108 protein-coding genes, 1 rRNA gene and 1 riboswitch (1 of these 110 cut by a window edge) are annotated in these 113,986 nt (G+C 54.9%); of the genes, 49 read left to right on the forward strand and 60 right to left on the reverse strand.

Annotated elements, in window-relative coordinates; translation table 11 throughout:
* The first annotated feature begins 246 nt into the window (after nt 1-246).
* Nucleotides 247-362: ribosomal RNA gene (gene rrf, locus ACO6VX_RS20615) — 5S ribosomal RNA — on the forward strand.
* Nucleotides 363-447: 85 nt separating this feature from the next.
* Here the strand turns inward: rrf and mobB are convergent.
* Together mobB and mobA are read right to left on the reverse strand one after the other, a co-directional pair.
* Nucleotides 448-954: a molybdopterin-guanine dinucleotide biosynthesis protein MobB gene (gene mobB / locus ACO6VX_RS20620; RefSeq protein WP_422431913.1), complete on the reverse strand. Its 507-nt coding sequence runs from the start codon at nt 952-954 to the stop codon at nt 448-450.
* A gap of 1 nt (nt 955) precedes the next feature.
* On the reverse strand, nt 956-1,522 hold the full coding sequence (gene mobA, locus ACO6VX_RS20625; protein WP_033781132.1) for a molybdenum cofactor guanylyltransferase MobA: 567 nt from the start codon (nt 1,520-1,522) through the stop codon (nt 956-958).
* A 44-nt stretch (nt 1,523-1,566) separates the two neighbouring features.
* Here mobA and ACO6VX_RS20630 point away from each other — a divergent pair, with 44 nt between their 5' ends.
* The 4 genes from ACO6VX_RS20630 (at nt 1,567) to polA (ending at nt 6,695) form a co-directional block, all read left to right on the forward strand.
* Nucleotides 1,567-1,842, forward strand: a complete 276-nt coding sequence (locus tag ACO6VX_RS20630) for a YihD family protein (protein WP_003850728.1) — start codon at nt 1,567-1,569, stop codon at nt 1,840-1,842.
* Between the two features lie 45 nt (nt 1,843-1,887).
* On the forward strand, nt 1,888-2,874 hold the full coding sequence (locus ACO6VX_RS20635; protein ID WP_010258460.1) for a serine/threonine protein kinase: 987 nt from the start codon (nt 1,888-1,890) through the stop codon (nt 2,872-2,874).
* A gap of 26 nt (nt 2,875-2,900) precedes the next feature.
* Nucleotides 2,901-3,530 (forward strand): thiol:disulfide interchange protein DsbA, encoded by a 630-nt coding sequence (gene dsbA / locus ACO6VX_RS20640; protein WP_010672112.1) that lies wholly within the window; start codon nt 2,901-2,903, stop codon nt 3,528-3,530.
* 378 nt (nt 3,531-3,908) lie between these two features.
* Nucleotides 3,909-6,695, forward strand: a complete 2,787-nt coding sequence (gene polA, locus ACO6VX_RS20645) for a DNA polymerase I (RefSeq protein WP_422431910.1) — start codon at nt 3,909-3,911, stop codon at nt 6,693-6,695.
* A gap of 417 nt (nt 6,696-7,112) precedes the next feature.
* Here the strand turns inward: polA and yihA are convergent, their stop codons facing one another.
* Nucleotides 7,113-7,748, reverse strand: a complete 636-nt coding sequence (gene yihA / locus ACO6VX_RS20650; protein ID WP_010258448.1) for a ribosome biogenesis GTP-binding protein YihA/YsxC — start codon at nt 7,746-7,748, stop codon at nt 7,113-7,115.
* Between the two features lie 550 nt (nt 7,749-8,298).
* On the opposite strand from yihA, the gene yihI reads away from it, so the two are divergent.
* Both yihI and hemN read left to right on the forward strand, forming a co-directional pair.
* Entirely contained in the window at nt 8,299-8,823 is a 525-nt protein-coding gene (gene yihI / locus ACO6VX_RS20655) for a Der GTPase-activating protein YihI (protein WP_010258445.1), read from the forward strand.
* A gap of 233 nt (nt 8,824-9,056) precedes the next feature.
* On the forward strand, nt 9,057-10,430 hold the full coding sequence (gene hemN / locus ACO6VX_RS20660; protein ID WP_422431907.1) for an oxygen-independent coproporphyrinogen III oxidase: 1,374 nt from the start codon (nt 9,057-9,059) through the stop codon (nt 10,428-10,430).
* A gap of 41 nt (nt 10,431-10,471) precedes the next feature.
* On the opposite strand, the gene glnG is transcribed toward hemN, so the two are convergent.
* The 3 genes from glnG to glnA all read right to left on the reverse strand — a co-directional run bounded on the left by glnG (nt 10,472) and on the right by glnA (nt 14,487).
* Entirely contained in the window at nt 10,472-11,881 is a 1,410-nt protein-coding gene (gene glnG, locus ACO6VX_RS20665) for a nitrogen regulation protein NR(I) (RefSeq protein ID WP_010258440.1), read from the reverse strand.
* 7 nt (nt 11,882-11,888) lie between these two features.
* The gene (gene glnL, locus ACO6VX_RS20670) at nt 11,889-12,938 is read right to left on the reverse strand and encodes a nitrogen regulation protein NR(II) (RefSeq protein ID WP_008926971.1); all 1,050 of its coding nucleotides are present in this window, start codon (nt 12,936-12,938) and stop codon (nt 11,889-11,891) included.
* Nucleotides 12,939-13,077: 139 nt separating this feature from the next.
* Nucleotides 13,078-14,487: a glutamate--ammonia ligase gene (gene glnA, locus ACO6VX_RS20675; RefSeq protein WP_010258434.1), complete on the reverse strand. Its 1,410-nt coding sequence runs from the start codon at nt 14,485-14,487 to the stop codon at nt 13,078-13,080.
* Between the two features lie 438 nt (nt 14,488-14,925).
* Between glnA and typA the strand changes: the two genes are divergently transcribed.
* From typA to fabY, 5 genes are all read left to right on the forward strand, one after another.
* A complete protein-coding gene (gene typA / locus ACO6VX_RS20680; protein WP_010258429.1) occupies nt 14,926-16,749 on the forward strand; it encodes a ribosome-dependent GTPase TypA in 1,824 nt (607 codons plus the stop codon).
* Nucleotides 16,750-16,959: 210 nt separating this feature from the next.
* Nucleotides 16,960-17,556 carry a glucose-1-phosphatase gene (gene yihX, locus ACO6VX_RS20685; protein ID WP_163640563.1) on the forward strand — a complete coding sequence of 199 codons (597 nt, stop codon included), beginning with the start codon at nt 16,960-16,962 and terminating at the stop codon, nt 17,554-17,556.
* A 3-nt stretch (nt 17,557-17,559) separates the two neighbouring features.
* On the forward strand, nt 17,560-18,429 hold the full coding sequence (locus ACO6VX_RS20690) for a virulence factor BrkB family protein (protein ID WP_010672108.1): 870 nt from the start codon (nt 17,560-17,562) through the stop codon (nt 18,427-18,429).
* Nucleotides 18,426-18,863, forward strand: a complete 438-nt coding sequence (dtd, locus tag ACO6VX_RS20695; RefSeq protein ID WP_089415152.1) for a D-aminoacyl-tRNA deacylase — start codon at nt 18,426-18,428, stop codon at nt 18,861-18,863. The genes ACO6VX_RS20690 and dtd overlap by 4 nt, the downstream gene beginning before the upstream one ends.
* Before the next feature lie 56 nt (nt 18,864-18,919).
* Complete coding sequence (gene fabY, locus ACO6VX_RS20700) at nt 18,920-19,867, forward strand: fatty acid biosynthesis protein FabY (RefSeq protein WP_010258423.1); 948 nt, start codon at nt 18,920-18,922, stop codon at nt 19,865-19,867.
* 34 nt (nt 19,868-19,901) lie between these two features.
* Here fabY and ACO6VX_RS20705 read toward each other — a convergent pair whose 3' ends face one another.
* The 7 genes from ACO6VX_RS20705 to gmk all read right to left on the reverse strand — a co-directional run bounded on the left by ACO6VX_RS20705 (nt 19,902) and on the right by gmk (nt 29,035).
* A complete protein-coding gene (locus ACO6VX_RS20705) occupies nt 19,902-21,581 on the reverse strand; it encodes an AsmA family protein (protein ID WP_022624891.1) in 1,680 nt (559 codons plus the stop codon).
* 118 nt (nt 21,582-21,699) lie between these two features.
* Nucleotides 21,700-23,073, reverse strand: a complete 1,374-nt coding sequence (locus ACO6VX_RS20710; RefSeq protein ID WP_207254441.1) for a nucleobase:cation symporter-2 family protein — start codon at nt 23,071-23,073, stop codon at nt 21,700-21,702.
* Nucleotides 23,074-23,176: 103 nt separating this feature from the next.
* Nucleotides 23,177-25,255, reverse strand: coding sequence for an ATP-dependent DNA helicase RecG (recG, locus tag ACO6VX_RS20715; protein WP_010258417.1), 2,079 nt, complete (start codon nt 25,253-25,255; stop codon nt 23,177-23,179).
* The gene (gene trmH / locus ACO6VX_RS20720) at nt 25,252-25,950 is read right to left on the reverse strand and encodes a tRNA (guanosine(18)-2'-O)-methyltransferase TrmH (RefSeq protein WP_010258414.1); all 699 of its coding nucleotides are present in this window, start codon (nt 25,948-25,950) and stop codon (nt 25,252-25,254) included. The genes recG and trmH overlap by 4 nt, the downstream gene beginning before the upstream one ends.
* A gap of 2 nt (nt 25,951-25,952) precedes the next feature.
* Complete coding sequence (gene spoT / locus ACO6VX_RS20725; protein WP_010258411.1) at nt 25,953-28,061, reverse strand: bifunctional GTP diphosphokinase/guanosine-3',5'-bis pyrophosphate 3'-pyrophosphohydrolase; 2,109 nt, start codon at nt 28,059-28,061, stop codon at nt 25,953-25,955.
* 20 nt (nt 28,062-28,081) lie between these two features.
* A complete protein-coding gene (rpoZ, locus tag ACO6VX_RS20730) occupies nt 28,082-28,357 on the reverse strand; it encodes a DNA-directed RNA polymerase subunit omega (protein WP_003851346.1) in 276 nt (91 codons plus the stop codon).
* 54 nt (nt 28,358-28,411) lie between these two features.
* Complete coding sequence (gene gmk / locus ACO6VX_RS20735) at nt 28,412-29,035, reverse strand: guanylate kinase (RefSeq protein ID WP_010258405.1); 624 nt, start codon at nt 29,033-29,035, stop codon at nt 28,412-28,414.
* A gap of 239 nt (nt 29,036-29,274) precedes the next feature.
* Between gmk and ligB the strand changes: the two genes are divergently transcribed.
* The gene (gene ligB / locus ACO6VX_RS20740; protein WP_422458289.1) at nt 29,275-31,026 is read left to right on the forward strand and encodes an NAD-dependent DNA ligase LigB; all 1,752 of its coding nucleotides are present in this window, start codon (nt 29,275-29,277) and stop codon (nt 31,024-31,026) included.
* Here the strand turns inward: ligB and ACO6VX_RS20745 are convergent.
* The 7 genes from ACO6VX_RS20745 to ACO6VX_RS20775 all read right to left on the reverse strand — a co-directional run bounded on the left by ACO6VX_RS20745 (nt 30,964) and on the right by ACO6VX_RS20775 (nt 37,560).
* Nucleotides 30,964-31,581 carry a trimeric intracellular cation channel family protein gene (locus ACO6VX_RS20745; protein WP_010258398.1) on the reverse strand — a complete coding sequence of 206 codons (618 nt, stop codon included), beginning with the start codon at nt 31,579-31,581 and terminating at the stop codon, nt 30,964-30,966. The genes ligB and ACO6VX_RS20745 overlap by 63 nt on opposite strands.
* A gap of 433 nt (nt 31,582-32,014) precedes the next feature.
* Nucleotides 32,015-32,659, reverse strand: a complete 645-nt coding sequence (locus ACO6VX_RS20750; RefSeq protein ID WP_010258395.1) for an oligosaccharide flippase family protein — start codon at nt 32,657-32,659, stop codon at nt 32,015-32,017.
* 146 nt (nt 32,660-32,805) lie between these two features.
* A complete protein-coding gene (locus ACO6VX_RS20755; protein ID WP_010258393.1) occupies nt 32,806-33,006 on the reverse strand; it encodes a hypothetical protein in 201 nt (66 codons plus the stop codon).
* A gap of 434 nt (nt 33,007-33,440) precedes the next feature.
* Nucleotides 33,441-33,836 carry a hypothetical protein gene (locus ACO6VX_RS20760; protein ID WP_422431896.1) on the reverse strand — a complete coding sequence of 132 codons (396 nt, stop codon included), beginning with the start codon at nt 33,834-33,836 and terminating at the stop codon, nt 33,441-33,443.
* 136 nt (nt 33,837-33,972) lie between these two features.
* Nucleotides 33,973-35,115: an alanine racemase gene (locus ACO6VX_RS20765; RefSeq protein WP_167423844.1), complete on the reverse strand. Its 1,143-nt coding sequence runs from the start codon at nt 35,113-35,115 to the stop codon at nt 33,973-33,975.
* A 234-nt stretch (nt 35,116-35,349) separates the two neighbouring features.
* Complete coding sequence (gene lpxP, locus ACO6VX_RS20770; RefSeq protein ID WP_010258386.1) at nt 35,350-36,273, reverse strand: kdo(2)-lipid IV(A) palmitoleoyltransferase; 924 nt, start codon at nt 36,271-36,273, stop codon at nt 35,350-35,352.
* 423 nt (nt 36,274-36,696) lie between these two features.
* A complete protein-coding gene (locus tag ACO6VX_RS20775) occupies nt 36,697-37,560 on the reverse strand; it encodes a YicC/YloC family endoribonuclease (protein WP_010258384.1) in 864 nt (287 codons plus the stop codon).
* Between the two features lie 155 nt (nt 37,561-37,715).
* Here ACO6VX_RS20775 and ACO6VX_RS20780 point away from each other — a divergent pair, with 155 nt between their 5' ends.
* A complete protein-coding gene (locus tag ACO6VX_RS20780) occupies nt 37,716-38,141 on the forward strand; it encodes a DUF3574 domain-containing protein (protein ID WP_010672099.1) in 426 nt (141 codons plus the stop codon).
* Nucleotides 38,142-38,179: 38 nt separating this feature from the next.
* Here ACO6VX_RS20780 and ACO6VX_RS20785 read toward each other — a convergent pair whose 3' ends face one another.
* Nucleotides 38,180-39,364: a NupC/NupG family nucleoside CNT transporter gene (locus tag ACO6VX_RS20785; protein ID WP_124889588.1), complete on the reverse strand. Its 1,185-nt coding sequence runs from the start codon at nt 39,362-39,364 to the stop codon at nt 38,180-38,182.
* A 150-nt stretch (nt 39,365-39,514) separates the two neighbouring features.
* Between ACO6VX_RS20785 and rph the strand changes: the two genes are divergently transcribed.
* Nucleotides 39,515-40,231 (forward strand): ribonuclease PH, encoded by a 717-nt coding sequence (gene rph, locus ACO6VX_RS20790; RefSeq protein WP_010258378.1) that lies wholly within the window; start codon nt 39,515-39,517, stop codon nt 40,229-40,231.
* A gap of 49 nt (nt 40,232-40,280) precedes the next feature.
* A complete protein-coding gene (gene pyrE / locus ACO6VX_RS20795) occupies nt 40,281-40,922 on the forward strand; it encodes an orotate phosphoribosyltransferase (RefSeq protein WP_031591887.1) in 642 nt (213 codons plus the stop codon).
* A 35-nt stretch (nt 40,923-40,957) separates the two neighbouring features.
* Here pyrE and slmA read toward each other — a convergent pair whose 3' ends face one another.
* From slmA to coaBC, 3 genes are all read right to left on the reverse strand, one after another.
* Nucleotides 40,958-41,554: a nucleoid occlusion factor SlmA gene (gene slmA, locus ACO6VX_RS20800; RefSeq protein WP_010258372.1), complete on the reverse strand. Its 597-nt coding sequence runs from the start codon at nt 41,552-41,554 to the stop codon at nt 40,958-40,960.
* Between the two features lie 120 nt (nt 41,555-41,674).
* On the reverse strand, nt 41,675-42,133 hold the full coding sequence (dut, locus tag ACO6VX_RS20805) for a dUTP diphosphatase (protein ID WP_022624903.1): 459 nt from the start codon (nt 42,131-42,133) through the stop codon (nt 41,675-41,677).
* The gene (coaBC, locus tag ACO6VX_RS20810; RefSeq protein WP_060681328.1) at nt 42,111-43,331 is read right to left on the reverse strand and encodes a bifunctional phosphopantothenoylcysteine decarboxylase/phosphopantothenate--cysteine ligase CoaBC; all 1,221 of its coding nucleotides are present in this window, start codon (nt 43,329-43,331) and stop codon (nt 42,111-42,113) included. Before coaBC ends, dut begins: the two co-directional genes overlap by 23 nt.
* A 180-nt stretch (nt 43,332-43,511) precedes the next feature.
* Between coaBC and radC the strand changes: the two genes are divergently transcribed.
* From radC to mutM, 4 genes are all read left to right on the forward strand, one after another.
* Nucleotides 43,512-44,168: a RadC family protein gene (gene radC, locus ACO6VX_RS20815; protein WP_010258361.1), complete on the forward strand. Its 657-nt coding sequence runs from the start codon at nt 43,512-43,514 to the stop codon at nt 44,166-44,168.
* A gap of 241 nt (nt 44,169-44,409) precedes the next feature.
* On the forward strand, nt 44,410-44,646 hold the full coding sequence (gene rpmB, locus ACO6VX_RS20820; RefSeq protein ID WP_006121249.1) for a 50S ribosomal protein L28: 237 nt from the start codon (nt 44,410-44,412) through the stop codon (nt 44,644-44,646).
* 19 nt (nt 44,647-44,665) lie between these two features.
* Nucleotides 44,666-44,833 carry a 50S ribosomal protein L33 gene (gene rpmG / locus ACO6VX_RS20825; protein ID WP_003024094.1) on the forward strand — a complete coding sequence of 56 codons (168 nt, stop codon included), beginning with the start codon at nt 44,666-44,668 and terminating at the stop codon, nt 44,831-44,833.
* A gap of 69 nt (nt 44,834-44,902) precedes the next feature.
* Nucleotides 44,903-45,712, forward strand: coding sequence for a bifunctional DNA-formamidopyrimidine glycosylase/DNA-(apurinic or apyrimidinic site) lyase (mutM, locus tag ACO6VX_RS20830; RefSeq protein ID WP_031591878.1), 810 nt, complete (start codon nt 44,903-44,905; stop codon nt 45,710-45,712).
* Here the strand turns inward: mutM and coaD are convergent.
* The 11 genes from coaD to rfaD form a co-directional block, all read right to left on the reverse strand.
* Complete coding sequence (gene coaD / locus ACO6VX_RS20835) at nt 45,709-46,188, reverse strand: pantetheine-phosphate adenylyltransferase (RefSeq protein ID WP_124889589.1); 480 nt, start codon at nt 46,186-46,188, stop codon at nt 45,709-45,711. The genes mutM and coaD overlap by 4 nt on opposite strands.
* Nucleotides 46,185-46,961 carry a glycosyltransferase family 2 protein gene (locus tag ACO6VX_RS20840; protein ID WP_033773160.1) on the reverse strand — a complete coding sequence of 259 codons (777 nt, stop codon included), beginning with the start codon at nt 46,959-46,961 and terminating at the stop codon, nt 46,185-46,187. The genes coaD and ACO6VX_RS20840 overlap by 4 nt, the downstream gene beginning before the upstream one ends.
* Complete coding sequence (waaA, locus tag ACO6VX_RS20845) at nt 46,961-48,235, reverse strand: lipid IV(A) 3-deoxy-D-manno-octulosonic acid transferase (protein WP_010258275.1); 1,275 nt, start codon at nt 48,233-48,235, stop codon at nt 46,961-46,963. The genes ACO6VX_RS20840 and waaA overlap by 1 nt, the downstream gene beginning before the upstream one ends.
* Before the next feature lie 92 nt (nt 48,236-48,327).
* Nucleotides 48,328-49,461: a glycosyltransferase family 4 protein gene (locus ACO6VX_RS20850; protein WP_033759235.1), complete on the reverse strand. Its 1,134-nt coding sequence runs from the start codon at nt 49,459-49,461 to the stop codon at nt 48,328-48,330.
* Entirely contained in the window at nt 49,454-50,530 is a 1,077-nt protein-coding gene (rfaQ, locus tag ACO6VX_RS20855) for a putative lipopolysaccharide heptosyltransferase III (protein ID WP_010258272.1), read from the reverse strand. The genes ACO6VX_RS20850 and rfaQ overlap by 8 nt, the downstream gene beginning before the upstream one ends.
* 73 nt (nt 50,531-50,603) lie before the next feature.
* A complete protein-coding gene (locus ACO6VX_RS20860) occupies nt 50,604-51,590 on the reverse strand; it encodes a glycosyltransferase (protein WP_191914759.1) in 987 nt (328 codons plus the stop codon).
* A 327-nt stretch (nt 51,591-51,917) separates the two neighbouring features.
* On the reverse strand, nt 51,918-52,922 hold the full coding sequence (locus tag ACO6VX_RS20865; protein ID WP_187496248.1) for a glycosyltransferase family 8 protein: 1,005 nt from the start codon (nt 52,920-52,922) through the stop codon (nt 51,918-51,920).
* Between the two features lie 9 nt (nt 52,923-52,931).
* Complete coding sequence (locus ACO6VX_RS20870; RefSeq protein ID WP_422431886.1) at nt 52,932-54,008, reverse strand: glycosyltransferase family 9 protein; 1,077 nt, start codon at nt 54,006-54,008, stop codon at nt 52,932-52,934.
* Nucleotides 54,005-54,982 carry a lipopolysaccharide heptosyltransferase RfaC gene (gene rfaC, locus ACO6VX_RS20875; RefSeq protein ID WP_010672086.1) on the reverse strand — a complete coding sequence of 326 codons (978 nt, stop codon included), beginning with the start codon at nt 54,980-54,982 and terminating at the stop codon, nt 54,005-54,007. Before rfaC ends, ACO6VX_RS20870 begins: the two co-directional genes overlap by 4 nt.
* Entirely contained in the window at nt 54,970-56,025 is a 1,056-nt protein-coding gene (gene rfaF / locus ACO6VX_RS20880; RefSeq protein ID WP_010258260.1) for an ADP-heptose--LPS heptosyltransferase RfaF, read from the reverse strand. The genes rfaC and rfaF overlap by 13 nt, the downstream gene beginning before the upstream one ends.
* 17 nt (nt 56,026-56,042) lie before the next feature.
* Entirely contained in the window at nt 56,043-56,975 is a 933-nt protein-coding gene (rfaD, locus tag ACO6VX_RS20885) for an ADP-glyceromanno-heptose 6-epimerase (RefSeq protein ID WP_010258257.1), read from the reverse strand.
* Between the two features lie 230 nt (nt 56,976-57,205).
* On the opposite strand from rfaD, the gene ACO6VX_RS20890 reads away from it, so the two are divergent.
* Together ACO6VX_RS20890 and tdh are read left to right on the forward strand one after the other, a co-directional pair.
* Entirely contained in the window at nt 57,206-58,402 is a 1,197-nt protein-coding gene (locus tag ACO6VX_RS20890) for a glycine C-acetyltransferase (protein WP_422458290.1), read from the forward strand.
* Between the two features lie 10 nt (nt 58,403-58,412).
* Nucleotides 58,413-59,441 carry an L-threonine 3-dehydrogenase gene (tdh, locus tag ACO6VX_RS20895; RefSeq protein WP_422431881.1) on the forward strand — a complete coding sequence of 343 codons (1,029 nt, stop codon included), beginning with the start codon at nt 58,413-58,415 and terminating at the stop codon, nt 59,439-59,441.
* 28 nt (nt 59,442-59,469) lie between these two features.
* On the opposite strand, the gene ACO6VX_RS20900 is transcribed toward tdh, so the two are convergent.
* The 4 genes from ACO6VX_RS20900 to envC all read right to left on the reverse strand — a co-directional run bounded on the left by ACO6VX_RS20900 (nt 59,470) and on the right by envC (nt 63,915).
* The gene (locus ACO6VX_RS20900; RefSeq protein WP_045139507.1) at nt 59,470-60,381 is read right to left on the reverse strand and encodes a hypothetical protein; all 912 of its coding nucleotides are present in this window, start codon (nt 60,379-60,381) and stop codon (nt 59,470-59,472) included.
* The gene (locus ACO6VX_RS20905) at nt 60,374-61,603 is read right to left on the reverse strand and encodes a glycosyltransferase (protein ID WP_010672083.1); all 1,230 of its coding nucleotides are present in this window, start codon (nt 61,601-61,603) and stop codon (nt 60,374-60,376) included. The genes ACO6VX_RS20900 and ACO6VX_RS20905 overlap by 8 nt, the downstream gene beginning before the upstream one ends.
* A gap of 104 nt (nt 61,604-61,707) precedes the next feature.
* Nucleotides 61,708-62,610, reverse strand: coding sequence for a divergent polysaccharide deacetylase family protein (locus ACO6VX_RS20910; protein WP_010672082.1), 903 nt, complete (start codon nt 62,608-62,610; stop codon nt 61,708-61,710).
* Nucleotides 62,611-62,613: 3 nt separating this feature from the next.
* Nucleotides 62,614-63,915 carry a murein hydrolase activator EnvC gene (gene envC / locus ACO6VX_RS20915; protein WP_029519509.1) on the reverse strand — a complete coding sequence of 434 codons (1,302 nt, stop codon included), beginning with the start codon at nt 63,913-63,915 and terminating at the stop codon, nt 62,614-62,616.
* A 252-nt stretch (nt 63,916-64,167) separates the two neighbouring features.
* Between envC and ACO6VX_RS20920 the strand changes: the two genes are divergently transcribed.
* From ACO6VX_RS20920 to cysE, 5 genes are all read left to right on the forward strand, one after another.
* Complete coding sequence (locus tag ACO6VX_RS20920; RefSeq protein ID WP_010258234.1) at nt 64,168-64,599, forward strand: rhodanese-like domain-containing protein; 432 nt, start codon at nt 64,168-64,170, stop codon at nt 64,597-64,599.
* 19 nt (nt 64,600-64,618) lie between these two features.
* Nucleotides 64,619-64,873: a glutaredoxin 3 gene (gene grxC, locus ACO6VX_RS20925; protein WP_010258231.1), complete on the forward strand. Its 255-nt coding sequence runs from the start codon at nt 64,619-64,621 to the stop codon at nt 64,871-64,873.
* 38 nt (nt 64,874-64,911) lie between these two features.
* A complete protein-coding gene (gene secB, locus ACO6VX_RS20930) occupies nt 64,912-65,382 on the forward strand; it encodes a protein-export chaperone SecB (protein WP_010258229.1) in 471 nt (156 codons plus the stop codon).
* Nucleotides 65,382-66,398, forward strand: coding sequence for an NAD(P)H-dependent glycerol-3-phosphate dehydrogenase (gene gpsA / locus ACO6VX_RS20935; protein ID WP_010258227.1), 1,017 nt, complete (start codon nt 65,382-65,384; stop codon nt 66,396-66,398). Before secB ends, gpsA begins: the two co-directional genes overlap by 1 nt.
* A 68-nt stretch (nt 66,399-66,466) precedes the next feature.
* Nucleotides 66,467-67,288 (forward strand): serine O-acetyltransferase, encoded by an 822-nt coding sequence (gene cysE, locus ACO6VX_RS20940; RefSeq protein ID WP_010258225.1) that lies wholly within the window; start codon nt 66,467-66,469, stop codon nt 67,286-67,288.
* Here cysE and trmL read toward each other — a convergent pair.
* From trmL to cpxR, 3 genes are read right to left on the reverse strand one after another with little or no spacing between them, the layout of a single operon-like run.
* A complete protein-coding gene (gene trmL, locus ACO6VX_RS20945) occupies nt 67,285-67,758 on the reverse strand; it encodes a tRNA (uridine(34)/cytosine(34)/5-carboxymethylaminomethyluridine(34)-2'-O)-methyltransferase TrmL (protein WP_010258223.1) in 474 nt (157 codons plus the stop codon). The two genes, cysE and trmL, sit on opposite strands and share 4 nt — an antisense overlap.
* 35 nt (nt 67,759-67,793) lie before the next feature.
* Complete coding sequence (cpxA, locus tag ACO6VX_RS20950) at nt 67,794-69,173, reverse strand: envelope stress sensor histidine kinase CpxA (protein ID WP_010258221.1); 1,380 nt, start codon at nt 69,171-69,173, stop codon at nt 67,794-67,796.
* On the reverse strand, nt 69,170-69,868 hold the full coding sequence (cpxR, locus tag ACO6VX_RS20955) for an envelope stress response regulator transcription factor CpxR (protein ID WP_009088062.1): 699 nt from the start codon (nt 69,866-69,868) through the stop codon (nt 69,170-69,172). The genes cpxA and cpxR overlap by 4 nt, the downstream gene beginning before the upstream one ends.
* 148 nt (nt 69,869-70,016) lie before the next feature.
* On the opposite strand from cpxR, the gene cpxP reads away from it, so the two are divergent.
* From cpxP to ACO6VX_RS20985, 6 genes are all read left to right on the forward strand, one after another.
* A complete protein-coding gene (cpxP, locus tag ACO6VX_RS20960; RefSeq protein WP_010258214.1) occupies nt 70,017-70,526 on the forward strand; it encodes a cell-envelope stress modulator CpxP in 510 nt (169 codons plus the stop codon).
* 455 nt (nt 70,527-70,981) lie between these two features.
* A complete protein-coding gene (locus ACO6VX_RS20965) occupies nt 70,982-71,137 on the forward strand; it encodes a general stress protein (protein ID WP_010258211.1) in 156 nt (51 codons plus the stop codon).
* Between the two features lie 239 nt (nt 71,138-71,376).
* Entirely contained in the window at nt 71,377-72,279 is a 903-nt protein-coding gene (gene fieF / locus ACO6VX_RS20970) for a CDF family cation-efflux transporter FieF (RefSeq protein WP_010258208.1), read from the forward strand.
* Nucleotides 72,280-72,486: 207 nt separating this feature from the next.
* Nucleotides 72,487-73,449 carry a 6-phosphofructokinase gene (gene pfkA, locus ACO6VX_RS20975; protein ID WP_003851263.1) on the forward strand — a complete coding sequence of 321 codons (963 nt, stop codon included), beginning with the start codon at nt 72,487-72,489 and terminating at the stop codon, nt 73,447-73,449.
* Between the two features lie 143 nt (nt 73,450-73,592).
* Nucleotides 73,593-74,582: a sulfate ABC transporter substrate-binding protein gene (locus tag ACO6VX_RS20980; protein WP_010258203.1), complete on the forward strand. Its 990-nt coding sequence runs from the start codon at nt 73,593-73,595 to the stop codon at nt 74,580-74,582.
* 162 nt (nt 74,583-74,744) lie between these two features.
* Nucleotides 74,745-75,518 carry a CDP-diacylglycerol diphosphatase gene (locus ACO6VX_RS20985; protein WP_010672077.1) on the forward strand — a complete coding sequence of 258 codons (774 nt, stop codon included), beginning with the start codon at nt 74,745-74,747 and terminating at the stop codon, nt 75,516-75,518.
* Nucleotides 75,519-75,545: 27 nt separating this feature from the next.
* On the opposite strand, the gene tpiA is transcribed toward ACO6VX_RS20985, so the two are convergent.
* Nucleotides 75,546-76,313, reverse strand: a complete 768-nt coding sequence (tpiA, locus tag ACO6VX_RS20990; protein ID WP_163763303.1) for a triose-phosphate isomerase — start codon at nt 76,311-76,313, stop codon at nt 75,546-75,548.
* A gap of 120 nt (nt 76,314-76,433) precedes the next feature.
* Nucleotides 76,434-77,024: a DUF1454 family protein gene (locus ACO6VX_RS20995; protein WP_033773144.1), complete on the reverse strand. Its 591-nt coding sequence runs from the start codon at nt 77,022-77,024 to the stop codon at nt 76,434-76,436.
* Nucleotides 77,025-77,122: 98 nt separating this feature from the next.
* Here ACO6VX_RS20995 and ACO6VX_RS21000 point away from each other — a divergent pair, with 98 nt between their 5' ends.
* Nucleotides 77,123-77,557, forward strand: a complete 435-nt coding sequence (locus ACO6VX_RS21000) for a DUF805 domain-containing protein (protein ID WP_010258192.1) — start codon at nt 77,123-77,125, stop codon at nt 77,555-77,557.
* On the opposite strand, the gene fpr is transcribed toward ACO6VX_RS21000, so the two are convergent.
* Nucleotides 77,548-78,294, reverse strand: a complete 747-nt coding sequence (fpr, locus tag ACO6VX_RS21005; RefSeq protein ID WP_033773140.1) for a ferredoxin--NADP(+) reductase — start codon at nt 78,292-78,294, stop codon at nt 77,548-77,550. The genes ACO6VX_RS21000 and fpr overlap by 10 nt on opposite strands.
* Nucleotides 78,295-78,567: 273 nt before the next feature.
* Between fpr and emrD the strand changes: the two genes are divergently transcribed.
* Entirely contained in the window at nt 78,568-79,761 is a 1,194-nt protein-coding gene (gene emrD, locus ACO6VX_RS21010; protein WP_022624918.1) for a multidrug efflux MFS transporter EmrD, read from the forward strand.
* On the opposite strand, the gene glpX is transcribed toward emrD, so the two are convergent.
* The 3 genes from glpX to ACO6VX_RS21025 all read right to left on the reverse strand — a co-directional run bounded on the left by glpX (nt 79,751) and on the right by ACO6VX_RS21025 (nt 83,254).
* Complete coding sequence (glpX, locus tag ACO6VX_RS21015) at nt 79,751-80,761, reverse strand: class II fructose-bisphosphatase (protein ID WP_158131290.1); 1,011 nt, start codon at nt 80,759-80,761, stop codon at nt 79,751-79,753. The genes emrD and glpX overlap by 11 nt on opposite strands.
* Nucleotides 80,762-80,857: 96 nt before the next feature.
* Nucleotides 80,858-82,369: a glycerol kinase GlpK gene (gene glpK, locus ACO6VX_RS21020; RefSeq protein ID WP_010258184.1), complete on the reverse strand. Its 1,512-nt coding sequence runs from the start codon at nt 82,367-82,369 to the stop codon at nt 80,858-80,860.
* Between the two features lie 30 nt (nt 82,370-82,399).
* Nucleotides 82,400-83,254, reverse strand: a complete 855-nt coding sequence (locus ACO6VX_RS21025) for an MIP/aquaporin family protein (RefSeq protein WP_010258182.1) — start codon at nt 83,252-83,254, stop codon at nt 82,400-82,402.
* 405 nt (nt 83,255-83,659) lie between these two features.
* On the opposite strand from ACO6VX_RS21025, the gene zapB reads away from it, so the two are divergent.
* Entirely contained in the window at nt 83,660-83,899 is a 240-nt protein-coding gene (zapB, locus tag ACO6VX_RS21030; RefSeq protein WP_003851242.1) for a cell division protein ZapB, read from the forward strand.
* A 53-nt stretch (nt 83,900-83,952) separates the two neighbouring features.
* On the opposite strand, the gene rraA is transcribed toward zapB, so the two are convergent.
* The 6 genes from rraA to priA all read right to left on the reverse strand — a co-directional run bounded on the left by rraA (nt 83,953) and on the right by priA (nt 91,106).
* Nucleotides 83,953-84,438 (reverse strand): ribonuclease E activity regulator RraA, encoded by a 486-nt coding sequence (rraA, locus tag ACO6VX_RS21035; protein ID WP_009088032.1) that lies wholly within the window; start codon nt 84,436-84,438, stop codon nt 83,953-83,955.
* Between the two features lie 158 nt (nt 84,439-84,596).
* Complete coding sequence (hslU, locus tag ACO6VX_RS21040; RefSeq protein ID WP_010258177.1) at nt 84,597-85,934, reverse strand: HslU--HslV peptidase ATPase subunit; 1,338 nt, start codon at nt 85,932-85,934, stop codon at nt 84,597-84,599.
* 10 nt (nt 85,935-85,944) lie between these two features.
* On the reverse strand, nt 85,945-86,475 hold the full coding sequence (gene hslV, locus ACO6VX_RS21045; RefSeq protein ID WP_010258174.1) for an ATP-dependent protease subunit HslV: 531 nt from the start codon (nt 86,473-86,475) through the stop codon (nt 85,945-85,947).
* Between the two features lie 88 nt (nt 86,476-86,563).
* Entirely contained in the window at nt 86,564-87,556 is a 993-nt protein-coding gene (gene ftsN / locus ACO6VX_RS21050) for a cell division protein FtsN (RefSeq protein WP_324253660.1), read from the reverse strand.
* Nucleotides 87,557-87,708: 152 nt separating this feature from the next.
* Nucleotides 87,709-88,746, reverse strand: a complete 1,038-nt coding sequence (gene cytR / locus ACO6VX_RS21055; RefSeq protein ID WP_010672069.1) for a DNA-binding transcriptional regulator CytR — start codon at nt 88,744-88,746, stop codon at nt 87,709-87,711.
* A gap of 164 nt (nt 88,747-88,910) precedes the next feature.
* On the reverse strand, nt 88,911-91,106 hold the full coding sequence (priA, locus tag ACO6VX_RS21060; RefSeq protein ID WP_010258167.1) for a primosomal protein N': 2,196 nt from the start codon (nt 91,104-91,106) through the stop codon (nt 88,911-88,913).
* A gap of 225 nt (nt 91,107-91,331) precedes the next feature.
* Between priA and rpmE the strand changes: the two genes are divergently transcribed.
* The gene (rpmE, locus tag ACO6VX_RS21065) at nt 91,332-91,547 is read left to right on the forward strand and encodes a 50S ribosomal protein L31 (RefSeq protein ID WP_003851227.1); all 216 of its coding nucleotides are present in this window, start codon (nt 91,332-91,334) and stop codon (nt 91,545-91,547) included.
* A gap of 79 nt (nt 91,548-91,626) precedes the next feature.
* Here the strand turns inward: rpmE and metJ are convergent, their stop codons facing one another.
* Complete coding sequence (metJ, locus tag ACO6VX_RS21070) at nt 91,627-91,944, reverse strand: met regulon transcriptional regulator MetJ (RefSeq protein ID WP_009088019.1); 318 nt, start codon at nt 91,942-91,944, stop codon at nt 91,627-91,629.
* 273 nt (nt 91,945-92,217) lie between these two features.
* Between metJ and metB the strand changes: the two genes are divergently transcribed.
* From metB to metF, 3 genes are all read left to right on the forward strand, one after another.
* The gene (gene metB / locus ACO6VX_RS21075) at nt 92,218-93,378 is read left to right on the forward strand and encodes a cystathionine gamma-synthase (RefSeq protein ID WP_022624922.1); all 1,161 of its coding nucleotides are present in this window, start codon (nt 92,218-92,220) and stop codon (nt 93,376-93,378) included.
* Between the two features lie 2 nt (nt 93,379-93,380).
* On the forward strand, nt 93,381-95,816 hold the full coding sequence (locus ACO6VX_RS21080) for a bifunctional aspartate kinase/homoserine dehydrogenase II (RefSeq protein WP_010672066.1): 2,436 nt from the start codon (nt 93,381-93,383) through the stop codon (nt 95,814-95,816).
* Nucleotides 95,817-96,018: 202 nt separating this feature from the next.
* Complete coding sequence (gene metF, locus ACO6VX_RS21085; RefSeq protein WP_010258148.1) at nt 96,019-96,918, forward strand: methylenetetrahydrofolate reductase; 900 nt, start codon at nt 96,019-96,021, stop codon at nt 96,916-96,918.
* Nucleotides 96,919-96,985: 67 nt separating this feature from the next.
* Here the strand turns inward: metF and ppc are convergent, their stop codons facing one another.
* Nucleotides 96,986-99,637, reverse strand: coding sequence for a phosphoenolpyruvate carboxylase (ppc, locus tag ACO6VX_RS21090; RefSeq protein ID WP_346460581.1), 2,652 nt, complete (start codon nt 99,635-99,637; stop codon nt 96,986-96,988).
* Between the two features lie 353 nt (nt 99,638-99,990).
* Entirely contained in the window at nt 99,991-101,139 is a 1,149-nt protein-coding gene (argE, locus tag ACO6VX_RS21095; protein WP_031292638.1) for an acetylornithine deacetylase, read from the reverse strand.
* 167 nt (nt 101,140-101,306) lie between these two features.
* Here argE and argC point away from each other — a divergent pair, with 167 nt between their 5' ends.
* The 4 genes from argC to argH all read left to right on the forward strand — a co-directional run bounded on the left by argC (nt 101,307) and on the right by argH (nt 105,808).
* Nucleotides 101,307-102,311 (forward strand): N-acetyl-gamma-glutamyl-phosphate reductase, encoded by a 1,005-nt coding sequence (argC, locus tag ACO6VX_RS21100; RefSeq protein WP_422431862.1) that lies wholly within the window; start codon nt 101,307-101,309, stop codon nt 102,309-102,311.
* Between the two features lie 14 nt (nt 102,312-102,325).
* Entirely contained in the window at nt 102,326-103,102 is a 777-nt protein-coding gene (gene argB, locus ACO6VX_RS21105) for an acetylglutamate kinase (RefSeq protein ID WP_010258140.1), read from the forward strand.
* Nucleotides 103,103-103,126: 24 nt separating this feature from the next.
* Entirely contained in the window at nt 103,127-104,344 is a 1,218-nt protein-coding gene (locus tag ACO6VX_RS21110) for an argininosuccinate synthase (RefSeq protein ID WP_022624925.1), read from the forward strand.
* A 90-nt stretch (nt 104,345-104,434) separates the two neighbouring features.
* A complete protein-coding gene (gene argH / locus ACO6VX_RS21115) occupies nt 104,435-105,808 on the forward strand; it encodes an argininosuccinate lyase (RefSeq protein WP_010672061.1) in 1,374 nt (457 codons plus the stop codon).
* A gap of 118 nt (nt 105,809-105,926) precedes the next feature.
* On the opposite strand, the gene ACO6VX_RS21120 is transcribed toward argH, so the two are convergent.
* Entirely contained in the window at nt 105,927-106,661 is a 735-nt protein-coding gene (locus ACO6VX_RS21120; protein ID WP_010672060.1) for a glutathione peroxidase, read from the reverse strand.
* Nucleotides 106,662-106,785: 124 nt separating this feature from the next.
* Here ACO6VX_RS21120 and oxyR point away from each other — a divergent pair, with 124 nt between their 5' ends.
* A complete protein-coding gene (gene oxyR / locus ACO6VX_RS21125) occupies nt 106,786-107,703 on the forward strand; it encodes a DNA-binding transcriptional regulator OxyR (protein ID WP_010258132.1) in 918 nt (305 codons plus the stop codon).
* Here the strand turns inward: oxyR and sthA are convergent.
* Nucleotides 107,686-109,086: a Si-specific NAD(P)(+) transhydrogenase gene (gene sthA / locus ACO6VX_RS21130; protein WP_010258130.1), complete on the reverse strand. Its 1,401-nt coding sequence runs from the start codon at nt 109,084-109,086 to the stop codon at nt 107,686-107,688. The genes oxyR and sthA overlap by 18 nt on opposite strands.
* Nucleotides 109,087-109,278: 192 nt before the next feature.
* Here sthA and fabR point away from each other — a divergent pair, with 192 nt between their 5' ends.
* Together fabR and ACO6VX_RS21140 are read left to right on the forward strand one after the other, a co-directional pair.
* The gene (gene fabR, locus ACO6VX_RS21135; protein WP_010258128.1) at nt 109,279-109,926 is read left to right on the forward strand and encodes an HTH-type transcriptional repressor FabR; all 648 of its coding nucleotides are present in this window, start codon (nt 109,279-109,281) and stop codon (nt 109,924-109,926) included.
* Between the two features lie 14 nt (nt 109,927-109,940).
* Complete coding sequence (locus ACO6VX_RS21140; RefSeq protein ID WP_010258126.1) at nt 109,941-110,294, forward strand: YijD family membrane protein; 354 nt, start codon at nt 109,941-109,943, stop codon at nt 110,292-110,294.
* 38 nt (nt 110,295-110,332) lie between these two features.
* Here ACO6VX_RS21140 and trmA read toward each other — a convergent pair whose 3' ends face one another.
* On the reverse strand, nt 110,333-111,436 hold the full coding sequence (gene trmA / locus ACO6VX_RS21145) for a tRNA (uridine(54)-C5)-methyltransferase TrmA (protein ID WP_422431858.1): 1,104 nt from the start codon (nt 111,434-111,436) through the stop codon (nt 110,333-110,335).
* Between the two features lie 110 nt (nt 111,437-111,546).
* Nucleotides 111,547-111,729: riboswitch (cobalamin riboswitch) on the forward strand.
* Nucleotides 111,730-111,798: 69 nt separating this feature from the next.
* On the opposite strand from trmA, the gene btuB reads away from it, so the two are divergent.
* Together btuB and murI are read left to right on the forward strand one after the other, a co-directional pair.
* Entirely contained in the window at nt 111,799-113,676 is a 1,878-nt protein-coding gene (btuB, locus tag ACO6VX_RS21150) for a TonB-dependent vitamin B12 receptor BtuB (protein ID WP_182505221.1), read from the forward strand.
* Nucleotides 113,621-113,986, forward strand: the beginning of a protein-coding gene (gene murI / locus ACO6VX_RS21155; protein ID WP_346547531.1) for a glutamate racemase. Its footprint extends 486 nt past the window's final position; the window shows 366 of its 852 coding nt (coding positions 1-366); the start codon lies at nt 113,621-113,623; its stop codon lies beyond the right edge, outside the window. The genes btuB and murI overlap by 56 nt, the downstream gene beginning before the upstream one ends.

The raw sequence follows: 113,986 nt of genomic DNA on the forward strand, positions 1-113,986 counted from the left end.
CTAACCGGTACTAATGACCCGTGAGGCTTAACCTTACAACGCCAGAGGCGTTTTTGAGAGACAGATTTTCAGCTTGTTAACCGGATACAGTTGTGTCCTGCGGACTGAAGTCCGAAGGATTTTGCGCTGAGGCAAGGCGGCAACCGACCGATACGAAGGAGCATACTGAAGTATGTGACGGAGTAGCGCGAGGGCGGCCAACGCAGCATCAGCACAAAAGACACAGGACAGAGCACAAAGAATTTGCCTGGCGGCTTTAGCGCGGTGGTCCCACCTGACCCCATGCCGAACTCAGAAGTGAAACGCCGTAGCGCCGATGGTAGTGTGGGGTCTCCCCATGCGAGAGTAGGGAACTGCCAGGCATTAAACAAGTGAAGAAGCCCCGCACGGAAGTGCGGGGCTTTTTTACGTCTGCAGATCGTGAAAAACTGCATCACAACATCCATTTCAGCGTTTCTCAAGCCAGTCGGCAATGAAGTCTGCAACGCTGTCCGGACGATTTATATCCAGAACTGGCACGTTCAGCGTTAATTTCTGGTCGCTGGCGACAGCGATTACCTGCTCATCAAGCAGTTCCTCGATCCCACCCTTGATCCCGGCCCGCCATAAAACAATTTTAGGTACGGGTTCATCTTTGAAGCCTTCGACCAGCACGACCTCAAGCGTAGCGTGATCCATGCGGCTGAGCAGATAAGGCAGATTAATCGACTGCTTTTCCGGCGTCTCACACATCAATGCCCATCGCTCTGAACTGGCCAATATTACCTGACTGGCACCCGCTTTTCTGAGCAGATAGCTATCTTTGCCTGGCGTATCCACATCCATCTGATGATGGGTATGTTTAATCAATCCTGCGCGGATACCTTTATCGCCGAGAATCGGTATCACCTGCTGCAATAGCGTCGTTTCCCCGGTTCCACTCCAGCCCACAATGGCAAGTATAGGTAATGACATGTCAGCCTCTGTTGTTCAGGTCATCAGGCGTATTGATATTGCGGAAGGCAGCCTCATCCTCATCCATCCGGACAGCATGGCCACCGTGGTCGCGCAGAAAATGCATAAGACGTCGTTCTCCAGCCTGAAGATAGTCATAAAGAGGTGCAGCCATTTCCCGATGAATCAGCGCCAGCGTAGGATGATCGCGCGACTGTGAACGTACCCAGACTGCCGGCGCCTCACCGCGTTGATCGACCAGTTTTTCGACGAAGTAGAGAGGTATTGCAGGCGTATCGCAGGAGCAAAAAGCGGCCCATTCACCGTCGATGGCGAGCAACCCACTGTAGATCCCGGCCAGCGGACCGGGATAATCATCAAAAACATCCTGAATAACCCGACATCCGCTTAACTGATAGCGATCAATATTACGATTCGCGTTAATCATGACAATGTCGACTTGTGGCCTGAGCCGTTCAAGGACATGCTGATAAAGCGGCCTGCCATCCAGCTGTACTAGCCCTTTGTCCTGACCACCCATACGGCGGCCCTGACCACCGGCCAGAATGATGCCGGTTAATATTGTCATGACTGTGCCCTCGCTGATGACGCACTGTGAAAGGAGAAATCTAAATGAAATGCCATCGTTTAAACGAGTTAATCGCGTTGCTGCAACCCGCCTGGCAAAAAGAGCCTGATCTTAATCTGGTCACATTTTTGCAGAAACTGGCTCAGGAATCTGGTTTCCGTGGCCCGTTAAGTGAATTAACCGATGATGTATTAATTTACCATCTCAAGATGCGTGACTCAGCCAGCGATGATGAGATCCCAGGCCTGAAAAAAGACTATGAAGTTGATTTCAAAACAGCACTGCTCCGCGCACGGGGTGTCATTAAACAGGACGAGTAGTGTTATCCTTGGCTGCTATTTGCAAGGGCAACTACAGGTAACATGATGAGCGACGCTGCTTTTAACTTCCAGACATTGAATCCCGACGTGTTGCTTGATGCGCTCTGGGAAACAGGAATTCGCGTCGAATCGGGTCTGACAGCCCTGAACAGCTATGAGAACAGGGTTTATCAATTCAGCGACGACGAAAAACGCCGCTATGTTGCGAAGTTTTATCGCCCACAGCGCTGGCGTGCCGAACAGATTGCTGAAGAACATCAGTACGCACTTGATCTGCTGGCTGACGAAGTGCCCATCGCGGCGCCACTGCGGTTAAAGGGTGAGACACTGCACAGTCACGCTGGCTTCTTCTTTGCCGTATTCCCCAGCCTGGGCGGACGACAATATGAGACAGACAACGAAGATCAGATGGAGTGGGTAGGCCGCTTCCTGGGCCGCATTCATCAGACCGGGCGTAAAGCGCTGTTCAGGCATCGGCCTGCCATCGGTCTGGATGAATATCTGCATGAACCCCGGCAGGTGCTGGAGCACTCTCTGTTAGTGCCTGCATCGCTTAAAGTCGCACTGCTACAGGCTATCGATAAGCTGGGAAACACGCTGCAACAACAGTGGCACACCACGTGGCAGCCGCTACGATTACATGGCGACTGCCATCCGGGTAATATCCTGTGGCGTGACGGACCGCTGTTTGTCGATCTGGATGATGCCCGTAATGGCCCGGCCGTGCAGGATCTCTGGATGCTGATCAGCGGCGATCGTCAGGAACAGCGTATTCAATGGGATATACTGCTGGAGGCGTACAGTGAGTTCAGTGATTTTGATATTAATGAATTGTCACTGATTGAACCTTTACGCGCCATGCGCATGGTTTATTATCTGGCCTGGGTTGTCCGACGCTGGCAGGATCCCGCTTTTCCGCGTGCTTTCCCCTGGATGACAGATGAAGATTTCTGGCGCAGGCAAATTTCACTCTTTACCGAGCAGGAGAAGCTGTTGCAGGAACCTCCTCTGCAGCTGACACCGCAATATTAATGACGTAGTCAGGAGAATTTTTCACGATGAAAAAAATTTGGTTTGCACTGATGGGTTTAGTGCTGGCATTCAGCGCATCTGCTGCCCAGTTCACTGAAGGTAAACAATATGTGAGTCTGCCTAAACCTGTGGCCGGCGAACCTCAGGTGATGGAGTTCTTCTCCTTCTTCTGCCCGCACTGCTATCAGTTTGAACGTATTTATCACGTCAATGACGCGGTGAAAAAGAATCTGCCTGCTGACACTAAGATGGTGAAATACCACGTCGATTTTCTCGGTGGAGAGCTGGGGCCGGTCGTGACCCAGGCCTGGGCTGTCGCGATGGCGCTGGGCGTTGAAGATAAAGTGACAGCACCGATCTTCGATGGCATTCAGAAAACGCAGACCATCACCGATCCTGCCAGTCTGAAAGAGACCTTTGTCAAAGCGGCCGGTATCTCTGCGGCGGACTATGATGCAGCCTGGAACAGCTTCGCCGTAAAAGCGCTGGTTGCGCAGCAGCAAAAAGCCGCTGCTGATGTTGATCTGCGTGGTGTGCCTGCTATTTTCGTGAATGGCAAATACATGGTTAACAACGGCGGTCTTGATACCAGCTCTATGGATAATTTCGTCGCAGACTATGCGAACGTGGTTAAATTCCTGGTAAGCCAGAAGTAATCAGCCTCACACCCCCGTTAAACGCCAGCTCTGCTGGCGTTTTTTTTATGCCTTTGAACAACGGGCCAATTTTTGTCCATCTCCAGGGCATAAATTTAATATCCACACAAGGGATCGCGCTATTAAAAATAGCGATCGGGTCACGGAAATTAAATAAGCCAATGAAATTTATGGTTTTTATTCAAGTGCCGATTATTTATTTTCCTGAAAAACAGCGCGTTATAATTTTTACGCACAAAGTTATCCACAGAACGATCGTTGCGATCCTGTCCCCAAAAGCGTGAAAAACTCCAGACGTGGCACGCCTTAGTTCACCATTTCTGCCTGGTTGTGGCATCCTTATAGCCCAACTCATAGCAACGAAGACTACACAGACTTATGGCGCAAATAGCAGAAAATCCCCTGATTCTGGTCGATGGCTCATCCTACCTTTATCGCGCGTATCACGCGTTTCCGCCGCTGACCAATAGTGCAGGTGAACCCACTGGTGCCATGTACGGCGTGCTCAACATGCTGAAAAGCCTGCTGGCGCAATACAATCCGAGTCACGTTGCTGTGGTGTTCGATGCCAAAGGCAAAACCTTCAGGGACGAGCTGTTTGAGCATTACAAATCTCATCGTCCCCCGATGCCTGACGAGCTCCGTGCACAAATGGAACCACTGCATGAGATGGTGCGGGCGATGGGGCTGCCGTTGCTGGCTGTGAGCGGCGTCGAGGCTGATGATGTCATCGGTACGCTGGCGCTGGAAGCGGAGAAAAAGGGTCTCTCAGTGCTGATCAGCACCGGCGACAAAGATATGGCGCAGCTGGTCACGCCCGCCATCACGCTGATTAACACTATGAGCAACACCATTCTGGGACCAGAAGAGGTTGAGCAGAAATATGGTGTTCCACCCGCATTGATCATCGATTTCCTTGCCATGATGGGTGATAGCTCCGATAACATTCCTGGCGTGCCAGGCGTCGGTGAGAAAACGGCACAGGCGTTGCTGCAGGGGCTGGGCAGCATGCAGACGATCTATGACAATCTGGACAAAGTGGCCGATCTCGGCTTTCGTGGTGCCAAAACCATGGCGACCAAACTTGAGCAGAATCGTGATGTGGCGTTTCTCTCTTATCAGCTGGCGACCATTAAGACAGACGTTGAGCTGGCGCTGCCCTGTGAAGAGCTCACAGTCACTGAGCCCGATACAGAGGCATTGCAGGCCCTGTTCAGTCGTTACGAGTTCAAACGCTGGCTGAGTGACCTGCAGGACGGTAAATGGCTGCAGGGTAAAAAGAGCACTACGCAGGCGCAAAAAGCGCAGGCCGATGAACCGGCCCCGGTGGCTGAAACCAGCAGCGTGTTACCGACCGAGGGTTATGTCACCATTTTGGATCAGGATCTCTTTGATAGCTGGCTGGAGAAGCTGAAAAACAGCGAAGTCTTTGCGTTTGATCTGGAGACCGACGCGCTGGATACCCTGAGCGCTAACATCGTCGGCATCAGCTTCGCGGTCGCGCCCGGTGAAGCCGCCTATCTGCCGGTTGCCCATGACTATCTTGATGCGCCTGATCAACTGGATCGCGCTACCGTTCTGGCACAGCTCAAGCCCTTGCTGGAAGATGAGAGCGCATGGAAAGTTGGCCAGAACCTGAAATACGATCGCGGCGTGCTGAAAAACTACGACATTGAACTGGCCGGTATCAAATTCGACACCATGCTTGAGTCCTATATCCTCAACAGCGTGGTGGGCAAACATGACATGGATAGCCTGGCCGCTCGCTGGCTTAACCATAAAACCGTGACCTTCCAGGAGATCGCCGGTAAAGGCAAAAATCAGCTGACGTTCAATCAAATCGCGTTAGAGCAGGCATCCCATTACGCTGCCGAAGATGCAGATGTGACCCTGCAGTTGCATCTGAAGATGTGGCCAGAGCTGGAGAAAGAAGCGGGCCCGAAAAAAGTCTTCGAACAGATTGAGATGCCGTTACTGACGGTGATTTCGCGCATAGAGCGCAACGGTGTGTTGATCGAACAGTCTATTCTGGCGCAGCATTCGAAAGAGCTGACGGCCCGACTGGCTGAGCTTGAGTTGAAAGCGCATGAGCTGGCGGGGGAACCCTTCAACCTCTCATCCACCAAGCAGCTTCAGGTGATCCTGTTTGAAAAACAGGGCATCAAGCCCACGAAGAAAACACCAGGCGGCGCGCCTTCAACCAGCGAAGAGGTGTTAGCCGAGCTGGCACTTGATTATCCGTTACCCAAAGTGATTCTGGAGCATCGCGGCTTATCCAAACTTAAGTCTACTTATACGGATAAATTACCGCTGATGATCAATCCGATCAGTGGCAGGGTACATACCTCTTATCATCAGGCCGTCACCGCAACCGGACGCTTATCCTCTGCCGATCCGAATCTGCAAAACATTCCGGTGCGTAATGATGAAGGACGCCGAATCCGTCAGGCATTTGTAGCGGCCAAAGGCCATCGCATTGTGGCGGCAGACTATTCACAAATCGAACTGCGTATCATGGCGCATCTCTCTCAGGACAAAGGATTACTGGACGCTTTTGCCCAGGGCGAAGATATCCACCGCGCGACGGCATCCGAAGTGTTTGGCGTGGCGCTGGATAAGGTCAGCGGCGAACAGCGTCGCAGCGCCAAAGCGATTAACTTTGGTCTGATTTATGGTATGAGCGCCTTTGGCCTGTCGCGTCAGCTGAATATCGGTGCGGGTGAAGCGAAAAAGTATATGGATCTCTACTTTGAACGCTATCCGGGCGTCCTGCGCTATATGGAGAACACACGCCAGCTGGCGGCGAGTAAAGGCTATGTCGAAACGCTGGAAGGCCGTCGGCTGTGGCTGCCCGATATTAAATCCGGTAACGCCATTCGCCGGAAAGCCGCTGAACGTGCTGCGATCAATGCGCCGATGCAGGGAACGGCAGCGGATATCATTAAGCGGGCAATGATTGCCGTGGATAACTGGCTGGAACAGCAAAACGACAATGCCGTCAGAATGATCATGCAGGTTCACGATGAACTGGTGTTCGAAGTCAAAGCCGGGGCGGTTGAAGAGGCGAGCCAGAAAATCCGTGCGCTGATGGAAGGTAGCGTGCAGCTCGACGTCCCTTTACTGGTTGAAGTCGGTGTGGGTGACAACTGGGATGAAGCTCACTGATTCGATGCGTGTGGTCGGTTCTGAAGAACAGAATCGGCCCTGAATCAGGTATAAGAAAATCGTTTAGTTTACCGGTTTAGCGTGGTCAACGCTGGCACTGAGAGAAAACGCTTTTCTAACTGCTTATGGTCTAAACATTTTTTTCGTCATTAAACTACATCGCAACGCTATATTTGTGACGTGTATGGTAAAAAAAGTCCTGTTTCATGTAAGTAAGCAACAAAAAAGCCTTTGTCACGCACAGAAAATCAGGTAAAGTTCGTCGCGTAGGGTACAGAGGTAAGATGTTCTATCTTTCAGACCTTTTACTTCACGTAATCGGATTTGGCTGAATTTAGCCGCCCCAGTCATTCTGTGACTGGGGCGTTTTTTATTGGGCTTTTTGTACCGTCAGCATCACCGGCACAAGGTTGCCACTCACTCTTCCGCGTCCTGATCTTCAACCGCAGGTTCAAGCGTATTAAACCAGCTGTCCAGCTTCTGACGAACCTTATCCACGCCGATTTTCTTCAGCGATGAGAAGAGCTCTACCTGCACATCACCAACAAATTCGAGTGCGGCTTCACGCACGACATTGAGCTGCGCTTTACGGGCACCTGAGGCCAGTTTGTCTGCTTTAGTGAGAAGCAACAGCACCGGAATGCCACTTTCCACTGACCACTGAATCATCTGCCGGTCGAGATCTTTCAGCGGATGACGGATATCCATCAGGATAACCAGTCCTTTCAGCGCCTGACGTTTTTGCAGGTATTCACCTAACGCGCGCTGCCACTTCAGCTTCATCTCTTCCGGGACTTCGGCATAACCGTAACCGGGCAGGTCGACCAGACGCTTACCTTCTTTCACTTCAAACAGGTTAATCAGCTGCGTACGTCCCGGCGTTTTACTGGTACGCGCCAGACCCTTCTGATTGGTTAACGTATTCAGCGCACTCGATTTTCCCGCGTTCGAGCGACCAGCGAAAGCCACCTCAATTCCGGTATCGGCAGGCAGATGGCGGATATCCGGCGCGCTCATGACAAAGTGGGTAACGTGGTAATTCAATTCAGACAAGGTGACACTCCAGAAAACGCATTAAGGCAATGCGGGCGATTATACGCGTTATGACGCGAAAGTGCTCAATCGCATCTCGGTAACAAACTTTGTAAGAGATTTGCCATTCACGGTGCGGGTTATTTCGCTTTTTACTTTAATTACTAAAAATAAAAAAATATGTAATTCAATCCCTTATCTTAAAACGTTCTTTTTTTGAACTAACTATTTTTGACACTGACTTGAGGCTTTTACCAGTTGGTCTACATTAGTGTGCAGTGCACGGCAGCACACATCAGGATGATGCGCTCAGGGATACCAGGAGGGTTATGAGCGATGGAATGGAACAGGGTCAGGGATGCGGCCAGACAGGGATAAGGAATAGCTCAGGAGTTGAGCAGGCGCGGGATTAACCGGGATGTTACGAGCCGAAAAGGATTTAAAACATGATTCCTTCTTATGAAGGTATGAAATAAGGCGACAGCTTGAGCTGTCGCCTTTTTTCTTTGTCTACTTTCTGCTAGATTTCGCCGCAATTCTATACTGAATAAAAAAGCCGGGACCGAATACTATGAAGCAACCTGCACGAGCTGCTAACGGCAAACCTGCCGTCAAAGCCAAACGCAAATCGCGTGACGATATCAACCATGAAGCACGCGATCGCAAACGTGATAAAAAGCATCGCGGACATGCATCTGGCAGCCGTGCTAATCCGGCTGCGTCCGAAAACAATGGCGGACGTCAGGCGGACAGCGTCAAAGATCCGCGCATCGGGAGTAAAAAACCGGTGGCCCTGATCGCTGAAGGAAAAACCGCCGCCGTTAAACCAAAGAAAAGCGCAGAAAAACCGGCAGCAGAGAAGAAAGTGCGTCTGACACCAGAAGAAGAGCTGGCGAAGCTGGAAAATGACGAACGTCTGGATGCGCTGCTGGATCGGCTGGAAAATGGCGAAACGCTGTCGGCTGAAGATCAGGGCTGGCTGGATGCCTCGCTGGATCGTATCGACGAACTGATGGAGCAGTTAGGCATTGTGATGGATGATGCCGAAGATGAGCAGGCTGAAGAAGATATGTACCGTCTGCTGAAAGGCAACTAAGCAAATTTGATCGGCATGCGTTACCCGCATGCCGCGCTTAACAGGTAAACGACAATGTTTTGGCCTGGATCAATTTTCGCGCTGCTGGCGACATGTTATCTGCTGTGGTTATTGTTTAAACTACGACGCCTGTCGCGTCTGAAGCAACGTTTACGTCGGGTCTCATCCCGCTCACCTTTTGTCTCCTCTTCTTCGCGACCTTCTCTCAGACGACGTCACCGGAAGGAGTGAGCATGCCATCGCAGCAGATTGAGTGGGATCAGGCGTTAATTGAAAAGTACAATTATGCCGGCCCGCGTTACACCTCCTATCCCACTGCGCTGGAGTTCAGCGAGCAGTACGCGGAAAACGACTTCCAGCGTGCCGTGGCGCGTTACCCTGAGCGTCCGCTGTCGCTCTATGTCCATATTCCCTTCTGCCATCGTCTCTGCTACTTCTGCGGCTGCAATAAGATAGTGACGCGTCAGCGCCACAAAGCGGACCGCTATCTGGATGTGCTCGAACAGGAGATTATTCAGCGCGCGCCACTGTTTCGTCAGCGTCAGGTCACGCAGCTTCACTGGGGCGGCGGCACGCCAACCTTCCTCGACAATGCGCAGATTTCCCGGCTGGTGGGTTTACTGAAGCAGCATTTCAGCGTGGCCGATGATGCCGAAATGTCGATCGAAGTGGATCCCCGGGAAATTGCGCTGGATGTGATTGATCACCTGCGATCGCTGGGATTCAACCGGCTGAGCATGGGGGTGCAGGACTTCAACAAATCGGTGCAGGAGCGGGTTAACCGGGTACAGGATGAAGAGGTGATTTTCGGGCTGATGGCGCGTGCCCGTGAACAGGGGTTCAGCTCGACCAGCATTGACCTGATCTATGGTTTACCCCTGCAGACGCCCGCCAGCTTCGCCTGGACGCTGGAGCGGGTACTGGCGCTGAGCCCGGATCGTCTTAGCGTCTTTAACTATGCGCATCTGCCGGCGATGTTCGCGGCACAGCGTAAAATCAAAGAGGGTGAACTGCCATCGGCTCAGCAAAAGCTGGATATTTTACAGCAGACCATCGCAACCCTGACTCAGCAGGGCTACCAGTTCATTGGAATGGATCACTTTGCGAAGCCGCAGGATGAACTGGCTATCGCGCAGCGCAAAGGCCAGCTGCATCGCAATTTCCAGGGATACACGACGCAGGGCGACAGCAATTTGCTGGGGCTTGGCGTCTCTGCCATCAGCATGATTGGCGACAGTTATGCGCAGAACCAGAAAGACCTTAATACCTGGTACAATTGTGTGGAACAGCAGGGAAATGGCCTGTGGCGTGGCATCGCCTTAACCGAGGATGATTGCCTGCGTCGGGACGTGATAAAAACGCTGATTTGCAACTTCTCGCTGAATTTTGCCGCGACAGAAGCGCAATGGGGCATTCGCTTCAGCGACTATTTTGCTGAGGACCTGGCGCTGCTGAAACCGTTGATAGCCGATGGGCTGGTGGAACAAACCGCTACGGGGCTGGAGGTGACGGGAATTGGCCGGTTACTGATCCGCAATATCTGCATGTGCTTTGATCGCTATCTGCGTCAGAAAGCGCGTCAGCAGCAGTTCTCCCGCGTTATCTGAAGAAACGGGCTGGCAGACTTCACCAGCCCGTACTGAACCGCTTATTCCATGCCCAGCTCTTTGAGCTTGCGCGTCAGCGTGTTTCGTCCCCAGCCCAGCAAACGTGCCGCTTCCTGTTTGTGGCCCTGCGTATGACGCAGCGCAGTAGTGAGCAGCGTGCGCTCCATCTCCGGCTGGGCTTCTGACAGCAGATTCTGATGACCGGAACGCAGAGCGCGATCGGCCCACTGTGCCAGCAGCGTTGCCCAGCTGTCAGGCAGCGACTGTACCGGATTCTCCGGCGTACTGGATTCAAACAGTTCTCCGGGCAGGTCCTGAATCAGGACTTCCTGACCCGCAGCCATCACGGTCAGCCAGCGACAGGTGTTCTCCAGCTGACGCACGTTACCTGACCAGTGCAGTCGGGTTAACGCTGTCTCGGTTTCCGGATGCAGAATCTTCGCTTCCACACCCAGCTCACGCGCCGCTACCTGGAGGAAATAACGCGCCAGACGCGGGATATCCTCACGACGCTCACGCAGCGGTGGCAGATGCACACGAATCACGTTCAGGCGGTGAAACAGATCCTCACGGAACTTGCCTTCCTGTACGCGTAATTCCAGATTCTGGTGGGTCGCCGCGATAATACGCACATCCACTTTGACCGGCGCATAGCCACCAACGCGATAGAACTGGCCATCGGCCAGCACGCGCAGCAGACGGGTCTGCACATCCAGCGGCATATCACCGATCTCATCCAGAAACAGCGTGCCGCCATCCGCCTGCTCAAAACGGCCCTGACGGATCTGGTTCGCCCCGGTAAAGGCGCCTTTTTCGTGACCAAACAGTTCTGATTCAATTAAATCTTTGGGGATCGCCGCCATGTTGAGCGCGATAAAGGGCGCTTTGGTGCGCGGGCTGTGGCGATGCAGCGCATGGGCCACCAGCTCTTTACCGGTACCGGACTCGCCGTTGATCAGCACACTGATCGACGAGCGCGATAATCGCCCGATGATGCGGAACACATCCTGCATCGCGGGCGCTTCACCGATGATATCGGTGGTGGGTCCGCTGACCGGCTGATTACGCGGCTGCTGCTGCTCCTGATAGTGGCTGATAGCACGCTCGACCAGCGCAACCGCTTCATCAATATCGAACGGCTTAGGCAGGTAATCAAAGGCACCCTGCTGATAGGCGCTGACGGCAGCGTCCAGATCAGAATGCGCCGTCATTATGATGACCGGAAGCATCGGATGACGCTGCTTAATCTGTTTCAGCAGCGCCAGGCCATCCATACCGGGCATGCGAATGTCTGACAGTAAAACGTCCGGGGTCTTGGTTGAGAGGGCATCCAGCACCTCGCTTGCGCTGTCAAAAGTCGCACAGCTCAAACCGGCTCCAGTGAGCGCGCGTTCAAGCACCCAGCGGATGGAGCTATCGTCATCGACGATCCAGACTATCCCTCGTTGCATAGAAACCTCACTGGCGAATAGGCAGGTAAACCGAGAATTCGGTGTGTCCCGGCCAACTGTTAAATTCTATTTTTCCTGAATGTTGATCAATCAGGCTACGGGCGATGGAGAGGCCTAAACCGGTACCGCCTTCGCGTCCGCTGACCATCGGATAAAACAGCGTATCCTGCAGCTGGGCCGGAATGCCGGGGCCATCATCTTCAATATCAATACGTGCCACCAGGCGATAACGCGTGCCGTGCAGCGTCAGCTGGAAAGCCGTGCGGGTGCGGATAATAATGGTGCCGCCATCGTCGCCCAGCGCCTGAAGCGCATTGCGCACCACGTTAAGCAGCACCTGTTCAATCTGATCGGGATCGTGCGGCAGTTCCGGCAGGCTGGGATCATAATCCCGTACCAGCGAGACATTCTCCGGCAGCTCCATCGACACCAGATTGACCACCCGTTCGGCCACCTGATGAATGCTCTGCGTGATGTGCATGCCCGGCTGCTGCGGCCCCAGCAGACGATCAACCAGATTCCGCAAACGGTCGGCCTGTTCAATAATCACTTTGGTATATTCATTCAGCGAGGGATCGGGCAGGGCGCGGGATAAAAGCTGTGCCGCGCCGCGCAATCCTCCCAGCGGATTTTTAATCTCATGGGCCAGGCCGCGAACCAGATCGCGAGCGGCCACCTGCTGGGCGTGCTGTAACTGCTCCTGACTGAGACGACGCTGATTATCCATCGGCGCCATTTCCATCAGGATTAAGCCATCGGGTAACCGCTGGGCGGTCAGCGACATAATGTGCGCGCGACCATCTACCACCAGCGTGACCTCACTGTCAGTAAATCCCTGGCCAGCCTCAAGACTCTCGCGCATCACCTCGATATTCAGCGAAAAGTAGCCGGTTAATTCCGGTAACGGCGTGCCGAACAATTTGCGTGAGCTTTGCGCCAGTAATTGCTGCGCCGCCGGGTTGGCGTAATGAATAACCAGATCGTTATCCACTAACAAAATACTGTTGATTAACGCGTTGAGAATCTGCCCTGCATCGGGCAGAGAGCCAGTTGCCATACAACGTTCCTCTGCACTAAAGAGGTGCATTTTAGTCTTTAAGCCGAAAAGAGGGCGAATGAACGGTGAATTCGCGGAGAAAAAAGCCCATCCGAAGATGGGCTAAAAGTTTCCACGGCAACAAAAAACGTCTGACCAGTTAAACGCTGTAGTAGAGCTCGAACTCAACCGGGTGTGGCGTCATGCGAACGCGATCCATCTCTGCTTTACGCAGTTCGATGTAAGCATCGATCGATTCGTCAGTGAATACACCGCCGCGGGTCAGGAACTCGCGGTCTTCGTTCAGTGCATTCAGCGCTTCTTCCAGAGAGCCTGCAACTTTTGGAATCTCAGCTTCTTCTTCCGGTGGCAGGTCATACAGGTTTTTGTCCATCGCATCGCCAGGATGGATTTTGTTGATGATGCCATCCAGGCCAGCCATCAGCAGTGCGGTGAACGCCAGGTATGGGTTAGCCGCTGGATCCGGGAAGCGCGCTTCGATACGACGCGCTTTCGGGCTGGCAACAACCGGGATACGGATTGAGGCTGAACGGTTACGGGCAGAGTAAGCCAGCATAACCGGTGCTTCGTAACCCGGGACCAGACGCTTGTAAGAGTTGGTGGTCGGGTTCGCCAGGGCGTTGATCGCTTTAGCGTGCTTGATGATACCGCCGATGTAGAACAGCGCCATTTCAGACAGGCCGCCGTACTTATCGCCGGCAAACAGGTTCTGGCCACCTTTGGAGAGTGACATATGGCAGTGCATGCCTGAACCGTTGTCGCCAAACATAGGCTTCGGCATAAAGGTCGCGGTTTTGCCGTAAGCGTGCGCAACGTTATGAACCACATATTTGTAGATCTGAATTTCGTCCGCTTTTTTGGTCATGGTATTGAAGCGGGTTGCCACTTCGTTCTGACCCGCGGTCGCCACTTCGTGGTGATGCGCTTCAACAACCAGGCCCATCTGCTCCATGGTCAGACACATGGCAGAACGAATGTCCTGTGATGAGTCAACCGGTGGAACCGGGAAGTAGCCGCCTTTCAGACCTGGACGGTGACCTTTGTTACCGCCTTCGTACTCTTTACCGGTGTTCCATGCCGCTTCTATATCGTCGATAGCAACGTGTGAACCGGACGTCGATGAGCCGAAACGGATGTCATCGAACAGGAAGAATTCTGGTTCTGGTCCAAACAGTACGGTATCAGCGATGCCGGAAGAGCGCAGGAAATCTTCAGCGCGCTTAGCGATAGAGCGTGGATCGCGGTCGTAGCCCTGCATGGTGCCTGGCTCGAGGATGTCACAACGGATGATCAGCGTAGAATCTTCGAAGAAAGGATCCATGACCGCCGTGGTGGCGTCAGGCATCAGCACCATGTCTGATTCGTTAATGCCTTTCCAGCCGCCGATAGACGAACCATCGAACATTTTGCCTTCTTCGAAGAAGTCAGCGTTAACCTGGTGAGCAGGGATCGTAACGTGCTGTTCTTTACCTTTGGTATCGGTAAAACGCAGGTCAACAAACTTAACTTCATGCTCGTTCATCATCGAGAGAACGTGTTCAGCGGACATACTCAACTCTCCTGGAAATGGTCTTTCATTATCTACATGGCGAGGAAACGTCGTTTCCGGAATACGTTGCGGGAAAACAACTCCCTGACCAACCTCTTCCGGCACGCTCTTCAACCGACATCTGTCTGGCGTTTACGCTTGATTTAGATAAAGCGAATTCTGTGCCAACTTTTTTGATGATGCTTAAATCGCCTTGTGGTGCACCTTTTTGTCATAAAGCGGCTGCACCACGATCGTTTTATTGCACCATTGTGGTGCTTAACGGTCATCTGGTGGCACTATTTTGGTGCGTCAGACCAACTTAGTGCATTTTCTGCACCGCTAACAGGGCAAATTGGCCTCCATGCAATAAACTTTCAGTGAAAAGTGTGATCGTGTTCAGTCTTCCGCTTAATCAGTGTACAATAACGCGCTATTTCTAATGCCTGAGGCAAAGCTGTGATCGAAAATTTGCGTAACATCGCCATCATCGCGCACGTTGACCATGGAAAGACCACCCTGGTTGACAAACTGCTGCAACAATCCGGTACTTTTGATGCCCGTACCGAAGCAACAGAGCGCGTGATGGACTCCAATGATTTGGAGAAAGAGCGTGGGATTACCATCCTCGCAAAAAACACCGCCATTAAGTGGAATGACTACCGTATCAACATCGTTGATACCCCGGGACACGCCGACTTCGGTGGTGAAGTTGAGCGCGTCATGTCCATGGTGGACTCGGTGCTGCTGGTTGTAGATGCGATGGATGGCCCTATGCCGCAAACCCGCTTCGTGACCAAAAAAGCGTTCGCGCATGGTCTGAAGCCGATTGTGGTTATCAACAAAGTAGACCGCCCTGGTGCGCGTCCGGATTGGGTTGTTGATCAGGTCTTTGACCTGTTCGTTAACCTGGATGCTACTGATGAGCAGCTCGACTTCCCTATCATTTTCGCCTCTGCGCTGAATGGTATTGCTGGTCTTGAGCACACCGACATGGCTGACGATATGACCCCGCTGTATCAGGCGATCGTCGACCACGTTGCACCTCCGCAGGTTGAGGCTGACGCCCCACTGCAGATGCAAATCTCTCAGCTGGACTACAACAACTACCTGGGCGTGATCGGCATCGGCCGTATCAAGCGCGGTAAAGTTAAGCCTAACCAGCAAGTCACTATCATCGATAGCGAAGGCAAAACCCGTAACGGTAAAGTCGGTAAAGTCCTGACTCACCTGGGTCTTGAGCGTATCGACAGCGACCTGGCAGAAGCGGGCGATATCATTGCTATCACCGGTCTGGGCGAGCTGAACATCTCTGACACCATCTGTGATCCACAGAACGTGCAGGCGCTGCCAGCACTGAGTGTCGATGAGCCAACAGTTACCATGTTCTTTAACGTCAACACCTCACCGTTCTGCGGTAAAGAAGGTAAGTACGTGACTTCACGTCAGATCCTTGAGCGTCTGAACAAAGAACTGGTTCACAACGTGGCACTGCGCGTTGAAGAAACCGAAGATGCTGACGCGTTCCGCGTATCAGGTCGTGGTGAGCTTCACCTGTCAGTTCTGATCGAAAACATGCGTCGTGAAGGTTTCGAACTGGCAGTATCCCGTCCGAAAGTTATCTTCCGCGAAATCGATGGCCGTAAACAGGAGCCATTCGAGAACGTTACGCTGGATATCGAAGAGAACAACCAGGGTTCAGTCATGCAAGCCATGGGTGAGCGTAAGGGCGATCTGAAAAACATGGATCCGGATGGCAAAGGCCGCGTACGTCTCGACTACGTGATCCCAAGCCGTGGCCTGATCGGCTTCCGTAACGAATTCATGACCATGACTTCCGGTACCGGTCTGCTCTACTCTACCTTCAGCCACTACGATGACATTCGTGCGGGCGAAGTGGGCCAGCGTCAGAACGGCGTACTGATCTCCAACGGTCAGGGTAAAGCAGTTGCGTTTGCACTGTTCAGCCTGCAGGACCGCGGTAAGCTGTTCCTGGGTCACGGTGCAGAAGTCTATGAAGGCCAGATCATCGGTATTCACAGCCGTTCTAACGACCTGACAGTTAACTGCCTGACCGGTAAGAAACTGACCAACATGCGTGCTTCAGGTACTGATGAAGCCACGACGCTGGTTCCGCCAATCAAGATGACCCTTGAGCAGGCGATCGAGTTCATCGATGATGACGAACTGGTAGAAGTTACACCACAGTCAGTGCGTATCCGTAAACGTCACCTGACTGAAAACGACCGTAAACGTGCATCACGTGGTCCTAAAGACGCATAATTGCGCCTTTAACTGATAAAGAGCCCCGCCTGCGGGGCTTTTTTTTTGCCTGAAATTCCTGCCTCTTCAGCCGGGCCAGCGAATATTTGTGGGATATGTCGCGCTTTTTACCTGCCCGCTGCCGTTTACGCTTTTCTCTCCGCGAGTGCCTGTTCAGCCTGCCCTTTTGCCGCTAGAGTGAATACTCCAGGGAACAGAAGGAGACACACCATGCTGTATATCTTTGATTTAGGCAATGTGATTATCGATATCGACTTTAACCGCGTGCTGGGTGTCTGGAGTGACCTTAGTCGTGTGCCGCTGGCCTCGCTGCAAAGCCATTTCCAGATGGATGAGGCGTTTGAACAACACGAACGTGGCGAGATCAGCGATGAAGATTTCGCGCTGGCGCTGTGTGAAAAGCTGGAAATCGCGCTGAGCTATGAACAGTTTGCCGCTGGCTGGCAGGCGGTATTCGTTGACGTACGTCCGGAAATCCTGGCGCTGATGAACCGGCTGCGGCTGGAAGGTCATCGGGTGGTGATCCTCTCTAACACCAACAAACTGCATTGCGAATTCTGGCCAACACAGTATCCGGACGTGCAGCAGGCAGCCGACAAGCTCTATCTCTCCCAGGAGCTGGGCATGCGTAAACCGGAAGCCCGGATATACCAGCATGTGCTGGACGCAGAAGGTGTGGCTGCCGATCAGGCGGTATTTTTTGACGATAATACACAAAACATTGAGGCGGCCCGCGCCCTGGGTATTGAAAGTGTACTGGTTACTGACAGTAAAACGGTACCCAACTGGTTTGCAGGTCAACAGTAATTCATGATGTCACGTAAATTTCGTCCCGGGCTGCATGCATTCTGGTTGTGGCTCAAACTGTTGTGGAAACGCATTGATGAGGATGGCATGACGACCCAGGCCGGTAATCTGGCTTATGTCTCATTGCTGGCGCTGGTGCCGCTGATTGCGGTGGTGTTTGCCCTGTTTGCGGCGTTTCCGGTCTTTTCAGATATCAGCGTGCAGTTGAAGCACTTTGTCTTTACCAATCTGATGCCGGCTGCAGGTAACACGCTGCAACGCTATCTTGAGCAGTTTGTGGCTAACGTAAACCGGATGACGGCGGTCGGAGCGGTCGGCCTGATTGTTACCGCCTTACTGCTGATGCATTCCGTCGATACCGCGTTAAACACCATCTGGCGCAGCAACAAGAAGCGGCCGATGGTCTATTCCTTTGCGGTCTACTGGATGATCCTGACACTTGGCCCGTTACTGGCCGGTGCCAGTCTGGCGATCAGCTCCTATCTGCTGTCGCTGCGCTGGATTAACGCGACAGGCGTCACCAGCCTGGTCGATCAGATGCTGCGTATTTTCCCGCTCCTGCTGTCGTGGCTCGCCTTCTGGTTGCTCTACAGCATCGTTCCTACCCAGCGAGTGCCGCCGCGCGATGCGCTGATTGGCGCGCTGGTTGCCGGTGCGCTGTTTGAGCTGGGCAAAAAGGGCTTTGCGCTCTATGTTACTATGTTCCCCTCTTATCAGCTGATCTACGGCGTACTGGCCGTGATCCCCATTCTGTTTCTCTGGGTCTACTGGACCTGGTGTATTGTGTTGTTAGGCGCTGAAATCACCGTTGCGTTAGCCGACTATCGGCAGTTAAAGCAGCAACACAAAGAGGAGCAACGCGAGGAAACATGATTGCATTGATTCAACGCGTACAGCGCGCCAGCGTCAGCGTCAATCAGGAAGTGGTCGGTGAAATCGATGCCGGTTTACTGGTTTTGCTGGGCGTGGAAAAGGGCGATGACAACGCGCGTGCGGAACGTCTCGCAGAACGCGTATTGGGCTATCGCATCTTTAGTGATGAGCAGGGCAAAATGAACCTGAGTGTTAGCCAGGCGGGCGGAAGCGTGCTGGTGGTGTCACAGTTTACGCTGGCCGCAGATACCCAAAAAGGGATGCGTCCCTCCTTTTCGGGTGGCGCCGAGCCCGCTGAAGCCGAGCGGCTGTATGAATATTTCAGCGACTGCTGTCGCAAGCAGGGCATCACCACGGCTAATGGCCGTTTTGCTGCGGATATGCAGGTCTCGCTGGTGAATGATGGTCCTGTGACGTTCTGGTTACAGGTGTGAGAACGTCAGCTGAGCGGCAGGGAACTGGCCACACATCCGAGCGGGAGAAACATTACATGTATCACCTTCGCGTGCCACAGACGGCGGAAGAGCTGGATATCTATTATCAGTTCCGCTGGGAGATGTTGCGTAAACCTCTGCGTCAGCCGCAGGGGTCGGAACGTGACGCCTGGGATGCGCTGGCGCATCATCAGATGGTGGTTGATGAGCAGGGAAATCCGGTCGCCATCGGCCGTCTCTATATTAATGCCGACAATGAGGCTGCTATCCGCTTCATGGCCGTTCATCCTTCGGTTCAGGGCAAGGGACTGGGTACTCTGGTGGCGATGACGCTGGAATCCGTGGCGCGTCAGGAAGGGGCTAAGCGGGTAACCTGCAGCGCCCGCGAAGATGCTGTCGCTTTCTTCGCTAAACTCGGCTACATCAATCAGGGCGAGATTACCGCGCCGCAGACGACGCCGGTTCGTCACTTTCTGATGATCAAACCGGTCGTCACGCTTGACGATATTCTGCATCGCGCCGACTGGTGCGGTCAGCTGCAACAGGCCTGGTATGATCATATCCCGCTCAGCGAAAAGATGGGCGTCCGTATTCTGCAGTTTACCGGGCAAAAATTTATCACCACCATGCCGGAAGCGGGCAACCAGAATCCACACCAGACGCTGTTCGCTGGCAGCCTGTTTTCGCTGGCAACGCTGACCGGCTGGGGGTTGATCTGGTTGCTGCTGCGCGAGCGTCATCTGGGTGGCACCATTATTCTGGCGGATGCGCACATTCGCTATAGCCACCCCATCAGCGGACGGCCTGGCGCGATTGCCGATCTGGGCTCATTAAGCGGCGATCTCGACCGCCTGGCGCGCGGACGTAAAGCGCGTGTGCAGCTCGAAGTTGAGCTGTTTGGCAATGATGAGTGTGGCGCTGTGTTTGAAGGGGTCTATATCGTCCTGCCCGCCGATCCTGATGGGCCGCTGGAAGAGGGGGGGTCCGGCGCGCGTATCAACTAATCATCAGGGCCGCTTCAGCGGCCCTGATCTGTTGTTAACGTACCTCGCCAGCCTGCATGGTCTGCTGCAGTTGCTGACTGTCGGTTGTCACCGACAAACTGCCATTAACCGTCGGGCGCAGCGGCTGATTTGCGGTTAATGCACCGTTCAGCTGCAGCTGCATATTACTGTCACCGGTTAACGGCAACGCGGGCCATCCCCAGTTCTGCAACACATTCACCGGTACAGCACGACCTGTCAGTTGCAGCGTCAGCGGACGGGCTGGCTGCTGGCCTACGGTGGCCGTCCCTTCGAGCAGACCCTTATTACTGAACGCACTCAGCTCCGTAACCTGAATCTGCTGCTGGTCAGCGCTCAGCGCAATCGACGGATGACGCAGGTCGGTGCGATTAAAGGTTGATTCTGCCGCGTTCAGGCTGAGCTTACCCGACCAGATCCCCCACTGGTGCTGCTGCGCCAGCAGCAGGTTTTCACCGGATCCATCCAGTGAGGTCAGCTGGAAGGGAAAAGCCGGATTGATGTCGATAATCAGGTTTCGGTTAGAGGTGAAGCGCGTCACCTCTACGCTATCCAGCCACGCGGGCAGTGTCGCCTGCCAGCGATCGCGCCAGTCCTGCGGCAGAGTGTATTCCAGTCCCGCCACCGCCAGGTTTTTCAGTGTCAGGCGTTTATCGCTACGCGACCAGTCACCGTCAGCCCGAATTACCCCATTTGCCCAGCGTGAACTGAACTGCGTCAGCGCCACGCCCTGCGGTGAGAAGTCCAGGTTAACGATGGGGTCATTTAGTTCGAATCCACCGTTGATAAAATTGCTGGCATTCAGCGCCAGCGAACCATCGTTACTCTGCCAGTCATCACCCTGCCAGTTAACGTTTCTCAGCGTCAGATCCAGATCCGTTACCGCCCAGTCAGGCCCCTGCAGGCGGGCATCGGTCATGTCGAGCCGCGTAATGGCGATCGAGGGGACAACCTGCAGGCTATGCAGGAAATCTTTCAGGCTACTGGTGGTCTGCAGACGGATGTCGTTCAGTCGCAGCTGATTAATTTTCCAGTTGCCCTGGGCATCGCGCTCACCGTTGCCGGTCATAGAGCCACGCGCCAGGTCGGCACCAATATTGTCAAAGCGCATCCGACCCTGGGCAACACTGCCCTGGATCAGTACGTTTTCACCCGGCACATTATTCAGTGTCATGCTGCCTGCGCTCATCTGGAAGCGGGCATCGCGACCCAGCATATCAAGGGCAGTGGGTTTCCACGGCAAAATGCCGCCATTAACCTGCTGAGCAAACAGCGGTAACGCGCTGTTGGGGCTGTCGATACGCATATTGTTGAGTTGCAGGCGATCGGCCTGAATCGGTAGCGCGCTGCCTGGCGCCAGATTGGCCAGATTCACTTCTCCGTCGCGCAGCTCAAGGCTGCTGAAATGCAGCGGATCGCTGAACTGAATCAGTGCCAGACCGAGATCGACCCGTTTCGCCACCAGAACTGCAGGCTGTCCATCGTGACCAAAGCTGAAGTCATCCAGAATGATGTGAGAGGGAGAGGAGAAATTGTGTTCAATTTTACTCAGGGAGAGATGCCATTCGGTTTTGTCACTCACCCAACGGCTAAACCAGCCTGCACCCCACTGTGTCTGCAACAGAACATAGATCACGACCAGGGTGAAAAGCAGCAGCAAAAGTAAGGTGAGGAAAAACTTTCCAATAAATTTCATAGCATCCTTCCCGAGTTAAATCCGGTGAGAGGTTGTTATGCCTGAATTACCGTTACAGCTCAACAGCCTGGATGTAAATCCGAATAATTAGCAGGCAGGCCGAAGCCTGCCTCTGGCCTTACTTCTCTGGCGGAAAAATCAGGTTGAGTACGATAGCGGTAATACCGCCCGCAGCAATACCGGAAGAGAGCAGGGTTTTCAGCCAGTCAGGCGCAAACTGCAGGATCAGCGGCTGCTGAGAAACGCCCAGGCCCACCGCCAGCGACAGCGCAATAATCATGATGGCTCGGCGGTTAAGCGGCTCGCGTGACACAATGCGAACACCCGAGGCGGCGATGGTGCCGAACATCACAATGGTGGCGCCGCCGAGTACCGGTTCAGGGATCATCTGCACCAGCCCGCTGACCGCCGGGAACAGCCCCAGCACAATCAGCATCAGCGCGACAACAAAGCCGACGTAGCGGCTGGCAACACCGGTTAACTGGATCACGCCATTGTTCTGACCGAAGCAGGAGTTCGGGAAAGTATTAAACAGCGCGGAGACAAAGGAGTTGAGGCCATTCGCCAGCACGCCGCCTTTCAGGCGTTTCATATAGAGGGGGCCGCTGACCGGCTGCTCTGACACATCCGAGGTGGCGGTGATATCGCCGATGGTCTCCAGAGAGGTCACCATAAACACCAGCATCAGCGGGATGAGCAGATTCCAGTCGAAGCCCAGCCCGTAATAGAGCGGGGTCGGCACCACGATTAGCGGCTGATCGATGGGGATGCCGGCAGCAGGCAGCATGCCCATCGCCCAGGCCAGCAGATAGCCCACCGCCATGGCAATAACCAGGGAGGCAACGCGCAGGTAGGGGTTCTTCTGCCGGTTAAGTAGCACGATCACCAGCAGCACAGCCCCTGCCAGCATCAGATTTTTCGGCGCACCAAAAGTATGGTCGTTAATCGCGCTGAAACCGCCGCCAATGGAGGTCAGCCCCACCTGAATCAGCGACAGGCCGATAATCATCACCACAATACCGGAAACCAGCGGCGTAATGATCCGGCGCGCCAGGTGCAATACGCGTGACAGCACCATTTCGGTACAGGAGGCGACCATCAGCGTACCAAACAGCGCCGCCATCATGGTGGGCACGTCAGCGCCGCCATTTTTTAGCGCCATGCCGCCCATAATCAAGGGCGTAACGAAGTTGAAGCTGGTGCCCTGAATCGACAGCAGGCCCGAACCCACCGGCCCCCATGTTTTGATTTGCAGCAGTGATGCCACACCCGATGCAAACAGCGACATGCTGATCACGTGCCGGGTATCCTCTGCGGGCAGCCCTAACGCCTGACAAATCAGAATCGCGGGGGTAATGACCGCGACAAACATCGCCAGCAGATGTTGACCGGCGGCAAACAGCGTTTGCGGCAGGGGAGGACGATCTTCAAGACGATAAATCAGTTCGCTTTGCGTGGCGGAAGGCTGTTCTGGCTGCGGATTAGTGGACATCTTCTGTTCTTCCCAAAAAATAATGTGGCGATTGTAATCATCCGCAGGCTAAAAGCAATCGTTTGCCCGGCAGGGATAAAAAAGCCGAATCAGAGGGGATCATTCAGACGTTGGTATAACGGGTATTCTCTGGCAGCCAGCGTTCAATCAATGCGCTGGCCTGCTCGGGATAGTGCTGGTGGATGTGGCGCGCCACACGCTGAACTTCGGGCACCATCGCCGCATCGCGTAGCAGGTCGGCCACTTTAAATTCGGCATTGCCGGTCTGACGGGTGCCCAGTAGTTCACCCGGCCCGCGAATCTCCAGATCGAACTGGGCAATGACGAAGCCGTCATTGCTGTCGCGCAGTACCTGTAAACGCTTCTGCGCCGTCTTGCTCAGCGGCGCTTTGTAGAGCAGTACACAGTGTGATGCCACGGCACCACGACCCACACGGCCCCGCAGCTGATGCAGCTGCGCCAGCCCTAACCGCTCCGGGTTTTCGATGATCATCAGGCTGGCATTCGGCACGTCCACGCCAACCTCAATCACGGTCGTCGCCACCAGCAGCTGCAGTTCATTCGCTTTAAACGCCTGCATCACCGCCTGTTTTTCCGCAGGCTTCATACGGCCATGCACCAGCCCGATGTTTAAGTCGGGCAGCGCCGTTTTCAGGGATTCCCAGCTGGCTTCTGCCGCCTGTGCTTCCAGCAATTCTGACTCTTCAATCAGGGTGCAGACCCAGTAGGCCTGACGCCCTTCGCGGCAGGCATGCTCAACCCGCGCCACAATCTCATCGCGTCGGGTATCGGGGATAGCCACGGTGGTCACCGGTGTACGTCCCGGCGGCAGCTCATCGATGGTTGAGGTATCGAGATCGGCATAAGCGGTCATCGCCAGGGTGCGCGGAATTGGTGTGGCGGTCATGATCAGCTGATGCGGATGGAAGCCCTGCTCCTCACCTTTCTCCCACAGCGCCAGTCGCTGGTGCACGCCGAACCGATGCTGCTCATCAATAATGACCAGTGCCAGACCGTTGAACTGCACCTGCTCCTGAAACAGGGCATGTGTGCCCACCACCATCGCCACCTGACCGCTGGCTATCGCTTCCTGCTGTGCCTGGCGGGCTTTGCCTTTCTGTTTTCCGGCCAGCCAGCCCACTTCAATGCCCAGCGGCGCAAACCACTGGCGGAAGTTACTGGCGTGCTGTTCAGCCAGCAGTTCGGTCGGCGCCATCAGAGCAACCTGCTTACCATGTGCGATAACGTTCAGCGCAGAAAGCGCGGCGACCAGTGTCTTACCCGAGCCGACGTCACCCTGCACCAGCCGCATCATCGGAAAGTCATTTGCCAGGTCTTTCTCTATCTCCGCCACCACGCGTTTCTGCGCATTGGTCGGTGAAAAGGGCAGCGCAGCCAGCAGCTGGTCGCTAAGGTTGTGCCGGGGAAGCATCGGTAAAGCGTAATAGCGCTGAGCACCGGCGCGTACCGCCAGCATGCTGAGGTTGTGTGCCAGCAGCTCTTCCAGAATCAATCTGCGTTGTGCCGGATGACGACCACTCTCCAGCTCGCTGAGTTTTAGATCGGGTGGGGGACGATGCAGCGTGCGGAGCGCATCTGGCAGGCTGATTAAACCGCCGCTCAGTTCCTGCGGCAGCAGTTCGGCAATCGGGCAGCTCTCCAGCAGCGTCAGTGCCTGATCGGTGAGATTACGCAGCGTGGCCTGCCGAATACCTTCGGTGGTGGGATAAACCGGCGTTAAGGTCTCTTCCAGCGTCACATTGCTCTGTTCGCCCTGGATCCGGTATTCGGGATGGATAATCTCAGCGCCACGCTGACCGCGTTTAATTTCACCATACGCGGTGACGCGCCGGCCCGGCGACAGGTTGTTCTTCATTCCGGCATTGAAATTAAAGAAGCGCATCGTCAGTACGCCGCTGCCATCGCTAATCTGGCACACCATCATCCGGCGGCGACCAAAGGTGATATCTGTGTGCAGCACTTCGCCTTCTACTGTGGCCCAGATACCAGGCAGCAGATCATCAATGGCATAGAGTTGGGTACGATCTTCGTAGCGTAGCGGGAGATGAAGCAGGAGATCCTGAATGGTATGCAGGTCAATTTTGGCCAGCTTTGCCGCCTGGCTGGCACCGACGCCGGTCAGGGTACTGAGCGGGATGGCATCCAGCAGACGGCCTTTCATCTTCTTTTACCGGTCGATTGCATGGTTGCCCACCAGCTGGGATCGGCGTCGACTTCGCCCTGCGCATTGATGCGCGGATAGGGTAAACCTTTCTGTTTTGCGACCCGCGCCAGTACCGGGAATCCGCCTTCGAACAACAGGCGTTGCTGTTCATCTTCGTCCAGCAGGCTGTAGTCGCGCAGGTACAGACCCGCGTTCTGCCGCTGCCGCTGTGCTTCATACAGGATCAGCGCGCAGGCGACCGAGACATTCAGCGACTGCACCATACCCACCATCGGAATCACAATCTGCCGATCGGCCAGCGCCAGCGCTTCTTCGGTGATGCCGGTTTTTTCCTGGCCCATCAGGATGCAGGTCGGAAGGGTATAATCGATCTCACGGAAATCCACGGCATCGGCAGAGAGATGGGTCGCTAAAACCTGCATCTTCTGTTGTTTGAGCTTTTTTACAGCATCGCCGATGGTGGGATGGGTGACCACTTTAACCCAACTGTTGCTTCCGGCAGATGCGGAAGCCTGAGTGCGCATCCGCTGGCTCGGCCAGACGGCGTGCACTTCGTGGATGCCGACGGCGTCCGCCGTGCGGATCACTGCGGAAACATTGTGCGGCTTATGCACCTGCTCCATACAGACCGTGAGATCGTGCTGGCGCAGTGCCAGCATCGCCTGAATCCGGGCAAATCGTTGATCGTTCATGCCTAATTACGGTTACGATGGACTTTGATCACATCCGGCATCACGCGAATTTTACGCATGATATTCGCCAGATGGACGCGATCACGTGCGGTCAGGCGGATAAAGGCGCTGTAAACGCGGCCATCACGCTCTTCGGTATTCAGGCTTTGAATATTGGAACCGGCCGTGTTGATTGCCGCCGTCAGGTTAGCCAGTGCGCCCTGATGGTTAAACATGTCGACTTTGATTTCCGCCACGAACTCCTGCTCGGTGACTTTATCCCACTCGACCGGCATGAATTTTTCGGGCTCTTTCTGGTAGCCGCGAATATTTCGACAGGATTCATGATGCACCACCAGCCCTTTGCCGGGACTGACATGGGCAACAATCGGGTCACCGGGAATCGGACGGCAGCATTTGGCGAAGGTAATCAACACGCCATCTGCACCTTTGATCGGCAGTTTACCGCGCTTGCTGTTGCTGCTGATGGCGTTGCTGTCAGCCTGCAACAGGTTCTTCGCCACCACCACGCTCATCGCATTGCCCAGACCGATTTCTGCCAGCAGATCGTCAAGCGAGGTCAGCTTCATACGATCCAGCTCCTGCCTGATATTCTCAGGCGGAATCTCAGCCAGTTTACGGCTGCCGCCCAGCGCATGGCTGAGCAGGCGGCGACCCAGATTAACGGAGTCTTCGCGCTTGAGGTTTTTCAGCAGCTGACGAATTTTTGCGCGGGCTTTGGAGCTGACGACAAAGTTGAGCCAGGCGGCGTTAGGACGGGCGCCTGGCGCGGTGATGATTTCAATCGTCTGACCGCTGGTCAGGGTTTGCGACAGCGGATAAGGCTGGCGGTCAACGCGTGCGCCAACGCAGGCATGGCCGATATCGGTGTGGACCGCATAAGCGAAATCCACCGGCGTCGCACCGGTTGGCAGCTCAACAATGCGGCCTTCAGGTGTAAAGACGTAGATCTCATCGGGAAAGAGATCGGACTTCACGCTTTCAATAAATTCAAACGAACTGCCCGCACTCTGTTGCAGCTCCAGCAGGCTTTGCAGCCAGCGCTGAGCGCGAATCTGTGCGGTGGTACCACTTTCGCCCGCCTGTTTATAAGCCCAGTGCGCAGCGACCCCCATTTCCGCCATCTGATCCATATCCTCGGTGCGAATCTGTACTTCGACCGGCACGCCATGCGGACCAATCATTGAGGTATGGAGCGATTGATAGCCGTTCGCTTTGGGGATGGCGATGTAATCTTTGACGCGGCCCGGACGCGGTTTATACAAACTGTGCATCTGGCCCAGAACGCGATAGCAGGTATCCAGATCTTTCACGATGACGCGAAAGGCATAGATATCCATGATCGAGTGAAAACGCTGCTCTTTCAGCGTCATTTTGCGGTAAATCGAGTAAAGATGCTTTTCACGCCCGCTGACGCGGCAGGGAATGCCCGCTTCCTGCAAACGGCCGTCGATCTCAGAAAGAATCTTCTGGATCATCTCTTTACGATTACCGCGCGCGGCTTTCACCACCTCTTTAATGACCCGATAACGGTTCGGATAGAGGGCCTCAAAACCGAGCTCTTCCAGCTCTGTTTTAAGATGATGAATACCCAGGCGGTGCGCCAGCGGACTGTAAATCTCTAACGTTTCCAGCGCGATGCGGCGACGTTTGTCCGGGCGTAATGCGCCGAGAGTGCGCATATTGTGGGTGCGGTCAGCCAGCTTGATGAGAATGACGCGGATATCCTGCACCATCGCCATAATCATCTTGCGGAAGTTCTCTGCCTGCGCTTCTTTCTTGTCGCGGAATTTCAGCTTATCCAGCTTGGAAACGCCTTCGACCAGTTCCGCCACGCTTTTACCGAACAGTTGTTCCATGTCCTGGTAAGTGGCAGGCGTATCTTCGATCACGTCATGCAGCAGCGCGGCCATGAGAGTTTCATGGTCGAGCTTCATTTCCGCCAGAATACAGGCCACGGCAACCGGATGGGTGATATAAGGCTCACCGCTGGAGCGTGTCTGTCCCTCGTGGGCATCACGTGCGACAAGGTAGGCTTGCTGGAGGCGCTTGATCTGCTCCTCTGGCAAGTATTTTTCAATCAGTTGATTGAGACTTTCAAACAGATACAAGGGCGACCTGCAGGTGGCTGTTAACGACGACCTTCAGCGATAGCGGTAACGGCCTGTAACTCAGCGGCTTCCTGCTCTTGCTGTTCCTGACGATCACGCACATCTAAAATCTGATTGGTGACCAAACCTTCTTCGATTTCGCGCAGGGCGATAACGGTAGGTTTATCGTTCTCTTCCGGAACCAGTGGATCTTTGCCGCCTACCTGCATCTGACGTGCACGACGTGCAGCGACCAACACCAGGTCAAAACGATTACCAACTTTTTCTACTGCGTCCTGAACGGTTACGCGTGCCATAGGTGTGCTACTCCACAGATGAAGAAATGACTGCGCATCATACTGAAACTGTATTCAGACTGCCAACAGTTTGCTGATTAAAGCATCGTGACGCGCCTTCTGACGCGCCATACGCAGACGTTCTGCGCGAATAATGGTTTTCAGATCGGACAGCGCCAGATCGAAATCATCATTCACAATTAAATAGTCATACTCGGCGTAGTGGCTCATTTCCGCTACTGCCTGAGCCATGCGACGCGTGATCACCTCTTCGCTGTCCTGGCCACGACCGCGCAGACGGCGATCGAGCTCTTCTTTCGAAGGCGGTAAAACAAAGATGCTGCGTGCGCCAGGCATTTTGGTGCGAATTTGCTGCGCACCCTGCCAGTCGATGTCGAGAAACACGTCAACGCCGGTTGCCAGCACCTGCTCAATAGCATGGCGCGAGGTACCGTAATAGTTGTCGAAAACTTTGGCATGTTCGAGGAAAGCCTCTTCCGCGATCATCTGCTCAAATTCATGCTTCTCAACAAAAAAGTAATGTTCGCCATGGGTTTCACCCGGACGCATACCGCGCGTCGTGTGCGAAACAGAGACCTGCGTATCATACAACGGCTGGGTCTTTAACAGCGCCTGAATCAGGCTGGATTTACCTGCGCCGCTGGGAGCAGAAACAATATAGAGCGTGCCTTGAGCCATGGTTTTCTTGAATTGATTAAAAGCGGAGTCGATTTCCTGCACAGTATACACAGCTTCCCGCCGCCACGCAGCGTTTGCGCAGCGGCAACACCCAACTTTTGCGCATCTTCGCGCAAATCTCTGTCGGACGACTGTAATTATTCCCTGATTGCGACGGCATTCCTTCCATAGCTGAACATCACCTCTGGCTGACGCTGAAGCACCGGTATTGAATGCTGCAAAACGTCAGGAGAGAGATCATGAAAGGATTCGGCTGGCCGCTGTTTGCGGCTGCTCTGTGGATCGTCCTATGGCCTGCGCATAGCGCCCTTTGTCCGGTCTGGACTCCCACCCGGGCGACAGAAGAGATCCGTCGTCTGCAACAGCAGCTGCAGCACTGGGATGATGCTTACTATCGTCAGGGGCAGAGTCCGGTGGCTGATGCAGATTATGACAGTCTGCAGCAGCGACTGAATCACTGGCAGCACTGCTTTAACCCTCCGCAGCCCGCTTACGCACCGCAACTGCCGGGTGAGGGTGAGCACCTGCATCCGGTCGCCCACACGGGCGTAAAAAAGATGCGCGACAAGCTGGCCCTGGCTTACTGGATGCAGGGGCGGCACGATCTCTGGGTGCAGCCGAAAGTGGATGGCATTGCCGTTTCCCTGGTTTATCGCCACGGCAGACTGGTTTCACTGTTGAGTCGTGGTGATGGATTACGCGGTGAAGAGTGGCTGGCTAAAGCCGCCTGGATCCCTGCGATTCCGCTGCAGATCGAGACCGGACTTGAAGAGGTTGTGCTGCAGGGTGAGCTGTTTCTCTCGATGACCGGTCATCAGCAGGCAGTTGATGGCGGCAGGAATGCGCGCTCACAGGTCGCTGGCGCCATGATGAGCAAGCAGAGGGTTCCTCTGCTGGACTCGCTCGATATTTTTATCTGGGCCTGGCCAGATGGCCCCGCCACGATGAGGGAACGCCTTCAGCAACTCAGCCGATGGGGACTGGGCGTTGCCGCAAAATGGAGCCACAGCGTTAAAGACGAAGAGGAGGTTGCAGCGTGGCGGAAGCGCTGGTTTCATGCTGAGCTGCCCTTTGTCACTGACGGTGTCGTCGTTCATCAGAGCCTGCGACCTGCGGGCAAAAACTGGCTGCCTGGAGATGGAACATGGGCCGTTGCCTGGAAATATCAGCCTCCGGAAGTCAGCGCTGAAGTGCTCTCCGTCGATTTTCCAGTCGGCCGAACCGGGAAGATAGCCGCGGTACTTAATCTGCAGCCGGTACAGCTGGATGATAAGACGGTCAGGCGGGTCAATGTTGGATCGCTGCGTCGCTGGCAGGAGAGCGATATCGTGGCGGGAGATGTCATCACACTGAGTCTGGCAGGCCAGGGCATTCCCCGGCTGGAGCGGGTGATCTGGCGCGTGGCAGAGCGGCACTATCCTCAGCCTCCCGACGCGTCGCGCTACACGCCGCTGAGTTGTTACACCTTCAGCGCTGAATGCCAGAAGCAGCTACTGGCAAAATTACGCTGGCTCAGTCAGAAAACGGTACTGAATATTCCTGGCGTTGAGCGCAGCACCTGGCTGCACTTACTGGAAACCGGCAGTATGACGCACCTGTTCGGCTGGCTGACGTTAACACCGGAACAGATCGCCGCCGCAACGGGCCTCTCTCGGGAGCGGGCGGGTCAGCTCTGGCACCGTTTTAATCTCACCCGTCAGCAGCCGCTTCGTCGCTGGGTGGATGCCTTAGGTGTTTCACTGCCGCGGAAGGCCCTCAATGCGCTGCCCGATCAGCAGTGGGAGAGCTTAACGCAGCGGGATGTCAGGGACTGGCAAGCTTTACCGGGTGTCGGGGCGGCGCTGGCAAAGCGCCTGGTTACGCAGTTCCATGATGCCCGCCTGCAGACGCTGATCGCTTTTCTGAGACAGCAGGGAATTCCCGCATCCTCAATGCTCGGGATGGGGATAGTTGAAAATCGGCAAACCAAGACGGAAGCGCAGCGCCAGTAAACGGGCGAAGAATCCGAACAGCAGGGTAATGATAATCACCGCTTCATGCGCCAGTGTGGTTTTCAGCAGCAGGATATACATCCAGCCAGAGGCGAAAGCGATACCGGCGTAGAGTTCCTTCTGAAACACCAGCGGAATGCGATTACAGAACATGTCACGCAGTACGCCGCCAAAGACGCCGGTAATGACCGCACTTATCGCGGCAATAATCATGGCGTGTCCTGAATCGAGCGCAACCTGCGCGCCGATAATAGAAAAGACCACCAGTCCTAACGCATCGAGCACCAGAAACACTTTGCGCAGATGCGTCATCAGGGGTGCCAGGAAAGTGGTCACTACCGCCGCCGCTGCAACAATCATGATGTATTCGGGATGTTTCACCCAGCCCAGCGGATAGTGACCCAGCAGGATGTCGCGCACCGAACCGCCACCAATGGCGGTCACGGACGCGATAATGATGACACCGAACAGATCCATTTTGCGACGCCCCGCCGCCAGCGCACCCGTCATGGCTTCAGCAGTAATACCAATAATGTAGAGAACGGTCAGTAACATAGCAGACTCCAGTAAGACGGCGGCAAGACTACGGCATTGCTTGAGAGACGGCGCCGAAGATTTTCTGGCGATCGGCGTCCGGGATGAGCGCAGTTTATACCAGCCAGCGCTGGCGTCATCATAGAAAGACTTTTTTGCGAAGGGACTGCGGCAGGTGATTGAAAAAGTTGAGAGGAAACAACGTACAGAGGGTTTGCGCGTTCCGGCGTGGGGTTTTCCCACTCAGGGCGGGCGGTGAACTGACGACGATCGCCAGATAGCCGCTGGTCGAAAACCAGTTTATACAGGAGATAAAAAAGGGCTGGATGCTGCGGGAAAAGAATCGATCAGGTAAATATTGCGACAGACTAAATAAAAAGAAAAGGCGTGCTGGTTAACAGCACGCCAACGCATCGTTTCGGATGCTCAGAGCCCACCATACAGACTTATTTTATTATTTGTTTCTTGCACGAATTTTAGAAAATGCATTCAGGCTAAAACGGTATTCCGGCTGGAACCATGAACGACCGTAGTAGCAGTAAATCAGCATACGAATGGATGCCATCGCCAGGTAACCCCAGATCGCACACAATACTGAAGGGGTCAGCCAGACGGTAAATAAGGTGACGGCAAGTCCGGCTAATACCGAGGAGGTTTCAGCAAAAGCGATACGGGTATATTGTTTTTCGCGCTGTAATATCGCACGGTAATGCTGACCCTGTGGGATGATAATAAACACCACTGAGACCATCTGCAGCATTAATGCCAGTTCAGGCTGATCAAAAAGGCTGGTCAGCAGATGGCTGCCAGTAAATAACAGACCAAACACCGCGACCCCCATCAACATATTACCCCAGTAGATCGTGGAGAGGTCATTGATAGAGAGAATCGAGCGGCGGATCAGCGTATTTGAGAAGCCCCGATCGGCCAGAGTATCGATAGCCAGTAAAGCTATCACGGCGATCGCCAGCAGATTGAGCTCATTCGCCTGCAGAATCTGCGCCAGCAACGAGAGTTGTAATACGCCGATGCCAATAATTTTGATTGAAGAGAGCAGAGACCATTTTGCGCCATTCAGACTGCTTTCACGTATTGCCATAATATACTCGTTAGAGTCCATCGACTCTGTGAGAATTAAATAGTTGTGTAACGGCAAGGAGAGGTTGCTGTAACACCGTTAGTTAGTGCAATTTTTCCGGCCGAAGTCCTGAAAACGCTTTACAGGCTTGCCATGTTATTATGGATTCAATCAAATGATGCCTGGATAAAAAAGATATCCCTGGTAAAATCGCTGTTTCGTGTCATGGCGGAATTCCCTTCAGCGAATAAGAATTCCGCCAGATCACGAATAAATCCTGTTGTAGTTTTATATTCTCCTGCCAGCATCCTTGCGGCAATCTCAACGCATTCTTTTTCTGATAACAAAGGATACGTTGAGCGGTCCATGACTTTTTTCCTGCTTTATCATTATGGGTATTGCTGTGTGTGGAATGATTTATACATTGTTTTATTTAATTTAACACCATAAGAAAAGTCTGATTACGCGACCGCAGAAATAAATGGTTTCACTTTATGCATGATAAATATTAAATCCCCAGCAGATTGCTAATAAACGATTGTTAATGATTAATGTATGGGTCAGTCAGAAATTGTTTGTGCGGCAAACAAGGAGGCCCGAAATCAGAGGGGGGCGCCTGCCTTTCAGAGGATTTTGCCAGGATTTTTCCTGACAGCGATGCTTAAGCAGGGTTGGTGATAAATGCGTAAGGATGATGAGTAATCAGATAAGCGCTTTATGATTTATCGTCGAAAGTTTTTCTATTTTTTTTCATTAACGGCCAGTGATAAATGCAGAGAAAAAGGCGCGCTAAGTCATTGATTTATTGTGTAAGAAGCTGGTTGAGTTTCTCAAGATCGTTGCTAACCCATTCAATATCCTGCTTAAATTTCTCATCTGAAGTAAATGGCTGGCGATAAACCGTTACCATCACCTCGGCGCCCTGTTCGTTTGCTATCACGCGCATCGGTACGTAGATCTCCTTTCCCGAGCCGCTATCAATCCAGTGATCCATTACCCCAAACGGATTATGTGGCGAGAACCGGATCTTCACATTGCCCAGGGGGCCTTTAGCACGCCAGCGATTGCCATCGGGTTCTAACGCACTGTGCGTCAGCCCGGAAGCCCACTTTGGGAAAAACTCTGGCTTCCAGATGGTTTCATAAAGATCTAACCAGTGACGTGGAATCGTCAGGCTCAGAGTGCGAGAGGAGAGCATGTAACCTCCGGTGAATAAGCTAAAAAGGCATTAAAGCATGGGGTCAGGCTTGTTAAAACGTTGTAACAGCAGAAGTGTGGTGTTGAAAGGGTTTCGTACAAATGGCAGACAACGGATGATGCTGTCTGCCACTGACTCAGATGAAATTGCCGCGCGCAGAAACCACATGATCTTCGCTATGGCCGTTAGCGTGCCGCAGAACAAAGCCGTCCGACTGCGCCATCACGGCACAACTGTGATTAGGGAAAATACGCAGCAGCGTGCCGACTTCAGGGCGGCGATCCTGATAAAGCAGAAAACCGTGCTCCTCAGATAATTTTGTCACTTCATAAGTCTGACCCGCTTCGTCGGCTGCCACACCAAAGCCGCTGGCATTGGTGCCGTGTGGCCCTTTATCCGAACTCAGCATTTTTGACCCGGCATCCACAATCGCGAAATGATCGTTCACCGCCACGACACGGGTAATGACGCTCATTGCCAGCTGATCGACGTGACTTAATCCGAGACGGCAGGCGGTAAGGTCCAGTAGTGCATAGTTTCCGGGCCGGATTTCATGAATGCAGGGTGCAACCTCTGCTGCCAGCGCCGTAGGCGTTGAACCTACAGAGAGAGGGCAGTCGGTAAAACCAGCCGCCTGCAGTTTTGCCTGTACTCGCTGCATCAATGCCGTTTCCTGCCGGGCGACATCCGCAATGGCCGTGGCATTCCCGGCACCATAAGCGTGGCCGGCATGTGATACTAATCCGGCAAAGCGTAACCCTTTGTCCTGCAGCGCCTGAGCAATCAGCACCGCTTCATCTGTATCAGGATTGACACCTATCCGATGTAATCCAACATCAACCTTAATCGCTACCGCCAGGTCGCATTCCGGTTGCTGCTGGCAGGCATCAGCAATAGCCGCCACGCCCTGCAGTCTGTCCGCAATCAGGGTGAGCTTTGCCTGATGAAGCACAGCGTGGCGCAGCAATTCAGCCACGCTTTGCGGTTGCACAATCGGGTAGGCTAATAGCAGATCACGAACACCGCCCTGAATAAAGCTGATGCCTTCGCTGGGCTTAGAGACGGTCACACCCTGTGCACCGGACGCGATCTGACGCTGCGCAATCCAGACGCTTTTATGCGTTTTGATATGGGGTCGCAACGCGACGCCTGCCGCACTGGCTTTGCGCTGCATATGCTGCAGGTTCTGCTCCAGGCGCTCTGCATCCACTTCAATATAGGGCGTAAGGCGATCATCAATCAGCGGACGCTGCCACTGCTGTGTATCGTTGATATCCATAAGATTGTCCGGCATTGACGAGGTAAGAGGATTCATCATTCCTTAATTATCTCTTTGATACCAGCCTGCCGGACGCAGACAGGTGTGCTGAACAGCAGAAACTGTAGAGGTAGCTATAACGGCAGAGGCAGTATAAGAGCATAGCAAACGAGAATGAGAGAGTGGACGTAAAGCAGATGTCGTTCAGCAGATTAAAACAACAAAGCAGGCACGAGGCCTGCTTTATCAGTTAACTCAGACGTAGAGCGACTTTTCACCCGGTGGCCGGGTTTTGAAGCGACGATGCAGCCAAAGGTACTGTTCGGGTGCGCGAAGGATCTGATTTTCGATCACTTTGTTCATATAAGCTGCAGCAGCAGCCTCGTCCGTATGAGGATAATTTTCCAGCATCGGTTCGATGATCAAATGGTAGCCATCATTTCCTGGATTACGAATCAGCATAATCGGCACCATCGCTGGCTTCGCCAGACGCGACAAAACAAAAGTCCCGTTAGTCGTGGCGGCTTTTTCCACCGCAAACAGCGGCGCAAAGGTGCTGCCTTTAGGGCCGTAATCCTGGTCAGGCGCAAACCAGACCGATTCACCCTGTTTCAGGGCATTAACCATACCGCGTAGATCACGACGGTCGATCATCGCTTTATTTGAGCGCATCCGCCCTTTGGTCTGCACATACTCCATCGCCTGGTTATTGTGTGGGCGATACATCGCCATCATTGGCTGACAGAGTCCGCTGATGCGGCCGCCCAGCTCCAGTGACATGAAATGCACACCAATCAGCATCACGCCTCGCTTTTCTTTCTGCGCGGCATGCAGGTTTTCCATTCCCGACACTTTAAACAGACGTCTTACCGCACGGTCAGACCAGAACCAGGCAACACCGGTTTCAGCCAGCGCCATCCCGAGCGACGCAAAATTGCCGGCAATCATATGTTCTGTTTTTTCTTCGCTGATGCCCGGAAAGCAGAGTTCGATGTTACGACGGGTAATACGCTCGCGGCGCTGCAGGAAATGGCGAGAGATTTTGCCGGCACCGGCACCGAGACGCATAAGAACAGGATAGGGGAGCTGGACCAGCAGCCAGAGTACGCCAAGGCCAAACCAGGTAAACCAATAACGCGGATGCAGCAGCGAACTGCTAAATTTTCCGGTGTTTTTCATTAACAACCTTCATGGGATAGAGGGATGCATCGCACAAAGAGCACTTCCATGAGTCTTAAGGCGGTACAGCTGTACTGATTTCGACCAACATTTTATCAAAAAGTGCCTTCAAAGAAAGGGAAACTCCGGCATCTACAGGATTGACCTGTTTCATGGAGAGGAGTTAATACCGGCTATAAAAGTACATTAATCATATAAAATCATTATTTTTCAACTGTTTAATCTAAGTCTGAAAGCAGCTTTAATTGTAAGTGAGGCCGTTTCAGGAACAGTCTGGAAATGATTATTTATTTATCTTTACCTGATTCTGATGCTGGCCGCGCTGAAAAAGCGATCAATTGACGGAAGGAGCTAACTCTTTAAGTGCTGACAGCGCCTGACAGGGGAACAAAGCGCTACTGCGAGCGCTTTGTTGAGTGGAAATTACTCGATATTCTGAATCTGCTCGCGCATCTGCTCAATCAGCACCTTCAGTTCAATAGCTGACGTGGTGATTTCAGCGTTGATCGACTTCGAAGCCAGCGTGTTCGACTCACGATTGAACTCCTGCATCATAAAGTCGAGACGGCGGCCAACTGCTTCTTTCTTTTTCAGGATGTTGTAAGTCTCTTTAACGTGCGCATCCAGACGATCCAGCTCTTCAGAAACGTCAACACGCTGCGCCATCATCACCAGTTCCTGTTCAAGGCGATTATTTTCCAGCTGGACTTCAGCATCTTCCAGTTTGGCGACCAGCCGCTCACGCTGCCATTTGATTACTTCAGGCATCTGCGCGCGCACTTTGCTGACTTCCTGCGAGACGCCTTCCAGACGCTGCTCAATCATCGCTTTCAGGGCGGTACCTTCGCTTTCACGTGCCGCAATAAAGTCATCAAGCGCACCATCCAGTGCCTGCAACAACTGGGTGTTGATGGCATCCAGATCCTGTTCCTGCGCAGACATCACACCCGGCCAGCGCAGAATATCCAGCGGATTAATCGCGCCTTCGTCGCTCTGCATTTTTACCCAGTTGGCAGCCTGCACCAGCTGTTTCGCCAGCGTTTCGTTGAGCATCAGTTCGCCCTGCGCGCTGGGATCGGCATCATAACGGAGGTTGCACTCAATTTTACCGCGCGTCAGACGCTGGCGAATGCGCTCGCGGATAACCGGCTCCAGCCCACGAAACTGTTCCGGCAGGCGGATGTAGGTTTCCAGATAACGCTGGTTCACGGAACGCAGCTCCCAGGCGGCGCTGCCCCATTCGCCTTTGGCTTCGCTGCGGGCATAAGCGGTCATACTGCGGATCATAAGCGGTACTCATTTGCGGAAAGATGGGTGAAGTATAGCGAGGCGAGCCACGGCATAACAGGCATAAGCGTCGCACAGGAAAATAACGAACCATTTCCGCTTTCAGCGACAGCCACTTATGATGACCATTGACCCTTTGTGAGGATGACTGATCTATGTCTCGCGTTATTGCCCTTCCTGTTGTGATGGCTCTGCTGCTGGCAGGTTGCCAGGCTCGCCACTCGCCGCCCACTAAACCGCAACCCATCTGTGCGGGTGGCGACATGATGATGCAGACCACGTTGTGGTTTGGACTGAGCAAGCCTGACGGCGGCAGGGTGAGTTCACTCGACTGGATGAACTTCGTGGATAATGAGGTCACGCCACGGTTTAAAGCGGGCCTGTCGGTCTATGATGCCAAAGGGCAATGGCTGGGCGAGAACGGTCAGCTGGCACGGGAGAACAGTAAGGCGTTGATGCTGATCCACGGGATCGACCCCGCCACCAACGTTGATATTGAGGCGTTACGCAGCCTCTATAAAAAACGGTTTGGTCAGGAGTCGGTTATGCGGGTGGATGCACCCGTCTGCGTCGGATTCTAAGGCGAAAGCGGGCGGCAGAACTGCCGCCCGTTGAATAATCAGATAAACAGACCAGCAAAGGCTGCGGAGAGCAGACTGACCAGCGTGGAGCCATAGACCAGCTTCCAGCCAAAACGGGAAACCACATTTCCCTGTTTCTCATTCAGGCCTTTTATTGCGCCTGCCACAATGCCGATAGAGGCAAAGTTAGCGAACGAGACCAGGAACACCGACAGAATACCCAGTCCACGCGCACTCATGCCTGCCGCGACTTTCTGCAGTTCAATCATCGCCACAAACTCATTCGCCACCAGTTTGGTTGCCATGATGCTGGCCGCCTGCAGGGCATCGGCTTTGGGAATGCCAATCAGCCAGGCCAGAGGATAGAACAGGTAGCCGAGCAGTTGCTGGAAGCTGTAGCCGAACACCGCCGCAAACAGCGCGTTGACGGCAGCAATCAGCGCAATAAAGCCAATCAGCATGGCCAGAATAATCATCGCGACTTTGAAGCCTGCCAGGATGTATTCGCCCAGCATCTCAAAGAAGCTCTGCTCTTCATGCAGTTTATCCAGCGCGATAGGCTGCTCATCCAGGCTTTTCATCGGGTTGATGATCGACAGGATAATAAAGGTGCTGAACATGTTAAGCAGCAATGCCGCAACCACATACTTCGGTTCGATCATCGACATATAAGCACCGACAATCGACAGCGAAACGGTAGACATCGCGGTCGCTGCCATGGTGTAGAGCCGGCGCGGCGGGATATCACCCAGAATCCCTTTATAAGCGATGAAGTTTTCCGACTGCCCAAGAATCAGCGTGCTGACGGCGTTGAACGACTCCAGTTTGCCCATGCCGTTAATCTTCGACAGCAGCGTCCCGAAAATACGGATCAGCAGCGGCAGGATGCGCCAGTGCTGCAATATGCCGATCAGTGCCGAAATAAAGACAATCGGGCAGAGCACGCCAAGGAAGATAAATGCCAGCCCCTGCTTACTCATTCCGCCAAACACGAACTCCGTGCCTTGTGCGGCAAAACCCAGCAGCGTCTCAAAGAAACCGGCGAACGAGCCGACCAGTGCCAGACCCCCGGCAGAGTGAAGGAAGAACCAACCCAGCGCGGCTTCCACCACAATCAGTTGAACAATAAAGCGCAGACGAATCTGTTTACGGTCATGACTGACCAGCAGCGCAAGGGCGAAGATCACCACCAGCGCCAGCAGGAAATGAAGAATGGTGGCCATATGTCTTTTTTATCAGAGAGAAAGGAACGCGCATTTAGCCACAGCTGGCGGGGAATTTCATCTGATGCCTGCGTCAGACCAGCGTAAGAGACAGCGGACAAGGAAGTCCGTATAATGCGCAGCCAATCATTAGCAAGCCGGAGAATACCCATGCGTCCAGCAGGCCGTAGCGCACAACAGGTGCGTCCAGTCACATTGACCCGCAATTACACCAAACACGCAGAGGGTTCCGTTCTGGTGGAATTCGGCGAAACGAAAGTGCTTTGCACTGCCTCGGTAGACGAAGGGGTTCCGCGTTTCCTCAAAGGCCAGGGCCAGGGTTGGGTAACGGCCGAATATGGCATGCTGCCGCGTTCGACGCACAGCCGTATGGCGCGTGAAGCTGCAAAAGGCAAGCAGGGCGGCCGTACGCTGGAGATTCAGCGTCTGATCGCCCGTTCACTGCGCGCCGCGGTTGATCTTAAAGCGCTGGGTGAATTTACCATTACGCTCGACTGTGACGTGATCCAGGCCGATGGCGGCACTCGCACCGCATCAATCACCGGAGCCTGCGTGGCGCTGGCTGATGCGCTGAACAAGCTGGTGGCCAGCGGCAAACTGAAAGCGAACCCGATGAAGGGCATGGTCGCGGCGATTTCAGTGGGCATCGTCAAAGGCGAAGCGCTGTGCGATCTGGAGTATGTTGAAGACTCAGCCGCAGAAACCGACATGAACGTCGTGATGCTGGAAGATGGCCGCATGATCGAGGTGCAGGGCACTGCCGAAGGCGAACCGTTCAGCCATGAAGAGTTGCTGACGCTACTGGCGCTGGCTCGGGGCGGAATTGAGGAATTAATTCAGGCGCAGAAAGCAGCGCTGGAAAATTGATGTAACAGGCGACCTCAGAGTCGCCTTTTCTTTATTTGAGGAGTGAGAAATGAAAGCCTGGCAGCGTCAGTTTATTGAATTTGCCCTGAACAAGCAGGTGCTGAAGTTCGGTGAGTTCACTTTGAAGTCCGGGCGTAAAAGCCCCTATTTCTTTAATGCTGGTCTGTTTAACAGCGGACGGGATTTAGCGCTGCTGGGACGCTTCTACGCGCAGGCGCTGGTGGATGGCGCTGTTGATTTTGATCTGCTGTTCGGCCCGGCCTATAAAGGCATTCCGATTGCCACCACCACGGCGGTGGCGCTGGCGGATCATCATGACCGCGATGTGCCTTACTGCTTTAACCGTAAAGAAGCGAAAGATCACGGCGAAGGTGGCCTGCTGGTTGGCAGTCCGCTGCAGGGCAAAGTGATGCTGGTGGACGATGTGATCACCGCAGGCACCGCGATTCGTGAGTCGATGGATATTATCGGTGCGCACAACGCCACTCTGGCAGGCGTGCTGGTCTCGCTTGATCGTCAGGAGCGTGGACGCGGAGAAATGTCGGCGATTCAGGAAGTGGAACGTGATTACGGCTGCAAAGTGACCGCGATTATAACGCTGGCAGATCTGATTGCCTGGCTGGAAGAGAAGCCTGAGATGGCTGATCATCTGGCCCAGGTACGTGCCTATCAGAAAGCGTACGGGATTTAACAGAGGCGGGCGCAATGCCCGCCTTCTTTTACGCTTTACGCCAGCTGGGCGGCAATCAGCGGCCAGCGAGCCTCAAAGTCTGCGGTAGGACTGAAACGAAATTCAGAACGAACATACCGTGACAGTAAACCCTCACAGAAAGCCAGCAACTGACTTGCCAGCAGCGCCTCATCAGCCTGAAAGGCTTCGCCCTCGCGCATTTTCCGTTCCCGCATCACCTGTCGCAGCTGCACTTCAATCCGCTCAAACAGCTGATTGATGCGTCCCTGCAGTCGGTCCTGCTCAAACATCAATGCATGGCCGGTCAGAATGCGCGTCAGTCCCGGATTACGCTCACCAAATCCCAGAATCAGTTGCACGATCAGACGCAGACGCGTCATGGTCTCTTTTTCATCCTTGAGGATCAGATTGATGCGGGTAATCAGACTGTCTTCGATAAACTCAATCAGGCTATCGAACATTCGTGTCTTACTCGGGAAGTGACGATACAGCGCCGCTTCGGAAACGCCCACCGTGGCTGCCAGTTTGGCTGTGGTAATGCGCTGGCTGCCATCACCCGACTCCAGCATCTGCGCCAGCGCCTGCAAAATCTCTTCGCGACGATTCCGCTTCGCGACTTTTTTTTCTGCCATGACCTTAAAGACCCCTGAAATTCACCTAAAAACAGGCAACACCTACGCATCTGCCACAGGAACGCGTCCTGTGGCGATGAGGAAAAAATAACGGGCGTAAGTGAAAGTCGGTAATGCGGGTTACTGGCGACCGGAGTGGCCGAAGCCGCCTTCGCCGCGCAGGCTGGCGTCGAAATCTTCGACCAGGTTAAATTCCGCCTGCACCACCGGTACAAAGACCAGTTGTGCCATGCGATCGCCGGGTTGCAGCGAGAAGCTTTCCTGGCCGCGATTCCAGACCGAGACCATCAGCTGTCCCTGATAGTCGGAGTCAATCAGACCCACCAGGTTGCCCAGCACGATGCCATGTTTATGGCCAAGGCCTGAGCGCGGCAGGATCACAGCGGCCAGATCGGGGTCGGCAATATGAATCGCCAGGCCGGTCGGAACCAGCGTTGTGGTGCCTGGTGCGATGTCGAGAACATCATCAATGCAGGCGCGTAAATCTAACCCAGCGGAACCTGAAGTCGCGTAGGTCGGCAGTGGAAACTCTTTGCCGACGCGCGGATCCAGGATTTTAACGTCTATTTTTTTCATCATAACGGCTGACAATCTCGTCTATTAATTGTTGGCCAAGGAGAGACTTATCGCTGAGCGGTAAGCGTTTTTCTCCATCCTGCCAAAAAAGGTGAAGAGCATTGGTGTCGCTATTAAACCCCTGTCCGGCTTTAGCGACGTCGTTAGCGCAGATCAGATCCAGATTCTTGCGCACCCGTTTTTGCCGGGCGTATTCTTCCACATTCTGTGTTTCAGCAGCAAATCCAACGACGAACGGCCGGTTTTCCTGAAGTGCAGCGACGCCGGCAACAATATCGGGATTCTTTACCAGGTTCAGCGTGACGTTATCATCGCCGCCCTGTTTCTTGATTTTATCGGCCGCAATATCGGCTGCCCGGTAGTCTGCCACGGCTGCGCTTGCAATGAAAATATGTTGTTTATCTATCTCACTCATGACGGCGGCCTGCATCTCCAGCGCGCTGGTCACATCAATTCGCCGCACACCCGCTGGCGCAGACAGGTTGACCGGGCCGCTGACCAGCGTGACCTGTGCACCGCGTCTGGCGGCGGCGTCGGCAATAGCAAAGCCCATTTTGCCGGAGCTGTGGTTAGTGATGTAGCGCACCGGGTCCAGCGCCTCACGGGTAGGGCCGGCGGTAATCATAATGTTGAGATGTTGCAGATCGTTGACGGGCGTGGCCCACTGCACCGCATGGTCAACAATCACCAGCGGGTCGAGCATCCGGCCCGGCCCGACATCGCCGCAGGCCTGGCTGCCGCTGTCCGGTCCCCAAATCAGCACGCCACGCGCCTGCAGGCTCTGCAGGTTATGCTGGGTCACCGCCGCACGATACATCTGCTGATTCATAGCGGGCACCACTGCCACGGGTGAGGCCGTCGCTAACACGGCGGTCGTCACCAGATCGTTTGCCATACCGGCAGTAATACGGGCAATCAGGTCAGCAGTGGCCGGTGCCAGCACAATAAGGTCGGCCCATTTTGCCAGTTCAATATGACCCATCGCCGCCTCCGCTGCCGGATCAAGCAGATCGTCAAATACCGGATAGCCGGAGACAGCCTGCAGGCTGAGCGGAGTAATAAATGCTTTCGCACCCTCTGTCATCATCACGCGGACATCAGCACCGCGATCGCGCAGGCGGCGCACCAGCTCAGGTGCTTTATAAGCAGCAATACCGCCGCTCACGCCAAGAAGAATTTTTTTGCCGGCTAATCCCATCATGATGTTGGCCTCACTAAGCTCTCTGCCGCTCGCGGCGGCGAATGCACGGACTTTATCACAAAAGCGCGGATGCGCCTTTTCACTGACTGCGTTTGCGAGCCGTCTCGTAGATTGCAGCTTCACTGATAGCTGCACTCTTCATGATGGGCCATGCTGAGGCTCATCTCAGGGAGAGCGGACATGAAAATAAAGGGACCACGGGAAAAACTCCGGAAGCTGGGTGCGCATGCCCTCAGCGATACCGAACTACTGGCCATTTTTCTCCGTACCGGATCGCCTGGACAGAACGTCCTGGAGCTGGCCGGACAGATGCTGGACGGTTTTGGCTCGCTTTATCAGCTCATGACGTCAGACAAAGCGGCATTCGGTGAAATTAAAGGGGTCGGCGATGCCAAGCTGGCACAACTTCATGCGATTGCCGAACTGGCGAAGCGTTTTTTCGCCAGTAAGCTGGCCCGCGAAAGCGCAATGGAAAATCCACAAATCACGCGCCAGTATCTGCAAAGTCTGTTAGCCCATCAGGAGCGTGAGATCTTTATGGCACTGTTTCTGGATAATCAGCATCGGGTGCTACGGGCACAAAATATGTTCTCTGGTTCCATTAACAGCGTGGAAGTTCACCCCCGCGAGATTGTCCGGGAAGCGCTGAAGCTCAATGCTGCCGCTCTGATACTGGCGCATAATCACCCGTCGGGCATGGCGGAGCCGAGCCGTGCAGACCGTGAAGTGACCCATAAAGTCAGCGAAGCCTGCCAGCTACTCGACATCCGTCTGCTCGATCATCTGGTGATTGGGCATGGCGAATATGTCTCCTTTGCCGAGCGGGGATGGCTCTGACAGGGGGGAATTTCACGCCAGGTGGCGGCTTTTTGCCCGATCATTCGGGATCTTTATCTGTTCGGGACTTGAGCACTTGGGCTGAGCGGCGTATACTACGCCACCTTTGAGAATCTCGGGTTTGGCGGTTAGGCCAGCTTAGCGGGTTCCATGGAATTCGCCTGGCGGGCTGCAAGCCTGACGAGGCGGCCCAAACCTAATTTTTAAAGCTCGAGCTGATTTGATTTTTGGAGATATTGACATGTCACGAGTCTGCCAGGTAACTGGAAAGCGTCCGGTGACGGGTAACAACCGTTCCCACGCAATGAACGCGACGAAACGCCGTTTCCTTCCGAACCTGCACTCACACCGTTTTTGGGTTGAGAGCGAGAAGCGCTTCGTTACTCTGCGTGTATCTGTTAAAGGTATGCGTATTATTGATAAAAAGGGCATTGATACGGTGTTAGCCGATATGCGTGCCCGTGGTGAGAAGTACTAAGGTACTAAGGAACTGAATCATGGCTAAAGGTATTCGTGAGAAGATCAAGCTGGTTTCCTCTGCTGGTACAGGTCACTTCTATACCACCACGAAGAACAAACGTACTAAACCAGAGAAGCTGGAACTGAAAAAGTTCGATCCGGTTGTACGTCAGCATGTGCTCTACAAAGAAGCTAAAATTAAGTAATTTTAGTGTTCTGCTAAAAACCCGGCTCCGGCCGGGTTTTTTGTTTGTGTAAAACGCTGAGGAGAGGGTATGCCAGAGTTGCCAGAGGTTGAAACCAGCCGTCGCGGTATCGAACCGCATTTGGTCGGTGAAACCATCCTTCACGCCGTGGTGCGTAATTCACGTTTGCGCTGGCCTGTTTCGCAGGAGATCCTGGCGCTGAGCGATCAGCCGGTGCTCAGTGTGCAGCGCCGGGCGAAATATCTGCTGCTGGAGCTGCCGCATGGCTGGATCATTATCCACCTTGGCATGTCCGGTAGCCTGCGCGTGCTGTCAGAAGAGCTGCCAGCGGCGAAGCATGACCATGTTGATCTGGTCATGAGCAACGGCAAAGTGCTGCGCTACACCGACCCGCGCCGCTTTGGTGCATGGCTCTGGAGCAGCGATCTGGCGGGCAGCAGCGTGCTGGCACATCTCGGGCCGGAGCCGCTTAGCGAGGAGTTTGACGGCGCTTACCTGTTTGAGAAGTCACGCGGCAAGCGGACGCTCATCAAGCAGTGGCTGATGGATAACAAAGTGGTGGTGGGCGTGGGCAACATTTACGCCAGCGAGTCACTGTTTACCGCCGGGATCATTCCCGATCGTGCTGCCGGCAGTCTGTCGCAGGCCGAAGCGGAACTGCTGGTCAATACCATCAAAGCGGTGCTGTTACGCTCCATTGAGCAGGGCGGAACCACACTGCGTGACTTCTTACAGAGCGACGGTAAACCTGGCTATTTTGCACAGCAGTTACAGGTTTATGGGCGGGCAGGCGAACCCTGCCGGGCATGCGGTACGCCGATTGTCAGCGGCAGACACGGGCAGCGCAGCACCTACTGGTGCCCGAACTGCCAGCATTAAGCCAGTTTAGCCAGCAATGCCTGATGCACCGGCGCGGGCAGGAAGGTGGTAACATCGCCGCCGTGACGCGCCACCTCTTTGACCAGCGAAGATGAGATAAACGAGAAGCCTTCAGACGGCATCAGGAAAACACTCTCCAGCGTTGGCAGCAGGTGACGATTCATCTGCGCCAGCTGCATTTCATATTCAAAGTCTGACACCGCACGCAAGCCACGAACCAGCACATTCGCCTGCTGGTCACGGGCGAAATTCGCCATCAGGTCGCTGAATCCGACCACCTCAACGTTGGGCAGATGGGCTATCACTTCACCGGCCAGCGCCACGCGCTCATCCAGGCTGAACATTGGTTTTTTGCTGGGGCTGGCGGCAACGGCCAGAATGACCTGATCAAACATCTGCGCTGCCCGCGTCACGATGTCGAGATGGCCGAGCGTCACAGGATCGAACGTTCCGGGATAGATGGCTTTCGTGATCATACTCGCCCTTTTGCCGAAGCATGATTCAGCGCCCAGAGGGCTGAATATTTATTGAAGGTATATTGCGCATTGACCACCGCCAGAATCCAGCCCTGCTTTCCGTCGAGAAAACCGGCACGCAGCAGCAGGGTTTTCATAAACGCGCCCAGCGTATGGCTGAACAGAGAAAACAGGCTGCAACGCTTACCGCGCCGATGGCGTTCCGTAGCCCAGGCTTCGGCATAAGCCAGCTGCTTGCGCTGAAAGGCGATTAAATCGCGGCAGGTCAGATGCTGCAGATCGCCGGGTAATGCCACCACCGGCGCGCCGTCACTTTGCAGTGATTCATGCACCAGATTGTCATTGTAGCGGAAGGTGCGTGGGTAGAGTCGCATGACGCGGTCAGGATACCAGCCGCTATGGCGCATAAAGCGGCCGAGAAACAGATTACTGCGGCCCAGGCTATAAACCGTACGGCTGGGTGGCGCGACCAGCACCTGCTCAATCGCGGCGCGCAGTTCAGGTGTCACGCGTTCATCCGCATCGATCATCAGAATCATGTCGCCGGTGGCATAGTGCTGCGCGCGCTGGCGCTGGATACCATAGCCCTGCCAGTCATCATTGAGGTAGACCTTCGCCCCAGCCTGCGTGGCGATCTCGACACTGTTGTCATGGCTGCCTGAGTCCAGCACGATAATTTCATCGGCCCAGCTGACCGAGGCCAGGCATTCAGGCAGCAGTTCCGCTTCGTTTTTGGCGATCATCACCACGGAAAGACGTTGGCGTGCTGACATTAGTGGGCCCGTGGTGGCAGATGCGGTTCGAGTAACTGTAGCAGACGCTGTAGCGCACCCTGATTCTGGTGCAGCACGTCTACCGCATGACGTCCGTAATAACGGCGGTAATCATCATCCTGTAACAGGTTGGTGACCTCTTTTTCCAGCGAAATCACGTCGGTGACGGTGATCAGCCCCTGGCCTTCCTGCAACTTGCTGCAGATATCTTTGAAGTTCCAGATATGGGGTCCCATCAGAACCGGAAGCGCATGGGCAGCAGGCTCCAGCGGGTTGTGTCCACCCCGTTCAACCAGGCTGCCGCCGACAAAGGCCAGATCGGCAATGCCGTATAGCAGCATCAGTTCGCCCATTGAATCTCCGATGACCACCTGCGTTGAGCCAGACGGGATCTCGCCGCTGCTGCGCAGGATAAAACTGAAGCCGCGTTCCTGCGTCAGTTCACGGGCATCGTTAAAACGCTCGGGATGGCGGGGCACCAGAATCAGCAGCAAATCCGGAAACGTCTGCAGCAGGCGGCGATGAGCATCCAGCACAATGGCCTCTTCACCTTCGTGCGTGCTGGTGGCGATCCACACCGGACGGCGCGGCGCCCACTGACGACGCAGCGTCACCGCTCTGGCGGCCAGTTCTGGCGTCACGGAAATATCAAACTTCAGGCTGCCGGTAATCGTTAGTTGAGAACGTTTCAGGCCCAGGCTCAGGAAGCGGTCGCCATCTTCCGCATTCTGCGCCGCGATAAGCGTGATGCTCTGCAACAGCCGGCGCATGAATTTACCCAGCTTGCGGTAGCCTTTGGCCGATCGGGCCGAGAGGCGGGCATTGGCGATCACCAGCGGAATATTACGCTGGTGCAGAATGCGGATAATATTCGGCCATAGCTCGGTTTCCATGATGATCACCAGGCGTGGGTTGACCGTATCCAGAAAACGATTAATCGAACCCGGCAGATCATAAGGCAGATAGACGTGATGCACATCTTTGCCAAATGCAGATTGCGCGCGTTCAGAGCCGGTAGGCGTCATGGTGGTGACGGTAATCGGCAGGGTCGGGTAACGATGACGCAGAGCGCGCACCAGCGGGATCGCAGCCAGGGTTTCACCCACAGAGACCGAGTGCAGCACAATGCCGTCGGGCTTAACTTTGCCGACACAATAGCCATAGCGTTCTGCCCAGCGTTTGCGATAGGCAGGCGCTTTACGACCGCGCAGCCACAGGCGCAGCCAAATCAGTGGCTGAATTAAGTAGAGCAATGCGGTGTAAAAGGTCGTCATAGTTACCGTTACAGCAAATTCGCGTCTAAAAGCAGATTAAAATCAGATGGCGGCATGTTATCAGAAACCCCGCATGCACTCATCCCACATTGTCAGTTGCTGCTCAGGACCTGCTGATAAAGCGAAGTCAGCGCCTGCGCCAGCCGTTGTGGACCATAAGGTTCAATTTTGCGCCGCGCCGCGTCACCCATTCGTGAATCGACGGAAAGCGCCGGTATTGCATTAACAGCCTGATTTAACCCGTTGATATCCAAAGCATCACAGACGAAGCCTTCCTGACCAGCGGTAATAAATTCTGCGCCACCGCAGCCAGTGCTGGTAATCACCGGTAAGCCGCAGGCCATCGCCTCCAGTACCACATTAGGAAAAGGATCGTAGAGGGTGGGCAGCAGCAGGCCATCAGCCGCGTGATAGAACGGCTGCACATCCTGCTGTACGCCGACAAAGCGCAGGCGATCCAGACAGTTAAGCTGATTTGCCAGCTGCTGATACCGTTGCAGTTGCTTATCCTGACCCACCACAATCAGATAACGGTCGCTGGCAGCCAGCGCCTGTATCGCCGCTTTCAACCCCTTGCGTTCAAAGCCGGAGCCGACATAAATCAGTACGGTGGCCGCATCGGGCAGCGCCAGCTGCTGACGGGTGGCGCGACGTGCAGCTTCCGTGGCGGGCTGGAAACGGCTGGCATCGATAGCATTATGAATAACGTGGATTTTTCCGGCGTCGAGCGAGAAACAGCGCAGGATATCGCGCTTTACCATCTCAGAATTACAGATCACCGCTTTCAGCGTCGGAGAGTTAAACATCTCCGCTTCCGCCTGCAGGACATAGCGATGATAAGGGCTGAGCACAGCACTCAGTCGTTGCCACGATGAGACGATGCGGGCGCGCTGTTCCAGCCAGACGCGATGAACACCATCACCCGCGCGAAAAATATCACAGCCCGCGATGCGCTCGTGGCTTTGCACAATATCGAACTTTTCGCGCTCCCAGCAGGCGCGTGCTGCACGGGCAAAACCGCGCTCACGGGATACCCGGCCCAGCTTTGCAGGATTACAGATATGCAGATGCCAGTCAGGATTGGGTGTGCCCTGCCAGCTGCGGGTAATGATGTTGAGATCGAGCTGCTCGCTGCCCAGCGCTTCCAGCGCGCGTGAGATAAAACGCTCGGCACCGCCATCCGGACGATATTTCTGCCGGACAATCGCCAGCCGTAACTTACTCATTCAGATAGCTCCTCGCTGCCGCGACCACATCCTTCACCGGAATGGCCGACAGATAACGCTGGTCTGTTTTGGTGTCGATGGAATCGGGTGAGGGCAGCGGGCCATAATCCCCCGCCCAGATGACATGATTATTGTCGCCCCATGGCCGCCAGTGCTGCAGCTTGGTCGGGCCAAACAGCGCAATACAGGGCGTTTCAAGTGCGGCGGCCATGTGCATTGGTGCAGAGTCGACACCAATAAACAGCCGGGCATGATCGATAAGCGCCGCCAGCTGCGGCAGAGTAAACTGACCGGCCAGCGAAACCACATCCGGCGATGCACACAGTGCCCGAATGCGGTTGATCATTGCCAGCTCCTGTTTGTCCGGCCCGGCGGTCAGCACCACTTTGCGGCCCGGCTGCGCCAGCTGATCGAGCGTGGCGGCAACACTCTCCTCTTCCCAGCATTTAAAGCCCCAGCGTGAGGTCGGCTGCACCACAATATAGGGCGCGGTGACCTGGTGTTCTGCCAGTCGGGTCAGCACAATTTGCTGGTCAGCGTCGCTGTAGTGCATTGAGACCCGTGCGCCGTCGCTGCTGATGCCGAGGGGTGCCAGCGCCGACATATTCTGCTCAACGGTATGCAGCTTGCTGTGATTGTGTGTGGAGACCAGCTGGTTGTGACACCATCGCCACAGGACGTTATCACGTTTTTTAAAAGCGAAACCGATACGTACTGGCGCCGCGGAGAGACGCGTAATCAGGGCAGCCCGCCACTGATCGGCCAGATTAATCACCAGATCATAATGTGCGTCACGTATGGCGCGAATTAATGCACGCTCATGGCCCAGCTTGCGCCAGGTGCCCTCCTGCTTCCATTTACGATCGATGACGTGCAAATGGCGGATAGCCGGATGCGCTTCCAGCATCGGACGCGTCTCCTGATAGAGCAACACGTCGATGCTGGCCTGCGGATAACGCTCATGAAGCGCATTGATGGCGGGCGTTGTGAGCAGCATGTCACCATGATGGCGCAGCTTAATCAGTAATATATTTTTTGGAGAGATGTTTGCTGGAGTCAGGCTGGCCATAAACAAGAGTTCTCAGAATTCAGTGAACCGATTGTAGGGCAAACCCTTTTTAGGATAAAGCCAGCCTCAAAGGTTATTTATCACGCCAGCGATAGAGCCGGGCCAGCCACAACAGCAACTGATACCACTGCTTAATTCCCCGGGCGTTGCGTAACATGCGCAGGTGTGTCCGGGTGGCGAACAGCTCGGCAATGATTGCCTGGCGTGCGCGGGCGTCAGGCTCACGTCTTACACTGTGGCAAACGCTAAGCGCTTCATGAGTCACCTGATAGTGAAACGACGGGTAGATCTTCACGCGGTCACGATAGCGGTCATTGAGCTCTTCCAGCAGTCGCGCAATCTTCATGTAGTGACGCTGATACTCTACGTTGCGCTCGCCGGTACGTTTGCGATTGCTGATTGAGGCGTCGTGCATATAGTAGCGATAGAGTACCGCTTCGGTATAACGCACGCGTTTTGCCAGCAGCATAAACTCGGTGGTCCAGGGAATATCCTGATGATGCAGGCCGGGTTCAAACTGCAACTGATGCTGCTCAATCAGTTCCCGGCGATAGATGCCCAGCCAGACCACATGCATATAACGATGGGTTTTTAGCGCGGTATTCAGCCAGTCGGCACCGCTCAGCACCGGCGTGCTGCGCAGACGATCCAGCGGAATCAGCGGCTTTACCCGCTGGCTGTGTTTGAAAAACCACTCGGCGTTGCACTGTGCCGCATCCAGATTATCTGCTTCCGCCAGCGTCACCAGCGTCTGATACATATCGGGTTGCATGGTGTCATCCGCATCAGGGAAGGTGACATATTTCCCGCGGGCAATCGCCAGCCCGGCGTTACGGGCGCGCGAGACGCCGCCATTTTCCTGATGAATCACACGAATGTGAGAATGCTGCTGTGCATACTGATCGGCGCGCTCGCCTGAGCCATCGGTTGAACCGTCATCGACGATAATGATCTCAAGCAGAGTCAGCGTCTGCGCCAGCAGTGACTGCATGAACTCATCAAACATGCTGCCCGCATTGTACATCGGGGTAATGATACTCAGAAGAGGAGAAGTACTCATGACAATATCTGCACCAGCATTGTATTCACTGCGAAAGGGCGTTGCCTCGTCATAAATCATTTCCAAATCAGCAGAGTGAAATCAGGGAGTTCACAATTATAAAACGATGTTGCATCCCTGCTTTACTAAAAACCACGCCCGACAATAATAATGCGCTATATGCGCTTTTTTTACGCAATGTGGCCGTGCAGGTAAACAGATTATTATGCTGGCTTGCTGTCAGCGTCGTTATTACAGAGGTCGTGGCAAACAGCCGGCGGGATAAATGGCGGGAAAGTCAGGCGCTGAAATAACAGCGCCCGTATCAATCTGATAAACCTGAGTGTGCTATTGCTCACTCTGTTTAAAAAACTTGAGACTGACATACTTCATCATCCAGCTCAGGCTTTCAGCATACTGTTTCTGATGCCATTTTACGCGGGCGAATCGCTTCATCTCTTTATAATGCTTTGGCGTATCAAGCGGTTGTGAAGCCCAGGGGGAGCGCTGGTAATAGCTGTAGTAGCGCTGGGAAAGATCGCTGCCAGCCCATGCATGCCAGGGTTTGCATTTACCGGTGTAGTGAATCATCACCGTCTCTTCAGGCACGTCCGTGTGATCCCAGACTTTATTGGCGATGATGTCGTAAATGTGGTTATAGCGGTCTGGCAGGATCAGGACCTCATCCTCCAGCACGATATTCAGCGCATCCTGATCGGGAAAACCAAACTCTGCGCCCCGCGTTACCAGCACGTCGGTAATGCGCGCGGTGGTCTGCCTTTCGAGCCAGCGTGGAATATTAATCAGCATAAAGCCGGAGTTGAAATAGTGGTGGTGCTTCAGTCCCAGCCTTGCGCACTGGTTATGTCGCGCTCGCGGTGTGTCATTACAGGCCGCCAGCGTGTAATCAGTGATATCCAGCGTGAACAGGGGAGAGTAGTCGCCCACCACCAAGGTGTCAGCATCAATATAGATCACCCGATCGCTGTAGCTCGCCACGGTTTCCGGGATCAGGAAACGGTAGTGGATACTTTTGGGATAGCGTCCGACCGCAGGCAGCTGATCAACCCAGGCACGGTTAAAGATATGCAGCGTGATCGCCAGACGATGGCCCGTGGCCAGTGAACGCAGTTTTTCCACATCCTCTTCGCAAAGCGAGTCTGAAAAAACATGGGCGTGGAAAGCGGTATCAGGATGATGGCTGAGAAGTGAAAACAACGTAATGCCCAGGCCACGCGCGTAGGCGTAGTTGATGCCAAACGCAACATGAACCGGATTATCATCCGTGTCAGCAAGCGTGTTAACCAGCAGCTGACTTTGCTGAACGGCCTCAGCAAGAGGGGTAATTGCCATTACGCTTCACTATTCCAGATTATGAGTAATAAACGTTTGTATTCTAGTCAGTTTATCGTGATCCAGCCCGAATAATTTTTCAGCAGGCTGATCAAACTGAAAACGGGTGGCAAAAACGAACGTCGACGCAGCAATATTCTCCGGTCCGATAAACAAAACGTTATTGACCGGACGCTGTTCCCTGACTTCACACGGCCCGTAAAGCATGATCACCGGTATCTGCTGCGCATCCGCAATATAAGCATTGCCAGAGTCAGAGGAGATGTAGAAATCCATCTGTGCAATGGCCCACGGAACCTCTTCCAGTTTTAGCTCACCAATCAGACTGACGATATTGTCTTTCGGGCCGGTCAGGCTCAGTAACTCATCCAGCCACGGCTGCTCAGCCGGTGGGCCAAACACATAAAAGGTGCAGGGCAGGTCAGCCAGCGAAGCCATCAGCTGCTGCCAGATGCTGGCAGGAATGGTTTTAGCCCGGTTACCGGCAGAAATACTGATGCCAATTTTAATACCGCTGCGCGGATTAAGCAGCGCGGCGGGTGGCGCAGGCGGCTGCCAGAGCGGTGAGGTCGCATGCTTAGGGAAATCGGTGTAGCGGTAGTCACGATTAATCAGCTTCAGGTAGCTGTCGAGCGTTAAATCCGTTTTGGTGTGGTCGACAATTCCGCTGGCGCTGCGATAGAAGGTCTTATGGTAGGACTTACGCACATAGGTGCGCAGAAACTGCTTGTTCGGTGCGTTGCAGAGCGCGGCGAAAAACAGGTTCACGCTGTTTGGCTGCACCAGATAGACGTTGTCATAGCGGTTCATCAGCGTGACCGCGAGCTTCAGTTTGGCAAAAAAGCTGCGCTTCGCCTCTTCAATCAGGAAATAGCGGCTGACCGTGTCATCGTGACGCGCCAGCGGCTCCACCGCTTTGCTGATAAGCAACTCAGACTGACCCAGCGCACGCAGCATCGGGGTGATATTAATAAAATCACCAATCTTCGCCGTCTGGATGATCAGGCTGCGTCCGGTTGGCCGGTAAAACAGCCGCATTATGGCCCGGAAAGGCAGCAACAGCAGGTAGATCAGCACATAGTTCATGGCATGTTTTCCGTAATAACGGCCCGCAGTTTCTCTGCCACCGTGTCAGCAGTCAGCTCCGCCAGATTATGATTCGGGGCGCTCAATGCCTGTTGGTTCTGCCCGTAACCGCCAATCAGTCCAGGATCGGTCGGACCATAAAGCGTGAGGTTGGGGCGATCCAGTGCCGCCGTCAGATGGCTCAATCCGGTATCCACTGAGACCACCGCGCGTGCGCCCGCCAGCTGTTGTGCTATCGCTTCCAGCGTCAGCTTAGGCAGCACATCGACATGCTCAAATCCTTCTGCAAGGCGCTGCGCACGCTGATGCTCATGTTCAGCACCCCAGGGCAATTTCACCCGCAACCCGCTGGGCTGCATCAGCTCAATCAGCTCTCGCCAGTGTGATTCCGGCCAATGCTTGTTGTCACGCGTTGTGGCATGCAGAAAGACCAGGTAATGATGTGCGTCAGCGGGCAGATGATGCAGGAAGTGTCCGGCAATGGCGTAGTCACCCTGACTTTGCGGCTTTTCATAGCCCAGGCTTTTGGCGAACAGTTCGCGCGTCCGCTCAACCGCGTGCTGTCGCTTACTGACCTCATGGCGGATGTCATACCACCAGCTGGCGAACGGCTCACGTGCGCTACGGCTGTCCTGCCCATGTTTCACCCCTTTCGATAAGCGGGTGACCAGCGCGGCACTTTTGATCAGGCCCTGTGCATCAATCACGATATCGTACTCACGTGACTGTAACGCGCGCTTAAACAGCACGCGCTCTTCACGCTGCTGACTGCCAAACCAGTGTTTGCGCCAGCGGCGAATCGCAACCGGTAACACCTTATCTACTGCGGGATGCCAGCCAGGGATCTGTGCGAAATTCTCTTCCACTACCCAGTCGAAACGGATGCCGGGAATGGCATGCATTGCATCGGTCAGTGCCGGGAGCGAATGCAGCACATCGCCCATTGATGAGGTTTTAACAATCAGGACGTGCATGGCACCTCCTGTGGCGCGAGCAGTTCGCTCAGCGTCTGATGTACACGTTCAGGCTGAATATCGATCAGGCTCTGGTGATAGCCCTGTTCGGCATCGCCTTTGCGCACTTTGTGATAGCCGGTAATCAGGCGAATAATTCGCGCCTGCTTTGCCAGCGGCGGCGTAAAGTCAGGGCTGCTTGGTCCATAGAGCGCCACCAGTGGACGATCCAGCGCCGCGGCGATATGCATCAGGCCGGAGTCGTTGCTGACCACGGCACGGCATTGCGCCAGCAGAATCACCGCCTGTTCCAGCTGAGTTTCACCTGCCAGATTACGGCAGTGGCCGCGAGCCTCTTCGGGCAGCGCCGCGATAATCTCTTCGCCGGTCGGGCGATCTTTGGCGGAGCCAAACAGCACGATCTGAAAGCCTTCAGCAATCAACTGGCGGGCCAGCGTGGCGTAGTGATAGTGCGGCCAGCGTTTGGCCGGACCAAATTCAGCGCCCGGACAAAAACCGATGACCGGACGGGTCGCGGCGAGCTGAAACTGTGCGGCCGTTTCAATTTTTTCCTGCTCTTCAACCTGCAGTTTTGGCCACAACAGCGGCTGGGGCAGCTGCGCCGCCGACGCAACAGGTGTGTCGTAGCCCAGCGCAACGTAGCGCTCAACCATCAGTGGAAATGCGGCTTTATCCAGCACGCGCAAATCATTCAGCAGGCCATAGCGCATTTCACCGCGCCAGCCGACGCGGCGTTTTATTCCGGCAAAGAAGGGGACCAGCGCCGACTTGAAGGAGTTAGGCAGCACATAAGCGCGGTCGTAGTGACTGGCGCGCAGCACTTTGCCCAACCGGCGACGCTCACCGATTTCCAGTGCGCCATGCCCAAGCGGCATCGCCAGCGCCTGATTCACCTCCGGCATGCGTGACAACAACGGACGGCACCATGCAGGTGCCATCACGTCAATCACCGCATCGGGATGTTCGGCCTTGAGGGTGCGATAGAGACTTTGCGACATCATCATATCGCCGACCCACGACGGGCCGATTACCAGAATTTTCATCGCCGGAGCAGCTTCCTTTATGCGTTACGGTTCAGCCAGACCATATAGTCAGCGACGCCCTGCGCCACCGTTTTAAATGGCTTGTCGTAGCCGGCGGCACGCAGCTTAGTGAGATCGGCCTGAGTATAGGCCTGGTACCGTCCTTTGAGTTTTTCCGGGAACGGGATGTACTCGATCTGACCTTTCTGGTGGAACTTCAGTACTGCGTCAGCCACTTCCTGGAAGGACTCGGCGCGGCCTGTGCCACAGTTGTAAATCCCGGAGACGCCATTTTCCCAGCACCACAGGTTCACTTCCGCAACATCATCAACGTGGATGAAATCACGTTTAAAGCCGTCGCTGCCTTCAAACAGTTTTGGATTTTCATCGTTGCTGATCTGCGTGTTCAGATGGAAGGCCACGCTTGCCATGCTGCCCTTGTGGCCTTCACGCGGTCCATAGACGTTGAAATAGCGGAAGCCGCATACCGGCGAGTTCGCTTCCGGCAGCATCTGACGGACGTAATGGTCGAACAGCATCTTAGAGTAGCCATAAACATTAAGCGGCTGCTCATACTGACGCTCTTCAATGAAATTCTCGTTGCGTCCGCCGTAGGTCGCTGCGGAAGAGGCGTAGAGGAACGGGATCTCGCGCTCAAGACAGAAGTGCAGCAGCTCTTTGGAGTACTGATAGTTGTTCTCCATCATGTACTTGCCATCCCACTCGGTGGTGGAGGAGCAGGCGCCCTGATGGAACACCGCTTCGATCGGGCCTAAATCATCGCCCGCCATCACGCTCATCAGGAACTCTTCTTTGTCCATGTAATCGACGATATCCAGGTCGACTAAATTGGCAAACTTGGTGCCATCCTTCAGATTATCCACCACCAGAATGTCGGTGTGACCGCGATCGTTCAGCGCTTTGACGATGTTGCTGCCAATCATTCCTGCGCCGCCAGTTACGATAATCATGTTGTTACCTTCAACGTTGTGGGGTGAAACAGGAGGTTTCACACACGAATACCTCACATCATAACATTTCATCAGGGTGCAGACAGCCAGATGACTCTGTAACGCTTTGTGCGTACATCCTTGTGGCGTGAACTATGCTGCAAAAATGACATTCTGTTGGGCGATTTATCGTGAAGAAGCGGCCTGTTCAGTAAGATATGCCAGATTTTTGCCATCTGAGGAGAGCAATGATGCCTGCGCAATTTTATCAACAACTTCGTCAGCAACTTGATGATGCACGTCAGGAAGGACTGTTTAAACAGGAGCGGATCATCACCTCTGCCCAGCAGACGGAGATCGCGGTTGGCGATAACCCGGCGGTGATTAACTTCTGTGCCAATAACTACTTAGGTTTAGCGAACCATCCGGCGCTGATTCAGGCGGCGAAAGAGGGGATGGATTCGCATGGTTTTGGTATGGCGTCGGTGCGCTTTATTTGCGGCACGCAGGATAGTCATAAGCAGCTGGAAAAGCGGCTGGCAGACTTTCTCGGCATGGAGGATGCCATTCTTTACTCCTCCTGTTTCGATGCCAATGGCGGCCTGTTTGAAACCCTGCTCGATGCGCAGGATGCCGTCATCTCTGATGCGCTGAACCACGCTTCCATTATTGATGGCGTCCGGCTGTGCAAAGCGCAGCGTTACCGCTATGCCAATAACGATATGGCGCAGCTGCGCGCCTGCTTGCAGGAAGCGCGCGATAAAGGCGCGCGTCATATTCTGATCGCCACCGATGGGGTCTTCTCAATGGATGGGGTGATTGCGAATCTGCCCGCTATCTGCGATCTGGCCGACGAGTTCTCTGCGCTGGTGATGGTGGATGATTCCCATGCGGTGGGCTTTGTCGGGAACGCCGGACGCGGAACCCATGAATATTGCGATGTGATGGGCCGGGTCGACATCATTACCGGCACGCTGGGTAAAGCGCTGGGTGGCGCCTCCGGTGGCTACACCGCCGCAAAAGCAGAAGTGGTGGAGTGGCTGCGCCAGCGTTCCCGTCCCTATCTGTTCTCTAACTCGCTGGCCCCGGCCATTGTTGCCGCCTCGCTGCGGGTGCTGGATCTGCTCAGTGAAGGCGACGGGCTGCGTCAGCGTCTGTGGGAAAACGCCCGTTACTTCCGGGAGCAGATGACGGCGGCGGGCTTTACGCTGGCGGGAGCCGATCACGCCATTATCCCGGTGATGCTGGGTGAAGCCAGCGTCGCCCAGGAGTTCGCCCGCCTGCTGCAACAGGAAGGCATCTACGTTACCGGCTTCTTCTATCCGGTGGTGCCAAAAGGTCAGGCACGCATTCGCACCCAAATCTCTGCGGCGCATACCCAGCAACAGCTGGAACGTGCGGTGGCGGCCTTTATCCGTATCGGCAAACAACTGGGCGTTATCGCCTGAGGAGTCCGTCATGAAAGCACTCGCCAAACTGAAGAAGGAAACGGGCATCTGGATGGTGACCGATGCGCCAGTTCCGGAGCCGGGCCACAACGATTTGCTGATTAAGATTCGCAAAACCGCTATCTGCGGTACCGATGTCCATATTTACAACTGGGATGACTGGTCGCGCAAAACCATTCCGGTACCGATGATTGTCGGTCATGAATATGTGGGGGAAGTGGTTGCGATAGGACAGGAAGTGAAAGGCTTTACGATTGGCGATCGGGTCTCGGGCGAAGGGCACATCACCTGCGGACATTGCCGTAATTGCCGTGCCGGGCGAACGCATTTATGCCGTAACACAATGGGTGTAGGCGTTAACCGCCAGGGCTGCTTTGCGGAGTATCTGGTTATCCCGGCCTTCAATGCGTTCAAAATTCCCGACAACATTTCCGATGAGCTGGCGGCAATCTTTGATCCGTTCGGCAACGCCGTGCATACCGCGCTATCGTTCGATCTGGTGGGTGAGGATGTGCTGATCTCCGGCGCGGGTCCTATCGGCATCATGGCCGCCGCGGTCTGTCGCCATGTCGGCGCACGTAACGTGGTGATCACGGACATCAATGAGTATCGTCTGTCACTGGCGCGCAAAATGGGCGTCACGCGCGCGGTCAATGTGGCGAATGAGGATCTGCGAGACGTGATGCACTCGCTGGGCATGACGGAAGGATTCGATGTCGGGCTGGAGATGTCTGGTGCACCGCCTGCCTTCCGTTCATTGCTGGAGGTAATGAACCACGGAGGGCGGATTGCACTGCTGGGCATCCCGCCGGGTGAAATGGCGATCGACTGGAATCAGGTAATCTTCAAAGGGCTTTTTATCAAGGGCATTTATGGCCGGGAGATGTTTGAAACCTGGTATAAAATGGCGGCGCTGATCCAGTCCGGGCTTGATTTAACGCCGGTTATTACCCATCGCTATGGAATCGACGATTTCCAGCAGGGCTTTGATGAGATGCGTTCTGGACGCTCGGGAAAGGTGATACTGAACTGGGATTAAAACAACGACCGCCAGGGCGGCCGCATGATTAGCTTTGTTTTTTCTCTTCATCGGTCAGGTAGCGCACTTTGCGCGTGTAGTCCTGGCCTTTAAAGTTCAGCGGCTGTTGCGGATCGGCGAGGTATTTTTGCCATTCCGACAGCGGAAAGCCGCCATGTGCGCCTACCACTTCAGGCGGGATCACCGCCGACTGACCGCCAATTTTCTTTGAGACCGGCCAGTTAGCCCATTCGCCCAGATTGACGGTTTTAATATCCAGCATGTCCAGCAACACCGCGAGCGGCAGCTGGTCAGTAGGCGGCTGGCTGTCGTTCATTAAATTCCAGGTATCATTAAACAGCGTCAGCCACAGCGGCGAAATGCGCTGCCAGACTTCACGGGTGGCAGCCAGGTAAGCCCCATTCACGTGATCCACCAGCCAGGGCCGGATACTGTGCGCGTAGTAGGCGGGAATCGCCTCTTCCGGCGCATCAGCCAGCTTGGCAATCATTTTCCCCTGACGAAAACTGGAATAGAGATGGCCGGGCTTCATCATGATCTCCGGCATCTTAAGCAGATTGAGGTCGGAATCGATCATCAGAATGCCGTCGCCTTTTGCCTGTAAGGGCGCCTGCAATTTAATCAAACGACTGCGATAGATCTGCTTGTAGCGATAGCTCTCTTCCCGATGCGGGACATCCAGCGTCGCCACGCGGGTTTTTACTGGCAGGCTGCCAAAGGCGTGAGCCGGCTGATCGCTGACAATTACGATCTCTTCAGCCTCTGTCGCAAAGCGCGCCGCAAAATCGGCACTGAGCAGGGCTTCTTCAATATAGTCCGCGCCGGTGCAGGGAATCACGACCGAGGTTACCGGTACAGTGCCCTGAACCTCTTTCTGCGAATAAGGCAGGTTATGGCTCGCTCTGATATGGCGATAACGGGGATTTAAAAAATTAAGCATGAGGTTTCTTTTTCACGACGCTTTGCAAAATATTCTCGACGCCGCTGATATAAGTTTCAATAGCGTACTGTTCACGTACGCGTTTCGCTGCCGCATTGATCAGGCGTTGACGTAAATCCGCATCCTGCCACAGTGCGGTCAGATGCTGGGTCAGTTGCACCACGTTGCCATAATCAAATAGCAGCCCGGTTTCGTCATGACTGATCAATTCGGCAGTGCCGACCACGCGGGATCCCACTACGGCGGTATTCACCAGCATCGCCTCCAGCACCACCCTTGGTAAGCCCTCACTGCGTGAGGCAAGAATAAACGCATCAAAGGCAGTGAGGTAATCCAGCGCGTTGTTCTGAAAGCCCGTAAAGACCACATGCTGCTGGATGTTCTCTGCGGTAGCGAGTTGCAGCAGATGCTGAAGTTCCGGACCCGCTCCAACAACCACCATCTTCCAGTCGGCATCGGGATTAGCGCGTTTAAAACGGCCCAGTGCCTGCAGAATATGGTGATTAGATTTACGCAATATCAGCGAGCCGATCGTGCCGAACACAAAGGTCGAAGGGGAGAGTTTAAAGCGCTGGCGTACTTCAAGGCGGTCGGGCAGAGGCTGGTGGATGTCGATAGCATTATTGACGGTAAAACAGCGTTCCGCATCAACACCGTGGCTGCGCAGGGTGTTATTCACGCCCTGCGACACGGCAATGATCGCCTGGCAATCCTGATTAACCATGCTGACCAGCCGCGGTTCCAGAACCGGATCGATACGGCAGTGTTGCACTACCGCAACATCCAGGCTGCGCGCCGCCAGATAACCTTCCACATTGGTGCTGGGCTGGTTATTCATATAGAGCGTGTCAAACTTCCCCAGCTGCAGCAGTGAGTTGATTTTGCTGGCATTGGGCATAATGCGCCAGTGTGTATCAATCTGATCGATGGCGCGCTTCTTGAGCTTTTTATTAAAAAACAGCAGTGCACGCGCGGCTTCTTTAACAAACTTTGCCCAGCGTGGCTGCCTGATTTGCGGAATAAAAAAGACCGGGATAGCCAGCGCATTCAGCGTGGCCTCAATGGTTTCGTCGTTGCCACGGCTGTAGTTGTGATAGAAGCAGCAGGTGATATCAAACTTTTGACGATCAATACGCTTCAACAGCTCCAGCATACTGTTGGTGCCGCCGCCCCACTCTCTGCCGTTATCCAGCAGCAGGATTTTTTGTTTAATAATCGTCATCCCTATCACTGTTCCCGCACAGCACGTTATCGCCCGACCCAGGATTATAGTAATTTCTGCGTATAAATGAACGCTAAGCTGAACACTTAGCATTCATAGCAAATTCAGAACAGATTTTTTAGCGTGTTAAACAGCGGGCTGTTATTCACACTTTCAGCTATTACCGTTAAGGCTCGGGTGGCAGGAACCGGCGCCAGCGGCTGTTTCGGTTTACACAGGTCTGCAGGCTGGAAGCGCGGTGTCACCGGTTTTGCCGGCGCCACAGGCGGCCGTGAGTTGCTGTGCAGTGATTCGTTCAGCAGCTGACTGGGACGAACCAGCGTAACGTCGGCTGGCAATGTGGGTAACATCTGCTGCAGCACCCGCACGGTGTTAGGGTGGGGATGACCAATGGCAATGGCGTAACCGTCGCGCTGCGCCAGTTTCACCGCCCGACTGAACTGCTGGCGGATGGCATTAATATCCTGGCTGTCATCCAGAAATACCCGGCGTTTTAATACCCTGACCTGGGTGCCCTGTGCGGCAGGAACAGCCTGACTGTTAGCGATGGTCATGCTATCCAGAAAGTAGAGATTGTAGTGGTTCAGCGCCTGCATCACTTTCTGCATGCCGGGCAGGCTGGAGGTCATCCTGCTGCCCATATGGTTGTTCAGACCTACGGCATAAGGCACGTTGTTAACCGCATTGCGCATGATGCGGGTAACTTCTTCGCTGCTCATCTCCGGCGTTAAGGTATCTTTTTCCAGCGGCTGCTTGCTCAGCGGCGCCATGGGCAGATGGATCAACACTTCGTGACCACTCTGGTGCGCTTTGGTGGCCATTTCACGGGCATGTGGCGCGTTGGGCAAAACCGCCACTGAAATGGCCTGCGGCATCTGCAGGACCTTGTTCTCTTCGGCAGGGCGATAGCCTACGTCATCGATGACAATGGCCAGTTTGCCCGCCTGCGCAGCGTAGCTGAACAGCAGGGCGCTCAACAGAACGGGGATTTTTCGAAGTTGCAGCAAAACCTATTTTCCTAACCACGGGAGTGGATTGACGGCCTGTCCCTGACGTCGGATTTCAAAATAGAGCGACGGAGTACCGCGGCCACCACTGGTGCCCACCAGTGCGATAGGCTGTCCTGCCTTCACCTGCGTACCCACGCTCACCAGCGCACTTTGGTTGTAGCCATACAGGCTCATATCGCCTTTACCATGTTCCAGCACGACCACCAGGCCGTAGCCCTGTAACCAGTCGGCCATCAGCACGCGGCCATCGGCGATAGCTTTCACCTCGGTACCTTCGCGCGCATCAATCACCAGTCCTTTCCAGCGCAGTTCACCCTGCAGCTGTTCACCAAAGCGATGTTCAATGCGTCCGCGTACCGGCCACAAGGCCTGCCCGCCCGCGCGACCGAGTCCACCGGTGCGCGCCACCAGTTCGCGTTCGCTCTGGGTCGGCTGATAGCTGGAGCCTTTGGCTTTCGCCTGCGCCTGACGCTGACGCACTTTTTCCGCCTCACGCGCTTCACGGGCGGCGCGCTCGCGCGCCTCGCGTTCCGCACGGGCGATCTTATCCTGCAGACGGCTTTCGTTCTGACGCATCTCGACCAGATCGGCCTGATCTTTTTCCAGCGCGCTTTCCAGTGTCGTCAGGGTTTTTTTCCGCGCTTCGCTCGCCTGTTGCAGCTTCTGCTGCTGGCCCTGCTGCTGCGCTAATAAGCCTTTCTGCTGCTGTTGCTTCTGCTCCAGCGTGGCGCGTTGCTGAGCTAAGTCCTGACGCGTCTGTTGCAGCGATTCGATACTTTTCTGGCGCGCCGCATTCAGATAGCCGAAATAGGCCAGAATACGCTCGCTGCGCTGACTCTCTTCACCGCCCATCAACAGCTGTACACCGTTGTGCTTACCCTGACGAAACGCCGCATCAAGCTGCTCTGAAAGCAGGTTTTCCTGTTGGGTTTGCTGTTTTTCAAGGCGGGCGATGGAGGTGGCAAGCTGTTTGATTTCATCATTCAGGGCGTTGAGGCTATTGCGGGTGTCACGCAACTGACGGCTCGCCTGAGCGATGATTTTTTCCTGGCTCTGCAACTGATCCAGTAATTTGCTGCGCTGCAACTTTTGCGCTTTAACGCTTTTCTCTTTTTCAGCGATGTTTTGCTGAATAGATTGCAGCTGAGATTTGCTGTCTTCTGCACTAACGGCGGCGGCAGGCAATAACAGTGCCCCCGCACAAAGCAGGCTAAGGGAGAGGCTGGACAAGTGTGTGAACAACGGCAGGTTATCGCCGTTGGGACGGGTCCTTGTGTGCGAAACGGTTGTTTTTCCCTTCATAGGCCAATGATTATTCCACGATGAACCGCCGCTTACCAGTGCTCCCCACTGGCATTTGCTTTTCCAGTTATGTCCACTTTCACAATGACATGGATTAAGCCTTACGCCATTTTTGCTATTCAGCCACTTTTTTTGGAAAATGAAGCACAAATCGATACTCTGGCCGCATAGCATCTGTACATGCGAAGTGGCGCAGGTATACTCAGAATCCTTGTTTTAGCTTATTAGCCCGGTCTGGAGTCGTTACCCCTCATGCAAGAAATTATGCAGTTTGCAAGCAATCACCCCATCCTGAGTCTGGCATGGGTCGTTTTACTCGTTCTGGTGATTGTGACTACCGTTAAAGGAATGTTCTCTAAGGTAAAAACGATCAGTCGCGGTGAAGCAACCCGCCTGATTAACAAAGAGGACGCGGTAGTTGTAGACGTGCGTTCGCGCGACGATTTCCGCAGAGGCCATATTTCAGGTGCGCTGAATGTCGCAGCCGCTGAGATTAAAAAAGGCAACATCGACGAACTGGCAAAGCATAAAGCGCAGCCCATAATTGTGGTGTGTGCAACCGGACAAAGCGCGGGTGATTCTGCTGCGCATCTCAGCGCGGCCGGCTTTGAGCGGGTTTCAGTGCTGAAAGATGGTATCAGTGGCTGGAGCGGCGAAAATCTGCCGTTAGTTCGCGGCAAATAATCTTACAGAGGTGCTGATCATGGCAAATGTTGAAGTGTATACCAAGGCGACCTGTCCTTACTGCCATCGGGCGAAGGCGCTGTTAACGCAAAAAGGCGTATCGTTTCAGGAGATCCCCATTGATGGAGACATGGCGAAACGCGAAGAGATGATCAAGCGTAGCGGCCGCACCACCGTGCCTCAGATTTTTATTGATGCGCAGCACATTGGTGGCTGCGACGACTTATTCGCACTCGATAATCGCGAAGGTTTAGATCCCTTACTGCAGGCGTAATTTTACGCCGGACAATCTCATACATAGGATTTGGTCACATGTCAGAACATAACACCAACGAAATGCAATTCCAGATTCAGCGCGTATTCACCAAAGACATCTCTTTTGAAGCGCCAAATGCACCACAGGTTTTCCAGAAAGAGTGGGAACCGGACGTTAAACTGGATCTGGACACTGCATCTTCTCAGCTGGCTGACGAAGTTTACGAAGTGGTACTTCGTGTGACTGTAACCGCCACCGTGGGCGAAGAAACCGCTTTCCTGTGTGAAGTTCAGCAGGCCGGTATTTTCACCATCAGCGGTATCGAAGGAACGCAGATGGCACATTGCCTGGGCGCATACTGCCCGAACATCCTGTTCCCGTACGCACGCGAATGCATTACCAGCCTGGTATCACGTGGTACCTTCCCGCAGCTGAACCTGGCACCGGTTAACTTTGATGCGCTGTTCATGAACTACCTGCAGCAGCAGCAAGGTGAAGAAGGTGCTGAACCACATCAGGATGCCTGATGACAACTCACGCTTCGATTAGCGTCATCGGTGCCGGTTCATACGGCACCGCTTTGGCGATTACGCTGGCCCGTAACGGCCATCCGGTGCTGTTGTGGGGACATAACCCGGCGCATCTGGCGCAACTTCAGAGTGACCGCTGCAACACCGCTTTCCTGCCTGATGTCCCGTTCCCCGACCATCTTTCTCTTGAACCTGATCTGACTAAAGCTATTGCTGCCAGCCGCGATTTATTGATCGTGGTGCCGAGTCATGTGTTTGGCGAGGTGCTGCAGCAGATCAAGCCTCATCTGCGGTCAGACTCGCGTATTGTCTGGGCGACCAAAGGGCTGGAAAAAGAGACCGGCCGTCTGCTGCAGGATGTGGCGCGGGAAATTGTCGGCGATGACATTCCGCTGGCTGTGATCTCCGGACCGACCTTTGCGAAAGAGCTGGCAGCCGGATTACCGACGGCTATCGCGCTGGCCGCAACGGATGCGCAGTTTGCTGAGGATCTGCAGCAGAAGCTGCACTGCGGTAAGAGCTTCCGCGTTTATAACAACCCTGACTTCATCGGCGTACAGCTGGGCGGCGCGGTAAAAAACGTGATTGCTATCGGTGCCGGGATCTCTGACGGGATTGGTTTTGGCGCGAATGCACGTACCGCACTGATCACCCGTGGTCTGGCTGAAATGAGCCGGCTGGGCGCCGCGCTGGGTGCCGATCCCACCACCTTTATGGGGATGGCGGGTCTGGGCGATCTGGTGCTGACCTGTACCGATAATCAGTCGCGTAACCGTCGTTTTGGCATGATGCTGGGCCAGGGCGAGGATGTAGATAGCGCGCAACGCATTATCGGACAAGTTGTAGAAGGCTACAGAAACACCAAAGAAGTCAAAGCATTGGCTGCCCGTTTTGGTGTGGAAATGCCGATCACCGAGCAGATTTATCAGGTGCTGTATTGCGAAAAGCCGGCGAGAGATGCAGCATTGAGTCTGCTGGGACGAACAAGGAAGGACGAAAACAGCACTGGCTAACGCAGGACGCGTAGCATCATCACCTGCAGCGCCCATTCAGGCGCTTTTTTTATCGGGAGAAAACAGCAATGTCGTCTGATGAGTTAGAACTGGTCTGGAATAATATCAAAGCAGAAGCGCGCGCCCTGGCTGATTGTGAGCCGATGCTGGCCAGCTTCTTCCACGCGACATTGCTCAAGCATGAAAATCTCGGTAGTGCACTGAGTTATATGCTGGCCAACAAGCTGGCTAACCCGATTATGCCCGCCATCGCCATTCGTGAAATCGTTGAAGAAGCCTACCGTGAAGATCCGTCGATGATTATGTCAGCGGCGTACGATATTCAGGCGGTGCGCCAGCGTGACCCGGCAGTCGATAAATACTCCACGCCGCTGCTCTACCTCAAAGGTTTTCACGCCTTACAGGCCTACCGCATTGGCCACTGGCTGTGGAATGAAGGCCGGCGCGCGCTGGCGGTTTATCTGCAGAATGAAATCTCCGTCTCCTTTGCCGTCGATATTCATCCCGCCGCCAACATCGGCCACGGCATCATGCTCGACCATGCCACAGGCATTGTGATTGGTGAAACCGCCGTGGTTGAGAATGATGTCTCGATCCTGCAATCGGTTACGCTGGGCGGAACCGGCAAAACCAGCGGCGATCGTCACCCGAAAATCCGTGAAGGGGTGATGATTGGTGCCGGTGCGAAAGTCCTGGGCAATATTGAAGTTGGCAAGGGAGCCAAAATCGGTGCCGGATCCGTAGTGTTACAGCCCGTGCCGCCGCACACCACTGCAGCAGGCGTACCCGCGCGAATCGTTGGTAAGCCAGGCAGTGAAAAGCCGTCGATGGATATGGATCAGCACTTTAATGGCAGCCTGGCGGGTTTTCAGTTTGGCGACGGCATCTAGTCTTTAATCAGCGCGCCCGCATAATCAAGCTGGCGCCACGCTTCATAGACCACCACCGAGACGGCGTTCGACAAATTCATACTGCGGCTTTCCGCTTTCATCGGGATACGGATTTTCTGCTGAGCCGGTAACGCCGCTAAGATCTCAGCCGGAAGTCCACGGCTCTCCGGGCCAAACAGCAGATAATCGCCAGCCTGGTACGCTACGGCACTGTGTGCGGGCGTACCTTTGGTCGTCAGCGCAAACAGACGCTCAGGCGACTCTGAGGCGATAAACGCCTGATAGTCGGCGTGGAATTTAATGGCAGTAAATTCGTGGTAATCCAGCCCGGCGCGGCGTAAACGCTTGTCATCCCAGGCAAAACCAAGCGGCTGAATCAGATGAAGCTGAAAGCCAGTATTGGCACACAGGCGGATGATATTGCCGGTATTCGGCGGAATTTCTGGTTCAAACAAGACAATGTTAAGCATAAGGCCCCCGATGACAGGGGCCGAAGCATAACAAATTATTGACGAGCGGAGGAGTAGAGCGGCAACCAGAGGGTCAGACGCAGGCCGCCCAATGGGCTGTCATCCGCTTTAACCCAGCCGCGATGTTGCTGCACTGCCGTTTCAACAATCGCCAGGCCAAGACCGGTGCCGCCTGATTCGCGATCGCGTGCTTCATCGGTACGGTAGAAAGGCCGGAAAATCTGTTCACGATCTTCCGGACTCACGCCTGGACCATCGTCATCAACGTGTACCGTGATGCCGGAAATATCGACGGAGAAGCTGACGCTGATATGGGTGTGTGAATAGCGCAGCGCATTGCGTACGATATTTTCCAGCGCACTCTCCAGCGCATGGGGATTACCATAAAGCGGCCACGGGCCAGGCGGATAGGGAATATCCATCTTCTTGCCCATCTGCTCCGCTTCGAAGCGGGCATCTTCCAGCACCCCATTCCACAACTGATTCGCCTTCATCGCTTCGCTGACCAGCGCATTTTTATGCTGGGTGCGCGACAGCACCAGCAGATCGTTAATCATGCCATCAAGACGCTGTGCTTCCATTTCAATGCGGCCCAGCTCTTTGCCTTCACCCTGGCGCCGACGCAGCAGCGCGGTAGCCAGTTGCAGACGGGTGAGCGGGGTACGAAGCTCATGGCTGATATCTGATAACAGACGTTGCTGACCGGTCATCATCCGCTCCAGCGCACTGACCATCTGGTTAAAGCTGGAACCCGCCGCCAGAAACTCCTGTGGGCCCGATTCCAGTTCCGGATGCTGACGCAGGTTTCCGCTTGCGACTTCGTCGGCAGCATATTTCAGCTTACGTGCCGGACGTGCCAGGCTCCAGGCCAGCCAGAGCAGCAGCGGGGAGCTGATGAGCATGGTGACGATAAGCAGTAACAGGGGACGGTCAAACAGCAGATTCACGAAATCGAGCTGGGAACTGTTGGCGGGACGAATCATGTAAAGCTGGTAGTTATCTTCGCCATCCCGAACGGCGAAAGGCCCTACCAGCTCAACACGACCATATTTCTTCTTCTGCGGATGATCGGCATTGTCAGACTGGCCGATAAAATTGCGGATAACCTGCATTTCGTTATGTTGCGCGCCGATCACCCGACCTTCACTGGTGACTAACAGCAGCCGCTGACCCGGCGGTGCCCACTTTTCCACTGCCCGAAACAGACGACGCCACCACATCAGATCGTTAGGGGGATCCTGTGACAGCTCTGCTTCGACGTGTTGCTCAATCATGATGCCCTGCCGCTGTTCACTCTCCAGCAGCGAGGTCATCTGTCGTGAATCAAGCTTGGGCACCATTAGCACCAGCATCAACACCAGCGCCAGCGTCAACCAGAAGATGGCGAAGATACGGGTGGTCAGACTTCCAATCATGATGCCGAAACCATCAGATAGCCGCGACCACGTAAGGTTTTGAACCAGGGATGGCCGTCACGGCGTTCAGGCAGCTTGCGACGCAGATTGGAGATATGCATATCAATAGCGCGGTCAAAAGGCGTCAGGCGTTTGCCCAGCACTTCCTGACTCAGGTGCTCACGCGACACCACCTGGCCCAGATGCTGCGCCAGCAGATAGAGCAGGGTGAACTCCGTGCCGGTCAAATCCAGCGTGACATCATCAAAACTGGCCTCCTGACGGCCGGGATTGAGACGCAGGCAGTCCACTTCCAGCGTAGGCGAGCTATTGTCGTGTTGCTGCTGCTGTTCACTCCAGTTTGAGCGCCGCAGAATAGCGCGGATACGCGCCACCAGTTCACGATCGTTAAACGGTTTAGGCAGATAGTCATCTGCGCCCAGTTCGAGGCCCAGTACGCGATCCAGCTCGCTGCCGCGCGCCGTTAGCATGATGACGGGGGTTTGATGTTGCTGACGCAGTTCTTTCAGGGTGTCGATACCGTTTTTCTTCGGCATCATGACATCCAGTAAAAGCAAATCAATTGAGTTATCGAGCAGGTTCAGCGCTTGTTCACCATCGCTGGCTACCACCACTTCAAACCCTTCCATTTCTAACAGTTCTTTTAAAAGCGAAGTTAATTCGCGATCGTCATCTACCAACAGGATTTTATTCATTTTTGTAGCCCTCCGCAGGCAAAATACCGTGTTCCTGGCGCACCTATCCATCGCTTTACGTAGTTTTACACCCCCTGACGGATGTTTGCAGCTGTCGCCGTACACTGGCTCTCGTTGAATCGCAAAACGGAACGAACTGGAGTACACGATGCGCAAATTAACCGCCGTCGTCCTTGCCTCAGCGATGGCTCTGAGTGTCGCCAGCGCAGGTGCTAAAGATGCGACGACGATTGACGAGATGCATCATGGCGGATTGCCGACAGGCAGTATGACGCAAAATCCGCAAAGCCACATGTTCGATGGCATCGAGCTGACTGAAGAGCAACGTCAGCAGATGCGAGACCTGATGCAACAGGCCCGACATGAGCGCCCGGTCGTCCATATTGACGATATCGCAGCACTACATGAGTTAGTGACTGCAGACCAGTTTAACGAAGCGGCCATCCGCGAGAAGGCGGAAGTGATCGCCAGAGTTCAGGTTGAACAGCAGGTCGAGATGGCGCGTGTACAGAATCAAATGTTCCAGCTGCTAACGCCAGCCCAGCAGTCGGCGTTACAGCAGAATTACCAGCGGCGACTTAATGAGCTGCGACAGTTTTCGAATTTGCAGTCAGCGTCATCGCTGCAGGCAGTGAGTAGTACCAGCAGTAACCAGTAACATAGTATCCCTGTTTTCCTTGCCATAGACACATCCCTGTCTTCCCCCGCCATGATGGTGGGGGTTTTTTTTATCTTTTTTTCACTTTTTTTATTTTGACTGGAATCATCACTCCGCAATAAAACCTTTGTTTGATTAGCGCTTGTTGAGCTTTTATGGGTAAGTCTCACCGATTCCTTACTATTCAGGTCATGACTTAAATTTAAGCGTACCGGTAAGGGTTTGACCGCCTGTTAAATATTATAACTCACTGAAAGTGAATGAATTACAGGCAGGCATAGAAAACTTTAATTATATTTTTCAATGAGATAAGTCCCCCGCGTTACGCTTGCCGGTTCAGGCGCACCCTCTACACTTAATCCTGTCACTGCAGGGAAGTTAAGTGTCTTTGCGAAGTCTCAGGGAGCAGCAACCACATTATGTAGTCCTGAATGAATCTATTAACGGAGTAAGTTATGGCAGAGCATCGTGGTGGTTCAGGTAATTTCGCAGATAATCCGCAAAAAGCGTCTGAAGCCGGTAAGAAAGGCGGCCAGAGTAGCGGCGGCGGAAATTTCAAAAACGATCGTGAAAAAGCATCAGAAGCCGGGAAAAAAGGCGGCAAAAAGTAGTCGTCGGCCCTTTCTCAGCCCGGACCAGGGCCTGAATGTGGCCTGGTACTGATGTGTATGACACTTTGCCCCGTCCTCCCACAGAGGCCGGGGCTTGTTTTTTTGTACCTGTCGCGCCTTCCCAAAAAAGCCTGATCCGTTGATCGACCCGCTAAGCAGTGCCCGCCTCCCGATGTTAAACTTGAGCCATTCATTCATTTTGGTGCGCATCTTCTCTGATGCCGCACAGGGAACCTGGCATGCAACCCTCTTATGGCCGACTGGTAAAGCGTGCTGCGCTCGGCGCGACCATTCTTGCGTCTGTGCTGTTGCTCGTGAAAATTTTTGCCTGGTGGTACACCGGTTCGGTGAGTTTACTGGCCTCTCTGGTGGATTCACTGGTGGATATCGCCGCCTCGCTGACCAATCTGCTGGTGGTGCGTTATGCACTGCAGCCCGCTGACGAAGATCATACTTTCGGGCACGGCAAAGCGGAGTCGCTGGCAGCGCTGGCGCAAAGTATGTTTATTTCCGGGTCGGCGCTGTTTCTGTTTCTGACCGGCCTGCAGCATCTGGCGACGCCCAATGAGTTGCGGGCGCCCGGCGTCGGTATTGTAGTGACCGTGGTGGCGCTGAGCTCAACGCTGGTGCTGGTGGCCTTTCAGCGCTGGGTGGTTCGTAAAACCCGCAGCCAGGCGATCCGGGCTGACATGCTGCACTATCAGTCCGACGTCATCATGAATGGCGCTATTTTGGTTGCGCTGGTGCTGAGCAGCTATGGCTTTGCCCGGGCGGATGCCCTGTTTGCGCTGGGCATTGGTATTTTTATTCTCTACAGCGCACTGCGTATGGGCTACGAGGCGGTTCAGTCATTGCTGGATCGCGCGTTACCGGAAGAGGAACGGCAGCAAATCCTGACGCTTGCGACAAACTGGCCGCAGGTGCAGGGCGTTCACGATCTGCGAACCCGTCAGTCCGGGCCGACCAAATTTATTCAGCTGCATCTGGAACTGGAAGATCAGCTGCCACTGGTGCAGGCGCATCGGGTAGCCGATCAGGTTGAGAAGGCGTTACGCAAAGAATTTCCCGGGTCAGACGTAATTATCCATCAGGATCCCTGTTCTGTGGTACCGTTCGAGAGAGAGGATTCTTTAGGTTTTTAACTTAAATGAATCAAATCGATACGGCAGGGATGACGTAACGCTAACATTGCTGCAAAAAATAGTGAAAAGTTGTCTGACCTGAATCAATTCAGCAGCAAGCCTTTGATATACTATCTGCCATCACGTGTCGCGCGAGTCGTAAAATGAGCTTCAGCAGCGATCGACAGGCAGGATTAACCCTTAGTTTTGAACAATCCAGAGGTTGTCATGATCAAAAAAATTGGTGTATTAACCAGCGGCGGTGACGCCCCAGGCATGAACGCAGCTATTCGTGGCGTGGTGCGTTCCGCGCTGAGTGAAGGACTGGAAGTTTTTGGGATCTATGACGGTTACCTGGGATTGTACGAAGATCGCATGATCAATCTTGATCGCTACAGCGTTTCCGACATGATTAACCGCGGCGGCACTTTCCTGGGCTCAGCACGTTTCCCTGAATTCCGTAATGAAGATGTGCGTCAGGTTGCCATTGAGAACATGAAAAAGCGCGGCATTGATGCGCTGGTTGTTATTGGGGGTGACGGTTCCTACATGGGGGCTAAGCGCCTGACTGAAATGGGCTTCCCGTGCATTGGTCTGCCAGGCACCATCGATAACGACGTTGCCGGAACGGATTACACTATCGGCTATTTCACTGCACTGGAAACCGTGGTTGAAGCGATTGACCGCCTGCGTGATACCTCTTCATCGCATCAGCGTATTTCGATTGTGGAAGTGATGGGTCGCTACTGTGGCGATCTGACACTGGCGGCCGCCATTGCGGGTGGCTGTGAGTTCATCGTACTGCCTGAGTTCCCGTATACCCGTGAAGAGCTGGTAGCGGAAATCAAAGCGGGCATCGCCAAAGGTAAAAAGCACGCTATCGTGGCGATTACCGAGCACATCTGCGATATCGACGATCTGGCGCGTTTCATCGAAACAGAAACCAAGCGTGAAACCCGTTCTACCGTTCTGGGCCACATTCAGCGTGGCGGTGCACCTTGTGCGTATGACCGTATTCTGGCCTCACGCATGGGTGCCTACTCCATTGAACTGCTGATGCAGGGCTACGGCGGCCGTTGCGTCGGTATTCAGAACGAGAAGATGGTGCATCACGACATCGTCGACGCCATTGAAAATATGAAGCGTCCGTTCAAGCGCGACTGGCTCGACACCGCGAAAAAACTCTATTAATTCCTCTGCGGGGTGTGCGACCTGGCGCGCCCCGGCATCCCGCCTCTATATTCCCCATGGTTATAACAGCTTATTTTTAATTCTTTTAGCTCTGTATTGGTTTATGTCACGCTTAGCCCATAACGACATTGGGAGAGTGCGTAATGAACAAGTGGAGTATCGGCGTTACCCTGTTGCTGGCCTCAACCAGCGTTCTGGCGAAAGACATTCAGCTGTTAAACGTTTCCTACGATCCAACGCGTGAGCTGTACGAACAGTACAATAAAGCGTTCAGTGCGCACTACAAACAGGAAACCGGCGATAATGTCGTGGTCCGTCAGTCGCATGGCGGTTCCGGTAAGCAGGCGACCTCCGTGATTAACGGCATTCGGGCGGATGTGGTCACACTGGCGTTGCAATCGGATGTTGATGCCATTGCAGAACGCGGTCGTATTGATAAAAACTGGATTCAGCGTCTGCCGGACAACTCTGCGCCCTACACCTCGACCATTGTCTTCCTGGTTCGTAAAGATAACCCTAAAGGCATCCATGACTGGAGCGACCTGACGAAGCCAGGCGTATCTGTTATCACCCCTAACCCGAAAACGTCCGGCGGCGCACGCTGGAACTATCTGGCGGCCTGGGGCTGGGCGCTGGATCATAACAACGGCGATCAGGCTAAAGCGCTGGCTTACGTCAGAGCGCTGTTTAAAAACGTTGAAGTGCAGGATTCCGGCGCACGCGGCGCAACCAACACCTTCGTTGAGCGCGGGATTGGTGATGTGCTGATCGCCTGGGAAAACGAAGCCTATCTGGCGGTTAACAAGCTGGGCAAAGACAAGTTCGAGATTGTCACTCCGAGCGAATCGATTCTGGCGGAACCGACCGTGTCGGTGGTCGATAAAGTGGTAGATGAAAAGGGGACGCGTAAAGTCGCCGACGCTTATCTGAAATACCTCTACTCGCCAGAAGGCCAGACTATCGCTGCACAGAACTACTACCGTCCGCGTGATGCTGAAGTCGCGAAGAAATTCGCCAGCACCTTTGCGCCAGTGAAGCTGTTTACCATTCAGGACAAGTTTGGTGGCTGGACACAGGCTCAGAAAGCCCACTTCGCCGATGGCGGCAGCTATGACCAGGTCATGAAACCGTAATGCGTTGCGGTCAGCGCATTCCTGCGCTGACCGCTTATCCCCCACAACCACGCCTTTTCTCCTTCTCCGCCCAGCCGCTGGGTTATCTGCCAGAATTCCCCGTGACATTTTTTTCTCGCCAGGCGAGGATGCAGGCTGCTAAGCCATTCAGGAAGCGTTGTTATGCCGACACATCGTCGTGCAACCCGCCTGGTTGCGGTTCTGCTGGTACTGGTCATTGCGGGGATGCTGGCTGCCGCACTGCATTTCAAAAAGAACAGTGATGCGCTGTGGCAGATCGTCAGCGAGAAATGTCTGCCTCACCAGCAGAGTGGTGGAGAACCTGCGCCCTGTCAGCGCGTCGATCAGCGGCATCGCTATGCCATGCTGAAAGATATGCACGGGCCGTTGCAGTATCTGCTGATCCCGCTCGACAGGATCACCGGCATCGAAAGCCCGCGGTTACTGCAATCCGCTACGCCCAACTACTTTGCCCTTGCATGGGATGAGCGGACTCTGCTTGCGCAGCGACGCGGCTCACCTATTGATGATCGGGTCCTGTCACTGGCTATCAATTCACAATATGGCCGCACGCAGAATCAGCTCCATATTCATATCTCCTGCCTGCGACCCGATGTGCGTCAGCAGCTTGATCAGCTGACGCCGCAGCTTAGCGGGCGGTGGCAGAGCATCACGCTGCGTAAGCACCGCTACTGGCTGCGTGCATTGACCCCGGACGAGCTGACCCGGCAGAGTGCGTTTATCCGACTGGCCGATGAGCGGCCAGAGGCGCGCAGCGAGATGGGGAAATATGGGCTGGCACTGGCTGAATTAAGTGATGGACGACTGGTGCTGATGGCGATAGAGCGAAACTGGCTGCTGCTGAACAGCGGTTCGGCGGAGGAGGTACAGGATCACGCCTGTCAGCTGATAGCGCCCATAAAAAAGGCGGCTTAAGCCGCCTTTAATCGGTACGTTTACTGCTTAGGCGCTTTTTGCAGCCGCAGCAGCTTTAACGATCACAGCGAAAGCGTCCGCTTTCAGTGAGGCACCGCCAACCAGCGCGCCATCGATGTCAGGCTGGGTGAAGAGCTCAGCCGCATTTTTATCGTTAACTGAGCCGCCGTACTGGATGATGACCTGTTCTGCGATAGCCGCATCTTTCTTCGCGATATGGTCACGAATGAATTTGTGAACGGACTGAGCCTGAGCAGGGGTGGCAGATTTGCCGGTACCGATGGCCCAGACTGGCTCATACGCGATGACCGCATCTTTAAACGCTTCGGCGCCCTGAGTTTCCAGAACGGCATCCAGCTGACGAGCGCAGACTTCTTCGGTTTTACCCGCTTCGTTTTCCGCTTCGGTTTCACCAATGCACAGCACCGGTACCAGGCCCACTGACTTCAGCACCGCGTATTTCTTCGCGATGAATTCGTCGCTCTCTTTGTGGTAAGTGCGGCGCTCTGAGTGACCGATAATGATATATTTCGCGCCGATATCTTTCAGCATCTCTGCGGAAACTTCACCGGTAAACGCACCAGACAGGTTAACGTCTACGTTCTGCGCACCCAGTGCGATGTGGCTACCGGAGATGGCGTGTTTTGCCTGCTCGAGATAGAGAGCTGGCGGTGCAATGGCGACGCCACAACCCTCAACGCCAGACAGTTCCTTGCGCAGACCGGCGATCAGTTCAGCTGTGATCTGCTTGCTGCCATTCAACTTCCAGTTACCCATAACCAGTGGATGTCGCATTCTATCCTCCGCATAAAGCGATACATGAAAAATCGCTGCCAGCTGGCAGCGTTGTCTGCCAGACAGTATAGAGATCAAATGTAGCGATGGCTTTGCTTTTCGTCATTTTCGGCCTCATCATCAGGGGCTGGCGAGCGCCAGTTTGACCGGCTCAATGGCGAAGGTCAGTCCCTTGTCGCCGTTGTCAGCCACCACAAAACGCAACGCGCCCTCGACCTGCGCAAAATAGGGTAAATCCTTACCTTGCTTCAGCAAACCCTCCAGCTTTTTACGTCCCTCATCGGCGCTCAGTCCCGGTACAAAGAAGCGCAACATGGCGGTCATGTAGGCCAGCGCTTTTTGCTGTGAGGCGTTCTGATCCGGGCCTGGCAACGGTAGCCAGGTAATCTGCAGCGTCTTAATTTTGCCGGTACCAGGCTCCAGCGCGGTAGACGCATAGAGGGTCTCGTTGATTTTGCTGGCGGCGCGCGTCAGGGTGCTTTTGTCGCCCCGATTATCAATGGCGCGATATTCCGGCAGCATCAGCGCCCCGTTGGCCTGATTATACTTTTCGCGGAACTGGCCGATAGTCATATCAAAGGTGGGGGCGCCCGCCAGCAGATAGGGGGCGGTGGGCAACGCATCGGCCCGATCCTGCGGTGGCGGATCGGCGGCAAAGACCGGAACCGTCAGCGCAAACGATAACAGCAGTGCGCCAGGCAAATTCTTCATTTTGTCGATCCTAACCCGTAAACTCAGGCGCAAATTAAAACGGTTTTTATCCGCGAGGTCAAAACCGCAGCGGTTCTCTTCTCTCTGGATGATAATGCATGACGTTACAACAATGGTGTTTTTCCTGGCGCGGCCGGCTGGGACGACGTGATTTCTGGATCTGGCAGGCGGTCTGGTTGCTGACAACAACCCTGTTATTCGCGTTAGCGGCTAACGACTGGCTTGATACTCAGATGGCGGCCTTTGGCGTGGTCTGCCTGCTGTGGCCCGCCAGCGCGGTTATCGTTAAACGGTTGCACGATCGTAATCGCCGCGGCTACTGGGGATTTCTGGTGATTGTTGCCTGGCTGCTGGTGGCAGGGAACTGGAGCATGCTGGACGGCATACTGCCCTGGCTGTTGGGTCGCGCCATTCCGTTTGTGTTACTGGCTGGCCTGCTGCTCGATCTCGGTCTCTTTCGCGGTACCCCCGGCGCTAACCGGTTTGGTACCGCGACTCAGCCGGTGAGATACCGGCAAACGGCTCACCAGTAATGTTCGCTGGTGATATGGCCCGGCTTACGCTTCAGGTGCTTGCGCATCTCGCGCGTCTCTTTCAGTAATTGCTGGGTGTCACGCACCATCTGCGGGTTGCCGCACAGCATCACATGGCTGCTGTCGGCATCCAGGCTTAACCCGGTGGCGCGCTCCAGCTCACCGTTTTCGATCAACGCCGGGACCCGGCCAGTCAGCGAACCGGCGATCTCTTCGCGACTCACCACCGTCTGGATGTGCAGCTTGCCTTGATAATGTTGTTGCAGCTGCTGCATCAGCGGCAAAAAGCTCAGGTCGGCCGCATAGCGGGCAGCATGGACCAGCACGATGTTTTCAAAGCGATCCAGCCCTTCGCCCTGCTGTAGCATCGACAGGTAGGGGCCAATAGCGGTGCCGGTTGCCAGCATCCATAAGGTTTTGCACTCAGGGACCTCATCCAGCACAAAGAATCCTGCCGCTTCTTTAGTGACCATCACCTGATCGCCAGGCTGAAGTGCCTGCAGATGCGGACTCAGTTTGCCCTCTGGCACGGTGACCAGGTAAAACTCCAGCAGATCATCTTTCGGCGCATTGACGTAAGAGTAAGCGCGCTGTACCCGCTCACCGTCGATTTCCAGTGCCAGCTTGGCAAATTGCCCGGCGATAAAGGGATCGATGGGCGCTTTTACCCGGAGACTGAACAGCGCATCCGTCCAGTTTTTCACTTCCTTTACTTCAGCATTGACCCACTCAGCCATAATCACTCCCTGGTTATTGATTATTCAGGCAGGTCACTATTTTCGCGGCTGCCCGGTGAGATTGCCAGCCTGCGCCGGGGCAAAGGCTCTAATCGACAAACTGTTACTTTGTCTTTACAGGCTGGCCCATAAACTTGACAGGCGCAAGCCGGGACCTTTTCGCTTACCTCTCGCTTTGTCATTTAATCCTGATATTTTGCCCGCCATAACAAGATGACTGGCGGGTGAACCGCTGTTTTAACCTCCTTTCACAGAAAGAAATTTTGCATAATCATGATGACTAAACTCGAAAATCGCCCGCTGCTGGTGATGCTCATTGTGCTGGTGGCAGTAGGGCAGATGGCACAGACTATCTACGTCCCGGCGATGTCGGTGATGGCGGATGCTCTGAATGTGCGAGATGGCGCGCTGCAGCGTGTGATGGCGGCCTATCTGATGACCTATGGCGGATCCCAGCTGATCTATGGCCCGCTGTCAGACAGCATCGGTCGTCGTCCGGTGATCCTGGCGGGCATGATGATCTTTATGATCGGCGCAATTACGGCACTGATGGCGACGTCGCTCGATATGCTGGTGTTCGGCAGCGCTGTTCAGGGACTGGGCACCGGCGTAGCTGGCGTGATGGCCCGCACCATGCCGCGCGATCTCTACGAGGGGCACGCACTGCGCCGCGCTAACAGCCTGCTTAATATGGGCATTCTGGTCAGCCCGCTGCTGGCGCCGGTGATTGGTGCACTGCTGACGCAGCTCTTTGGCTGGCACGCCTGCTTTGCCTTTCTGCTGCTGCTTTGTCTGGCGGTAACCGTTTCAATGGCACGCTGGCTGCCGGAGACCCGACCGCAGAGTGCGGAAGTGACCCCTTTCTTTAAACGCTACGCCCGCCTGCTCAGTGACGCGAATTTCGTTCGCTACATTGTGCTGCTGATTGGCGCGCTGGCCGGGATTGCGGTATTTGAGTCGAGCTGTGGCGTTCTGCTGGGCGGCGTGCTCGGCCTGCATAGCCTGACCGTCAGCATCCTGTTCATCCTGCCGATTCCGGCAGCGTTTTTTGGTGCCTGGTTTGCCGGTCGCGAGCAGGGTTCATGGCACAGTCTGATGTGGTGGGGCGTAAATAGCTGCCTGCTGGCGGGCATCCTGATGTGGATCCCGGCATGGTTCGGCGTGATGAATATCTGGACGCTGCTGGTTCCGGCTGCGCTGTTCTTCTTTGGGGCTGGCATGCTGTTCCCGCTGGCGACTTCAGGCGCGATGGAGCCTTATGCCTGGCTGGCGGGTAGCGCGGGCGCGCTGATTGGCGGGATGCAGAACCTGGGATCGGGCCTGGTGGCGTGGCTGTCAGCCATGATGCCGCAGCGCGATCAGTTCAGCCTTGGCATGCTGATGTTCTTCACGGCGCTGGTGATGCTGCTCTGCTGGTTGCCGCTCTCACGTCAGCCGGAGCGCGGCAACCAGCCGGTTACAGGATAAAGGGATGAAGCGCCGGATCTTTACGGTCGAGATAGTGAATCGACTGAATACGGCGGATGGTGCGTGATTTACCGCGAATCAGCAGGGTCTCGCTGGTGGCGATATTGCCCTGACGCGTAATGCCTTTCAGTAGTTCGCCACTGGTAATGCCGGTGGCGGCAAACACCACGTTGTCATTGCGTGCCATCTCATTCAGCATCAGCTTTTTGCCCGCTTCAATCCCCATCTCTGCGCAGCGCTGCAGCTCCTGCTCACCCAGCAGACGGTTTTCAGCGCTGTCGCCTTTCACGTGGTGACGCGCCAGTAACCGGCCCTGCATATCCCCAGCCAGCGCGCGGATCACCGCCGCAGAGACCACGCCTTCCGGTGCGCCGCCGATGCCATACATCACATCCACTTCGCTGTCCGGCATGCAGGTCAGAATGGAGGCGGCGACATCGCCATCCGGGAAGGTAAACACCCGCACGCCCAGTTGCTGCAACTGACTGATCACTGCGTCATGACGCGGCTTTGCCAGAATCGATACGGTTAGCTGTGATAGCGGCTTATTCATCGCGATGGCGATGTTACGCAGGTTGGTTTCCAGCGGCAGGTCAAGATCGATCTCTCCACGCGCTGCGGGGCCAACAATCAGCTTCTCCATGTACATGTCGGGTGCGTGCAGAAAGCTGCCCTTATCGCCTACAGCCATCACCGCCAGCGCATTAGCCTGGCCAAGCGCCGTCATGCGGGTGCCTTCAATCGGATCGACCGCAATGTCGACCGCATCGCCGCGGCCGGTACCGACTTTTTCACCGATATAGAGCATCGGAGCTTCGTCGATTTCGCCTTCACCGATCACAATCTGACCGTCGATTTCAATGGAGTTCAGGACATGACGCATGGCATGGACAGCCGCGCCGTCAGCCGCATTTTTGTCGCCGCGTCCTAACCAGTGATAGCCTGCCAGGGCGGCAGCTTCGGTTACGCGGGAAAATTCAATGGCAAGTTCTCGTTTCATGGCATCTACCTGACAAAAAACAGGCAGGCAGTGTAACACAGCGGGGGAGTGGAGCGGGGAAAAGGCCCGCGACAGCAACGGTCGCGGGCATTGATATTACTCTTGTTCTTCCCACGCCTGGGCGCGGGCTACAGCTTTTTTCCAGCCAGCATAACGGAAGTTACGCTCGGTGGTTTCCAGGCTTGGACGGAATTCACGCTCAATAACTGCTTTAGAGCGGACTTCATCCAGATCCTGCCAGAAGCCGACGGCCAGACCTGCCAGATAAGCAGAACCCAGCGCGGTGACTTCACGCACTTCCGGACGCTCAACACGGGTGCCGAGGATGTCTGACTGGAACTGCATCAGGAAGTTGTTGGAAACCGCACCACCATCCACACGCAGCGCCTGCAGGCGGGTGTTGGCATCGTTCTGCATCGCTTCCAGCACGTCGCGCGTCTGATAAGCGATAGACTCCAGCGTCGCACGGATGATGTGGTTAGCATTAGCACCACGGGTCAGGCCGAAGATAGCACCACGGGCATACGGGTCCCAGTAAGGAGCGCCCAGGCCGGTGAAAGCAGGCACCATGTAAACGCCGTTGGTGTCTTTCACTTTCATCGCAAAGTATTCAGAGTCAGCAGCTTCACTGATCAGCTTCATCTCATCGCGCAGCCACTGAATAGAGGCGCCACCGATAAATACAGCCCCTTCCAGTGCATAGTTCACTTCACCGCGCGGGCCACAGGCGATAGTGGTCAGCAGGCCGTGCGTTGAGGTTACCGCTTCAGTACCGGTGTTCATCAGCATAAAGCAGCCGGTGCCGTAGGTGTTTTTCGCCATGCCAGGCTGAACACAGAGCTGGCCATACAGCGCAGCCTGCTGGTCACCGGCAATACCAGCGATTGGAATACGTGTACCGCCTTTACCGCCGATGTTGGTCTGACCATAGACTTCAGAAGAGGACTTCACTTCTGGCAGCATTTCACGCGGAATATCCAGGATATCCAGCATACGCTGATCCCACTCCAGCTTATGGATGTTAAACATCATGGTACGGGAGGCGTTGGTATAGTCGGTGATATGCACGCGGCCCTGTGTCATTTTCCAGACCAGCCAGGTATCAACGGTACCAAACAGCAGCTCGCCACGTTTTGCACGCTCACGAGAGCCTTCAACGTGATCCAGGATCCACTTCACTTTGGTTCCGGAGAAGTAAGGGTTAATTACCAGACCGGTGGTGTGCTGGATATACTCTTCCAGACCCTCTTTCTTCAGTTTGTGACAGTAGTCGGCGGTGCGGGGATCCTGCCAGACGATGGCGTTGTAGATCGGCTTGCCGGTCTCTTTTTCCCAGACGATAGCGGTTTCGCGCTGGTTGGTGATACCGATTGCCGCAATCTCATCAGAGCGGATGTCGGCATGGGCCAGCACTTCAACCAGCGTTGAGCTTTGTGAAGCCCAGATATCCATTGGATCATGTTCAACCCAGCCCGCTTTCGGGTAGATCTGGGTGAATTCGCGCTGCGATACCGCGACGATATTAGAGTCGTGGTCGAGAATGACGGCGCGGGAGCTGGTTGTGCCCTGATCGAGCGCGACAATATATTTTTTATCTGTGGTAGTCATAAATTCTGTCCTGATGATAAAAGGTGAAACTTACGCTTTACGCTGCTGAGCGCGTGCAACCGGTTTGTCTGCTGGAACGCTTGCAGGTTCCTGGGCGGTACCTGGCAGGTAGCGACCAATCAGTGTGCGATAACCTACTGCACCCAGGCAGGCACCGACCAGCGGGCCAAAAATCGGCACGAGGAAGTAAGGGATGTCACGACCACCCGTAAAGGCAACGTTACCCCAGCCTGCCAGCCATGCGAAGATCTTCGGTCCGAAATCACGAGCCGGGTTAAGGGCGAAGCCGGTCAGAGGACCCATTGAGCCACCGATAACCGCAACCAGCAGGCCAATCAGCAGTGGAGCCAGTGGGCCACGTGGAATGCCGTTGCCGTCATCCGTCAGACCCATAATGACCGCCATTAATACTGCAGTGATGACCATCTCAACCAGGAAGGCCTGGCCGACACCGATATGTGGATTAGGGTAGGTTGAGAAGATGCCTGCCAGGTCGAGACTTTCAACCGTGCCGCGCACCATCTGGTGGCTCTGTTCATAATCAAAAAACAGGCTGTAGTAGAGACCGTATACCAGCGCCGCGGCACAAAAGGCACCGGCAATCTGCGATACGATATAAGGCAGAACTTTACGTCCTTCAAAATTAGCAAACAGGCAGAGTGCAACAGTGATTGCCGGGTTCAGGTGCGCGCCCGAAATGCCTGCGGTGAGGTAGGCGGCCATGGAAACGCCAAGACCCCAGATGATGCAGATCTCCCACTGACCGAAGGCGGCACCGGCGAGTTTCAGTGCAGCCACACAGCCTGCGCCAAAGAAAATAATCAAGCCTGTCCCCAGAAATTCGGCAATACACTGACCTTTGAGCGTGTTAGTTGTCTGACTCATAATAGTGGTTCCTGAAGCGAGGTTAAATTTTATCAGTTTTTGTTCTCATTCCATGAGGCACCCAGCTTTAATGTAGGGCTGGTGTGAATTTATCGTTAACGAACATAAACGAGAAATAGCGAAATCGTTTTTTGTGTACTGCGTCATAAAAATGCGCGTTTTCGCGTATTCTGGCTTTCCTTAGCCAATATTCGCGCCTGATGACGGGGATAACGCACCCGTACCAGAAAGCCGTCGCAGTAAGCGCAGCGTAAATTCAGGGATTGGCTGAAAAGTGTTACAGACTACGCCCGCAGCGGCCGCGTTGCTGGACTTGCGGGGTGAGGCTACATACAATCGGGACAACGTTGCTGGCTTAAGCTGGCATCATCAACGCCTTGCAGGAATTTAGGAGAGGTCAGAAAGATGTCATTTGAAGTGTTTGAGAAACTGGAAGCGAAAGTACAGCAGGCGATTGATACCATCACCCTGTTGCAGATGGAAATCGAAGAGCTGAAAGAGCAGAACAACTCACTGCGTAACGATGCGCAACAAGTCGCGGGCAACCACGATGCGCTGATGCGTGAAAATCAGCACCTGAAAGAAGAGCAACACGTGTGGCAGGAACGTCTGCGTGCATTGCTGGGAAAAATGGAAGAGGTTTGAAGCCTCAGCTGATGTGAAAAACGGGTGCTCAGGCACCCGTTTTCATGTCTGGCCTATTCGAGGTCCAGCGCATCCTCTGACAGAATGATACCGGTGTTGTCTGCATAGAGATGGTCGCCGGAGAAGAAGGTGACGCCGCCGAAATTAACGCGCACATCGCTTTCGCCAATCCCTTCACCCGCAGCGCCTGCCGGAATCGCGGCAATCGCCTGAATGCCAATCTCCAGCTCTTCCAGCTCATCAACCTGGCGTACCGAACCGTAAATCACCAGACCTTCCCACTCGTTGGTTGCCGCCAGACGTGCCAGCTGCGCATCCACCAGTGCACGGCGCACTGAGCCGCCGCCATCAATCACCAGTACCCGACCCCGGCCATTCTCTTCCAGCAGATCGTAAAGTAAGCCGTTGTCTTCAAAGCATTTCACTGTGGTAATCTGACCACCGAATGAAGTGCGCCCACCAAAATTTGAAAAAAGCGGTTCAACAACATTCACTTCTTCATGGTAGATATCGCAGAGTTCAGATGTATCGTATTTCATAAGGGTTTCGTCTGTTTGCCACAGGAAGGGTAAGTATATCGCTATATGCAGATTGTTGGCAAAATCATCAGTATGAAAAAAGCATCGTTCGATCAAGAACATGCATAAAAAAGCCCAGCCGGGTTGGCTGGGCTTCTGAAAAGCGCTGAATCAGTGGATCAGAGAATGAAGCGGCTAAGGTCTTCGTCAGCCACCAGTTCATCCAGATGTTTACCGACATAGTCAGCATCGATGGTAACGGATTCACCATGACGATCGCTGGCGTCATACGAAATATCTTCCATCAGACGCTCCAGCACAGTATGCAGACGGCGCGCACCGATGTTTTCGGTGGTTTCGTTGACCTGCCATGCGGCTTCAGCGATCCGGCGAATACCCTCTTCGGTGAACTCAATGTTCACGCCCTCGGTATTCATCAGGGCTTTGTACTGCACGGTAATCGAGGCATTCGGCTCGGTCAGGATGCGCTGGAAATCGTTCACGGTCAGCGCCTGCAGCTCAACACGGATGGGCAGACGACCCTGCAGTTCCGGGATCAGATCGGATGGGCTGGCAACCTGGAACGCGCCTGAGGCGATAAACAGAATGTGGTCCGTTTTCACCATACCATGCTTGGTGGAGACGGTGCAGCCTTCCACCAGCGGCAGCAGGTCGCGCTGAACGCCTTCGCGTGAGACATCCGGGCCGCCGGCATTCTGGCCGCCGCGCTTACAGATTTTGTCGATCTCATCGATAAACACGATACCGTGCTGCTCAACGGCATCAATCGCGTCCTGCTTAAGCTCTTCCGGGTTAACCAGTTTGGCCGCTTCTTCTTCGATCAGCAGCTTCATCGCTTCTTTGATCTTCAGCTTGCGGGCTTTCTGCTTCTGGCCGCCGAGGTTCTGGAACATCGACTGCAGCTGGCTGGTCATCTCTTCCATGCCCGGAGGGGCCATGATTTCGACGCCAGGGCTGCTGGCGGCCAGGTCGATCTCAATCTCTTTATCGTCCAGCTGGCCTTCGCGCAGCTTCTTGCGGAACGACTGGCGTGCTGCAGAGGGTTCAGCGCTCTGCTCTGACTGGCCCCAGTTGTTTTTTGCTGGTGGAATCAGCACATCAAGAATGCGCTCTTCCGCCATCTCTTCGGCACGATATTTGTTCTTTTCAATCGCCTGACTGCGCACCATCTTAATGGCCGAATCGGTCAGGTCACGAATGATAGAGTCCACTTCCTTACCGACATAACCGACTTCGGTAAATTTGGTCGCCTCTACTTTGATAAACGGCGCATTGGCCAGCTTAGCCAGACGACGCGCGATCTCGGTTTTACCGACACCGGTCGGACCGATCATCAGGATATTTTTAGGGGTCACTTCATGGCGCAGCTCTTCGTCGAGCTGCATGCGGCGCCAGCGGTTACGCAGTGCAATAGCCACGGCGCGCTTAGCGCTCTCCTGGCCGATGATAAAGCGGTTCAGTTCGCTGACGATTTCGCGAGGAGTCATCTCAGACATATTTATACCCTTACGACTTAGACGTTAATTCTTCGAAATTAACGTTGTGGTTAGTGTAGATGCAGATATCACCCGCGATATTCAGCGACTTTTCGACGATGTCGCGTGCGCCCATCTCGGTATTCTCCAGCAGCGCACGTGCCGCTGCCTGGGCGAAAGGCCCACCGGAGCCGATGGCGATCAGATCGTTTTCAGGCTGGATGACGTCACCGTTACCGCTGATGATCAGTGAAGCTGATTCATCTGCGACGGCCAGTAAGGCTTCAAGGCGACGCAGCATACGGTCAGTACGCCAGTCTTTGGCGAGTTCCACCGCAGCTTTCACCAGATGGCCCTGATGCATTTCCAGTTTACGTTCGAAAAGTTCAAACAGGGTGAAGGCGTCTGCGGTGCCGCCAGCAAATCCGGCAATCACTTTATCGTTGTATAAACGACGCACTTTTTTAACGTTGCCTTTCATCACGGTATTGCCGAGCGTAGCCTGGCCATCACCGCCAATCACTACCTGGCCGTTGCGTCGTACACTTACTATTGTTGTCACGGGCAGACCCCTTGTTGCAGTCGGAAAAGGACTCCGCGCACCGGGCGCGGAGTATCATGCAACAGATATGGGGCGGGTTTGACGGGTTTCAACCCCCGACGGAGAGCGGAATACAGCTGGAGTGTCCGGAACTGCGCAGGCGCTTCAGGGTGCTGTCAGCGGAGGCGCGGTCTTTATAAGGACCGATAACCACACGATTCCAGCCGCCACCGGTGGTAATACGGCTTTCAAATCCTTCAAAGGCTAAGCCAGCGCGCACCGATTCAGCCTGGTCAGTGCCCTTAAACGAACCACACTGCACCATCCAGCGCTGCGAAGAGGCTTTCTCCGCCGGTTTCGCTTTCGCGGTCTCCTGCGGTTTTGGCTGCACTTCCGGTTCACGCGTAACAGGTGCTGGCTGCGTCTGGCGCTGTACGTTTTGCTGCTGCTGCTGCTGACGTTGCTGTTGTTGTAATTGCTGCTGTTGCTGGCGCTGTTGTTGTTGCTGCAACTGCTGCTGGCGTTGCTGTTGCTGCTGAGCCTGCAACTGCTGACGTTGCTGCTGAACCTGTTGCTGCTGCTGTTGTTGCTGAACCTGCTGCTGCTGACGTTGCAGTTGTTGCAACTGCTGCTGATGCTGCAGTGTCTGCTGACGTTGCGCCGGCGTCTGTTCGTTCCACGGCACTTCGTTGAGCTGCGTCGGCTGCTGACGCATATCCGCCTGCATCTGCTCCAGCAACTGCCGCTGCTCGTCGGTCAGCTGTGTCTGCGACTTCACTTCGCCACCCGAAGAGGGTTCGATAGGTGTCGGCACAGTGACCTGACGGTTCTCCAGCTCTTTAATATATTTCCAGCGCTCTTCTGGCTTCGGCGGCAGGCCATTGCCGTTGGCTTTATGATCCGTAATGACCGGCACGTCCTCTTTTTTGTGATGCGCCAGGAACCATAAACCACCGGCAAAGGTCACCAACACTGCGACCGCCAGTACAATCATCAGTTTAGATGTTCCCGAACCGCCTTTGCTCTTCTTGCCACGGCTGGGGCTTTTTTTGCGACGCGTCCCTGTTGAACGCCCGCGGCCTACGTAATCTTTTTGTGCCACTCTCGTTCTTATACCCTTCAAAAATAGTGCCAGATGGGCGAAATGATGATTTTTACGCGCCCGGCAAGGAGTCCGCCATGTTACTTAAGGGTCGGAACTTTGACCAGCAGTGTTCGCCTTAAGAATCTACTGAAAAAATCAGACAAATACGCTTATTTTTCACGCTTTTTTGCTCGCGCCGTGCTGCCACGAATGGTTAAACCGGCATCCAGCAGCCGCGATCCGCTGATGACCCGTTTGCCATTTAACTCATCCAGTAGCAGAAGCATCGCTTCCCGGCCTATCTGGTAACGTGGCTGCGTGACCGTGGTCAGCGGCGGCTCGCAGTAACGTGATAGCTCAATGTCATCGAATCCGACCACAGAGAGATCCTCCGGTATCCGCAGTCCGCAGCGCCGGGCCTGATTCATCGCCCCAAGTGCCATAATATCGCTGTGGCAGAAGAGCGCGCGCGGCGGTTGCGGCAGGGTCATCAGCTGATTCATGGCGGCAACGCCCGCTTCAAATGTGAAGTCACCGCGCACAATATAGGTGGGATCGACCGTCAGCCCGCTGCGACGCATCGCCTGGACATACCCCTGCAAACGATACTGGCAGAGCGGCATCTCTTCCGGCCCGGCGATACAGGCGATATGTGTGTGACCCAACTGCAGTAAATGATTTACCGCTTCAAATGCGGCGGTCAGGTTATCGATGTGGACAGTGGGCAGTGACATTTCCGGCGCAAACTCATTCGCCATTACCATAGGCGGCAAGTTGCGTTGCTCATCAATGCTGGCATCAAAAGGCAACTTTGAGCCGAGCAGCACCATGCCATCGATCTGTCGCGTCACCATCAGGTTGAGAAAAGTTCTCTCCTGCTGATTCTGATGCGCGCAGTCACCAATCAGCACCAGATAGCCCTCTTCGGCTGCCGTAACTTCAACGCCTCGGATGATTTCACTAAAGAAGGGATCGCAGATGTCAGGGACAATGACCAGGATGGTACGCGTCTCATTACGACGGGCGTTGCGCGTGGGGCCATGTGCCGCGTAGCCGACGGCGGCAACCGCCTGCTCGACTTTCTGGCGGGTGGCCGCAGAAACCTTCTCCGGATTCATCAGCGCACGCGATACGGTGGCGGTTGAGACGCCCGCATGTTCCGCAACATCTTTCATCGTGGCGGCGGGCGGTTGTTGATTCTGCTCCAACACATGCTCCTGACGCGTTATGGCGCGTTCAATTCTGTTTCTGCCTGACCTGAAGGCAAACCGGGCAACATTGTTAACGATTGCCCGGCTGGTTGTTACTTAATTTGCATAAAAATTGTGACTTATGCGACATTTTTCGATCTGGCTCGCAGTGTCAGCTTAAATCAGCTCTCGGTAGGGTCGATATCCAGCGTCCATTTCACTTTGCGCGCCGCGGGCAGTGTTGAAACCAGCGGCAACGAACTGCTCAGCAACTGTTGCAGACGCTGCCGGGAGGGATGCTGCAGCAGCAGTTGCCAGCGCCAGCGTCCACTGCGTTTTGGCTGCAGTGCAGGCAACGGACCCATAAACCACATCGCCTTATCGTTCAGCGGGCTTGCCTCCAGCAAATTACGGAGTTGTTGCAGGAATTCCGCTGCCTGCTGGTTATCCATATCTTCAGCGCGGAACAGCGCATGGCGGCTCCAGGGCGGCAGATGGACTGCCTGTCGCTCCAGCAAGGCCTGCTGGGCGAACGCCGAATAGCCCTGGTGCAACAGCGTCTGCAGCAGCGGATGTTCCGGATGGTGAGTCTGCAGCAACACCTCGCCCTGTTTGCCGGCTCGGCCAGCACGACCGGCGACCTGGGTGTAGAGCTGAGCAAAGCGTTCCGCCGCACGAAAATCGGCTGAGAACAGCGCACCATCGACATCCAGCAGCGACACCAGCGTAACATCGGGGAAGTGGTGGCCTTTGGCCAGCATCTGGGTGCCGACAAGGATTCTTGCACCGCCGCGATGAACGTCAGCCAGATGCTGCTCCAGCGCACCTTTGCGGCTGGTGGTATCACGATCGATTCGCGACACCGGCACGCCAGGGAAAAGTGTGCCGAGCTGCTGCTCCAGTTGCTCAGTCCCGACGCCTACCGGCAGCAAATGGGTTGAACCACACTGCGGGCATTGGTTAGGCAGCGGACGCTGGCTGTCGCAATGGTGGCAGCGTAGCTGGCGATGGTGCTGATGCAGCGTGTAGTAGCGGTCACAGCGGGTACACTCAGCAATCCAGCCGCAATCATGACAGAGCAGGGCGGGCGAAAAGCCGCGGCGGTTAAGAAACAGCAGCACCTGATTATCGGCCTGCAGATGCTGGCGCATTTTACCAATCAGGCCCGGTGCCAGACCGCCGATCAACTGCACGCCTTTTAAGTCGATAAGCTGTTGCAGTGCCGGTCTGGCATTGCCGGCGCGTTTTGTCAGGTCGAGCTGGCGATACTTGCCGCTGCGGACATTGTGCAGTGTCTCCAGAGCAGGGGTCGCCGATCCCATAACAATCGGGATATCCTCTTCATGTGCGCGGAAGACGGCCAGATCGCGCGCCTGATAGCGCCAGCCCTCCTGCTGTTTATAGGAGCTGTCATGCTCTTCATCGATAATAATTACGCCAGGACGGGCCAGTGGCGTAAACAGCGCCGATCGGGTGCCAATCACAATCGCCGTTTCGCCGCGCCGCGCACGTAACCAGACCGCCAGCCGCTCACTGTCATTTAATGCGGAGTGCAGCACATCAATCGGCGCATCAAAACGTTCGCGAAAACGGGCGATAGTTTGCGGGGTCAGGCCAATCTCCGGTACCAGCACCAGCGCCTGTTTACCGCGTGCCAGCACATTTTCCAGCACGCTGAGGTAAACCTCGGTTTTGCCTGAACCCGTGATGCCCGCCAGCAGCCAGGCTGCATAATGTTCATCATCTGCCCGAATCGCACCCACGGCCATCGCCTGATCGGTATTCAGCCGCAGACGTTCGCCTTTTACGGCATAAGTGGTACGCCAGTCGTGCATCTGCGGCTGATGCTCATGCAGTTCGCATAACCCTTTGGCGCGCAGCGCCTGCAGCGTCGCATCCGTGAGGTCATGTTCACTGACCTGATGACGATAGAGCGGTTGCTGCCGCAGTGCAGCCAGCGCCTGCTGCTGTTTCGGTGCCCGCTTTAAACTTTCTGGCGCAGTCGCCCGACCCTGCTCGGTGATTTCCCAGCGCCATAAGGGATTGTCCTGCGCCGCTTTGCCCTGACGCAGCAGTACCGGAATAGCGTGACTCAGTACCTCTCCCTGCGGCGAATGATAATAGCTGGCGGCCCAGTTAAGGATGCGCCACAGCGACGCTGGATAGAGGGATTCACTATCCAGCACCTCAATCACGCGCTTGAGTTGTGCTTCCGGCAGATCGCTGCTCTCACGAAAGGCGACCACAATCCCGATCATCCTGCGATTGCCAAAGGGCACACTCACGCGACCACCAATGACCGGCTGCGCGCCCTGTGGCGGCAGATAATCAAACAGGCGGGGCAAGGGGACGGGCAGGGCGACCTGGACTACGGGCATAACTCTCTCTTTCCGGCTCAATGATCGGGGAAGCTAGTGTACACGCTGACCCTGATGGCGGGTATCTCAGCAGATATTTGCAGCAATCGAAACTTACCTGTATAATATGCCGCCTTCGGTGAGAAATATCTGGCCGGAGTACACCCTATAATGTTCAATCGCGTGTGGTGCTGTGCAGGTTAAAGCCTGGCACGGAGAGCGACACGGCCTTCAATGAGGTTTCCCATGAAACAAGGTATTCACCCGAAATACGAAGCAGTTACTATCAAATGTACCTGCGGCAACGAGATCCACACCCGTTCAACACTGACTCACGAACTGAACCTGGACGTTTGTGGCAAATGCCACCCGTTCTATACCGGTAAGCAGCGTGAAGTGGCAACTGGTGGCCGTGTTGACCGCTTTAACAAGCGTTTCAGCGTGCCAGGCGCTAAAAAATAAGATTAAAAGGCACCTGAACCTGCGGGTTCGGCGGCAAGAAAAAACCCAGCTTCGGCTGGGTTTTTTTATGGCTGAAAGATCAATACTCCCAGGTATCCGGATCGACACCCATCTGGCGCATGATTGCTTTTGCTTCTTCCGGAATCTCATCACTACGCTCTTTGCGCAGGTCGACGTCATCCGGCAGCGGTTGGCCCGTAAAGGCATGTAAAAAGGCTTCGCAAAGCAGTTCGCTGTTGGTGGCGTGACGCAGGTTGTTCACCTGACGACGGGTACGCTCATCCGTTAAAATCTTCAGCACGCTCAATGGGATTGATACTGTGATCTTCTTGACCTGCTCGCTCTTCTTACCGTGCTCAGCGTACGGGCTGATATATTCGCCGTTCCATTCAGCCATGGGTTACCTTAATTAATAAACGTTAAATGTTAGGAAATCAGCGGATTATGCCTGATTTTTTCCTGCCTGACCCCTGATATGGCGGGTTTTCTTCGCTCACTGCCTCTGTCTGACAGAGGGGAACGCCAGGCGATGACGCATAATTTTAGCGGTTATTGCGGTTTTGCTCAATCTATACGCAAAGACATTTAGATGTCCAGATGTATTGACGTCTAATTAGAGGGTGATATCCTGTGGCCTACATTTTATTCACTCTTCAGGAACAATTCGCTCATGACGCGTAAACCGGCAACCATCGCAGTGCGCAGCGGTTTGAATGATGACGAGCAATATGGCTGCGTTGTCCCGCCAATCCACCTCTCTACCACCTATAACTTCCTGGATTTCAATGAGCCTCGTGCGCATGACTACTCCCGTCGTGGCAACCCCACTCGTGATGTCGTACAGCGTACGCTGGCAGAACTGGAAGGGGGAGCGGGCGCGGTATTAACCAATACCGGGATGTCGGCGATTCACCTGGTCACGACGGTGTTTCTGAAGCCTGGCGATCTGCTGGTCGCGCCACATGACTGTTATGGCGGTAGCTATCGGCTGTTTGACAGCCTGAGCAAGCGCGGCGCCTATCGGGTGAAATTTGTCGATCAGGGTGATCCGGTAGCGCTGCAGGCCGCTCTGGATGAAAACCCAAAACTGGTGCTGATTGAAAGCCCCAGCAATCCGCTGCTGCGCGTGGTAGATATCAGCGCGATTTGCGCCGCTGCGCGTGCTGCGGGTGCCATCAGCGTGGTGGACAACACCTTTATGAGTCCGGCGCTGCAGAATCCTCTGGCGCTGGGTGCGGACCTGGTGATCCACTCCTGTACCAAATACCTCAATGGCCACTCCGATGTCGTGGCGGGCGCGGTCATCGCCAAAGATCCGCAACTCGCTACCGACCTGGCCTGGTGGGCAAATAACATTGGTGTGACCGGTGCAGCGTTTGACAGTTATCTGCTGCTGCGCGGGATTCGTACGCTTTCACCGCGGATTGCAGCCGCACAACGCAACGCACTCGCGATTGTAGAGTATCTGAAGCAGCAGAAACTGGTGAAAAAGTTGTATCATCCTTCGCTGCCGGAAAACGCCGGACACGAACATGCCGTACGTCAGCAGCGCGGCTTTGGCGCGATGCTGAGTTTCGAGGTCGACGGTGATGAGGCGCTGCTGCGTCGCTTCCTGAAAGCACTGCAGCTATTTACGCTGGCGGAATCGCTGGGCGGAGTAGAGAGTCTGATCTCCCATACCGCCACCATGACGCACGCGGGGATGTCGGCAGAAGCACGCGCGGCAGCGGGCATTTCCGATACGCTGCTGCGGGTTTCTGTCGGTATTGAAGATCACGAAGATTTAATTGCCGATCTGGATAATGCATTCCGGGTCGCAGCCGAGGGTTAAGCATGACGATTTCAGCAGGCGCGGGAACGCCGAACATCAGGCAGTTGCATAAGTTTGGCGGCAGCAGCCTGGCCGATGCGCGCTGCTATCAGCGCGTTGCCGGTATTATGGCGGACTACAGCCAGCCGGGCGACCTGATGGTGGTCTCTGCGGCAGGCTCAACTACCAACCAGCTGATTAGCTGGCTGAAGCTGAGCCAGAGCGATCGGCTTTCTGCGCATCAGGTGCAACAGGCCTTACGGCGCTACCAGAGCGAACTGATCAGTGCGCTGCTGCCTGCTGAGGTCGCAGAACCTTTAATCACCGCGTTTATCCGTGATCTGGAAAAGCTGGCCGCACTGCTGGATGCGCCGATCACCGATGCGGTCTATGCCGAAGTGGTCGGTCACGGTGAAGTCTGGTCGGCACGCCTGATGTCAGCGGTACTGAGCCAGCGTGACCTTCAGGCCTGCTGGCTGGATGCGCGTGAGTTTCTGCGCGCTGAACGTGCCGCACAACCGCAGGTAGATGAAGGGAAGTCCTGGCCACTGCTACAGACTCTACTGGCGCAGCATCCGCACAAGCGCATCGTGGTGACCGGATTTATCAGCCGCAACGACGCCGGTGAAACCGTCCTGCTTGGCCGCAACGGCTCCGACTATTCTGCCACGCAGATTGGCGCACTGGCGGGTGTCGGGCGGGTGACCATCTGGAGCGATGTGGCGGGTGTCTACAGTGCCGATCCCCGTAAAGTCTCTGATGCCTGTCTGCTGCCGCTGTTAAGGCTGGATGAAGCCAGCGAGCTGGCGCGCCTGGCTGCACCGGTTCTCCACACCCGTACTCTGCAGCCGGTTTCAGGCAGCGATATCGACCTGCAACTGCGCTGCAGTTATCAGCCGGAGCAGGGCTCAACCCGCATCGAGCGCGTGCTGGCCTCCGGGACGGGCGCGCGTATCGTCACCAGCCATGATGATGTTTGCCTGATTGAGATTCAGCTGCCAGAGCAGCATGACTTCGCCATCCTGCACAAAGAGATAGACCTGTTGCTGAAGCGCGCGCAGCTGCGTCCGCTGGCGTTTGGCGTTCATCCCGATCGTCAATTGCTGCAGCTCTGTTACACCGCCGAAGTGGTAAACAGCGCCTTTACGCTGCTACAGGATGCCGGTTTACCGGGCCATCTGCAGCTGCGCGACGGCCTGGCGCTGGTGGCGCTGGTTGGCGCAGGCGTTACCCGCAATCCGCTGCATACCCATCGCTTCTGGCAGCAGTTAAAGGATCAGCCAATTGAGTTCATCTGGCAGTCAGAAGAGCACATCAGCGTGGTCGCAGTGCTGCGCGTCGGCCCGACTCAGCATCTGATTCAGGGATTGCATCAGTCGCTGTTCCGGGCAGAAAAGCGCATCGGTCTGATGCTGTTTGGCAAAGGCAATATTGGTTCACGCTGGCTGGAGCTGTTTGCCCGCGATCAGGAAACGCTGTCAGCGCGGACCGGCTTTGAATTTGTGCTGGCGGGCGTCGCGGACAGCCGTCGCAGCCTGCTGAGCTATGACGGGCTGGAAGCCAGCCGGGCACTCGCCTTCTTTGATGATGAAGCGGTAGAGCGCGATGAAGAGTCGCTGTTCCTGTGGATGCGTGCTCACCCGTTTGATGACCTGGTGGTGCTGGATGTCACTGCCAGCACACCGCTGGCGCAGCAGTATCTCGACTTCGCCAGTCACGGTTTTCACGTTATCAGCGCCAATAAAGTCGCGGGAGCGTCTGACAGTCAGACCTGGCGCCAGATCCGCGATGCCTTTACCAAAACCGGACGTCACTGGCTCTATAACGCCACCGTTGGCGCAGGTTTGCCGATCAACTACACGGTGCGCGATCTGCGCGACAGCGGGGATACCATCCTGGCGATCAGCGGGATCTTCTCCGGCACGCTGTCGTGGCTGTTCCTGCAGTTTGATGGCACGGTGCCCTTTACCGAGCTGGTGGATCAGGCCTGGCAGCAGGGTTTAACCGAGCCCGACCCGCGCGCCGATCTCTCGGGTCAGGATGTGATGCGCAAGCTGGTTATCCTGGCGCGTGAGGCAGGCTACAACATCGAGCCGGATCAGGTGCGGGTGGAATCGCTGGTGCCCAGTAACTGTCAGCAGGGATCTGTCGACCACTTCTTTGAAAATGGCGAAGAGCTGAATGAGCAGATGCTGCAGCGGCTCGAAGCGGCGCAGGAGATGGACCTGGTGCTGCGTTACGTTGCCCGGTTTGATGCTAACGGCAAGGCGCGCGTGGGTGTTGAAGCGGTGCGTCCGGAACATCCGCTGGCCTCACTGCTGCCGTGCGACAACGTCTTTGCGATTGAGAGCCGCTGGTACCGCGATAATCCGCTGGTGATCCGCGGACCGGGCGCAGGCCGGGATGTCACCGCAGGCGCTATCCAGTCAGATATTAATCGCCTCGCACAACTGCTGTAACTCCTCCTCCTCAGGCGCTTCGGCGCCTGTTTTCAATGCGTTATCGCTCCCCTGTTGAATCTCCTTCATGTTGATTGAAAATTGATCACGACTGTCGACCATTTTTAAGTTGACGGCACAGTCAGATTACGTCATTTTGAACATCTGGACGTCTAAACGTGTAGATGTTCACAGGCCGATTGTTAATCGATGAGGGTGCAGGATGAGTTTCTTTCATGCCAATCAGCGCGAAGCGCTAAACCAGAGCCTGGCTGAGCTGAACGGGCAAATTAATGTTTCATTTGAGTTCTTTCCGCCTCGTACCAGCGACATGGAAGAGACCCTGTGGACCTCTATCGATCGCCTGAGCAGTCTGAAACCGAAATTCGTTTCTGTGACCTACGGTGCGAACTCAGGTGAACGTGATCGCACCCATAGCATTATCAAAGGCATTAAAGATCGCACCGGTCTGGAAGCTGCTCCCCATCTGACCTGTGTCGATGCCACGCGCGATGAACTGCGCACCATCGCTCAGGATTACTGGAACAACGGCATCCGTCACATTGTGGCGCTGCGCGGCGATCTGCCTCCTGGCAGCGGTAAGCCAGAAATGTACGGCAGCGATCTGGTTTCGCTGCTGAAAGAGGTGGGTGATTTTGATATTTCGGTTGCGGCCTATCCGGAAGTCCATCCCGAAGCGAAAAGCGCCCAGGCCGATCTGATTAACCTGAAGCGAAAAATCGATGCAGGTGCCAACCGGGCTATTACCCAGTTTTTCTTCGACGTTGAAAGTTATCTGCGTTTCCGCGATCGCTGTGTCGCGACCGGCATTGACGTGGAAATTGTGCCGGGCATTCTGCCGGTCTCTAACTTTAAACAGCTGCAACGCTTTGCCACGCTGACCAATGTGCGCGTGCCGGGCTGGATGAGCGCGATGTTCGCCGGTCTGGATGATGATCCGGAAACGCGGAAAATGGTGGGAGCCAATATCGCGATGGATATGGTGAAAATCCTGTCACGCGAAGGGGTGAAGGATTTCCATTTCTACACGCTGAACCGTGCCGAAATGAGTTATGCCATTTGTCACACCCTGGGCGTGCGTCCTGCTGCTGCTGCGGCTTAACCGCTCTGCTTCAGCCAATAAAAAAGTCGGGAGAGTCCCGACTTTTTTTGTTTTTACTGCACCACCGTTAACCGGTATTGCGCATGCCTGCCGCGACACCGGCAATGGTCACCATCAGCGCCTGCTCAACGCGGGCATCCGGTTCATCGCCATTCGCTTCCCGCGCGCGCGAACGATGCAGCAGTTCGGCCTGGAGTACGTTGAGCGGATCGGTATAGACGTTACGCAGTGCAATTGACTCGGCAATCCACGGCTGATCGGCCATCAGGTGTGAGTCATTGGCAATGGTCAGTACCGCTTTGATATCCGCATCAAGCTGATCGCGCAGCTGTTTGCCCAGCGGCCAGAGTGATTTCTCGACCAGACGCTGATCGTAATATTCCGCCAGCCACAGGTCCGCTTTTGAGAATACCATCTCCAGCATACCCAGACGGGTAGAGAAGAATGGCCAGTCGCGGCACATCGCTTCCAGCTGATCCTGATGACCGGCGGCCATCGCCTGTTGCAGGGCCGCACCGGCACCCAGCCACGCAGGCAGCATCAGACGGTTCTGCGTCCAGGCGAAAATCCATGGAATCGCACGCAGCGACTCTACGCCGCCGGTAGGTCGGCGCTTGGCGGGACGTGAGCCCAGCGGTAATTTACCCAGCTCCTGCTCTGGTGTCGCTGAGCGGAAATAGGGCACGAAGTCAGCATTTTCACGCACATAACCGCGATACATCGCACAGGAGTCGGCGGAGAGCTGATCCATAATGTCGCGCCATTCGCGTTTTGGCTCCGGCGGCGGCATCAGGTTCGCTTCCAGAATTGCGCCGGTGTAGAGCGACAGGCTGGCGATGGTGACGGCGGGTAAACCATATTTAAAGCGGATCATCTCGCCCTGTTCGGTCACGCGCAGACCGCCGCGCAGGCTGCCTGGTGGTTGCGACAGCAGCGCTGCATGGGCGGGTGCGCCGCCACGGCCAATGCTGCCGCCGCGTCCGTGGAACAGCGTCAGTGAAATCCCGGCCTTCTCACAGGTTTTAATCAGGGCATCCTGTGCCTGATATTGCGCCCAGCTGGCGGCCATCACACCGGCGTCTTTCGCCGAGTCAGAATAGCCAATCATCACCATCTGTTTGCCCTGAATTAAGCCGCGATACCAGTCGATGCTCAGCAGCTGGCTCATCACGTCATTGGCGTTATTCAGGTCATCAAGCGTTTCAAACAGCGGTGCAACCGGCATGGCATAGCCGATGCCTGCTTCTTTCAGCAGCAGATGCACGGCCAGCACGTCAGAAGGGGTTTTCGCCATGGAAATAACATAGGCGGCGATAGAACCCTGTGGCGCTTCAGCCGCGACGCGACAGGTCTCCAGCACTTCACGCGTTTCATCGCTGGGCTCCCAGCTGCGAGGCAGCAGCGGACGCTTGGAGTTCAGTTCACGGATCAGGAAGGCCTGCTTGTCCGCTTCGGACCAGCTTTCATAATCGCCGAGGCCCAGATAGCGGGTCACTTCAGCAATCGCTTCGGTGTGACGGGTACTCTCCTGACGCAGATCGATACGCACCAGCGGCACGCCGAAACATTTCACGCGGCGCAGCGTATCAAGCAACTGACCGTTGGCGATAATGCCCATGCCGCACTTTTGCAGTGACTGATAGATGGTAAACAGCGGATCCCACAGCTGATCGTTGGAGACCAGCAGATCGGCCGGGCGCGGCAGACGTTCACCTTTCAGGCGGCGTTCCAGGAATGACTGGGTAGTCATTAACTGGCTGCGCAGGCGTTTCAGGATCATACGATAAGGTTCAAGTGCTTCCGGATTGCCGCTGAGTTCCCGGATCTCTTCAGTGCACTCTGACATCGACAACTCAGAGATCAGTACGCCGATATCGCGCAGGAACAGGTCAGTGGCTTTCCAGCGACTCAGCTGCATAACGTGGCGGGTAATCGCCGCCGTAACGTTAGGGTTACCGTCGCGGTCGCCACCCATCCATGAGGTGAACTGAACCGGCACGAAATCGACCGGCAGCTTAATGCCGAACGCCTCTTCTACCTGCTCGTTCAGCTCACGCAGGAAAGCGGGTACGCCTTCCCACAGGCTGTTTTCCACCACGGCAAAGCCCCATTTGGCTTCGTCGATAGGGGTCGGACGATATTTGCGGATCTCATCGGTGTGCCACGCCTGTGCCACCAGCTGACGCAGACGGCGCATAATCTGGTTACGTTCGTAGTCGGAGACGTCGCTGTGATCGAGCTGTTTCAGGCAGCTGTTAACTTCGACCAGCTTGTGAATCAGCGTACGGCGGGTGATTTCAGTCGGGTGAGCCGTCAGCACCAGTTCCAGCGACAGCGACTCAATGGCCGCAAGGATGTCGCTTTCGCTGATATCTTTCTGCTGCTTCAGGGTATCAAAGGTCTTTTTCAGCAGTTCGGGATGGTTCTCACCCTCGCCACTTTGCGAGATGGTCTGATACTGCTCAGCCACGTTGGTGAGGTTCAGAAACTGGCTAAAAGCGCGTGCAACCGGCAGAAGCTCCTCATTGGAGAGGTTCTGCAGCGTATTGAGCAGTTCTTTACGATGAGTGTCATTTCCTGCACGGGATGACTTGGAGAGCTTACGGATGGTTTCCACCTGGTCGAGGATGTTCTCTCCCAGTGCATCCTTAATCGTATCCCCGAGCAGTTTGCCGAGCATACTGACATTACTTCGCATTGCGGAATATTGTTCGTTCATTGGACCCTGACACCCTTATCGTCTTGAAAAACTTCTACACCCGACCTTTCAGGCAGCAGAAAAATCAGCAACGCCATGTTCCCCCTAATCTACAGGGAACCGGCTCCGTTGCCGCCTGTCCACATTCTGAAACGCTCTGGATAATCACCCGGTGGGCATAACATCGTCTTTTATCTAGCCACGTAATGTTGCGTTCGTCAAATGCGTTAAAGTGTGCTGAAGATGTGGCTAAATAACGGAAATTCGTAGAATTTATCGGGAACAAAGCGGGATAAGTTATTCTTATTGCTAAATCCCGCAGAATGAAGGGGCATTTTACTGTTAATGCAGTGAAATGCCCCATTTGCTGTTAATCAGTGGCAAAAATGCTGCACAACTTGACTGATAAGCGCCCTTGTCGGCTTAATAAATGCAGTATCAATAAATTCGTCTGGCTGATGTGCCTGCTCAATCGACCCCGGGCCCAGTACCAGCGTTGGGCAGAGCTGCTGAATAAAAGGCGCTTCGGTGCAGTAGTTCACCACCTCAGTGGGTATACCCAGCAATTTCTCGACCACACTGACCAGTTCATGATCTGCCGGACATTCGTAGCCAGGAATCGGCGGATGCAGTTCAGCCACCGTGACACGGCCCGGCCAGCGCGCACTGACCGGTGCCAGCGCCTCGTTCAGTAGCCCATCGAGATCGTTCAGCGACAGACCCGGCAGCGGACGGATATCCATATGCAGTTCACAGCAGGCGCAGATACGGTTAGCGGCGTCACCGCCATGAATATGGCCGAAATTCATGGTGGGATAGGGGATGGCAAAGCCGTCATGGTGATAACGCTCCTGCAGCGTATTGCGCAGTTGCATCAGATGGGTGATCGACTCATGCATCAGTTCAATGGCGTTAACGCCACGTGCGGGATCGCTGGAGTGGCCCGATTTTCCCTCGATACGGATCACATTCGACAGGTGACCTTTGTGCGCACGCACCGGTTTAAGTGAGGTTGGTTCACCGATGATGGCGCAGTCGGGACGCAGCTGCGTCGACTCAGAAAAATATTTGGCGCCAGCCATGGTGGTCTCTTCATCGGCCGTAGCGAGGATATAGAGCGGCTTGCTCAGCGTGCTGACATCCACATCGCGCAGCGTATCGAGAATAAAGGCGAAGAAGCCTTTCATGTCTGCCGTGCCCAGGCCATAGAGCTTGTTGTCGTGCTCGGTCAGGGTAAAGGGATCGCGTGTCCAGCGGCCATCGTCAAAAGGAACGGTATCGGTATGACCTGCTAGCAGCAGGCCGCCCGCACCGCTTCCGGTACGCGCCAGCATATTAAATTTATTGCGGGTGCCGGGCACCGGCTGCACTTCAACGCTGAAGCCGAGGTCGCGGAACCAGCCGGCCAGCAAATTGATTAAAGTTTCATTACTCTGATCCAGTGCGGCATCGGTTGCGCTGATCGACGGTGTGGCGATTAACTGGCGGTACAGTTCAATAAAAGGCGGTAATTTTGTCTTCACTGTTGGCGGTCCTTGGGTTAGGATGTATCCATATTCATGCAGTAATAGTGAATAAAAATACATTAACGTCCTCTGCAAGGGAACCTTAAATCACTGCAGATGACAGGGCGGGTAACGGGGCAAGGCCGCGACCCGGAACGTGCGACTGTAAAAAGGGTTACAGCCTGATGTTGAATACGCTGATCGTTGGTGCCAGTGGTTATGCTGGTACAGAGCTTGCCACCTTCCTGAATCGCCATCCACATATCAACATAACCGCTTTGGCGGTTTCGGCGCAAAGCCCTGATGCCGGCAAGCGCCTCTCCGATCTCCATCCGCAGCTGAACGGTGTGGTGGATTTGCCGCTGCAGCCGCTGAGCAGCGCGGCCGAGTGGGCAGACAAGGTGGATGTGGTGTTCCTGGCGACGGCCCACGAAGTCAGCCACGACCTGGCGCCGGAATTTCTCAAGGCTGGCTGTGTGGTGTTCGACCTGTCGGGTGCGTTCCGCGTGAATGATGCTGATTTTTATACCCGCTTTTATGGCTTCACCCATCAGCATAGCGACTGGCTGGACAAAGCCGTTTACGGCCTTGCCGAATATCAGCATGAGAAAATCCAGCAGGCGCAGCTGGTGGCTGTGCCAGGTTGCTACCCGACCGCTGCGCAGCTGGCGCTGAAGCCCCTGGTGGATGCCGGACTGTTAAACGAGGCGCAGTGGCCGGTAATCAACGCCACCAGCGGCGTGAGCGGTGCCGGACGTAAAGCCAATGTCGGCACCAGCTTCTGCGAAGTGAGCCTGCAGCCTTACGGGCTGTTCAATCATCGTCATCACCCGGAAATCGTTGCGCACCTAGGTACGCCGGTGATCTTCACACCGCATCTGGGTAACTTCCCGCGCGGTATCCTGGCGACGATTACCTGCCGTCTGAAAGCGGGTGTCAGCCGTGAAGATATCGCCGCAGTTTTCCATCGCGCCTATGACAACAAGCCACTGGTGCGGCTCTACGAACAGGGCGTACCGGCGCTGAAAGCCGTTGTAGGTCTGCCTTACTGCGATATCGGTTTTGAAGTGCAGGGCGAGCATCTGATTGTCGTGGCAGCCGAAGATAATCTGCTGAAAGGCGCGGCATCGCAGGCGGTACAGTGCCTGAACATCCGGTTCGGCTTCCCTGAAACGCAGTCACTGATTTAACGGACAAATATACCATGACCAATCCATTGATTATCAAGCTGGGCGGTGTGTTGTTAGACAGCGAAGAAGCGCTGGCCCGCCTGTTTGAAGCGCTGCTGACCTACCGTAGCGCCCATCAGCGTCCGCTGATTATTGTCCACGGCGGCGGTTGCCTGGTGGATGAACTGATGAAAAAGCTGGCGCTGCCGGTGAAGAAGAAAAATGGCCTGCGTGTCACGCCAGCCGATCAGATCGACATTATTACCGGTGCGCTGGCGGGAACCGCGAATAAAACGCTGCTGGCCTGGGCAAAAAAATCGGGCATCAACGCGGTAGGCCTCTGCCTGGGCGATGCGGGCATCGTGAATGTCACACCGTTTGATGAAGAACTCGGCCACGTTGGCCACGCAATGCCGGGCGATCCGGCATTGCTGAACACCCTGCTGGCGGCCGGCTATATGCCGGTGGTGAGCTCAATTGGTATAACTGACAGCGGCGACCTGATGAACGTCAACGCTGACCAGGCGGCGACCGCACTGGCCTCGACGCTGGGCGCTGATCTGGTCCTGTTGTCAGACGTCAGTGGTATTCTCGACGGCAAAGGTCAGCGCATCGAAGAGATGACCGCCGACAAAGCTGAGCAGCTGATTACCCAGGGCATTATTACCGACGGCATGATTGTGAAAGTGCACGCTGCGCTTGATGCAGCGCGTACCCTGGGCCGCCCGGTGGATATTGCCAGCTGGCGTCACGCTGAGCGGCTGCCTGACCTGTTTAACGGCGTGTCGATTGGCACCCGGATTCTCGCTTAACGACTCTGATTCAAGGATTACGAAATGCAAACGCAAAACATCAAAAAAATCGTTCTGGCTTACTCCGGTGGTCTTGATACTTCGGCCATCATTCCATGGCTGAAAGAGAACTACGGCGGCTGTGAAGTCGTCGCTTTTGTCGCAGATATCGGTCAGGAGCGCGGCGATCTGGAAGGTGTAGAGAAGAAAGCCCTGCAGTCCGGCGCATCTGAATGCCACGTGGTTGACCTGCGTGAAGAGTTCATCAGCGACTATGTCTATCCGGTGCTGCAGACTGGCGCCCTCTATGAAGGCACTTATCTGCTGGGCACTTCAATGGCGCGTCCTATCATCGCTAAAGCACAGGTTGAGCTGGCGCTGAAAGTGGGTGCGGATGCGCTGTGTCACGGCGCTACCGGTAAAGGGAATGACCAGGTGCGTTTCGAAACCACCTACACCGCGCTGGCACCGCAGCTGAAAGTGGTGGCTCCGTGGCGTGAATGGAACCTGCGTTCACGTGAAGCGCTGCTGGACTACCTGAAAGAGCGCAACATTCCGACCACCGCGTCACTGGAGAAAATCTACAGCCGCGACGAAAACGCCTGGCACATCTCCACCGAAGGTGGCGTGCTGGAAAGCCCGGCCAATGCACCGAATAAAGATTGCTGGGTCTGGACTGTCGATCCGCTGGAAGCGCCTGACCAGCCTGAAGAAGTGACCGTAACCGTGGAAAAAGGTCGGGTCGTGGCGGTTAACGGCGAAAAACTGAGTCCGTTCCAGTGCCTGGAAAAACTTAACGTGCTGGGCGCAAAACATGGCGTCGGCCGTATTGATATCGTTGAAAACCGTCTGGTAGGGATTAAATCGCGCGGCTGCTACGAAACCCCTGGCGGCACCATCATGGTCAATGCGCTGCGTGCGGTTGAGCAGCTGGTGCTGGATCGCGATAGCTTCAAATGGCGTGAGCAGCTCGGCCACGAGATGTCCTATGTGGTTTATGACGGCCGCTGGTTCGCCCCGCTGCGTAAGTCGATTCAGGCCGCTGCCGAATCGCTGGCGGAAGAGGTTAACGGTGAAGTGGTGCTGCAGCTCTACAAAGGCCAGGCGACAGCCACCCAGAAGCGTTCCGCGAACAGCCTCTACTCGGAAGAGTTCGCCACCTTCGGTGAAGATGAAGTGTACGATCACCGTCATGCGGGAGGCTTTATCCGTCTGTTCTCGCTCTCTTCGCGTATCCGCGCCCTGAACGAGCAGAAGAAGTAATTTTCAGGCGAGGTGCGCCTCGCCTCACAGTTTCATTTCAGGGGCGGCATTTATGCCGCCCCTTGTTTAACGATTCAGAGGAGTTTTCACATGGCACTTTGGGGTGGACGGTTTACTCAGGCAGCGGATCAACGTTTTAAACAGTTCAATGACTCGCTGCGCTTCGATTACCGCCTGGCAGAGCAGGACATCATTGGCTCTGTTGCCTGGTCCAAAGCGCTGGTGACGGTAAATGTCCTGACTCAGGATGAGCAGCAGCAGCTGGAAGCGGCCCTGAATACGTTACTGGATGAAGTCCGTGAGGATCCTGAGCAGATTCTGCAGAGCGACGCCGAAGATATCCACAGCTGGGTTGAAGGCCAGCTGATCGACAAGGTGGGCGCGCTGGGCAAAAAACTGCACACCGGACGTAGCCGTAACGATCAGGTCGCGACCGATCTTAAGCTGTGGTGCAAGGTGCAGATTGAAGCGCTGCTGGGTGCCACCCGTGATCTGCAGCAGGCGCTGGTGGTCACCGCCGAAGCCAATCAGGATGCGGTGATGCCGGGCTACACACACCTGCAGCGTGCGCAGCCGGTGACGTTTGCGCACTGGTGCCTGGCCTACGTTGAAATGCTGGCGCGTGACGAGAGCCGTCTGCAGGATACGCTGAAGCGGCTCGATGTCAGCCCGCTGGGCTGTGGCGCACTGGCCGGTACCGCGTATGAGATCGATCGTCAGCAGCTGGCAGGCTGGCTGGGCTTTGCTTCTGCCACGCGCAACAGTCTGGATACCGTATCAGACCGCGATCACGTGCTGGAGCTGCTTTCTGACGCTGCCATCGGCATGGTGCATCTGTCGCGCTTCGCCGAAGATATGATCTTCTTCAACACCGGTGAAGCGGGCTTTATCGAACTGTCAGATAAAGTGACCTCCGGCTCATCGCTGATGCCGCAGAAGAAAAACCCGGATGCGCTGGAGCTGATTCGCGGCAAGTGTGGCCGGGTGCAGGGCGCGCTGACCGGCATGATGATGACGCTGAAAGGTCTGCCGCTGGCGTATAACAAAGATATGCAGGAAGACAAAGAGGGGCTGTTTGACGCGCTCGACACCTGGCTCGACTGTCTGCACATGTCAGTTCTGGTGCTGGATGGCCTGCAGGTTAAACGCCCGCGCTGCCAGGAAGCGGCTGAACAGGGTTACGCAAACTCCACTGAACTGGCTGACTATCTGGTCGCCAAAGGCGTGCCGTTCCGTGAAGCACACCATATCGTCGGGGAAGTGGTGGTGGCCGCTATCGGTCAGGGTGTGGCGCTGGAAGCGCTGTCGCTGGCACAGCTGCAGCAGTTCAGTGCGGTGATTGGCGAGGATGTCTATCCCATTCTGGCGCTGCAATCCTGTCTGGATAAGCGTAATGCGCAGGGCGGCGTCTCGCCACAGCAGGTTGCGCGTGCCATCGGTGACGCAAAGCAGCGTCTGGCGTAATTAACAGGCAAAAAAAAGCGGGCACATTAAATGCCCGCCAACCTCTAGCTTCAGAATTACTCATTTTTATAGGCACATCATCAAAGCGCCTGCTCTCCCGGCCGACGCTCAGATTCTCTTACGCTGACAGCAGATATTGCTGCAGATCCTCACTGCCGCCAATGTGACGACCCCCCATGAAGATCTGCGGTACCGTCGCCCGGCCTGAAACGGCGCGCAGACTCACGGTTGTTGCATCCTGTCCCAGCACGATCTCTTCGTACTGAATACCATGATCCATCAGCATCTGTTTTGCCTGGGTGCAGAAGGTGCAGCCAGGTTTAGTGAAGATTGAGACCGACTCCTGAGCTTTACACTCGGGCGCCAGATAGCGCAGCATGGTGTCGGCATCAGAGACCTCAAATGGGTCGCCCGGCTTGTTGGGCTCAACAAACATTTTCTCTACCACGCCGTTACGCACCAGCATCGAGTAGCGCCATGAACGTGGGCCAAAGCCGAGATCGGCTTTCTCAACCAGCATCTCCATGCCGCGGGTAAACTCGCCGTTGCCATCAGGGATAAAGGTAATGTTGTCTGCGCGCTGTTCTGCTTTCCAGGCGTTCATCACAAACGTGTCATTCACCGAGACGCACAGAATGCTGTCCACACCCTGCTGGGCAAACAGACCCGCTAATTCGTTGTAACGCGGCAGATGGCTGGAGGAGCAGGTCGGTGTGAATGCGCCCGGCAGTGAAAAAACGATGACCGTTTTGTCTTTAAACAGCGCTTCAGTGGTGACATCGACCCAGCGATCGCCCTGACGTGTGTGAAAAGTCACTGACGGAATAGCTTTACCTTCCTGACTTGCAAACATTTTTTTCTCCTGACATACCGCGTTCCATTTGATGTGCGCATTATTCCCAACCACCCTTGATAGGGCCAATCGTTCATTGCTATTCTATCTATCGCCACGGTCTATCGTGGCTTGGAGGGTAACAATGAATATTCGTGATCTTGAATATCTGGTTTCGCTTGCTGAACACCGTCATTTCCGCCGTGCTGCGGATGCGTGTCATGTCAGTCAGCCGACGTTAAGCGGGCAGATCCGTAAGCTGGAAGATGAGCTGGGTGTGATGCTGCTGGAGCGCACCAGCCGTAAAGTGCTGTTCACCCAGGCAGGTTTGCTGCTGGTGGATCAGGCGCGTACGGTGCTGCGTGAAGTGAAAGTGCTGAAAGAGATGGCCAGTCAGCAAGGGGAAGCGATGTCAGGTCCGCTGCATATCGGCCTCATCCCGACCACCGCGCCCTACTTATTGCCACAGATTATCCCGACGCTGCACCAGACATTCCCGAAACTGGAGATGTATCTGCACGAAGCGCAGACGCAGCAACTGCTGGCACAGCTCGATAGTGGCAAGCTGGACTGCGCGATTATCGCGCTGGTCAAAGAGAGTCAGGCCTTTATCGAAGTGCCGTTGTTTGATGAGCCGATGAAGCTGGCAGTCTATGCCGATCATCCCTGGTGCGATCGCGACCGGGTACCTATGTCCGATCTGGCAGGCGAGAAGCTGCTGATGCTGGAAGATGGGCACTGTCTGCGTGACCAGGCGATGGGGTTCTGCTTTGAGGCGGGCGCCGATGAAGATACCCATTTTCGCGCGACCAGTCTTGAGACGCTGCGCAATATGGTGGCGGCAGGCAGCGGGATTACGCTGTTACCGGCGCTGGCAGTCCCACCGGAGCGTATCCGCGACGGCGTCTGCTATCTCACCTGCTACAAACCGGTGCCACAGCGTACAATTGCGCTGGTCTATCGACCGGGTTCACCACTGCGCAGCCGTTATGAACAGCTGGCAGAGGCGATTAAAACCCACATGCAGCACTATTTCGACGCCGCGTTAAAACAGGCGGTTTAAGCCGTTTAACGCCGCAACGCGATAGGCTTCGGCCATGGTCGGATAGTTAAAGGTGGTATTCACGAAGTACTCAATCGTGTTGCCACCGTTTTTCTGCTCCATGATCGCCTGACCGATATGAATAATCTCGGCGGCACGTTCACCAAAGCAGTGAATTCCCAGAATCTCTTTGGTTTCCCGATGGAACAGAATCTTCAGGCTGCCAACGTTCATGCCAACGATCTGCGCTCGCGCCAGATGTTTGAACTGCGCGCGGCCTACTTCGTAAGGCACCTTCATTGCCGTCAGCTGCTGCTCGGTTTTACCCACGGAGCTGATTTCCGGAATGGTGTAAATCCCGGTTGGGATATCTTCAATCAGGTGCGCTGACGCTTCCCCTTTGATAATCGCCTGAGCGGCAATACGGCCCTGATCGTAGGCGGCTGAGGCCAGGCTTGGATAGCCAATCACGTCACCAACGGCATAAATGTGCGGCTGAGCCGTCTGATACATGCTGTTCACTTTCAGCAGGCCACGACCATCCGCTTCCAGACCCACATTTTCCAGCGACAGCGAATCGGTGTTGCCGGTACGGCCGTTGGCGTAAAGCAAGCAGTCGGCTTTCACTTTCTTACCCGACTTCAGATGCATGATGACGCCATCTTCCACCCCTTCGATCTTCTCAAACTCTTCGTTGTGACGAATTACCACGCCGCTGTTCCAGAAGTGGTAAGAGAGAGAGTCAGACATCTCCTGATCAAGAAACGCCAGCAGGCGATCGCGGGTGTTAATCAGGTCAACTTTGACGTTCAGGCCACGGAAAATCGACGCATATTCACAGCCAATCACGCCCGCGCCATAAATAATGACGTGGCCTGGTTCGTGGTGCAGATTGAGAATAGAGTCGGAGTCATAAACGCGTGGATGGGTAAAGTCGACATTGTCAGGATGGTAAGGTCGTGAACCACAGGCGATAACAAACTTCTCTGCCGTCAGCGTCTCACGCGTGCCATCCGGTTGCTCAATCTCAATGGTGTTGGCATCAACAAAATGCGCATCGCCCTGATAAAGTTCACAACGGTTACGCTCGTAGAAGCCCTGACGCATGGCTGTCTGCTGGCTGATCACGTTTTCAGTGTGATTGAGAATGTCGGCAAAAGAGGAGCGAAGCAGTCGGGTATGATCGCTGTAGAGCGGATTTTGGTTGAATTCAATAATGCGACTGACGGCGTGGCGAAGGGCTTTAGAAGGGATGGTGCCCCAGTGCGTACAACCGCCGCCGATGTTGTGGTAGCGTTCAATCACGGCGATGCGCGCTCCCTGTTTTACCAGCCCCATCGCCGCCCCTTCACCGCCGGGCCCTGAGCCAATCACAATGGCATCGTAATCGTAAGACTTTTGCATACCGATACGTCCTATTATTTATACATTTTTACAACGAGATTCTAACATCTCGTCGCGTACTTCTGAATTCTATCAGCGATTTTCATCACATTTTGACAAAGAGTGAGGTTCACAGGCGGTGACAAAGATTGCCAATCTGTACGCTGAAAATTTTGATATAGTGCCTGCTTAACACCGCTAAAGGCAGAGAGAATGGGCGTCAGAGCGCAACAAAAAGAACGTACACGACGTACACTGATTGAAGCAGCGTTCAGTCAGCTCAGCGCCGAGCGCAGTTTTGCCAGTCTGAGTTTGCGGGAGGTTGCCCGTGAAGCAGGGATTGCACCTACCTCCTTTTATCGTCATTTCAAGGATGTTGATGAGCTTGGCCTGACGATGGTAGATGAAAGCGGGCTGATGTTGCGACAGCTGATGCGCCAGGCGCGCCAGCGTATTGCCAAAGGCGGCAGCATCATTAAAACGTCGGTGTCGACCTTTATGGAGTTTATCGGCAACAATCCCAACGCTTTCCGCCTGTTACTGCGTGAACGTTCCGGCACCTCTGCCGCTTTTCGTGCCGCCGTGGCGCGTGAAATTCAGCACTTTATCGCTGAACTGGCCGATTATCTTGAGGTCGAAAATCGCATGCCGCGCAGTTTTACCGAAGCGCAGGCTGAAGCGATGGTGACCATTGTTTTCAGCGCCGGTGCAGAAGCACTGGATGTTGATGCTGAGCAGCGACGTAAGCTTGAGGATCGGCTGGTGTTACAGCTGCGTATGATCGCCAAAGGCGCTTATTACTGGTACCGCCGGGAGCAAGAGCGACTGGCGGCCACCCTGGAAAAACCCGAAGAGCAATGAGTAAGGATCAGTCCATGACCCACCCAGGTACTCGCGATAAAAGCACACTGGTACTGGCTTTTATTACCGGCTTAGCAATTAACGGCTCGTTTTCTGTGCTGTTCAGCGCCTTTGTTCCATTTTCGATTTTTCCGCTGATTGCGCTGGGTCTGGCGGCCTGGTGTCTGCATCAGCGCTACCTCAACACCAATATGCCGGACGGTATGCCAGGACTGGCAGCGGCGTTTTTCCTGCTGGGGATTCTGGTTTATAGCGCGCTGGTGCGGGCAGAATACCCGGATATTGGCTCCAACTTCGTTCCCACCGTTCTGATGGTAGCGCTGGTGTTCTGGATTGCGACGCGTTTTAAGCGCAAGCGTAATCAGTAGTGATAAAAAAACGGGAACCTCAGGGTTCCCGTTTTTGTTTACGCTTTACGTGTCAGCAGGACACCGCATTCCATATGGTGGGTATAGGGGAACTGATCAAACAGCGCCAGCCGCGTCACATCGTGCGTTTCCGCCAGCGTCTGCAGATTGTCGCTGAGGGTCTGCGGATTGCAGGAGATATAAAGGATGCACGGATACGCCTGCACCATTTTCACCGTCTCTTCATCCAGTCCGCTGCGCGGCGGATCGACAAAAATCGTCTCGCATTCGTAGCTGGTCAGGTCAATTCCTTCCAGACGATTAAAGCTGCGCACGCCATTCATCGCCTGGGTAAACTCTTCCGCCGCCATACGAATGATCTGCACGTTATCAATCTGGTTCACGGCAATATTGTATTGTGCTGACGCAACAGAGGGCTTGGCGATCTCAGTCGCCAGAACGCGGCGGAAATTGCGTGCCAGTGCCAGCGAGAAGTTGCCATTACCGCAGTAGAGTTCCAGCAGGTCGCCCTGTGAATCCTGCGTCACATCCAGCGCCCACTCCAGCATCTGAATATTCATCGCCGCATTAGGCTGGGTAAAACTGTTTTCGACCTGACGATAGATAATCTCGCGACCCGCTACCGGCAGACACTCATCAACGTAGTCGCGATCCAGACAGATTTTGGTTTTGGTGGCGCGACCAATCAACTGCACATCCAGCCCTTCCGCGCGAAGCTGGTCACGCAGCGCCACGGCTGCCTGCTGCCACTCATCATCCAGTTTGCGGTGATAGAGCAGCGAAATCACAATCTGATTGCTCAGGGTCGACAGATAGTCGATCTGGAACAGTTTATGACGCAGGGTACGGTTATCACGGATCGCGGCGATCATCTTTGGCATCAGCTGATTGATCAGCTGGCTGGCCGCCGGGAACTGATCAACACGGATCCGCTCGCGTGTCTGCTGATCAAAGATGATGTGATAGATATCATCGCCGTCGTGCCACAGGCGGAATTCGGCGCGCATCCGATAGTGGCTGACCGGTGAACGGAACACCTCCACGTCGGGCGCAGCAAACGGTGTCATCATCGTCTCTAAACGACTGACTTTTTCCGCCAGCTGTGCGTCATAGTCTTCAATGGGGAGATGTTCGGGTGTCATGAGCAATCCTGATTAATAGCTTACCAGCGGGCGATTGTAGGCATTCACTTGCTGATGTCCAGTCCCGCAGCGAGAAGATGTTTGGCAGTCTGGACTTCCGTATCTCCACTCCGTAGACTGCAGACGCCGGCCTCAAGCCCGAGTTAATAGGGAATCCAGTGTGAATCTGGAGCTGACGCGCAGCGGTAAGGAATGTCGTGATGAGTGCAATTGCAGACACTGTCCTGTGGGATGGGAAGTCATCATCACTTATGGTTCCCAGCCCGAAGACCTGCCGGTGTAACGTCGCTACTCGTACAATCATCGCGTGCTATTGATTGTCGGCCTGCGGCATCCTGCTTCGTCTTATGGATGCGATAAAAATGACAAAAAAAACTGCTTCGCTGTTCGCTCTGAGCGCAACGGCGATTTCTCTCTGGGCGCAATACGGTTTTGCTCAGGGGAATGATGATACGCAAATAGTCACCGCCAACCGTTTTGCTGAACCTGTTTCAGGTGTGCTGGCACCCACCACTGTCGTCACACGTGATGAGATTGATCGCTGGCAGGCCAAAAGCCTGACCGATGTGATGCGCCGCCTGCCGGGTGTCGATGTCGCGCAAAGTGGCGGGTTAGGGCAGCAGAGTTCGCTGTTTATTCGGGGCACCGAATCGAGACATGTACTGATCCTGATTGATGGTATCCGGCTTAATCAGGCGGGCATCACCGGTTCGTCTGACCTCAGCCAGATCCCGCTGTCACTGGTGCAGCGCATCGAATATATTCGCGGTGCGCGTTCTGCAGTCTACGGTTCCGATGCGATTGGCGGCGTGGTGAATATCATTACGGGCCGATCGCAACCCGGCACCACGCTGACGGCGGGCGTCGGGTCCAACGGCTATCAATCCTACGACGGCTCAACCCAGCAGATGCTGGGCGATGCGACAAAGCTCACTCTGGCAGGCAACTACACCTATACCAAAGGGTATGACGTGGTGGCGGGTTATCCCAATGACTTTAGCCCGGCGCAGCACGATCGCGACGGCTTCATGAGCAAAACCCTGTATGGCAACCTTGAGCATCAGTTCAGCGATGAGCTCAGTGGTTTTGTGCGCGGCTACGGGTTTGATAACCGCACCGCCTACGACGGTTCATACACCTACGATAATAATTTCAATATTATCGGGCTGGCGGATACCCGCCAGCTCTATAGCCAGACCTGGGACACCGGGTTACGCTTCAATCGTGACTTCTACTCTACCCAGCTCATCGCCAGTTATGGCCATACCAAAGACATTAACTACGATCCGCGCAATGGCCGCTACGGTGCCGCGTCCACCTTTGATGATGTCACCCAGTACAATCTGCAGTGGGGCAACACCGTGCAGGTGGGGCAGGGGGCGATCAGCGCGGGTATCGACTGGCAGAAAGAGACGACCGAGCCGGGCACGAACTATTTGTCAGATGGCTATGAGCAGCGTAATACCGGTCTCTACCTGACCGGCCAGCAGCAGTTTGGCAGCGTCACCCTTGAAGGTGCGGTACGCGGTGACGACAACAATCAGTTTGGCTGGCATAACACCTGGCAGACGGCGGCCTCATGGGAGTTTATCTCCGGCTACCGCGCGTTCGCCTCTTATGGCACCGCTTTTAAAGCACCTAATCTGTCGCAGGTTTACAGCCCGGTTTATGGCAATCGCGACCTCGATCCTGAAAAAAGTAAGCAGTGGGAAGGCGGCTTTGAAGGGCTGAGCGGACCGGTGAACTGGCGTGTGTCGGGCTATCGCAACGACATCGATAATCTGATTGATAATGATCCGGCGACTTTCCGTTACTACAACATTAAGCAGGCCCGCATTAAAGGCGTTGAAGCGACTGCAGGATTCGACACCGGGCCGCTGGCGCATCAGCTCTCTTATGATTATGTCGACGCACGGGATGGCAGCACCGATCAGCCGCTCGTACGCCGGGCTAAGCAGCAGGTGAAATATCAGCTCGACTGGACGCTGTATGAGTTTGACTGGTCAGTTACCTACCATTATCTGGGTGACCGTTATGATACGGACTTTAACAGCTCTCCCAGCCGTCGCGTGAAGTTAGGTGGCGTCAGCCTGTGGGATCTCGCCGTCTCATATCCTGTCACTTCACAACTCACGGTTCGTGGTAGAATTGCCAACCTGTTCGATAAAGATTACGAGACAGTGTATGGCTATCAGACACCAGGACGAGAGTATTACCTCAGCGGCAGCTATAACTTCTGATTTGCGTCCCACCGTGCTGGTGTTTGATTCCGGCGTCGGTGGGCTTTCTGTCTATGATGAGGTCCGTCAGCTGTTGCCGGATCTTCATTATCTTTACGCCTTCGATAACGCTGGCTTCCCTTACGGTGAGAAAAGCGAGACTTTCATTGTGGATCGGGTGGTCGCTATCGTTGAGGCCATTACCCGCAGCTATCCTCTCTCGTTAGTGATCATCGCCTGTAATACGGCCAGCACCGTTTCATTGCCCGCTTTACGTGAACGTTTTGCCTTTCCGGTTGTGGGGGTGGTTCCGGCGATTAAACCGGCCGCG

It is taken from the genome of Pantoea sp. BJFS-204 (assembly GCF_049310725.1).
In the GTDB taxonomy this organism is placed as follows: Bacteria; Pseudomonadota; Gammaproteobacteria; order Enterobacterales; family Enterobacteriaceae; genus Pantoea; species Pantoea agglomerans.

What these genes read in the sequence shown, in the direction of transcription:
- mobB (WP_422431913.1), bottom strand. Translation starts at nt 954, where the DNA reads ATGTCATTACCTATACTTGCCATTGTGGGCTGGAGTGGAACCGGGGAA.
- mobA (WP_033781132.1), bottom strand. Translation starts at nt 1,522, where the DNA reads ATGACAATATTAACCGGCATCATTCTGGCCGGTGGTCAGGGCCGCCGT.
- ACO6VX_RS20630 (WP_003850728.1), top strand. Translation starts at nt 1,567, where the DNA reads ATGAAATGCCATCGTTTAAACGAGTTAATCGCGTTGCTGCAACCCGCC.
- ACO6VX_RS20635 (WP_010258460.1), top strand. Translation starts at nt 1,888, where the DNA reads ATGAGCGACGCTGCTTTTAACTTCCAGACATTGAATCCCGACGTGTTG.
- dsbA (WP_010672112.1), top strand. Translation starts at nt 2,901, where the DNA reads ATGAAAAAAATTTGGTTTGCACTGATGGGTTTAGTGCTGGCATTCAGC.
- polA (WP_422431910.1), top strand. Translation starts at nt 3,909, where the DNA reads ATGGCGCAAATAGCAGAAAATCCCCTGATTCTGGTCGATGGCTCATCC.
- yihI (WP_010258445.1), top strand. Translation starts at nt 8,299, where the DNA reads ATGAAGCAACCTGCACGAGCTGCTAACGGCAAACCTGCCGTCAAAGCC.
- hemN (WP_422431907.1), top strand. Translation starts at nt 9,057, where the DNA reads ATGCCATCGCAGCAGATTGAGTGGGATCAGGCGTTAATTGAAAAGTAC.
- glnG (WP_010258440.1), bottom strand. Translation starts at nt 11,881, where the DNA reads ATGCAACGAGGGATAGTCTGGATCGTCGATGACGATAGCTCCATCCGC.
- glnL (WP_008926971.1), bottom strand. Translation starts at nt 12,938, where the DNA reads ATGGCAACTGGCTCTCTGCCCGATGCAGGGCAGATTCTCAACGCGTTA.
- glnA (WP_010258434.1), bottom strand. Translation starts at nt 14,487, where the DNA reads ATGTCCGCTGAACACGTTCTCTCGATGATGAACGAGCATGAAGTTAAG.
- yihX (WP_163640563.1), top strand. Translation starts at nt 16,960, where the DNA reads ATGCTGTATATCTTTGATTTAGGCAATGTGATTATCGATATCGACTTT.
- ACO6VX_RS20690 (WP_010672108.1), top strand. Translation starts at nt 17,560, where the DNA reads ATGATGTCACGTAAATTTCGTCCCGGGCTGCATGCATTCTGGTTGTGG.
- dtd (WP_089415152.1), top strand. Translation starts at nt 18,426, where the DNA reads ATGATTGCATTGATTCAACGCGTACAGCGCGCCAGCGTCAGCGTCAAT.
- fabY (WP_010258423.1), top strand. Translation starts at nt 18,920, where the DNA reads ATGTATCACCTTCGCGTGCCACAGACGGCGGAAGAGCTGGATATCTAT.
- ACO6VX_RS20705 (WP_022624891.1), bottom strand. Translation starts at nt 21,581, where the DNA reads ATGAAATTTATTGGAAAGTTTTTCCTCACCTTACTTTTGCTGCTGCTT.
- ACO6VX_RS20710 (WP_207254441.1), bottom strand. Translation starts at nt 23,073, where the DNA reads ATGTCCACTAATCCGCAGCCAGAACAGCCTTCCGCCACGCAAAGCGAA.
- recG (WP_010258417.1), bottom strand. Translation starts at nt 25,255, where the DNA reads ATGAAAGGCCGTCTGCTGGATGCCATCCCGCTCAGTACCCTGACCGGC.
- trmH (WP_010258414.1), bottom strand. Translation starts at nt 25,950, where the DNA reads ATGAACGATCAACGATTTGCCCGGATTCAGGCGATGCTGGCACTGCGC.
- rpoZ (WP_003851346.1), bottom strand. Translation starts at nt 28,357, where the DNA reads ATGGCACGCGTAACCGTTCAGGACGCAGTAGAAAAAGTTGGTAATCGT.
- gmk (WP_010258405.1), bottom strand. Translation starts at nt 29,035, where the DNA reads ATGGCTCAAGGCACGCTCTATATTGTTTCTGCTCCCAGCGGCGCAGGT.
- ligB (WP_422458289.1), top strand. Translation starts at nt 29,275, where the DNA reads ATGAAAGGATTCGGCTGGCCGCTGTTTGCGGCTGCTCTGTGGATCGTC.
- ACO6VX_RS20745 (WP_010258398.1), bottom strand. Translation starts at nt 31,581, where the DNA reads ATGTTACTGACCGTTCTCTACATTATTGGTATTACTGCTGAAGCCATG.
- ACO6VX_RS20750 (WP_010258395.1), bottom strand. Translation starts at nt 32,659, where the DNA reads ATGGCAATACGTGAAAGCAGTCTGAATGGCGCAAAATGGTCTCTGCTC.
- ACO6VX_RS20755 (WP_010258393.1), bottom strand. Translation starts at nt 33,006, where the DNA reads ATGGACCGCTCAACGTATCCTTTGTTATCAGAAAAAGAATGCGTTGAG.
- ACO6VX_RS20760 (WP_422431896.1), bottom strand. Translation starts at nt 33,836, where the DNA reads ATGCTCTCCTCTCGCACTCTGAGCCTGACGATTCCACGTCACTGGTTA.
- ACO6VX_RS20765 (WP_167423844.1), bottom strand. Translation starts at nt 35,115, where the DNA reads ATGGATATCAACGATACACAGCAGTGGCAGCGTCCGCTGATTGATGAT.
- lpxP (WP_010258386.1), bottom strand. Translation starts at nt 36,273, where the DNA reads ATGAAAAACACCGGAAAATTTAGCAGTTCGCTGCTGCATCCGCGTTAT.
- ACO6VX_RS20775 (WP_010258384.1), bottom strand. Translation starts at nt 37,560, where the DNA reads ATGATCCGCAGTATGACCGCTTATGCCCGCAGCGAAGCCAAAGGCGAA.
- ACO6VX_RS20780 (WP_010672099.1), top strand. Translation starts at nt 37,716, where the DNA reads ATGTCTCGCGTTATTGCCCTTCCTGTTGTGATGGCTCTGCTGCTGGCA.
- ACO6VX_RS20785 (WP_124889588.1), bottom strand. Translation starts at nt 39,364, where the DNA reads ATGGCCACCATTCTTCATTTCCTGCTGGCGCTGGTGGTGATCTTCGCC.
- rph (WP_010258378.1), top strand. Translation starts at nt 39,515, where the DNA reads ATGCGTCCAGCAGGCCGTAGCGCACAACAGGTGCGTCCAGTCACATTG.
- pyrE (WP_031591887.1), top strand. Translation starts at nt 40,281, where the DNA reads ATGAAAGCCTGGCAGCGTCAGTTTATTGAATTTGCCCTGAACAAGCAG.
- slmA (WP_010258372.1), bottom strand. Translation starts at nt 41,554, where the DNA reads ATGGCAGAAAAAAAAGTCGCGAAGCGGAATCGTCGCGAAGAGATTTTG.
- dut (WP_022624903.1), bottom strand. Translation starts at nt 42,133, where the DNA reads ATGATGAAAAAAATAGACGTTAAAATCCTGGATCCGCGCGTCGGCAAA.
- coaBC (WP_060681328.1), bottom strand. Translation starts at nt 43,331, where the DNA reads ATGATGGGATTAGCCGGCAAAAAAATTCTTCTTGGCGTGAGCGGCGGT.
- radC (WP_010258361.1), top strand. Translation starts at nt 43,512, where the DNA reads ATGAAAATAAAGGGACCACGGGAAAAACTCCGGAAGCTGGGTGCGCAT.
- rpmB (WP_006121249.1), top strand. Translation starts at nt 44,410, where the DNA reads ATGTCACGAGTCTGCCAGGTAACTGGAAAGCGTCCGGTGACGGGTAAC.
- rpmG (WP_003024094.1), top strand. Translation starts at nt 44,666, where the DNA reads ATGGCTAAAGGTATTCGTGAGAAGATCAAGCTGGTTTCCTCTGCTGGT.
- mutM (WP_031591878.1), top strand. Translation starts at nt 44,903, where the DNA reads ATGCCAGAGTTGCCAGAGGTTGAAACCAGCCGTCGCGGTATCGAACCG.
- coaD (WP_124889589.1), bottom strand. Translation starts at nt 46,188, where the DNA reads ATGATCACGAAAGCCATCTATCCCGGAACGTTCGATCCTGTGACGCTC.
- ACO6VX_RS20840 (WP_033773160.1), bottom strand. Translation starts at nt 46,961, where the DNA reads ATGTCAGCACGCCAACGTCTTTCCGTGGTGATGATCGCCAAAAACGAA.
- waaA (WP_010258275.1), bottom strand. Translation starts at nt 48,235, where the DNA reads ATGACGACCTTTTACACCGCATTGCTCTACTTAATTCAGCCACTGATT.
- ACO6VX_RS20850 (WP_033759235.1), bottom strand. Translation starts at nt 49,461, where the DNA reads ATGAGTAAGTTACGGCTGGCGATTGTCCGGCAGAAATATCGTCCGGAT.
- rfaQ (WP_010258272.1), bottom strand. Translation starts at nt 50,530, where the DNA reads ATGGCCAGCCTGACTCCAGCAAACATCTCTCCAAAAAATATATTACTG.
- ACO6VX_RS20860 (WP_191914759.1), bottom strand. Translation starts at nt 51,590, where the DNA reads ATGAGTACTTCTCCTCTTCTGAGTATCATTACCCCGATGTACAATGCG.
- ACO6VX_RS20865 (WP_187496248.1), bottom strand. Translation starts at nt 52,922, where the DNA reads ATGGCAATTACCCCTCTTGCTGAGGCCGTTCAGCAAAGTCAGCTGCTG.
- ACO6VX_RS20870 (WP_422431886.1), bottom strand. Translation starts at nt 54,008, where the DNA reads ATGAACTATGTGCTGATCTACCTGCTGTTGCTGCCTTTCCGGGCCATA.
- rfaC (WP_010672086.1), bottom strand. Translation starts at nt 54,982, where the DNA reads ATGCACGTCCTGATTGTTAAAACCTCATCAATGGGCGATGTGCTGCAT.
- rfaF (WP_010258260.1), bottom strand. Translation starts at nt 56,025, where the DNA reads ATGAAAATTCTGGTAATCGGCCCGTCGTGGGTCGGCGATATGATGATG.
- rfaD (WP_010258257.1), bottom strand. Translation starts at nt 56,975, where the DNA reads ATGATTATCGTAACTGGCGGCGCAGGAATGATTGGCAGCAACATCGTC.
- ACO6VX_RS20890 (WP_422458290.1), top strand. Translation starts at nt 57,206, where the DNA reads ATGCCTGCGCAATTTTATCAACAACTTCGTCAGCAACTTGATGATGCA.
- tdh (WP_422431881.1), top strand. Translation starts at nt 58,413, where the DNA reads ATGAAAGCACTCGCCAAACTGAAGAAGGAAACGGGCATCTGGATGGTG.
- ACO6VX_RS20900 (WP_045139507.1), bottom strand. Translation starts at nt 60,381, where the DNA reads ATGCTTAATTTTTTAAATCCCCGTTATCGCCATATCAGAGCGAGCCAT.
- ACO6VX_RS20905 (WP_010672083.1), bottom strand. Translation starts at nt 61,603, where the DNA reads ATGACGATTATTAAACAAAAAATCCTGCTGCTGGATAACGGCAGAGAG.
- envC (WP_029519509.1), bottom strand. Translation starts at nt 63,915, where the DNA reads ATGAAGGGAAAAACAACCGTTTCGCACACAAGGACCCGTCCCAACGGC.
- ACO6VX_RS20920 (WP_010258234.1), top strand. Translation starts at nt 64,168, where the DNA reads ATGCAAGAAATTATGCAGTTTGCAAGCAATCACCCCATCCTGAGTCTG.
- grxC (WP_010258231.1), top strand. Translation starts at nt 64,619, where the DNA reads ATGGCAAATGTTGAAGTGTATACCAAGGCGACCTGTCCTTACTGCCAT.
- secB (WP_010258229.1), top strand. Translation starts at nt 64,912, where the DNA reads ATGTCAGAACATAACACCAACGAAATGCAATTCCAGATTCAGCGCGTA.
- gpsA (WP_010258227.1), top strand. Translation starts at nt 65,382, where the DNA reads ATGACAACTCACGCTTCGATTAGCGTCATCGGTGCCGGTTCATACGGC.
- cysE (WP_010258225.1), top strand. Translation starts at nt 66,467, where the DNA reads ATGTCGTCTGATGAGTTAGAACTGGTCTGGAATAATATCAAAGCAGAA.
- trmL (WP_010258223.1), bottom strand. Translation starts at nt 67,758, where the DNA reads ATGCTTAACATTGTCTTGTTTGAACCAGAAATTCCGCCGAATACCGGC.
- cpxA (WP_010258221.1), bottom strand. Translation starts at nt 69,173, where the DNA reads ATGATTGGAAGTCTGACCACCCGTATCTTCGCCATCTTCTGGTTGACG.
- cpxR (WP_009088062.1), bottom strand. Translation starts at nt 69,868, where the DNA reads ATGAATAAAATCCTGTTGGTAGATGACGATCGCGAATTAACTTCGCTT.
- cpxP (WP_010258214.1), top strand. Translation starts at nt 70,017, where the DNA reads ATGCGCAAATTAACCGCCGTCGTCCTTGCCTCAGCGATGGCTCTGAGT.
- ACO6VX_RS20965 (WP_010258211.1), top strand. Translation starts at nt 70,982, where the DNA reads ATGGCAGAGCATCGTGGTGGTTCAGGTAATTTCGCAGATAATCCGCAA.
- fieF (WP_010258208.1), top strand. Translation starts at nt 71,377, where the DNA reads ATGCAACCCTCTTATGGCCGACTGGTAAAGCGTGCTGCGCTCGGCGCG.
- pfkA (WP_003851263.1), top strand. Translation starts at nt 72,487, where the DNA reads ATGATCAAAAAAATTGGTGTATTAACCAGCGGCGGTGACGCCCCAGGC.
- ACO6VX_RS20980 (WP_010258203.1), top strand. Translation starts at nt 73,593, where the DNA reads ATGAACAAGTGGAGTATCGGCGTTACCCTGTTGCTGGCCTCAACCAGC.
- ACO6VX_RS20985 (WP_010672077.1), top strand. Translation starts at nt 74,745, where the DNA reads ATGCCGACACATCGTCGTGCAACCCGCCTGGTTGCGGTTCTGCTGGTA.
- tpiA (WP_163763303.1), bottom strand. Translation starts at nt 76,313, where the DNA reads ATGCGACATCCACTGGTTATGGGTAACTGGAAGTTGAATGGCAGCAAG.
- ACO6VX_RS20995 (WP_033773144.1), bottom strand. Translation starts at nt 77,024, where the DNA reads ATGAAGAATTTGCCTGGCGCACTGCTGTTATCGTTTGCGCTGACGGTT.
- ACO6VX_RS21000 (WP_010258192.1), top strand. Translation starts at nt 77,123, where the DNA reads ATGACGTTACAACAATGGTGTTTTTCCTGGCGCGGCCGGCTGGGACGA.
- fpr (WP_033773140.1), bottom strand. Translation starts at nt 78,294, where the DNA reads ATGGCTGAGTGGGTCAATGCTGAAGTAAAGGAAGTGAAAAACTGGACG.
- emrD (WP_022624918.1), top strand. Translation starts at nt 78,568, where the DNA reads ATGATGACTAAACTCGAAAATCGCCCGCTGCTGGTGATGCTCATTGTG.
- glpX (WP_158131290.1), bottom strand. Translation starts at nt 80,761, where the DNA reads ATGAAACGAGAACTTGCCATTGAATTTTCCCGCGTAACCGAAGCTGCC.
- glpK (WP_010258184.1), bottom strand. Translation starts at nt 82,369, where the DNA reads ATGACTACCACAGATAAAAAATATATTGTCGCGCTCGATCAGGGCACA.
- ACO6VX_RS21025 (WP_010258182.1), bottom strand. Translation starts at nt 83,254, where the DNA reads ATGAGTCAGACAACTAACACGCTCAAAGGTCAGTGTATTGCCGAATTT.
- zapB (WP_003851242.1), top strand. Translation starts at nt 83,660, where the DNA reads ATGTCATTTGAAGTGTTTGAGAAACTGGAAGCGAAAGTACAGCAGGCG.
- rraA (WP_009088032.1), bottom strand. Translation starts at nt 84,438, where the DNA reads ATGAAATACGATACATCTGAACTCTGCGATATCTACCATGAAGAAGTG.
- hslU (WP_010258177.1), bottom strand. Translation starts at nt 85,934, where the DNA reads ATGTCTGAGATGACTCCTCGCGAAATCGTCAGCGAACTGAACCGCTTT.
- priA (WP_010258167.1), bottom strand. Translation starts at nt 91,106, where the DNA reads ATGCCCGTAGTCCAGGTCGCCCTGCCCGTCCCCTTGCCCCGCCTGTTT.
- rpmE (WP_003851227.1), top strand. Translation starts at nt 91,332, where the DNA reads ATGAAACAAGGTATTCACCCGAAATACGAAGCAGTTACTATCAAATGT.
- metJ (WP_009088019.1), bottom strand. Translation starts at nt 91,944, where the DNA reads ATGGCTGAATGGAACGGCGAATATATCAGCCCGTACGCTGAGCACGGT.
- metB (WP_022624922.1), top strand. Translation starts at nt 92,218, where the DNA reads ATGACGCGTAAACCGGCAACCATCGCAGTGCGCAGCGGTTTGAATGAT.
- ACO6VX_RS21080 (WP_010672066.1), top strand. Translation starts at nt 93,381, where the DNA reads ATGACGATTTCAGCAGGCGCGGGAACGCCGAACATCAGGCAGTTGCAT.
- metF (WP_010258148.1), top strand. Translation starts at nt 96,019, where the DNA reads ATGAGTTTCTTTCATGCCAATCAGCGCGAAGCGCTAAACCAGAGCCTG.
- ppc (WP_346460581.1), bottom strand. Translation starts at nt 99,637, where the DNA reads ATGAACGAACAATATTCCGCAATGCGAAGTAATGTCAGTATGCTCGGC.
- argC (WP_422431862.1), top strand. Translation starts at nt 101,307, where the DNA reads ATGTTGAATACGCTGATCGTTGGTGCCAGTGGTTATGCTGGTACAGAG.
- argB (WP_010258140.1), top strand. Translation starts at nt 102,326, where the DNA reads ATGACCAATCCATTGATTATCAAGCTGGGCGGTGTGTTGTTAGACAGC.
- ACO6VX_RS21110 (WP_022624925.1), top strand. Translation starts at nt 103,127, where the DNA reads ATGCAAACGCAAAACATCAAAAAAATCGTTCTGGCTTACTCCGGTGGT.
- argH (WP_010672061.1), top strand. Translation starts at nt 104,435, where the DNA reads ATGGCACTTTGGGGTGGACGGTTTACTCAGGCAGCGGATCAACGTTTT.
- ACO6VX_RS21120 (WP_010672060.1), bottom strand. Translation starts at nt 106,661, where the DNA reads ATGTTTGCAAGTCAGGAAGGTAAAGCTATTCCGTCAGTGACTTTTCAC.
- oxyR (WP_010258132.1), top strand. Translation starts at nt 106,786, where the DNA reads ATGAATATTCGTGATCTTGAATATCTGGTTTCGCTTGCTGAACACCGT.
- sthA (WP_010258130.1), bottom strand. Translation starts at nt 109,086, where the DNA reads ATGCAAAAGTCTTACGATTACGATGCCATTGTGATTGGCTCAGGGCCC.
- fabR (WP_010258128.1), top strand. Translation starts at nt 109,279, where the DNA reads ATGGGCGTCAGAGCGCAACAAAAAGAACGTACACGACGTACACTGATT.
- ACO6VX_RS21140 (WP_010258126.1), top strand. Translation starts at nt 109,941, where the DNA reads ATGACCCACCCAGGTACTCGCGATAAAAGCACACTGGTACTGGCTTTT.
- trmA (WP_422431858.1), bottom strand. Translation starts at nt 111,436, where the DNA reads ATGACACCCGAACATCTCCCCATTGAAGACTATGACGCACAGCTGGCG.
- btuB (WP_182505221.1), top strand. Translation starts at nt 111,799, where the DNA reads ATGACAAAAAAAACTGCTTCGCTGTTCGCTCTGAGCGCAACGGCGATT.